This window comes from Acinetobacter sp. ME22, assembly GCF_022012315.1.
Taxonomy (GTDB): Bacteria; Pseudomonadota; Gammaproteobacteria; order Pseudomonadales; family Moraxellaceae; genus Acinetobacter; species Acinetobacter brisouii_A.
Window position 1 is genome coordinate 1 of sequence record NZ_JAKLTL010000006.1, and the last position, 115,343, is coordinate 115,343.

A 115,343-nucleotide genomic window follows, 5' to 3' on the forward strand; every position below is an offset into this window, starting at 1 on the left:
AATTATTAAATCAATAACCATAAATATTGCAAGAAAAAAGATATGACCTAGTAAAAATCCAACAATGACAAAAATAGGTGAAGCAAGTACGAATAAAGCAACTCCTAATGCATATGAACCACTTGCATTATCAGGCATCTGAGGATGATTTAAGTCTTTATAAAAGATGAGCCAAACAAGCGGAAGAATACATATACAAATCCAAAAACTGCGTTTCATAAATGAATAAATTTGAGTATTACTATATTTTTTATCAAATGTAGTTCTAATGAATAGAATAAACAAAATAAAAAATATAATAATACAGATAGTTATAATCAAAAAAATTTCCTTATTAGTAGTTCATATTTCAGTTCAGTGACTATTAAAAGATAATCAAAAAATAGATTTTCTCTTTTTTTACTAAAATTATTGGTGGCTATTCATTAAGTCTTGCTAAAATCAACATAAACATCTTATATGAAATTTGTTATATAATTTGTTTTAATTCAATATTTTATCTTGTTGTGAATAGCCTGATTCTCATCAATTGGGCTTTTTACATGAATCGTAACGTTCCATGCCTAATGTTTAGTCAATGTTTCACGATTTTGATTCGTTCCCGTGAACAATCTCGCTGCTACTCATATGGCTTGAAAAATAGGCTCTAGAAGCCCTTTAGCTTAGGTTCCAGATCAGCTGGTGGGACAGAATCTTGATCGGTAAACGTGGTCATATGGGATTGTGTAGCTTCTAAAAATATCTGGCGGCCACGATGATTTCACACAAAGGCTTGTATCTAAATGCTATTGTTCACTACAAACAGTGTTTAGAGCATGATTTAACATGATAAATCTTCGTTAATCTCTGTTTTAAACCACCAAATGAACAGGCATCGCACTTACGTTGCCTGTTCCATATTTAAATTTAAGGACGCAGCAAGACTTTACCCTGTTTACCTGAACTTAGACTGCGTTTCACCGCTTGCTCAATTTCGGCAAAAGGAAAAATCGCCTCAACAGGCAGTTTCAGTTCTTGGCTGACAAGGTGCTGCATAAGCTCAGTAATCAGGCGCTTTTTATCTGCCACACTCATGTTTTGGCTGACTTTACTGCCCCAAAAACCTTTCACAGTGGCTTGTTTAAAAATCAAATCCCCCGAAGCAATTTGCATTGGCTCGCCAAGCTGAGTCCCAAAGGAAACCAATGTGCCATTTTCACCCAGCAGGCTGATTAAGTCCGCACTGGCTTGTCCGCCAATCGAGTCCACCGCAGCCCGAATCGGTGCGCCCGCCACAATTTGCTCAACTTGCTGTTGCCAGCCATTTTGTGCAGTTGAAACCACATGCTGAATGCCCAAAGCCTGTAATTCAGCCACGGCTTCATTGCGGCGCACAAGGTTAATGCTATGCACGCCACGCGATTGAGCCAGCATCGCCAGTGTTTTGCCGACCGTCCCATTCGCAGTATTCTGGATAATCCAGTCACCCGCATTGACCTGTAAAAATTCTAGTAACATCAGGGCGCTGAGCGGCATGGCAATCAACTGCGCTGCAACTTCATCGGGAATGGCATCGGGGAGTGGAATGACCATACGGCTTGGGGCAATAAAATATTCTGCCCATGTGCCATGGACTGAAGCCACCGCAACCCGTTGTCCGACCTGTAAATGTTCAACTTCTGCGCCGACAGCATCTATGATTCCAACCGCTTCACTGCCCCCAATCGCAGGGAAGCTAGGCTTGTAACCATAGCGTCCGCGTACCGTCCACAGATCATGATGATGAATCGGTGCAAGCAGGGTACGAATGCGTACCTGATCAGCTTGTAATTCAGGTACAGGCTGATCCGCCAAATGCAGCACCTCTTCAGGTTCGCCAAAGCGCTCATGAATTAAACTTTGCATGAGCATTACTCCTGAGTTGGGTTCAGCATCTTCTGTAATTGTTGATACGCTGCTGCATAAGGCGCGCGTAAACGTAAATTGGATTCACCTTGTGGGCTTTGCACCACAATCGGTTTGGCATGACTAAAACGTCTGAACCCATGAACCCCGTGATAAGCCCCAATTCCCGATGCACCAACACCGCCAAATGGTAAAGTTTCAATGACCACATGGGTCATGACATCATTCACCACCAACGCACCCGAAGTGGTTCGTTCAGCAAAATACTGTTGTGCTGCGGCATCTTCTGAGAAGTAATAAGCTGCCAACGGGCGTGGATGTGCATTGATATAGTCAATTGCTTGCTGTTCTTGCTGATAGGTTTTAATCGGCAAGATCGGACCAAAAATTTCTTCCTGCATCACCAACATGTCATCGCTGACATTCAGCACCAAAGTCGGCACAATTTTACGACGGGCATCATCATGAGTGGCATCTTGAGTGTGCGCAGTCAAAGGAATCAGAGTCGCTCCTTTGGCTTGAGCATCTTCTAACACATGCAATAACCGCTGATAATGACGCGGGTTAATAATCGCGGTGTAATCAGGATTGTCTTGGAAATGGTTGAAGCTCTCAGCCATAAATTTCTGGGCAAATTCCACAAAATCCTGCTGTTGCTGTTCAGGCAACAACACATAATCAGGTGAAATACAGATTTGCCCTGCATTGAAGGTTTTCACCGTCAAAATGCGTTGTACCGCCTGTTCAAGTTTGGCATCAGGGGCAATCACCACAGGCGATTTACCACCCAGTTCCAAAGTCACAGGCACCAGATTTTCTGCGGCGGCGCGCATCACATGGCGTCCGACTTGGCTACTCCCTGTAAACACCAAATGATCGAAAGGCAGTGTGCTAAAGGCAGCGCCCACCTCGGCATCACCCGTCACTACACCCAGTTCCAGTGCATCGAAATATTGTGGAACCAGTTCTGCCAATAACTCAGCCGTTTTTGGGGTGAGTTCAGACGGTTTAATCAGGGCACGGTTGCCCGCAGCAAACACACCCGCCAGTGGGCTAAAGGCAAGATTCAGCGGAAAATTCCACGGGCTGATAATTCCCACCACACCGAGCGGTTGCTGATGAATCTCGGTACGCATCTCGGCATACGGCGCAGCCACAATTTCAGGTTGTGTCCACTCAGCCAGTTGTTCTTGGGCATAACTCAGCGCAGCAACCGAAGCCAAAATATCTGACACCAAACTTTGGTAGGCACTGCGATGTCCAAAATCTGCTGAAATCGCCGAAATCAGTGCTTCACGATGTTCAATCAATAATTTTTTGGCACGTTCCAAACGGTCATGGCGTAGTTCCAGACTGGCAGGCGCCGCTTGGGTATGCGCTTGGCGCATGGTTGCCAAGCGTTGTTGTAAAGTTGAAATATCCATGTGACGTACTTAAGCCTCTGCATTCAATAAAACGAGAAGCTGTTCTGCGACGGCTTCCGAGCTGGCAGGGTTTTGTCCTGTCACCAAATGTCCCTCAGTCAAAATGAATGACTGCCAGTCTGCACCTTTTTGGTAATGTGCGCCTTGTGCCTGAAATTCATCTTCAATTAAGAATGGTACAACCTCAGTCAGTCCAACCGCAGCTTCTTCACTGTTGGAAAAGCCTGTGACATTTTTACCTGCCACAAAAGATTGACCTGCTGCTGTTTTGACATGTTTGAGTACCGCAGGGGCGTGGCAGACCAAGCCCATTGGTTTACCTGCGCGGTCAAAATGCTCAAGCAGTGCAATCGAGTCGGCATTTTCAGTCAGATCCCAAAGTGGGCCATGACCTCCTGGGTACATCACGGCATCAAAACCAGTCACATCAAGCTCAGCAAGGACGTGGGTGTTTGCCAAGCGTGCTTGTGCTTCAGTATCTTGCTCAAAACGTCGGGTTGAATCCGTCTGGAAATCAGGTTCGTTACTTTTTGGATCAAGTGGTGGTTGTCCACCTTGTGGTGATGCAAGGGTAATCTCTGCACCTGCATCTTTAAACACATAATACGGTGCAGTAAATTCTTCCAACCAAAAACCTGTTTTATGACCTGTGTTGCCTAAGCGGTCATGTGAAGTCAGTACCATTAAAATTTTCATCATATTCTCCAAAATGCCTTAGGCGCTCGCTTGACCGAGCATAAATTCTGTTGCCCGCAGTGCATCGTGCATCGGGTCTTTGCTTTGACTGAGTTTGCTGAGCAGGGCAGCACCGAGCCACATCTGATACAGCACTTGTGCGGTGGCAGCAGGGTTGCTGCACAGTTGCATCGAAGCTTCATCGACACCGCGTTGTAGTAATTCACTGAGGCGAGCGAGAAGGACTTGCACGCCTTGATTCATGATTTGACGCATATCTTCCGATAAATCAGCGACTTCAGCAGCGAGTTTGACGATCAGGCAGCTTTCAGCCCAACCTGTATCAGGCTGCTCAGGATCTTGAATCCATGCCTGAAAATAGCTTAGCAGTTGCTCACGTGCCGACCGTTCAGGTTGATTCCAAAGCATCGAAAGGCGTTGTCCATAGTTGCTGATGTAGTGTTGCAGTAGCTCGCAGCCAAACACCTCTTTAGACGCAAAGTAGTGATAGAACGAGCCTTTAGGAACACCACTGGTTTTTAAAATTTCCTGCAAACCGACACCGACAAAGCCTTTACGCAGTACCAGCTCAAAGCCTGTATCTAAAATATGCTGTCGAGTTTGTTCTGCTTTTTTGCTCAGGGTCATCAGATTACCTATTTAGAAATAGACCGGTCGTCTATTGATTAGATTACAGCAAATTATTTTCTTGTCAATTGTGTGGTCTTAAAGAGGGTGGATGACTAAAAAATTACACTAATGCTTCTAAATTCAAATACTTTTGAGAAAATGCTCAAGATTAAAGTCTAAGATTTTTTACAAAAGGCTACAATTGTGATGAATTCACCTGATGATGAATTTTGCTCAGAATGAAACCGATAAACATCATATATAAAACTTAAATGATGAATATTTCTCATTTAAAAATCACCATTTTTGCTGATGTTTTTTCAGCTTTTGATGAAATATAGTCATATTTGTGTATTTTATTTGATCAATAGAAAATTAACTCAATGAAAATAAAAATGTATTTTTATAAATGAGTAAAATTAATCTAATTTTTAAAAACATGAAAATTATTGTTTAATGGTGTTCAACGATAAAATATAAATGTTGAGTATTGCCATGAGTAACACCACTGCACAAGCACGACAACAATATGCAGGTTTCAAAGCCGATCACGTCGGGAGCTTTTTACGTCCACAGCGTATTAAACAAGCCCGTTTAGATTTGGCGGCAGGCAAAATTAGCCAAGCTGACTTGACCCAAATTGAAAATGAAGAAATCATTCAACTGGTTGAACAACAAAAACAAAATGGCGTGCATGCCATTACCGATGGCGAACTGCGCCGCGCGTGGTGGCATTTTGACTTTATGGAACACTTTGTTGGTGTTGAAGGGTTCGACGAAGCAGAAGGCTATAAATTTAAAGGCGTTGAAACCAAACCGCATCAGGTACGTGTCATTGGCAAAATTGATTTTGCCGATACTCATCCACATTTACAGCATTTCAAATTTTTAAAAGACGTAGTGGGGGATGATGCTGAACATGTGGCGAAAATGACCATTCCAAGCCCGAACATGTTTTTACACCGTAAAATCCGTTGTTCCAATGAATTTTATGCCAATAACTTGCAAGCTTATGCTGAAGATTTGGGGCGTGCTTACCAAAAAGCTGTACGTGCATTTTATGAAGCGGGCTGTCGTTACCTGCAACTTGATGATGTGTACTGGGCATTTTTGGTGTCACAACAACGCCAAGATGAAGAACAACAATTTGGTGAAAGTACGAAAAGTCTGGCAGAAGCCTGTGTCACAACCTTGAATTTGGCGTTGCAAGACAAGCCCGAAGATTTGGTGATCGGCATGCACATTTGCCGTGGTAACTTCGCATCAACATGGATTTATGAAGGTGGTTATGACGGCATTGAAGACTACATCTTCAAGCATTTGCAGAATATTGACCGTTATTTCTTGGAATATGACAACGAGCGTTCAGGTGGTTTTGCACCACTGGCAAAACTCAAAGGCAGCAATGCGGAAGTGGTCTTGGGTTTGATCACCTCTAAAGTGGAACAGCTTGAAGATAAACAGGAAATTGTGGCACGTATTCGTGAGGCAGCACAGTATTTACCACTTGAACAGTTGGCACTTAGCCCACAATGTGGCTTCTCTTCGACTGAAGAAGGTAACCATGTTGCGTATGAAGCGCAGTGGGAAAAACTACGTCTAATCAATGAAATTGTTGCAGAAGTTTGGTCATCCGTTCCGCAAGCGAGCAGCAAAACATCATTCGCTGTTGAATGCTAATCTGACTGAAAAGGCTGCATTCAACGTGATGCAGCCTTTTGCTATTTTTCTTGTGTCTGGGTCTTTGCTAAAATACGTCTTTAGATTGATCTCCCTGCACACATGTCGGCACTTTCGCATTATTTGCAACAGCAACAATTTTGTCTGATTCTCGAACAGATCGTCTCGAAACGTGCGACTTTGCCCTCGGTTGCCAGTTTGGCAGGTTTGCCGTGTGTCATGGCTTTTGCAGATCGTGTACATGCTGATGATGATCCATCCCCCATCTCTTTGGCGCAAAGTGTCAGCCCTGAGCAAGCCAAGTTATTACATTTCTCAGGTAAAGCGCGTGATCTCAAAGATTTAGAACAGTTTATTGAGCAAGCCAAACAACACAATATGCGTGATGTATTGTTACTGACAGGCGACAAACTCAAGCAGCATAATTTTGGCAAACAATATCCGCTGCAACGCACACGCTATTTAGAGTCAGTCAGTAGCCTGATGTGGGTGAAAGCACATGCGCCCGACATGTACTGTGGTGTAGCGTTTAATCCCTTTAAATACACCGAAAGTGAAGAACAAGCCCAGTATTTAAAATTTGAAAAAAAACAGCGTGCTGGCGCAGATTTTGTGATTACCCAGTTGGGGTATGATCTTGCCAAGATTTTAAAATTTAAACAATTTGTAGATCAAACAACGCAGCCTTGTCCAGTCTTGGCCTGCGTGATGCCGTTGACCTATCGCCGTGCCAAATTTATGGTCAAGCAAGAAGTGGCAGGTGTCGAAATTAGTCGTCATTTACTACAACATTTAAAAGCTGAGCTACAGCAAGATGCCGCATGGGCAGAGCAGCGCGTGTATGCGCGGGCAGCGCTACAAATCTGGATTTACCGACATTGGGGATTGGCAGGCATTCATGTCTCAGGCTGTCAAAATTCAGAACAGCAAGCCCTACTTGAACAGGCATTGGCTCAGTACGAAACATGGACGCTTGAGCAGTGCCTAATAGAATGGAATCATCTGTGCAAGATTGTGCGTGGCGATGAAATGCAGCCTGATTTATCGGCAGCCTATCCGCAGCAGCAGCCTTCGGTGTTGAAATATCAGATGTTACAAGTGACGCATGACTGGTTGTTTGACAGTACATTGGCGCAAAACATCGGGCGATGTGTCTTTCAGTTAAAATTCTGGCAAAAAGGCTGGGCAGCGAAAAGTATCTTGTCGATTGAACATGCCAGTAAACACGCGGTCGTTGGCTGTGAAAGCTGTGGGCAATGTCGTTTGGCAGAAACCCTGTATATTTGCCCTGAAACCTGCCCGAAAGGTTTAGCCAATGGACCTTGTGGTGGTACGCGGTTAGATCGCTGTGAATTTGCGGATCGTGAATGTATTCACAGCCAAAAATATCGTTTGGCTAAACAGGTCAAGCAGCAGGCGCTTTTGCGGAATGAATTGATTCCTGCTGTACCTGTCGAAGTCCGTCAGACCAGTTCGTGGGTAAACTGGTTTCAGCCGAAAAATCAGTGATTTTTCCATAATTATTTTGAAAATTTCAAGGCAAAATTTCTTGTAAAAAATGACTGTAAAAGAATGTAAAAAAACGAATTATGGTATTTTTTAACAAGGTATTTGTCCACGACTTCGCACATAATGAAGAAAATGGGCTAAAAAACGGATAAAACATTGGATATTGCAGTCATTGGTAGTGGCATGGCTGGGCTTGCCACAGCACGAATTCTCAAAGATGCAGGACATAATATTACCGTATTCGAATCGTTGCCCGGACGTGGCATGGACAGTCATACGGTTGAATTTGATGGGGGAATTATCGATGCGCCATTGCGTGTCATGAACCCTTATCTCTGGAAAAATACCTTAAGTCTTGCAACGCATTTAGGCATTAAAACCTTTCCAGTACGTACTTATATGGCATGTAGCTGGTTGTTTGAAGATAAAACAGAAACGTGGTTAACCACGTCACGCGCACCGATTGGGAATTTCCCGATCATCAATAACCGTAAAGGTTTACAACAATACGGTGTGCGTATCGTGAAAGGCATGCTCCAGCTGAAAACTGCGATTCACCGTTTCTTTAAATCAAAAAACCAGAATATTACGCTCACCGAATTTATTAATAAAAACGACATTGAAGAAGTGTTCTGGCATGGTGCGGTCATGCCTGTGCTGTACACGATTTGTACCTGTAACCCGAAAACCATTGGTGAATGGCCAGCAAAACCGCTATTGGTCTTTTTAAGCCAGTTGACCAGTGGTGTTGAGTTATTACGTTTAAAAGGCGGTACGCCTGCTTTTGTGAATAAGTTGATTGAAGGAATCACAGTGCATAGTGGTGCTGCGGTGACTAAGGTTGAACTGAAAGACGATAAAGTCTTTGTTGAAAATCAGGCAGGTACACAGCAATTATTTGACCGTGTGATTGTGGCAACCCCAACCAATAAAGTGGAAGACTTCCTGAATCCAGAACAGTTTGCTGAAGATTTGCAGCTCTTAAAACAGTTCCGTTTTGAAGAAGGTGATTTGGTCATTCATACCGATGCAACAGTGATGCCACCACGTCGTAAAGACTGGGCAGTCCTCAGTTATATGATGGATCGTAAATTTACCCGTCAGCAGTTTACCGTGTGGATGAACGCGATTGAGCCAACTTTGGTCGGTAAAAGTCCTGTGTTCCAAACATGGCGTCCAGTGACACCGATTGATCCGAAGAAAGTCATTTCAACGGTGAAATTGAGTCGTGCTGTGGTGAATTCACAAACTGTGGAATTGAGCCAAGAATTGCAGCGTCGTCAAAAAGCGCCAGACCGTAAAGTGTATTTCTGTGGTTCTTGGTCTTGTGATGGTTTGCCAATTCTTGAGTCTGCGGTGACTTCAGCGATGCAAATTGCCAAAAATCTAGGTGCGCCAATTCCATTTGTGGGCTTAAAACCAAAACCAGAAGTTGCACCAGAATTAGGTTACTAATTTGCGCTTATTGCAACGGCTCCGCCAAAAACTCCCTCAGCATAAGTATACGATAGATACAAAAATGCTAGGGGATGCTGCAACACTGGCGTGGAGTAATTTGGGCTTGTGGTCGTCACAAGCCCAAACTTATGTCGAGGCCTGTGAACAGCTTGCAGCGCATCTCGCTCAAAGTATTCAACTCTCAGCACAAGATTGCCTGCTCGATTTAGGCTGTGGGCATGGCGCGAGTTTGCAATATTGGGCGCAGCATTATGCAGTGCAGCATATTGAAGCAGTTGAAATACAAACCGCATGTATTGATAAAATTCAGCAACAAGCTTTGGCTTGTGTGCGTGAGTTGTATCAGTGTTCGTTTATGAATTTAAATGCGGCAAATTTTGCTCAGAAATTTGATGCAATTGTGTGTTTAGATGCACTTTATCATTATGATCTGCATCAATTTATTCCTCAGATTCCCACACTGTTAAAACCTCAAGGTCGAATTGCCTTTCACACGTTACAGCTCAGTGAGAATTGGTCAAATGCCCATTTTTTGAGTCAGCAACGTGATCAATATTTATTAAAACTGGCGGATGTTCAGCTCAAGCATCTAATGCCACAAGCGCAATTACAACAATTACTTGAGCAGCAAGGCTTTAAGCAAATCCAAATCCAAATTTTATCTGAACCTGTATTAGGTGGCTTTGCTGATTATGTTCAGCGACAACCTCAATTCCATGGTTTTCAGCAGGACTTGAATGCCTTAAAAATCCAGATGACAGGCAAACTTTGTCAGCAACTTAGACAAAGTCATCGGATTGATTATGTGCAAGTCAGTGCAACTTTGGCTTAATCCAGCGCTGTCCAAAGACATTAATCACTAAGCCTGAGATAATCACGGATGTCGCAATCATTTGATTGATGCTGAGATGTTCTCCCAAGAAAATGGCTGCGGTGATCAGTCCCACGACAGGCACGAGCAAGGTCAGCGGTGCAATCATTGAAGTTGGGTATTTGCTGAGTAAGTAACCCCAAAGACCATAGCCCATAATCGTGGCAATAAAAGCCAAATAACCTACCACAAAAATCTGATGCACATGGGCATGCTGCAAGCTCCAAACAATCTTGTCAGAACCTTCAAATATCCATGAGCATAGAAAAAATGGCAAAATGGGAACCAGTGCACTCCAAACCACCAAAGACATTGGGTTGACCTGATGCTGTTGCACAATCACTTTATTGCAAATATTGCCACATGCCCAAGACAACGCGGCAGCAAAAACTAAGAGCAGGGGAATCATTGGAAGATCAGTTTTACTGCCTGTATGCGATTCGACAGCCAGTAAAAGAATGCCCAAGACTGCAATCGCCATTCCAGCATAATGATGACGCTGGATTTTTTCTTTCAGTAAAGAATGACCAAGCCATAAAGTAAAAAAAGCTTGTGCTTGTAACAGTAATGAAGCCAAACCTGCGGGCATTCCCAAATGAATTGAAAGAAACAGTAAGGCAAATTGCCCAAAACTAATGCTCATGCCATAGGCGATTAACCATTTGAGCGGAATACGAGGCGCACGAATAAAAAATAAGGCAGGAAACGCCACCGCACTAAAGCGTAATCCTGCGAGGAGTAAAGGTGGAATTTCTGTGACCCCAAGTTTAATCACAACAAAATTGAGCCCCCACGCGAAAATGATACACAGCGCTAAACAGAGATCTTTAATTGACATGGTCATCATTAGATTTTATCAAATGGTTGAAACGTATTTTAAATACACCCAGCCTAAGCATAGCTTAAAAATTGATTTTTAATGCAATAAAAAAAGCCCCAAGTTTTTTCAAACTTGGGGCTTTTTGAATTCGATGGTGCCGACACACGGATTCGAACTGTGGACCTACTGATTACAAGTCAGTTGCTCTACCAACTGAGCTATGTCGGCAACGTGGCGAGAATTTTACTGGATTTGAGTAAAAGGTCAAGCCAAAAAATAAACAATTGAACAGGGCATAAAAATAAAGAGGGCAAAAGTCCTCTTTATTGGGTTTTAAAATCTTAGAATGCGTAACGTAGACCTAGAGTTACGTCATGAGCAGAAACTTTGACTTTGTTCTTCTTTTCTAAGTGATCTGTACGGACATAAGTGTTTGTACTATCTACGATGCTGACATCATAATAATTGCTACTTGTTTGACTGCCGGCATTTAAGTAACGATAAGTTAGATCTAGACTTAATTTAGGTGTAAATTCATAAGAAAAACCAGCACCTACAGCCCATGCAATACGGGATTTATTTTCAGTGATTTTGTTATCTTCCACTGAAACATTGCTTGTTATTTGAGTTAATGTGGTCAGTTTTGTATGTGCTAAACCAACACCAGCAGAAACATAAGGAGTGAAGCGTGAGCTATTTTTAAAATCATAATAACCATTTAGCATAAATGTTTGTAGTGTTAACTCATGCTTATCTTGAATGGTGTATAACCCTAAACCTGTTGGTGTATAAGTTAAATATGGTGATGCTGATGAGTTTAAGTTCGCCTTACCATGATAGCTATATTCAACTTCAGCACGAACAGGTACATGATAGGCTGGTTCAAAATTCACACCATATGCCACATTTCCACTAAAAACGGTTTTTTTATCATCACTCAGTTTAACTGCTGAACTTACATCTGTTGTTGATGTTGAGGTATTTGTATAGCTAAAAGAGCTTTTATTATCATAATTAGCAACAGAACTTGCACCAAGTTTTGCGGAAACATAGGCAGACTCAGCAAGAGTCACGGCATGGCTTGAAACACTTGCCGCTAAACATGAAAGAGCGACTGCTGATAATGTAAGTTTTTTCATTGTTAACCTTTTAGTAGTTTAACTTGTTATTAATTAAGAATCTGTATTTTACAAAATTTATACATATTATCAATTAGAAATTCATTTTTATTTTAAAGGAATAAAAAAGATGGCAAGTGCCATCTTTTTAATCTCTTAGATTAGCTGTTTAAATTACAAACGCATTTCAATGCCTTGCGCTGCCAGAAATTGCTTCGCTTCTGGAATTGTATGTTGACCAAAGTGGAAAATGCTGGCTGCAAGCACTGCATCTGCACCGCCTTTTAAAATTCCATCTGCCAAGTGTTGCAAGTTGCCGACACCACCAGATGCAATGGTTGGAATGGTGACACGGTCATTAATGGCACGCATTAAAGCAATGTCATAACCTGCTTTAGTGCCATCAGCATCCATACTGGTGATCAGAAGTTCGCCCGCACCATAGTCTGCCATTTTAACTGCCCAGTCAATCGCATCAATGCCTGTGGGTTTACGACCACCGTGAGTAAAGATTTCCCATTGATTGTCGCCCGTTTTTTTGGCATCAATTGCAACGACAATACATTGAGCGCCAAAACGTTGAGAAGCTTCCTGAACAAATTCAGGGTTAAACACGGCAGCCGAATTAATGCTGACTTTGTCTGCGCCAGCATTGAGTAATAAGCGAATATCTTCAACTTTACGGACGCCACCACCCACAGTCAGAGGAACGAAAACGCTTTCTGCCATACGTTCAACAGTACGATAAGTGGTGTCACGTCCATGATGGGTTGCCGTAATGTCGAGAAAGGTGATTTCATCTGCACCTTGTTCGTTATAACGGCGTGCAACTTCAACAGGATCACCTGCATCACGAATATCTAAAAATTGTACGCCTTTCACTACACGGCCATTGTCCACGTCAAGGCACGGAATAATACGTTTTGCAAGCATTGTGACATCCAAATGTATCGGTCTATGGAAAGAAAGTTCCCGAGAAAGGGTGACATCTTGGTAAACTGTGGCAACATTCTACCAAACTTATTTTGTTTCACGCAGGTTTTCTATGTCGGTTTACACTCCTTTGAGTTTAAATGAAGTTCAGCAATTTTCCGCAGCCTATGGATTGGAGGTGGTTGAGCTGATTCCGATTCAAGGTGGGATTCAAAATACCAACTATTTCATTGTGACTCATGACCAAAAACAGTTTGTACTGACCGTCTTTGAAAATGAAACAGAGCAAAGTGCAGGAGAGTTGGTTCCTGTCTTGCAACAGTTAGCAGCACATGGTGTACCTGTCGCTGCACCACTCTCGCATGGTGGGCGTGCAATTCACTATATTGTGGGGAAACCTGCACAAATTGCCCCACGCGTTTGGGGTGAGCATCCTGAGATCACCACAACGGGACAAGTGGCAGAAATTGCCAAAGCGCAAGCCAAACTGCATGTTGCATTGCAAGATTTTCCACTCACCCGTAGCCATAGCCGTGATCATGGGTATTGGACAGAGATAGGACAAGATTTAAAAAATAGCATGTCCATAGCCGATGCTGAGTTATTTGATCAGGTCTATGCGGTATTTGCTGAGTATCAAGCCCAATATCCGCAACGTCCAAAAGGCTGGGTACATTCAGATTTATTCCGTGATAATACGCTATTTAAAGGCGATGAACTGCAAGGCATTCTGGATTTCTTTGAACTGAATTTTGATGAGTTATTGTTTGATGTTGCGATTACCATCAATGATTTTTGTAGCCAGTTTCCAAATGTGGAATTGGATGCTGACAAACTACAAGCCTATTTAGATGCCTATCAGCAGATTCGTGTTTTAACTGACGATGAACAAGCATGCTTGGATGTTTACTTGGCAATGGCAGCATGTCGTTTCTGGTTGTTACGTTTAAATGTTGCTCGTCTGAATGCAGCGCAAGGACGTGGTGGAGATGATGTACACTGTAAAAATCCAAATGAAATGCGCGCGATGCTACAGCAGCGTTTAACTCGATTAAGTCAGGAATCATAACAATGCGTGATCAAGGGCGCTTAGTTGAATGGTTGGATGACAAAGGCTATGGATTTATTCAGCCCAATGATTTGAGTAAGCCACGAGTTTTTTTGCATATCAAAGATTTTGCGCAGCGTGGCCCACGTCCAATTTTAGGCTGCGCACTGGATTACGTGGTGATTGTAGATGAGCGTGGGCGCTTTCGTGCCAAGCAGGTGGTTTATCTAAAAGCCAAGCAAAGTCAGCCTAGTCATCAGCCTCAAACACGAGCGGCAGCATCGAGTTTGCATCCCATCGTGATTGTTATGGTGATTTATGCACTATTTTTATTGTTGGCAGTGGGACTCAAGGCTTTGCCAAGTGGTTTGTTGCTTTATATCGTGCTGATCAATGCGGTGTGTTACTGGCAATATGCGCATGATAAAAAAGCAGCTCAGCAAAAACAGCGTCGTGTTCCTGAGCAAACACTGCATATTTTGTCTTTGCTTGGAGGATGGCCTGCTGCATGGTTTGCACAACAAAAGTTACGTCATAAAACTCAAAAACAACCATTTCGCCAAATTTATTTTTCGACCATTGTGCTAAATATCATATTGTTATGTATGGTTATAGCATTCTTTCCAAAATTCATACATTAGATGAGGAGAGTTAAATGTACATTGATAGCGAACTACAGGCGAAAAAAAATCTCACCTTATTGCTGTATGTGCTGTATGGTTTTGCAATTTTTTCCGCAGGGATTTTGGCAATCGTTGCCTTGATTGTGAATTATGTCAAACGTGATGCGATGCACGGTACGATTTATGCCAGTCATTTTACTTGGCAGATTCGTACGGTGTGGTGGTACTTGTTTTGGAATATTCTTGGTCTATTGCCTTGTGGGTATTTGTTTTTTAGTTTTGATCAGCCTGACGTGTTTATTGGTGGATTATTTGCCGCACTGGTGTTTTGGGTGGTGGTGGCAACAGTTTCTTGGATTTGGATTGTCTATCGAGCAGTGCGTGGCGTGATTGCCCTGAATGATGAACAACCGATGTATCAGAATTAAAAAAAGAGCTCAGATGAGCTCTTTTTTTATAAGCTTGAATTAGATCAAAATTTTGTCTTCATCAAGTAAGATTTGTGCATCACGTAAGTTGAGTGTGCCTTCATAAATTGCACGACCTGTGATTGCGCCAAGAATGCCTGATTTACCTTTTAATGCACGAACATCTTCAAGATCGGTTACGCCACCTGAAGCAATAATCGGTAAGCCACAGTAGTCTGCAAGCGCAACAGTTTGCTCAACATTAACACCTTGCATCATGCCATCGCGGGCGATGTCGGTATACACAATGCTCGATACACCTGCATCGGCAAAGCGTTTTGCCAAATCAGTCGCTTTCAAGTCAAGTACGTTTGCCCAGCCATCTGTCGCAACGTAACCATCTTTGGCATCAATACCGACAATGATGTGACCTGCAAATTTTTTGCATGCTTCTTCTACAAACTCGGGTTCTTTCGCCGCTTTTGTACCAATAATCACAAAAGAAACGCCAGCTTCCAAATAGTGCTCAATAGTTTCAAAAGAGCGAATCCCACCACCGATTTGAATCGGTAAATCTGGGTGTGCTTTGGCAATCGCTTCAACCACGCCTTTATGAATCGGTGTTCCTGCAAAAGCACCATTCAGATCAACCAAGTGTAAACGACGTGCGCCTTCGTTCACCCAATGGGTTGCTGTTGCCACTGGATCGTCAGAGAAAACGGTATCATCTTCCATACGGCCTTGTTTTAAGCGAACACATTTACCATCTTTCAGGTCAATCGCTGGGATGATGAGCATGCTGTAGCACCTTATTAAAATTGCAATCTAAGAATGGGATTTATCTTAGCAAACTATTTTTAAATCCTTAATCCTTAATCACTTGGATTTTTAATTTTCTGCAAAGCCAAATAAACCTGCAAACTGGCATAGGCATCATTGGCTGCATAGCGTTTTTGCATTAAGGATAAGGGTTGTTGACTCCAGTTCGATACAGTAACACGATGTGGCTTGGCTAAATATTGCTGCAAAATCAATGCAACAGCAGTTTGAATACCGACCTGATTGTCATAGCCAAAGTCTTTGAATTGGTGAGATAGATCGAACAGTCCTTCCAGTTTAAGCTGATGCTTATGCAGCAATTTTTTATCATTTTTTAAACCGAATCCCACTTTGAGAATCTTCGGGTTGGCGAGTAATGCTTTGAGTGCAGGCTGTTGAAACTGCGAGTATGGGAATAAAAATGTATAGTGAGGCGTGGCGATTTGAATCAGATGTGGTCCTGTTTGCACTTCACCCTTTTGAAAAGTGGGTTTGCTTTCTGTGTCAAAACCGACACAGTTGAGTGTTTCGAGCTGTTGCTCAAAGAGAAAAACCTGTTCAGGTTGCTTAACATCAATCATCTGTTGATCGCTTACCCCTTGAAAAGCAGGCAGTTGAGACAGTGTGGCTTTATCTAAAGGCATACAAAAGGCAAAAAAAATCGACCTAGATACTATAGGTCGATTTATTCACTTCTGGAAAGAATTAAATATCCCATTCCACAAAGTTTTTGAGCAGTTGCAAGCCTGCGGTATGACTCTTTTCAGGGTGGAACTGTGTCGCAAATAGATTTTCTTTCAAGATTGCAGTACAGAACTCAAGTCCGTAGTCACATGTTGCAGCAACGACACTGGAATCTTTCGGTTCAACATAATAGCTATGAACAAAGTAGAAGCGGGCATCTTGTGCGATGTCTTTCCACATTGGATGGCTTGGGTCATGTTGATGGACTTGGTTCCAACCCATATGTGGGACTTTTAAACCTTCAATTTTTGGAAAGTGTTTCACCACACCTTCAAAAATACCGAGTGCTTCACTACCGCCATTTTCTTCCGAGCTTTCAAGCAACGCCTGCATGCCAACACAAATTGCGAGTACAGGTTTGTTGAAAGCAGCATTGCGAATTACGTCATCAATGCCAGCTTCACGCATCCCCTGAATACAGTCACGCATAGCGCCAACACCAGGGAATACGATTTTATCAGCTTGAGCAATCAGTTTAGGATCATTGGTCACATCAACCGTTGCACCGACATATTCTAGGGCTTTTGCCGCAGAGTGAAGATTGCCCATGCCATAGTCAAGTAAAGCGATACGGGTCATTACAAGCTCCCTTTGGTTGACGCGATACTGTCAGCAGCACGCGGATCAACTTCACACGCCATACGTAAAGCACGCGCAAACGCTTTAAACACGCTTTCAATTTGGTGGTGGCTATTTTTACCTTTGAGATTATCAATATGTAGCGTCATCAGTGCGTGATTGACAAAACCTTGGAAAAACTCGGAGAATAAATCGACATCGAATGTACCAATACGTGCGCGGGTAAATGGAATATCCATAAACAAGCCAGGACGGCCAGAAATATCCACAACAACGCGTGATAAAGATTCATCGAGAGGTGCGTAGAAATGTCCGTAGCGGCGAATGCCTTTTTTGCTACCAAGCGCTTGAGCAAAAGCCTGACCGAGTGTGATGCCACAATCTTCAACAGTATGGTGATCGTCAATTTCCAGATCGCCGTCGCAATGGATGTCGATGTCGAACAGACCATGTCGCTTGATTTGATCAATCATATGGTCTAAAAAGGGAACACCAGTATTTAATGTGCCTTGACCCGTACCATCGAGGTTAACCCGAACTCGAATTTTGGTTTCGTTGGTATTTCTGACCACTTCACTGATACGTTGCGTCATAGACACATTCCTCAAAAACGTCAAATTTTGCGATAAAAATAGCTGTGCGATTGAACACAGCATATTAATTTGCTCAGGAGGGTTAATCAATGCCTATTACCGTACATGCTTATACTTCTCTTCCAAATGAAGATATACGCAATCAGCTTGAGCGTTTATATGACACCAGCCCTGAATTTAGCGATGGGCAAGATGCAATTGATCAACTTGAACACAATCTCACTCAGTATACCTTACTTTACACTGCAGAATTTAATAGCCGTATTATTGGTGCAATTTGGTGTCGTGGAACAGGTGAAGAACGGACTTTAGAATATATCGTTGTTCACCCAGCCAATCGTGGACGTGGGGTTGCTGAACGTTTGGTGGCTGAAGCGTGTCGTATGGAAAAAGATAAACAAGCGCTACGTTTTATTCCGGGTTGTGGCGCAATACACCGCTGTTTAGTTCATTTGGGACAGTTATCTGTGGCAACGACGCCACAACAATAAAATGAAAAAAAATGATTTAATACTTGACGTTTTTAGAATTAAGTTGTTTAATACGCCCACATTGGCGCGATAGCTCAGTCGGTAGAGCAACGGATTGAAAATCCGTGTGTCCCCAGTTCGATCCTGGGTCCCGCCACCATAATTTGTGTTTTCAATCCCTGATTCCTAAATCAGGGATTTTTTTTGCTTAAAGCTTAGCCAAATAGTATTAAAAACAAAATTTTACGTTGACACAGTGCTGAAGTTCAGGCTTAATACTTTGCATTCGGCGCGATAGCTCAGTCGGTAGAGCAACGGATTGAAAATCCGTGTGTCCCCAGTTCGATCCTGGGTCCCGCCACCATATTCAAAAAGCCTCAAACTTAAGTTTGGGGCTTTTTTTATGTTTGTTATTTTCTATTTTGTTTTATGATGCAAGAACCACAAAGATAAAAATATGTAAACAATAATCATTTTCAAATAGAATAAAGGATTATTGTTGTTGAGCATGGATATGCCAGAGAACATCAAAAAAAGTTTAGATGAATTACATGCAAGTGTTTCGGTTCCTGAGGTGCATGCAGGATTTTTTAAAAAATTATGGGCATTTTCTGGGCCAGGTGTACTTATTGCTGTTGGGTATATCGACCCTGGAAATTGGGTTACTGCGATTCAAGGTGGGGCACTTTACGGATATTTGCTGCTGTTTGTGATTTTACTATCCAGTTTGATTGCCATGCTATTGCAAGCTTTATGCGGCAAGTTAGGTATTGTCACAGGTATGGATCTCGCGCAAGCGACACGTGCGTGGGTTGGTTCAAAATATGCTTGGATACTGTGGTTGTTTGCTGAACTTGCCATTATGGCAACCGATTTGGCTGAAGTGATTGGGACAGCAATTGCCTTTCATTTATTGTTTGGAGTTTCATTATTTTGGGGAGTGGTGTTGACTCTGTTAGATACATGGCTGCTTTTTGTATTGTTATCAAAAGGAATCCGAAAGCTTGAAGCAGTCGTTTTTGTATTAATCCTGACGGTTTTTGCAATCTTTGCTTATGAGGTCGTACTTGCTGAACCGAATATGAGCAGTATTGTGCAGGGCTTCTTACCCAGTCCAGCGATTTTGACCGCAAAGCTTGAAGGGCATGATTCTGCACTGTTAATTGCTTTAGGAATCGTTGGGGCAACAGTCATGCCGCATAACCTGTATTTACATTCAGCTTTGGTTCAGTCACGTAATTATGTGCGCTCAGATCGGCAGCATTTACGTGAGGCAATTCGTTTTGCGACATGGGATTCCAATTTACAATTAAGCTTTTCTTTTATCATTAACTGTTTACTGTTGGTTTTAGGCGCAGCATTGTTTTTTGGGCATAGTTTACCAAATACAGGTCATTTTTCTGCACTGTATGCCTCTTTACAAGATAAAAATATCGTCGGGTCAATTGCCAGTGAAACATTAGCAATTCTGTTTGCAATAGCTTTACTTGCTTCAGGGCAGAACTCAACGATTACAGGAACATTGACTGGACAAGTGGTGATGCAGGGCTTTTTGCAACTGAAAATTCCTGCATGGGTACAGCGTGGGATGACACGTAGTATTGCGATCCTACCTGTATTGCTGTGCTTGTATATTTGGGGGGATCGTGAGAGTGCTTTAGAAAATCTGCTGGTTTATTCTCAGGTATTTTTAAGTTTAGCTTTGCCGATGTCGATGATTCCTTTAATTTATCTGACTTCAAGTTCAAAAGTGATGGGAGAATTTGTAAATTCAAAGTTCACCAAAGTGCTGGTGATATTATCTGCAGCACTTTTAATCGGGTTAAATTTATTGTTGATTATAGAATTTATGTTTTCCTAATCCTGAATCAGGCGTTTACCCAAACAAACGGTTTCAACTTCCTCGTAACCGAGCTGATCATAGAACTGACTGACCGCAAGATTTTCCTGCCGCACCAGCAACTGAACTTTGGGACAACCTAAAGCAGTCAGGCGATTTTCCATCTGTTGCATGAGTGCCGTAGCAACACCTAAGCGCTGATAATGTGGATGTACAGCTAAATAATGAATCCAGCCACGATGTCCGTCATAGCCTCCCATAATTGAGGCTATCAAACGCTGATCTTTTTCTGCAACTAAGAATAAACCATCTTTCTGCTGTAGTTTACGAAAGGCATCAATTTCTGGATTATTCCATGGGCGGGTCAGATTGCACATTTCCCAAAGTGAAACGAGGTCTTCAATATCTTGATCTTTAACTTGGCGAATGACGAACATAATTTTTATATCATTAGAATGGTTCTAATTAAAATAATCAAAAAATTCGGGTTGTGTAAGGTGTTTTAGACAAAAGAAAAGAGGCATGTAACAACATGCCTCTTTTTGAAGATTCAGCCTAAAACTGAATTAAGGCAGCATTTTGCCTTTTTCTTCAAAGTTGGTGTGCCACTCAACTGCTTCTTTAAGTAGGTGAGGGGTATGACCACCTTTTGCACAAGCACGGTCAAAGTAGTCATTCAACGCAGCTTGGTAGTCAGGGTGTACACAGTTGTCGATAATCACGCGTGCGCGTTCACGAGGTGCAAGACCACGAAGGTCAGCAAGACCTTGTTCAGTCACTAAAATATCAGTGTCGTGTTCTGTGTGGTCAACGTGGCTCACCATTGGAACAACAGAAGAAATGTCACCGCCTTTAGCAATTGATTTGGTGACGAAAATTGCAAGGTGTGCATTACGTGCGAAGTCACCAGAACCACCGATACCATTCATCATTTTGGTGCCGCCAACGTGTGTTGAGTTCACGTTACCGTAAATGTCAAACTCAAGTGCAGTGTTGATTCCGATAATACCTAAACGACGTACTAATTCTGGATGGTTAGAAATTTCTTGTGGACGAAGTACAAATTTGTCTTTGTATGCTGCAAGGTTGCCAAATACACGCTCACCACATTTTGGAGAAAGTGTCATTGAACAGCCTGAAGCAAATTTCATTTTACCAGCATCAATCAACTCGAAAGTACAGTCTTGTAGTACTTCTGAGTACATGACAAGGTCTTCAAAGCTCGAGTGTTTAAAACCAGTCAATACAGCATTGGCAATTGAACCAATCCCTGCTTGTAGTGGCCCTAAGTTTTTAGGTAAACGACCTTCAGCCACTTCTTTTTCAAAGAAGTCGATCAAGTGGTTAGCAATTGCTTGAGTTTCTTCGTCTGGATCAGTCACGTTTGATGGTGAATCTGGAAGATCGTTAAATACGATACCCACAACTTTTGCTGGATCAAACTTGATGCCTTTTGTACCAATGCGTTCTTCAACATGCGTTAAAGGCACTGGACCACGATTTGGACGTGATTCAGGAATATAAACGTCATGTGCACCTTCAAATTCAGTGCTGACAGAGGTATTGATTTCGATGATGAGTTTGTCAGCAAATTCAACAAAGCTTGCAGAGTTACCTACAGACGTTGTTGGAATGATGAAGTTGTCTTCTGAAATAGCAACCGCTTCAATGACCGCGATATCTGGGCGTTTTAAAGTCAGGTTACGCATTTGTTCAACAGTTTCAGACAAATGCTGGTCAATAAACATCACTTGACCATTATTGATCGCTTTACGAAGTGTATTGTCCACTTGGAATGGCATACGACGTGCTAAAGCACCAACTTCTGTGAGTTGTTTGTCTAAATCATTACCTAAGCTTGCGCCTGTAATTAAAGATATTTTTAAAGGATTTGTTTTTGCGCGCTCAACCAAAGCCAAAGGTACTGCTTTTGCTTCACCAGCACGAGTAAAACCGCTCATCCCTATTGTCATACCGTCTTGAATTAATTCTGCTGCTTGCTCGGCTGAAATGACTTTGTCATGTAATGAAGCTAAGCGAATACGATCTAATGACATGTTCTACTCTCAAAAAAATGGATTTTTAAGTTATGCAGAGGCGATTCTACCCTTTGAATCACGAATTTTCATGCTTGTTAGGCTAAGGTCTAATTTTTAAAATAAATATAAATATCAAGAAAATAAATGATTTTTAAGGTGTTGAAAATCATCAATAAATAAAAAAGAAATCAAACGTTTGTCTAATAATTTTTTGATGAAAAAACAAACATATTATTTCGATTTTGTAATGTCTTTTACCCAGTGTTCAAAAAGGGGCTTGAACTTTTATGAATTTTCAGATTTAGGTAGAGGGAGTGAAATAATCGCTTCAAAGCCACCTTCAGCACGATTGCGTAGAGTAAGTTCGCCTTGGTGAATATCCACAATTCGTTTCACAATTGCGAGTCCTAAGCCACTGCCTTGAATCGTGCGGGCGCTATTGCCGCGTACAAAAGGCTGCATCAGGTCATCAATTTGATCTTCAGGAATACCTTCACCATGATCGGCTACACAAATTTTGATGCTCTCAGCATCAGAACTTGCAGACAGTTCAATAGGTTCAGCACCATAGCGTTTGGAATTGTTAATCAGGTTGCCAATCAAGCGTTTTAGTGACAGGCTGCGAGCAGGAATAATCGGAAGAGGCTCTGGTGTGAAGCGAATATCAAGAGGCTTAAATTGCACAACTAATTCTTGCAGTAATGTATTGATATTGGTATCTGAGAGTTCTTCATCAGATCCATCGCGCATATAAGAAATGAACTGATTTAAAATCGCATCCATATCTTCAACATCGTAAATTAGCCCATCCCGTAAAAATTCATCGGGGAGCATTTCAGCGGTCAGACGAATACGGGTCAGCGGTGTGCGTAAATCATGTGAAATTCCTGCAAGCATAATACGGCGGTCTTTTTCGATTTGCTCAAGCGTGTAAATCATATGATTAAAGGCTTGGTTGACTTCGCGAATTTCAAGAGGTCCATGATTGGTTGCCAAGAAAGGTGCTTTGCCTGTTTTACTGTAGCTATTGGCTGCATTTTGCAAGCGTTTGAGTGGTCGGTTTAGCTGACGCACTAAAGTCAAAATGATCACCGTAGAGAAAATTGGGACACCCAAGAACCAAACTAAAATCAGTTCTAAGCTGTAGTTGGCATAGTTTTTTAGCGGTTCACGAACCCAAGCACCATGCATACTTGGCGTTTGTACCCAAATACTCGGGGTTGGCTTGAATTTAAAGAAGACAGTGACATCTTGAGGATTGGCACTGATTTGTTCAGCTAGACTTTTTTCAATACGATCTGTGAAAAAGTCAGCGATGGGCTTGTCAACAATTGCAGGGAATTTACGCTTATCGGTAATAAACTCCACGCCCAAGCGTTTATTGAGCCATGTATCAACAGGAATTTCCTGTCCATTGTGTAAGATTTTAAAATTTGGGTTATGAATAATTTCAGATTCAATTGCCAAATAACCCGCATGCTGTTGAAGCTCGGGTAAATAGAGTGTGCGCCAGAAAAACCACAATGACATAAACAGGCTAAAACACACTACAAAGGTGACAAGCACTGTGGTGCGTAATGCTGCTGAGCGTGGTTTAAATTTATCTAAAAAACGCTCAAGTCGTGTACGAGGTTTTGCATAATAACCCGAAGAATCAATCACGATATCCTTCGGGTCAATTGGTTCAAGCTTCACTCAATCTTGCTCTTTTATTCAGCGCCATCTGGAACAAAGACATAACCGACACCCCAAACCGTTTGAATATAACGTGCACGGGCAGGATTATCTTCAACGAGGCGGCGTAAACGTGAAACCTGTACGTCAATCGAACGTTCCATCGCACCCCATTCACGACCACGGGCAAGGTTCATCAACTTGTCACGGGTGAGGGGTTCACGTGGGTGCTGTACCAAGGCTTTAAGAACGGCAAATTCACCTGTAGTTAAGGTCACGACTTGACCTTCACGGGTCAAAGTACGCGTCGATAAATCAAGTGACCAAGGGCCAAAACTCACAACTTCCATATGTTGGCTTGGTGCGCCTGGAACTTCGCGGACTTGGCGACGCAAAATCGCGCGAATACGTGCAAGCAGCTCATTTGGATTAAATGGTTTTGGCAAGTAATCGTCTGCGCCAGCATCTAGACCAGAAATACGGTCAGCATCGCTGCCACGCGCAGTCAGCATAATGATTGGCGTATCGATATTCGATTGGCGTAAACGGCGGCAGATGCTTAAACCATCTTCCACAGGTAACATGAAATCGAGCACGATCAGTGAAAACAACTCACGTTGTAACAGGCGATCCATCTGAGTGGCATCGTGGGCAGTTTTAACGACAAAGCCTTTGTCTTCTAAAAAACGTTGCAATAAAGTACGAAGGCGAACGTCATCATCTACCACTAAAATTCGTTCGACGCGATCAGTGTCGTGAAGTGCGACATCTTTATTGTCAGCAGGTACCACTAAACTCATGAAGTGCTCCCTTGATTATCATTTATATAATAGTCGATGCTTTGAGTATAATGCTTTCATATTACTTATGGCTATGTATTAATTTGCTCAAATTAACAAATATATACAGTCGCCTACGATATTTTACCTAATTTTTATTCAATTGATTTTATTCAGCTCTTTTTCTAAAAAGCAAGTGACAGCAACAACGGAAAAACCAAGAAACAACTGAATGATGATGATAATTTTAGTTTTTCGGCATAATTTCTGTAGATTTTACGAGCATGGTCTTTATAATCACTGCTTTTAGTTCTATTCCTTATGGGATCAAACACGATGACTGACCTCGTTCAGCAGTTGGCAAGCGAGCTTGCCGTACGTCCGAACCAAGTAGAAGCTGCGATTCGCTTAATTGATGAAGGCGCAAGTGTTCCGTTTATTGCCCGCTACCGTAAAGAAGTCACCCAAGGCTTAGACGATACACAACTGCGTCAGCTCGATACGCGCTTGAGTTATTTGCGTGATCTCTATGAGCGCCGTGAGAAAGTAATTCAATCATTACAAGAACAAAACAAGCTGAATGATGATTTATTGGCACGCGTCAATGCGGCAGAAACCAAGAATGCGCTTGAAGAAATCTATGCGCCATACCGCCCAAAACGTACTAGCAAATCGTTCAAAGCACGAGAAGCAGGTTTAGGTGATGCAGCAGAGAAAATTCTGACAGAACAGCTTGAGCCAGTGGCTGCAGTTGCAGGTTTTGAACATGCGGGCTACCCAGATGTTGATAGTCAGCTCGATGCGATCCAGCACATTATTATTGATGACTGGGCGCAAAATATCGCACTGACCACAGAATTAAAAGCGCTATTTGCAAAAACTGCCATTTTAAAAAGTGCAGTAGCTTCTGATGAGAAAAAAGAAGTTGGCAAAAAGTTCCGCGACTACTTCGAATTTTCCGAAAATCTCAACAAAGTCCCATCGCATCGTTTATTGGCGATGTTGCGTGGTCGCCAGGAAAATGTCTTGGGCTTAAAGGTTGATGGTGAAGATGATGCAGCGATTGCACGTATCGAAACCGAATACAATCTAGATCAAATCCAGCCACAAGCGCGCCAGGATTTCTTAAAGCAAACTGCAAAACTGTTCTGGTTAGGTAAAGTACGTCCGCAAATCGAGCATTCTTTACTGACTGAAAAACGTTTGGCTGCTGAAGCTGAAGCAATGAACGTATTTGCTGAAAACTTACGTCATTTATTGTTGTCTGCACCAGCAGGGACACGTTGTACACTGGGTGTTGACCCAGGTATTCGTACAGGCGTGAAATTGGCGGTTGTGAACCAGTCGGGCGATGTGGTTGCACACAGCACGATTTACCCATTTGCACCCAAAGAAGATAAAGCAGGTTCAATTGCTGAGTTAGCGCGTCTTTGCCGTGAGCATCAGGTTGAATTGATTGCGATTGGTAACGGCACAGCAAGCCGTGAAACTGAAGCAGTGGTTGCTGAAATGATGGCGCAAAATACCGATCTTCAATTGACCCGTATTACGGTCAGCGAAGCTGGTGCATCAGTCTATTCAGCAAGTGAGCTTGCATCTCAAGAATTACCAGAACTTGATGTTTCAATTCGTGGTGCAGTGTCGATTGCACGTCGTTTACAAGATCCATTGGCTGAGCTTGTAAAAATTGATCCAAAATCCATTGGTGTCGGTCAGTACCAACACGATGTCAACCAAACAGGTTTGGCAAAAACGCTAGATGCCGTGGTTGAAGACTGTGTGAACGCGGTGGGTGTGGATGTGAATACCGCATCGGCAGCAATTTTGGGTTATATCGCGGGTCTAAACAAAGCGATTGCTCAGCAAATTGTGGACTATCGTAAAGAAAATGGTCGTTTCGATACGCGTCAAGGCTTGAAAAAAGTGCCTCGTTTAGGTGAGCGTACCTTTGAACAAGCGGCTGGTTTCTTACGTATTCAGGACGGTGCTGAACCATTAGATGCTTCTGCTGTTCACCCTGAAAGTTATGGTTTGGTTGAAAAAATCGTCGCAGCCAAAGCAACGACAGTGAAAGATATGATCGGCAATACTGAAATTATCCGTCAGGTCGATGCCGATCAGTTTGTCGATGAGCAGTTTGGTTTGCCGACCATTAAAGATGTTTTGGCTGAACTTGAAAAACCAGGTCGTGACCCACGTCCAGAATTCCGTACAGCGAAGTTCCGTGAAGACATCACTGAAGTGGCACAGTTGACTGAGGGCATGGAGCTTGAAGGTGTTGTGACCAATGTCACGAACTTCGGTGCTTTCGTGGATATCGGTGTGCATCAGGATGGTTTGGTTCACATTTCTGAATTGGCGAATGAATTTGTTTCTGATCCGCATAAAGTGGTGAAACCAGGTCAAATCGTCAAAGTGCGTGTGATTCAGGTTGATGCAGAGCGTCATCGTGTGAATTTGAGTATGCGTCCAGAAGGTTCTCAAGCACCTGCGAAACCACAGCGTCAACCACGCCGTGAGCAGTCTGCTGATCAGGCGGATCGTAAACCAAAACGTCCACAACAGCCTCGTAAAGAGCAGGGCGATCGTCCACAGCGTCAAGCTGGTCAGAAACCACAAAGCAATAAACCACAAGAACAGAAAATTGGTGGTTTAGGTGCGCTGTTGCTACAAGCAGGGATTAAAGGTTCAAAATAATTTGAACTGATGAAACCTCCCTTCGGGGAGGTTTTTTATTAAAGTCTGTCAAAAACTGAGCCTACACTTGGAATACATAACTTTTGGTAGGTTTTATTAGCATATTCATCTGTCATTCCAGAGATATAATCACAAATAATACGATCTGGATTTTTATCTTGTTCATAATGATCATAAATATTTTTAGGCAACAACCGCTTAGGGTTGGCTTTTAAGATTTCAAATAATTCAAGAATTAATTTTTGTCCTTTATATTCTAATAGTTGTACTTCAGGAGACTGGATTACGACTTCATAAACAAAATCTTTTAATAATTGTAGTGCTTTTATCAAGTTTGATGGGTGCACAGCTTGAAGTTTTAACAAGGGGTGAGAAAATTCAGTTCTTTCAATTATATTTATGCTATGAATGAATAGCCTTACTAATTTACTAATTGCGTGCTTACGAGAATTCTTATCCTTTTTAAATAGTAATTGAGAGAGTTCTTTACATGAAGAAACATTTAAGATATTTAATGATTTTTGATCACAATCAATTAAATTTTCTAACTGGTATAGAACCTTATCATTCCATAAATCTTCAGTAATGAGTTTTAGTGCAATAGCATCTTCTAGATCGTGTATGCCATATGCAATATCATCTGCTAATTCCATGATTGATGTATCAAAGGCTTTATATTTTGTTTTGTAATGTTTTTCTTCATTATTATGGATTACTTGCTGAAAGAGTTGTTGATCATTTTGATTAAAAGAGGACAGAATCCAATTTAATTCTTCTGTTTCAGATGAGAGAATGCATTTGGGTGGTTTAAATGCATCTAAATTTAGAGTAGAGGAACCATTGATAGTTAGAGATGGTATATTTTTATTAATAACATTCTCATAAGTAGCAGGATATTTAAGTAGTCCTAACATTGTTCGTCTAGTTAAATCTAGCCCATAACGTGGGTCAAATTCCCCCAGTTTTGTGACAATTCTGAGAGTTTGCCCATTACCTTCAAAACCTCCTTGAGACTGCATACAGTAATTTAGAGCTATCTCACCTCCATGCCCAAATGCAGGATGACCTATGTCGTGAGCTAAACAAATTGCTTCTATTAAATTCTGTTCAGGAATCCATTCTTTAATTTCTGCATTTAGAGTTGTCTCTTGTTTTAATGATTCACATATGCCTGAGCCTATTTGTGCTACTTCTAAAGAATGGGTGAGGCGTGTCCTATAAAAATCACTATCGCCTAATCCTAGAACTTGAGTTTTTGATTGTAAGCGTCTGAATGATGCACTATGTATGATGTGTGCTCTGTCTCGTGAATATGCGGAGCTAAAATTTTTATTGTTATTAGATAATGACTGACTTTCATGCCATGCTATATCAGTTGGTTTATACATATAAAAATTCCAATCTTTCAATTGATTAATATGAAAAGACCGCCTATTAGGCGGTCATCTAAGTAATTACCAGTGCTCACCAGGGAACAAACGTGCATACGTGCGTTGTACCCAATTCAATTTTTCCTGTTCGCCGACAGAAGCGCTGGAGCTAGGGAATAGGTTAAAGCCAATTGACATTAACTTGTTATTGATTTCAGGCGCAACTGCATAAGTGATTGAAGATAAATAGCCCAAGTGAGTGGCAATTTTCTTCGGTCTTTTCACAATCGCATAGGCCACCAAATCTGCTGCCTGCTCAGGTGAAAGCGTTGGGACATATTTATAAATTTTAGTCGGTGCAATCATTGGCGTGCGTACCAAAGGCATATACACCGTGGTAATCGAAATTTTATGCGAGTGTACTTCGGCAGATAAACAACGGCTAAATGCATCGAGAGCCGCTTTAGATGCCACATAAGCAGAAAAGCGAGTCGCGTTGGCAAGCACACCAATTGAACTGATGTTAATAATTTGCCCATTCTTACGTTTAATCATGTGCGGCAAAATATTCAACACCAAGCGTACAGCACCAAAGTAGTTGAGCTGCATGGTACGTTCAAAGTCATGGAAACGATCAAGTGATTCGTGTACGGCACGGCGAATAGAGCGTCCTGCATTATTAATCAAAATATCAATATGATCGACATCGGCTAAAATCTGCTTAGATACGGCATCAATCGCGTCCATTTCATTGAGATCGCAAGGATAAACAGAGGCTTTGCCACCTGCTTGTTCAATTTCCGCTTTAACTTCTAAAAGTTTTTCTTCTGTTCTCGCAATTAAAAGTACATGTGCGCCTGCACTTGCTAGTCTTTTAGCGACAGTCATGCCAATGCCACTTGAAGCACCTGTGACTAATGCAATTTTGTCATGCACCTTATCTTGGAATAGTTTTTCAAGTTTCTTATTCACGTGTTTAGCCTGCCTCGATTCAATCTAAAGGAAATAGAGTATGTAATTATTCTATGGGATATTGATGGCTTTCTTGAAAGAAAAAACGTCAAGATTGCTAAAAAAGCATACAACCAATATTGAGAGGAAATCTAGAGATAAGTGTATGAATTTATAAATAATAAATAGAGTAAATACTCTATTTATTATGTGGGTTAGATGATTAAAACATGAAATTGCCCAACGGTCTAGCACAGGTCAGAGAGATGCACTAAAAGCAGGCAATTTCATTTGAATTAAACAGCATTTAACGCTTGTGCAAGGTCTGCAATCAAGTCATCAATATGCTCAATTCCGATGGATAAACGCACCATGTCGACACTGACTCCAGCGGCTTTCAGTTCATCAGGATTGAGTTGGCGGTGTGTGGTCGTAGCAGGATGGCAGGCTAAACTTTTGGCATCGCCAATATTTACAAGGCGCGTAAATAGTTGCAGGGCATCAATAAAGCGTGTGCCACCCGCCAAGCCATCTTGTACGCCAAAAGATAAAATTGCAGAAGGTTTACCTTGTACGTATTTTTTTGCTAAAGCATGCTGTGGATGCTCAGGCAGACCTGCGTAGTTGACCCATTTAACTTTTGGATGTTGTTGCAGGTGTTCAGCAATTCGCTGTGCATTTTCAGTGTGGCGTTGCATGCGTAAGGATAAGGTTTCCAAACCTTGTAAAATCAGAAAAGCATTAAATGGGCTAATTGCCGCACCTGTGTTGCGTAAAGGAACAACGCGCGCCCGTGCAATATATGCCGCTTCGCCCAAGGCTTCGACATAGTTGACACCGTGGTAGCTTGGATCTGGGGTATTTAACGATTTAAAGCGTTCAGGATATTGTCCCCACGGAAATTTACCACTGTCGACAATAATTCCACCAATGCTGTTGCCATGTCCGCCAATATATTTTGTCAGTGAGTGGACAATAATATCGGCACCAAATTCAAATGACTTTTGTAAAATCGGTGTGGCGACGGTGTTATCGACCACCACAGGAATACCATGTGCATGCGCAATCTCGGCAATTTTTTCCAAATCAATAATATTGCCTAGCGGATTACCAATCGATTCAACAAATACCAGTTTGGTTTTTTCATCAATGAGCGATGCAAGTTGATCAGGCTGTTGATCATCAAAGAAACGAACTTCGATACCTTGCTTCGGCAGGGTGTGGGCAAACAGGTTGTATGTGCCACCATATAACGTCGAAACCGATGCAATATTGTCACCTGCTTCAGTGATGGTCTGAATGGCATACGTAATCGCTGCCATCCCTGATGCTAACGCCAGTGCCCCAATCCCACCTTCGAGCGCAGCAATACGTTGTTCCAACACGGCTGTAGTCGGATTCATGATGCGGGTATAAATATTACCCTGAACTTTTAGATCAAATAAGTCTGCGCCATGTTGAGTATTATCAAATGCATACGAGGTGGTTTGGTAAATCGGAACAGCCACCGCTTTGGTGCTGGCTTCAGGGTGATAACCTGCATGAATAGCAAGGGTTTCGTCTTTCAGGCTCATGTTGTTGTATTGTCCTATGTATTTATATTCATTGAGTTTAAGGATTTTAAAGAGACTGCTCTATAAGCTTTTATGCGTTACTTATCTTAAATTTTGCAATCAATTGCTTCCCGTAACAGTATAGCTCAAAGCATTTACAATGAATTGTCACAAACTGCTGCCATGATCTAGGCGATAGTCTTATGTTTTTGCCTGATTCATCGTATAATGCGAGCAATTTTTGTCGCGGTTTGCGATGTGTTGCTTTTTCAATTGAGGAGTCCTAAGTGGCCCAATATATTTATACGATGAACCGAGTGTCGAAGATGGTTCCGCCTAAGCGCGAAATCCTCAAAGACATCTCTTTATCATTCTTTCCGGGTGCCAAAATTGGTGTACTCGGTCTTAACGGTGCAGGTAAATCGACCCTACTCCGAATTATGGCGGGCGTAGACAAAGATTTCTCAGGTGAAGCACGCGCACAACCAGGAATTAAAATTGGCTATCTAGAACAAGAACCACCACTAGACCCAAATAAAGATGTGCGTGGTAACGTTGAAGATGGCGTACGTGAAGCCCTCGATGCACTAGAACGCCTAGATCAAGTATTTGCTGAATATGCAGAACCTGATGCAGACTTTGATGCCTTAGCCAAAGAGCAAGAAAAACTGGAAGGCATTATCCACGCTTGGGATGCACATAACCTCAACAACCAGCTTGAAATCGCTGCGGATGCATTGAACCTTCCTGCATGGGATGCCGATGTTAGCCTGCTTTCAGGTGGTGAGCGCCGTCGTGTTGCGCTTTGCCGTTTGTTATTGTCTAAGCCTGACATGTTGCTTCTTGACGAACCAACCAACCACTTGGATGCTGAATCGGTTTCTTGGTTGGAACGCTTCTTAAAAGATTTCCCTGGCACCATCGTGGCGATTACGCATGACCGTTATTTCCTAGATAACGTGGCCGAGTGGATCTTGGAGCTTGACCGTGGACACGGTATTCCTTACCAAGGTAACTACTCTTCTTGGCTTGAACAGAAAAATGCCCGTTTAGAGCAGGAAAATAAACAAGAAGAATCTTTTGCTAAAGCATTGAAAAAAGAACTTGAATGGGTTCGTTCAAATGCTAAAGGTCAGCAAAAGAAAAACAAAGCGCGTATGGAGCGTTTTGAAGAGCTGAACTCTCGCGAATTCCAGCAACGTAACGAAACTTCTGAAATCTACATTCCACCTGGCCCACGTCTAGGCAACAAGGTTGTAGAAGTTGAAGGGATCAGCAAATCGTTTGATGGTCGCTTACTGTATGAAAATCTGTCTTTCACAGTGCCACCAACAGCGATTGTGGGTATCGTGGGTCCAAACGGTGCGGGTAAAACCACACTATTCCGTATGATGACAGGTGAACAACAACCTGACACAGGTACGGTGACTTTGGGTGATTCGGTGAAAGTGGCGTATGTGGGTCAGATTCGTGACACACTGGACGACAACAAAACTGTTTGGGAAGAAGTGTCTGGTGGTTTAGACATCTTGAAAGTTGGCGATTACGAGATTGCTTCTCGTGCTTATATCGGTCGTTTTAACTTCAAAGGTCAAGATCAGCAAAAACGCGTGGGTGAATTGTCAGGGGGTGAGCGTAACCGTTTACAACTTGCAAAAATCTTGCAGCAAGGCGCGAATGTCATCTTACTGGATGAACCATCGAACGACTTGGACGTAGAAACTTTACGTGCGCTTGAAGACGCGATTTTGGTGTTCCCAGGAACAGTGATGGTGGTATCGCATGACCGTTGGTTCTTAGACCGTATTGCGACGCACATCTTGTCATTTGAAGATGAACAGCCAGAATTCTACACAGGTAACTATACCGAATTTGAAGCTTACCGCCGTTCTAAGTTAGGTGATGATGCTCAGCCACACCGTAAAAAATACAAAAAAATTAGCGGTTAATTGTCGCTCACTTAAAAAACCAGCTTTCGAGCTGGTTTTTTTATGAAAAATAGCTTTGCTGAAACTGATGATCCAATACTTGTTGTGCGGCTAAATGACCATGACTCGCAGCAAGTTCCAACCACCTTTTGGCTTGAGTAATATTTGGCTTTAAACCGAGTTGCCCATGTAAATAGCAGAGTGCCAGTTGATACTGTGCTTCAGGATAGCCACGACTTGCGGCACTTAAATAATTCCAAAGAGCATTGCGTTGATAATTGTATTCTAGTGTCTGCTCAGGATGTTGTTGGAGTAAGTCCTGATAATGCTGTGCTTCCAGAAACTCATCCATGGCTTCTGTACTTTGAATCGGTAGCTGATCATCTGATACAAGTAAATGAAACTTATCAAATAAGTTATGAATCTTAAACATTTTCTATCCTCCGTTGATATGAATGTTGATGGTTTTTTTATTGTTATATTTCTCCTGATGTGCTGCTTTTATCTTCAATATAGCGCTGAGTTTCTGTCTTGAATAGCACTGCTGATTTAAAATTTTTCAAATTGCGTTCAGCGCATGATTTGGTTAGACTCGGCACGATTGGTGCTGTTGTTCATGGAAATCATGTCACGTTTAACGGTTTGGGTCATGCTACTGGCTGGTTTGTTTACATTTCAAAGTGTTTGGAATGTGGCTGCGGCATTTTGCACCCATGAAAACCAAGCTGTGATCCAGCAAACCCTGACAGAACACTTTGGACATCACCAACTGGCATCAGAGCATCGCACAGAGCATGCGAAGCTGTTGACTGCGATACAAGATTCGCCTGATGTTCAAGATCATAGTGACCATTTACCCTCATTTTCACCTGTGATGACCGTGGCACAAGCGCATATGCTTGTTCCGCATCATATTTCTACGCAAGTACTGCGGCATTATGACTGGAACAATTTATACCAGTCGCCTGACTTGTTTGCCGCCAATCCACCGCCTGTTTTTGCCCCGCTATTGGTGGGGTAGCCGAAAAATCGCCCACCGTAATCTTTTTTAATTACGGGGCAAAACCATGTCTTTTTCTTTTTTCCATGCATCCGCATGGCGTTGCAGCATGCTATTTGGCATTTGTAGTCTGGCAACTTCTGTGGGTTATGCCGCAGAGCAACCGCTGACTTTTCAGCAAGTTCTGACTCAAGTTGAGCAATATCAGGCGCAGCAAGGGCTGTGGCAGGCACGTGAAAACATTGCCAATGCACAGCAGCAACAGAGCCGTTTGTGGGAAAATCCAAGTCTTTCAGTACAGCAAACGGGTTTTGGTTCAGGTGAAGATCGTGAACTTGAAATCAATCTATCGCAAAAACTCGATCTGTTTGGTGAGCGCCGTGCAGCTCAGCAGTTGGCAAAACTGGAGCTGAGCCAAGTCCAACTTGATCGACACCTTTATCGGGCACAGTTGCAACTGGCACTCAAATATCGCTGGGTGCAACTCGCAGTGTTGCAACAAGAGCAGCAACTGACTCGGGCACAACTGAACAGCAGTCAGGCATTACTCGATGCCACCCGTCTGCGCTATCGGGCGGGGAGTATTTCCCTGCTCGATGTAGATCGTGGTTTGATGGCGCACATCGACAATCAACTGCGAGATCAACAGCTACAGCAAAGTGTCCAAATTGCCAAACGCCAGTTGGCACATTTATGGGGTGAAAACAGCAACGCTGCCTTTGATCTGAAACTTGAAAATCCACTCAGCAGTACAGAAGCTGCCATTGAGCAGCATCAACAGAACAACCTGATGAATCGTAGTTTGCAATTGCAAAGTCAGCAACAGCAAGCACAGCGTCAGCATTTACGTGCTCAAGCTCGCCCCAATCCAACTCTGTTGGTGGGCATGGTGCGTACTCAAAGTGCCAATCAAAATAATACCGAGCAACAATTACGTGTCGGTGTGGAAATTCCACTGACGCTATTCAATCGGCAGCAATATGCCCAGCAGATGGCACAGAGTAAAGCCGATTATTTAGATCGTACTCAGCAGCGTTATCAGCAAGATACACAGCGTTTACTTGAAACAGCATTGTTGGAGTTACGCAATTTAAATCAGCAATTGAGCTTGGTCAAAGATCAACAAATTCCATTGTCGGAGGGCATTTTACAAAAAACCTTGCAAGGTTTTCAGGCAGGTAAATATGCCATGAGCGATGTGCAGCAGGCGAATTTGCAATTGCAGCAACAGCGATTGCAACAGGCACAACTTTTTAAAACAGTCTGGCAAAAAGCACTGGATGCCGAGAGCTTGGCTTTGGGTGTCGAGCCGAGTGTGGTGGGTGCAGAAGATGCTATTGCCCAGATTCAACTGCGTTTTTCCGCTAACCTTGCAGGAGCACAATAATGTCAAATTCAATACAAAAATCGCAATGGCTTTGGGTGGTGGCAATCATCCTCCTGACTGTGGTGTTGGCGGCGGGGTTATTACTCAGCAATCAAAAAGAGACCCACGCTGAAAGTGAAACTGAGCATAGCGAGCAAAAAGCAGCAGGGCATGCTGATGAGCCTGAGGGTGTAGAATTTAACGCGGCACAAATTCAACAGCAGGGCATTCAACTGGCACAAGTCGCCTATGGTGAGGTCAAGCAAAGTGTCAGTTATCCTGCGACGTTGTTGGTGAATACTGATCAGCAGGCGCATGTATCGCCAAGTTTTGCGGGGCGTGTGGAACAGGTCAATGTCGAACTGGGTCAGCAGGTGAAACGCGGGCAGGCATTAGCGACGTTGTTTGTGCCTGATGTAGTTGATCAGCAGGCTAGCTTAAGCATCGCGCAGCAAAATTTGCAGCTTGCCGAGCAGGATTATCAGCGTGAACGTCAACTTTGGCAGCAGGGAATTTCTGCCAAGCAGGATTATCAGCGCGCCTATAGTGCCTACCGCCAAGCACAAATTACGGTGCAGGCAGCACATTCGCGTTTGAGTGCATATGGGGTGAATGCTAACAGTCAGGGGCGTTATGTATTGTATGCTCCGATTTCTGGGGTGATCAGCAATAAAGACTTGGTGGTCGGGGAAAATGTGCAGCTCAGTGATCAGCTATTTACTATTGATCAACTGGGGCAATTGTGGCTCGAATTTGTCTTGCCAAGTTCAGCGCAGAACCTGCAACCTGAGCAAAAAATCCAGTTTAAGTCCTTACAAACAGGCAAGATTTTCCAAGCACAGATTCAGAGTTTAACGGTCGAAGCAGATAAATCTTCGGGGCGCTTAAAAGTCCGCGCCAAAGTGCTGGAGGCTTCGAGCGAATTACGTCCCAACCTGATGGTCAATGTTTTGTTCGATGCCGAACAGCCGAAACAGGTGCTACGGATTGCTAAAACCGCCGTGCAACAGCTTGAAGGCAAACATGTGGTTTTTGTGGCAAAAGCCGAAAAGGATAAAACCCATTTTCAGCCTGCTGAGGTTCAGTTGGGTGCATATTCGAGTGATGGTCAATGGGTCGAAATTGTGTCGGGACTCAAAGCTGAGCAACGTTATGTTTCGGCAGGCAGTTTTGTGCTGAAGTCGGAAATGGAAAAAGGCGAGGCTGAGCATGGACACTAAATTGCCACAGCCTGAAGGCTGGTTTGACCGAATCATTCAGTTCGCCATTCAAAATGCCCTGTGGGTGATGCTATTTACCTGTGCTTGGATTGGTGTTGGAGTGTACAGCTATCAGAAACTCTCAATTGATGCCGTGCCTGACATTACCAATGTACAGGTGCAGATTAACTCGCAAGCCAATGGATTCACTGCACTAGAAGTCGAGCAGCGAATTACTTATCCGATTGAAACTGCGATGGCGGGCATGGCACATTTGCAGCAGACCCGTTCCATTTCCCGTTATGGGTTGTCGCAAGTCACGATTATTTTTGAAGATGGCACGGATATTTACTGGGCACGGCAACTGATTAGCCAGCAACTTCAACAAGCCAAAGCTGAGTTACCTGAGGGCATTGAACCGCAACTTTCACCGATCTCAACAGGGCTAGGCGAGATTTACCAATGGGTGATTAAGGCTGAACCGAACGCCAAAAAGCCAGATGGACAAGCCTATACTGCAATGGATTTACGCGAGATTCAGGACTGGATTGTGCGTCCGCAGTTGCAGCGGGTGCAAGGTGTGGCGGAAATCAACAGTATTGGCGGTTATAACAAAACCTATGTAGTTGCCCCTGATTTAAAACGTCTGCAACAACTGCAAATTCCACTGAGTGATTTACACAATGCACTGCGCGATAACAATGAAAACCGCGGTGCAGGATTTATTGAGGACAATGGACAGCAGCTCACGGTGCGTGTCCCAGGCGTACTGAATTCACTACAGGATATTGAAAATATCAGTGTTGCCAACAAAAATGGTTTGCCGATCCGTGTGGTAGATGTCGCACGAGTTTTCATCGGGCATGACTTGCGTACAGGTGGTGCGACATATAATGGTCAGGAAACCGTGCTGGGCATCGCCATGATGATGATGGGTGAAAATAGCCGTACTGTTGCCCAAGCGGTACATGCCAAAATGCAGCAGATTCAAAACAGCCTGCCCAAAGGTGTGGTGATTGAAACGGTGTATGACCGAACTTCACTGGTGGATAAAGCCATCAAAACCGTGGCGAAAAACCTGATTGAAGGTGCGGTGCTGGTCATCGTGATTCTGTTTGTTTTCTTGGGAAATTTCAGGGCTGCGCTGATTACCGCCTGTATTATTCCACTGGCAATGCTGTTTACCCTGACAGGCATGGCTAAGCAACAGATCAGCGCCAACCTGATGAGTTTGGGGGCACTGGACTTCGGCATCATTATCGATGGCGCGGTGGTGATCGTGGAAAACTGTATTCGGCGTTTGGCAGAAGCTCAGCACCGAACAGGCAGATTGTTAACCCGTAGCGAGCGATTTCGCGAAGTGTTTTTAGCGGCAAAACAAGCGCGCCGTCCGCTGATTTTTGGGCAAGCCATTATTATGGTGGTGTATTTGCCGATTTTTGCCCTGTCAGGCGTGGAAGCTAAAATGTTCCACCCGATGGCATTTACCGTGGTGATTGCCTTGGTCGGGGCGATGATTTTGTCAGTGACCTTTGTACCTGCGGCAGTGGCGTTATGGGTGACGGGTAAAGTGCAGGAAAAACCAAGCCGCTGGATGCTGACTCTGCAACAAAGCTATGCCCATATTTTAGATCGTGCTTATCAATATCGAATCGTGGTGTTAACCGCAGCACTCAGTTTATTGCTGCTGACAGGGGTACTCGCGACTCGAGTCGGCAGTGAGTTTGCACCGACCTTGAGTGAGGGCGACTTTGCAGTGCAGTTGATGCGTGCACCGAGTACAGGCATTGAACAGTCACTGAAAATGCAAGAACAAGCCGAGCAGCAACTGTTGCAAAAATTCCCTGAAATTAAAGCCATCTTTGCCCGTACAGGCACAGCCGAAGTGGCTACCGATGTCATGCCACCCAATATTTCGGATGGGGTGATCTTACTCAAACCGCGTGAACAGTGGTCAAATCCAAATGAAAGCATCGATCAACTCCGTGAGCGCATGCTGAAATTTGTCGGCACTTTAGCAGGCAATAACAGCGAATTTTCCCAACCAATTGAACTGCGCTTTAATGAGCTGATTTCAGGGATTCGCAGTGATGTCGGTGTAAAAATCTTTGGTGATGACATGACTGTACTGAATCAGGAAGCTGAAAAAATTGCCCAAAAACTGCGAGGAATTTCAGGTGCAAGCGAAGTCAAAGTGGAGCAAACCTCGGGTTTACCTGTGCTGAATGTCGCGATAGATTCAGCATTGGCTGCGCAATATGGCTTGTCGGTTAAATCAGTTCAAGACTTGGTCGCGAGCAGTGTTGGTGGGCAAAATGTCGGGCAGATTTTACAAGGTGATCGACGTTTTGATTTCGTGGTGCGCTTGCCTGAGGAATCACGTAACGCTCAGCAATTGGCTCACCTGCCGATTCAGTTGCCAAATGGTGGGTTGATTCAACTGCAAGATATTGCCAAAGTCGAGCAGGTCTTGGGTTTGAGTCAGGTCAGCCGTGAACAGGGTAAACGCCGTGTGGTGGTGACTGCGAATGTACGGGATCGTGACCTAGGTTCATTTGTGGCAGAGATGCAGCAAACCTTACAGCAACAGCCATTACCGACAGGTTACTGGCTCGGTTTTGGTGGGCAGTTTGAAAATCTGGCTTCGGCAAAAGCCCGTATGCAGATCGTTATTCCTTTGGCTTTGCTGATGATTTTTGCCTTGCTCATGGCGGTTTTTTCTAATGTTAAGGATAGCCTGTTGGTGTTTAGCGGTGTGCCATTTGCCTTGTCGGGTGGTGTAGTTGCGCTGTGGCTGCGTGATATTCCCTTGTCAATGTCAGCAGGCATTGGATTCATTGCACTTTCAGGTGTTGCAGTTCTTAATGGTTTGGTGATGCTGAGTTTTATCAAGGAATTGCGTGAAAACTATGCGGTGCACCGTGCCACATGGCAGGGAGCAGTTTTGCGTTTAAGACCTGTGTTGATGACCGCCTGTGTCGCATCTTTAGGTTTTATTCCGATGGCGCTTGCGACAGGCACAGGTGCAGAAGTGCAACGACCTCTGGCGACTGTGGTGATTGGTGGGATTCTGTCTTCAACACTGCTGACTTTGTTGTTATTGCCTGTGATTTACCGTTGGCTGAATGAGAAATCTAGCTAAGTCTTTTTAAAATAATCACGTTGGACAAAGTTCAGCATTTTGTCTAACGTGGTTGTGATTACCATAAAAACAGGAGTTCCTGTATGAGTGGACACCATCATGGTCATCATCATGCTGTTGTGACCGAAAATAATTCAAAAAAACTATGGTTGGCATTGGGTTTGACCAGCAGCTTTTTAGTCGTTGAAATTATTGCTGGGTTTTTAACTCAAAGTTTGGCATTGCTGTCAGATGCAGCTCACATGTTTACCGATGCTGCTGCCTTGGCAATTGCATTGATTGCGATCAAGATTGGCAAACTGCCTGCCGATGATAAACGCACGTTTGGCTATCAACGCTTTGAAATTTTAGCAGCACTGTTTAATGCACTGATGCTGTTTATTGTGGCACTCTACATTTTATATGAAGCTTATATCCGCTTGAGTCATCCACCCGAAATTCAAAGTCTTGGTATGCTCATGGTGGCAATCTTGGGACTGATCATTAACCTGATTGCCATGAAAATCTTGATGTCGGGTGCAGAAGATAGCCTGAATGTAAAAGGGGCGTATCTGGAAGTCTTGAGTGATGCTTTGGGTTCGGTGGGGGTGATTGTTGGTGCAGTGCTGATTTATTTGACCCAGTGGGTTTGGGTGGATACGTTGATTGCAGTGCTGATTGGTGTGTGGGTGTTGCCGCGTTCTTGGCTCTTGCTCAAACAAAGTATCAATATTTTGCTGGAAGGTGTGCCTGATGAAATTGATATTGAGGCACTACGCCAAGACTTGCTCTCACTGGAGGGTGTGGAAAGTATTCATCAGTTAAAAGTTTGGGCAATCAGCTCGAAGAATATTCACCTTGCGGTACATTTATATGCCCCACAGGTCGAGCGTAATCATTTGTATGATGAAGCTACCGAAATGCTGACACATCGTTATGGCATTTGGCAGGTGACTTTACAGATTGAAGAAAATCCCTGCCATTCTCATGAATATTTACATCAGCATTAAGGTTTTAAGGTCTTATAAATGCCACTCATGGTGACAGTCGCGACATTTCCATGCTTTTTGTGACTGCAAGAAACCTTGCATCGACACTTTAAAGTTGGGTAGCTGACGCCAAAAGAGTAAGCCTGAGCCCACAGTCACAATAAAGACCACAACCGTTGCGATTTGTAGAATCGGGCTTGCGCCATCAGCAAAAATCCACATCACTATACTGGCGACCACAAGCAGTAATAACAGGAAAATAGAAAATACCAATACTACCAGACTTTTTGGAATTTCTGGACGGACAGCATTTGCACCTTGAGCAACAGGCATAATTTTAGCGCTTTGGCATTGTGGGCAACGGTATTGCATAAACACTCCCAAATCAATTTATGGTTATTTTAGCGAACTTCATGACAAAGCAAAAAGTTGAGTCGAAAAAAAACCACTGATCAGGTCAGTGGTTTTTTAGAATTTGGCGTCCCTACGGGGATTCGAACCCCGGTTACCGCCGTGAAAGGGCGATGTCCTAGGCCTCTAGACGATAGGGACTTATTGAGGCAACACTTCTGAGGTTTGGTGGAGCCAAGCGGGATCGAACCGCTGACCTCTACAATGCCATTGTAGCGCTCTACCAACTGAGCTATGACCCCAGTCTGTGTGAGCGCAATATTAGGGGCATTCCACTCACACGTCAAGCAAAAATATTATTCAGCCGCTTCAGTTGCTTCATTTTTCGGCAATTGAATGCTTTCATTGAGTTTTTCCCAAACTTTAAGCTCTTTTTTGCTTGGGCCACCCACGATTTCAAGGGCACGACGCAGGCGAGCATAAGTTAAGTCTGGGCCAATAGTGACCATGGCTTGCATGACTGGAGTTGAACTGGTCGAACCTGCAATTGCAATAAAGAACGCGGGCATAAAGTCACGCAGTTTAATACCCATTTGGTTGGCTAAATCCATCAGGATTTGACTGACTGTGTCATTGTTCCATGTGAAGGTTTTTTCCAGACGCCAGATGGCAAACTGTAAGCTTTGACGGACTTGTTCTTGGCTGAGTTTTTTGCTTTCAAACATTTCAGCGGTGATGTTTGGCATGTGGTTAAAGTAGAAACCTGACCAGTTTACTGCTTCAGACAATAAGTTGATTCGTGGTTGAATCGCTGCGGCAATATCTTTGAGTTTTTTGCTGTCATTTTGCCAAGTCAAAATGCGCTCAAGCAGTTGAATCGGGCTTAAACCTTTAATCCACTGACCATTCAACCAGTTGAGTTTGTCTACATCAAACACTGGACCACCCAAAGACACACGATGAATATCAAAATTGTCCATCATGTCTTGTAAAGTAAAGACTTCACGTTCGTCAGGCATTGACCAACCCATACGACCCAAGTAGTTCAACAAGGCTTCTGGTAATACGCCGATGTCACGGTAGTAGTTGATTGATGTCGGGTTTTTACGTTTAGACAGTTTTGATTTGTCTGGGTTACGCAATAACGGCATGTGGCATAGCTGTGGCATGTCCCAACCGAAATATTGGTAAAGCAACTGGTGTTTTGGTGCAGAAGGTAACCATTCTTCACCACGGAAGACATGGGTAATTTGCATCAAATGGTCATCGACCACGTTTGCCAAGTGGTAGGTTGGCAAGCCGTCAGTTTTCAGCAAAATTTGCATATCCACTTGTGCCCAAGGAATATCGACTTCACCACGCAGTAAATCATTGACCTTACAAATGCCTTCTTCGGGCACTTTCATACGAATTACATGGGGTTCACCCGCTTCAAGGCGACGCTGAACTTCTTCTTGTGAAAGTTTTAGACCGCGACCATCGTATTTTGGAGATTCACCGCGTGCTTGCTGTTCTGCACGCATTTGGTCGAGTTCTTCTGCGCTAGCAAAACAGTAGAATGCATGTCCTTTTGCCACCAACTCTAAGGCATATTGTTTGTAGATATGCATACGTTCAGACTGACGGTAAGGTGCATGTGGACCACCAACATCTGGCCCCTCAGACCATTCGATCCCTAACCAGCGCAATGAATCCAGAATCATTTTTTCTGATTCAGGCGTTGAACGTAGCTGATCAGTATCTTCGATACGTAAAATAAACTCGCCGCCATGCTGCTTGGCAAAGCACAAGTTAAATAATGCGATATAAGCTGTACCTACATGAGGGAAGCCTGTAGGAGAGGGTGCGATACGAGTACGGACTTTCATAATGGATTCAGTTTTAAACTCTAATGCGGGCTATTATAACGAAAAAAGCCCTGTAAAACGTGAAAAAACCAACGTAATACAAGGCAAGATTTGAATTGATCGGTGCTACGAATTAAGAGTCGCGTGTTGGAAATAATGCTTGAAGAAGTCGAGAGAAACGCTCATGTTGGTAAGCAAAAAAACTTTGGCTTGGCTGAACATGAATGGCATTTAAAATCTTGATGCTGTCGAGATCTGAATTAATTGCTTTGGTGTTTTGCTTTTGTTTGCTGAGTTCTTTTTCAATTAAAGACGAAGGGTGTGTACTTTGGGTTTTGTTTTGGATGACATTGGCATAGCTTGCTGTTGCTCCTGCGCTGAGGCACAGCCCTAAAATTACACCACGGAAATATGTCATAGACCCAAACTCCAAAAGTTGAAATCGCCTGTTGTTGTTATACCTTGCTTACAATGAATGTATTGCTGTCGCTTCACAGCCAGTATAGCGTACATTCATATAAAAAAAAGTGAATATTTTTTACAAAATACCTACATGCTTAGGCAGAATGTTGTTGAACGTTGCACAACTGCTGTTTTAGCAGAGGAATATGTAGTCATCATGGAGTATTGCGCAAAAGCCAAGATTACATTGTAACGTGCATAGTGAAAAAAACATCAAAGCTTAGAATAAAACATTATAAATCAGTGATATTTTAAAAATATTCAAAATCCGTATAGTGATCTTAAGCGTATTTTGAGAATAAGAAATGAAAAAACAGTGGGTGATGGGTGGGCTATTGGCATTTTTAATGGGAAGTAGTGCATGGGTACATGCAGATAGAAGCTTTTTAAATGTCTCTTATGATCCGACTCGTGAATTTTATCAAGAATACAATCGGGTTTTTGGACAATATTGGCTTAAGCGCACAGGTGAAAAGGTCGATTTTAAACAGTCGCATGGTGGCTCGGGCAAGCAGGCACGTGCAGTTGCTTCAGGTTTACAAGCAGATGTTGTGACCTTAGCGCTTGCCAATGATATTGATGAAATTGCCAATGCAGGCTATATCCGTAAAGACTGGCAAAATCAGTTCCCACAACATTCGGCACCGTACACCTCAACAGTGGTTTTTTTGGTACGAAAAGGCAACCCGAAGAAAATTCACGACTGGAATGATCTTACTCGCTCAGGTGTGGAAATTATTACGCCAAATCCAAAAACGGGAGGTGCTCCTCGTTGGATTTATTTGGCAGCATGGGGTTATGCACTGAAACAACCTGCAGGGAACGATGCTAAAGCGCGTGAACTAGTGTCTAAACTGTATCACAATGTAAAAGTATTGGACTCAGGGGCACGAGGTTCACTGACCACATTTGCTGAACGAGGTATTGGTGATGTGTTGCTGACATGGGAAAATGAAGCATTATTGGCTCAAAACACCTTGGGTAAAGGTGAATACCAAATCGTTTATCCTTCAGTTTCTATTTTGGCTGAACCATCGGTCGCAATTGTTGATAAAACCGTCGATAAAGATGGTAATCGCTTATTGGCAAAAGGGTATTTAAACTTTTTGTATTCACCACAAGGACAAGCTTTAGCTGCCAAATATAATTTCCGTCCACGCAATGCCAAAGTTGCTCAGCAGTACGCTACTAAGTTCCCGAAAATTAAATTATTTACCATTGATCAGGTTTTTGGTGGTTGGGCCAAAGCGCAAAAAATCCATTTTGCCAATGGTGGAGTTTTTGATCAGATTTATCGTCAACCGTGAAAGAACTGCTCCAATCGGCTTGGAGCAGGCAATTGATTTGCTGATTTTTTTAACAAACAACGGAAATAACTATCGCAAAATAATATTTCCCTACAAAAAGCCGTTTGGAACTTGCGTGAAACCTAGAGATAATGTGCAATTACGTTTTTAACTCTCGATTTCCGTTCGTATGTCTCATATTTCTGTATTGCTCCATGAAACTATTGATGCTTTGTTAGCAGATCGCCATACAGGAATTTATGTCGATGCCACGTTTGGGCGTGGTGGACATAGCCGTTTACTCTTATCAAAACTCGATGCCAATAGCCGTGTTTATGCTTTTGACAAAGATCCTCAAGCTTTAGCTGTTGCTGCCGAATTAGAACAACAAGATTCACGTTTTAAAATTATTCATGCCAGCTTTGCCGATGTCCAACAAGAATTAACAGCTTTAGGGTTAGATACTGTGGATGGCATCATGGCAGATTTAGGCGTGTCCTCTCCGCAGCTCGATCAGGCTGAACGTGGTTTTAGTTTTATGCAAGATGGCCCTTTAGATATGCGTATGGATAATTCGCAAGGGCAAACTGCCAGCGAATGGTTAATGCAAATTGAAGAAGAAGCGCTTGCTAACATTATTTTTCAGTATGGTGAAGAGCGCTATAGCCGCCGTATTGCCCGTGCCATTAAACAGGCGGGTGAAATCACCACAACAGCACGATTGGCGGAAATTGTCAAAACGGCTCATCCGAAGTGGGAAAAAAATAAACATCCTGCAACTCGAACTTTCCAAGCGATTCGGATTGCGATTAACAAAGAACTTGATGATATCGAAATTTTTCTCCCACAAGCGGTCAATATGCTATCTGCACATGGACGCTTAGCCGTGATTAGTTTCCACTCTTTAGAAGATCGTTTGATCAAACAATTTATTCAGAAAGAATCAACTTTGCCAGAAGATAGCGGCTGGGGAATGCCTCAACAGCAGGTCGACACCCGCCGCTTAAAGAAAATTTCACGCATTCGTGCAAGTGAACAAGAAGTAAAAAGTAATCCGCGCTCACGCAGTGCATGGTTACGTGTGGCTGAACGATTAGAGCAATAAAAGGCACGCCATGAATACAGAGGTTGTTGAAGAAAAATCCACTAAAGATCGGACAGTTGTTAGAAAAGCGCTGACCTATTTTGTTTTGATTGCCTTGATTTTTATCAGTGCGATCATGGTGGTCTTTGAAGTCTATGAATACCGATATGACTATCGGCAAATGAGTAGTTTGCTGCGCAATGAAGATGATCTAAATGCAGAATGGGGGCGTTTGTTGATTGAGCAGCAAACCTTTGGGGCAACAGCTCAAATCGGTACACGTGCAGTGACCCAACTTCGAATGTATTCACCACCTCCATCAGATACTGTGGTGATTTCTCTTCCTTCCACAGCACAGCAAAAGTAAGGTCAGTTCAATGACTGAAAAACGAATGAATTTAAAACGTAAAGCCAAACTTTCAGTGACTGAAAAGAGCGAAATTACTTTTGATCAGTGGCGCTTCTATTTGTTGTGGGGCATTGTGCTGTTTTGCTTTGTGGTCTTGGTCATCCGTGCATTTTATGTGCAGGTCATTAACCGTGACTTTTTGCAAGATAAAGCCAATGCCTTGATTTTGCGTGATGAAACGATCCGTGCTATGCGGGGCATTATTAGTGATCGTAATGGTGTGCCTTTGGCAATTAGTACCCCGATCATGAAAGTGGTGATGGATCCACGCGATTATTTTGAAAATAAAAAGCTTTATGACGATATGACCGCACCGTTAAAGCCGGGTGAACGTCGTAAACCGAAACAAAAATTACCAGACAAAAATTTCAATCTGGATGAACTTGCCAATATTGTCGGGGTTGATGCGGACTGGCTGAAAAAGCAAATGCAGGCACATCCACATTCACGTTATTTGGTTCTCAAAACTGAAGTGCCACCACCGCAAGCAGATTTTATTTTAAAACATAATTTCCAAGGGGTTTATACCGAAAAATCGTACAAGCGTTTTTACCCACAGCCCCAGCCAAATGCTCAAATTATTGGCTTGACCAATAATGATGGTAAAGGGGTAGAAGGCTTGGAAATGCAGCTCAATAAAAAACTCTCAGGGGTGAATGGGCTGCAAGTCAATATTCGAGATAAATACGGTAATCGTGTCAAAGACCCTGAAGTGGTGAAACCTGTACAGGCGGGTGAAAACTTTACCCTAAGCATTGACTCACGTTTGCAGTACATCATGTATCGAGAGTTGACTGCAGCAGGAATTGCCAATAATGCACGTTCAGCAACAGCAATTGCAGTCGATGTCAAAACAGGTGAAATCTTGGCGATGAGCAGTTGGCCATCGTATAACCCAAATGATAAAGCCAGTTTGAACAACAAGGATGCCATGCGTAACCGTGGTGCGATTGACATGTTTGAACCGGGTTCAACCATGAAACCTTTTACCATTTCAGCAGCATTAGAAAGTGGTAAATATACAGCCAACAGTGTCATTAATACGGCTCCTGGCTCCATGAGAATTGGCAATCATATTATTCATGATACCCATAATTATGGTGCATTGACCTTGGCAGGGGTGATTATCAAATCCTCCAACGTCGGGGCGGCAACCATTGCATTGTCATTGCCAACACCAACTATTCCAACTTTCTTTAAACGTGTCGGCTTTGGTCAACGTTCCGCGGTACATTTTCCAGGGGAAAGTGCAGGTTTAATCTTGCCATCAAAATACTGGAATATGTCCGAGATTGGCACAATGGCTTATGGTTATGGTCTCAATGCAACTGTTTTACAGTTGGTACAAGGTTATGCCATGTTGGCAAATCATGGGGTAGAGATGCCACTCACCTTGTATAAGCTGAACAAACCTGCTCAGGGGAAACAAGTGCTTGATCCTAAGATTGCAGATCAAGTGGTACTGATGATGGAGCAGGTGACTCAACCTGGTGGTACAGCAACACAGGCACAGATTCCGGGTTATCGTGTGGCAGGTAAAACAGGGACAGCGCATAAATTGAATGCAGACCGCCGTGGTTATTCGAAGACAGAATATCGTGCATTGTTTGCAGGGGTTGCACCTGTGAGTAATCCTCGTATTGCAATGGTTGTTGTGGTGGAAAACCCGCAAGGCACATATTATGGTGGTACGGTTTCTGCCCCTGTATTTGCTCGAACCATGCAGGAATTCTTACGCCTGTTAGACGTTCCTTTAGATAAACCTTTACAAGCCCCTAAAATTCAATAATTGGTGAGTTTTCATGTCGATTACGTTGCAACAGATTTATCCTGTTGAGTCAGTTCAACCTTGGATGACCCAAGCATTTGGTGGGTTTTGTTTAGACAGTCGTGCTGTGGAAGCAGGGCAGATTTTTATTGCACTGACCAGCTATTCACAACCTGAAAAAACCTTGGCTTTTGCTCAAGCAGCATTGCAACGTGGTGCGATTGGCGTGATTGCAGAGCAGGCTTTGGCACTAGAAAACTGTTTGGTCTGTCCAGATGTACGTCAACAAATGGGTGCATGGCAAAAAGCTTATTTACAGGCAACGGCACCGACTACAAATCTGCGTATTTTGGCAGTCACGGGAACCAATGGAAAAACCACCATTTCCCGTTTAATTGCGGAATTGATCAGTGCTCAAGAACAGCGTTGTGCGGTCATGGGAACAACAGGGAACGGGATTTTACCGAATCTAGAAACCTCGACACATACCACGGTTGATGCCATTCATCTGCAAAACTTATTGCATAGCTATGCTGAACAGGGGGCAAGTTTTGCCTCACTTGAAGCCAGTTCACATGGTTTGGAGCAAGGTCGCTTAAATGGCTGTAATATTGAAATTGCGGTGTATAGCAATTTAAGCCGCGACCACTTGGATTATCACAAAACACTTGAAGCATACGCCGAAGCCAAATCACGCTTGTTTGCATTCCCAACACTGAAATATGCGGTGATTAATCTGGATGATGAGCATTTTGATGTAATGCTGAATGCAGCCCGTCATAATTCGGCACAACCGAAAATTTTCACTTATGCAATTCAACAACACGCTGATTTTTATGTCTCAGATTTAAGTTTTAGCTTGCAAGGTGCATGTTTTACCTTACATAGTCCTGTCGGGCAGTTTACTGTCAGTAGCCCATTGCTTGGTAAGTTCAATGTTGAAAACTTGTTGGCTAGTTTAATTGCAGCATATGCGGCAGGTTTTGACTTGGCTGAATTGGTCGCTGTTGTTCCACAGCTAAAAGGTGCTCCTGGGCGTATGCAGGTGTTGCGTGATCAACAGCGCTTGTTTGTGGTGGATTATGCGCATACCCCAGATGCTTTGGTTCAGGTTTTGACCAGTTTGCAACGTCATGTTGAACACCGTTTATGGGCTGTGTTCGGCTGTGGTGGAGACCGTGACCGTGGCAAACGTCCACTGATGGTTCAGGCAGCTCTTGCCCATGCTAATCCTGTGTTGCTGACCTCAGATAATCCGCGTACTGAAAACCCTGAGCAGATCTTTGCCGATATGAAACAGGGGATTGATTTTAGCCAGCATGAAGTTCATGAAATTCATGATCGCCGTGAAGCGATTAAGTTTGCTGTAGCGCAAGCGCAAGCAGGCGACATTGTGGTGATTGCAGGCAAAGGACATGAAAATTATCAGGAAATCGATGGCGTTCGTCATTGGTTTGATGATGTGGTAGAAGTAAAAGCGGCTATCGATCATCAGCACGGAATGCTTACCGCGTATTCAGCTTTGGAAAATTAACGCACATGCATACATCGACCACTAGCACTGTTCCCTTGATGCCTTGGACAGCGGCTGAACTCCAACAGGCGACACAAGGCTACTGGTATCAAGACCAGCAGCCTGAACAAACGATTAAGCGGGTTTTAACCGATTCACGTCATGCCGAAGCAGGAGATGCCTTTTTGGCGCTCAAAGGTGAACGTTTTGATGCCCATGATTTTGTACAAAATGTTGCGGCACAAGGTTGTCAGGTTGTTATTGTAGAACGTCCGATTGAACAGCTTGACATTGCCCAATTGGTGGTTGCTGATACGCGTTTGGCTTTGGGACATTTGGGGCAATTTCGCCGACAACAATTTCCTTTGCTGAAAGTCTTGGCACTGACAGGTAGCAGTGGTAAAACCACGACCAAAGAAATGCTCGGCAGCATTTTATCTCGTTTGGCTCCCACACTGATTACTCGTGGTAACCTCAATAACGATTTAGGCGTACCGATGATGTTATTGGAATTGCGTCCAGAACATCAGTATGCGGTGATGGAACTCGGTGCGAGTCATGTCGGTGAAATTGATTACACCTCAAATTTGGTACAGCCACAGGTGGCAGGCATTCTCAATATTGGGACTGCTCATTTAGGTGAATTTGGTGGGCGTGAAAAAATTTGCCAAGCCAAGTCGGAAATTTATCGTCATATTGCTGTTGAGGGGACATCCATTGTTCCAGCAGCAGATGATTTTACTGCACAAATCAATACGGCTGTTCAAACGGAAAAACGCTTAAGTTTTGGTGAAGGTGGTGATGTTTTTGCTGAGCAAATTCAACTGCATCCACAATCAGCCAGCTTTGTTCTCAATACGCCGCAAGGTTCAGCATCGGTTGAGTTGCCTTTTGCAGGATTACACAATGTGCAAAATGCCTTAGCTGCCTGTGCGTTTGCTTTAGCAATTGGTATTTCCCTTGATGATGTGGTGCAAGGTTTACAGCAGGCGAAAGGGGCAAAAGGTCGCCTGAACTTTATTCAGCATGAACAATACTTATTGATTGATGATACGTATAATGCCAATCCAACATCAATGCGTGCTGCGGCTGAAGTTTTGACTCAGCAACAGGGCATTAAAGTCATGGTGATGGGTGATATTGGTGAGTTGGGTGAATCTAGTCGCGATGAACATTTTGCATTGGGGCGTGATTTGGCAACTTGCAGTTTAGATTATCTTGTTGCAGTCGGTGAGTTTGCGAATGCTACACTTGCAGGTGCGGCGACATCACATTGTCATGCCTTTAAGACTCAAGCAGAAGCATTGTCCTTTTTAATCAATCTTGTAGACAAACATCAACTTCAGACCATGAGTTTCCTGTTTAAAGGTTCTCGTTATACCCATATGGAGACGTTGATGGCTGATTTGATGGAGACGCTTTAAATGCTGTTATGGTTGTTTGAACATTTGGCGGGATTTGACAGTTCCTTCAAAGTTGTTCGTTATTTGACATTACGTGCTTTGCTGAGTGTATTGACGGCATTGCTGATTGGGCTATTTCTTGGGCCAGTGATGATTCGCAAATTGCGTGCGTTGAAATACGGTCAAGCGGTCAGTTCTTTTGCGCCAGAAAATCATGCCAAGAAAATGGGTACACCGACCATGGGTGGGGTATTAATCCTGCTTTCGATCGGGATTAGTACGTTACTTTGGGCAGATTTATCTAATCCATATGTGTGGATTGTGCTTGGAGTCATGGTGATTTTTGGGGCAGTCGGTTGGGCTGATGACTGGATCAAAATCCGTTATAAAGACAATGCGGGTTTGCCTGCACGTAAGAAATTCTTTTGGACATCAGTGGCATCTTTAGGGGCTGGAATTGCCTTATATGTGATTGCAATTAATCAGCATAATCCTGTTTATACACATAATATGCTAGATTTACTGATTCCATTCTTTAAACACCTGAGCATTCCGTTTTCAGTCATTCCGTTTGGACTAGCGTTTATTGCCTTTACTTATCTGGTGATTAATGGGGCATCCAATGCGGTGAACTTGACCGATGGTTTGGATGGTCTTGCGATCATGCCAGTCGTCTTGGTGGCAGCGGGTCTAGGCGTATTTGCTTACTTGTCTGGGGATGTCCGTTTTGCCAGTTATTTGCATATTCCATATATCAAATACTCGTCTGAACTGATTGTAATTTGTGCGGCTATGATTGGCGCAGGCTTGGCATTCTTGTGGTACAACGCGCATCCAGCGCAAGTCTTCATGGGAGATGTTGGTGCGCTGGCACTCGGTGCAATGCTCGGTACAATCGCCGTGATGGTTCGTCAGGAAATTGTGTTCGCGATCATGGGTGGTGTCTTTGTGATGGAAGCGATTTCAGTCTTCCTGCAAATTGGTTCATTACGCATGCGTAATAAGCGCGTTTTCTTGATGGCACCCTTGCATCATCACTATGAAAAACAAGGCTGGAAAGAAACCCAAGTCGTGATTCGTTTCTGGATCATCACAATTATTCTGGTGGTTGTTGGCTTAATGACGTTAAAATTGCGTTAATCCCAAACCCAATGCAAAAAAAGCTGGCTTCGGTCAGCTTTTTTATTTGTCCTTTCACTGGAGTTAAAACACGATGCAAGTGCTGATGTGCCCTGTTTGCCGAGATTCACTGACCTTAAATGCAAGAACTTGGCGTTGCCCGCAGGGGCATAGTTTTGATTTAGCCAAACAAGGTTATGTCAATTTGCATGTGGTACAGCATAAACACAGCAAACATCCTGGAGATACCCCAGAAGCAGTCGATGCACGACGTGCATTTCTCTCCGCAGGTTTTTATGCCCCGCTACGTCAGGCTGTGGAGCAGTTATTAGCGCGTTATCAGCCAAAAACATTGTTGGATATTGGTTGTGGAGAGGGTTATTACACCAGTGCCATGCAAGCTCATGTAGAACAATGTGTCGGTGTGGATATTGCCAAAAGTGCCGTGCAACGCGCAGCGAAACTGAATCAAGCCGTGACTTGGGTGGTAGGAACGGGGGCAGTTTTACCTGCTTTAGATCAGTCAATTGATTTGTGCAGCAGTTTGTTTAGTCCAATTCCACAACCAGAAATTTTGCGCATTTTAAAAGATGATGGTTTGTGTTTGGTGGTGACGCCTGCGCCTCGTCATTTATATGATTTACGCGAAGCTTTGTTTGAACAAGTCAATTTGCATGAGCCAGAAAAATTTGTGGCACAGATGAGTGAAAACTTTGAGTTGATTGAATCATCTATCGTTGATGCTGAACTCGATTTGCAGCAACAGGATATTATCAATTTACTTGCAATGACACCTTATGCTTACAAAGCGAAACCTGAAAAACGTCAGGCTTTGGAAGAGCGTGATCATTTGCAAGTTACAGCCAGTTTTCAGTTGTATTTATTTAAAAAGAAAGCCGTCATTTGACGGCTTTCTACGTTTAGTTCACTTGATTAATCAGTTGTTCCAAAGCGTCAGGATTGGATTTTTTAGTCGCAGTTGCAGGTTGTGGATTATTGAGCTTAGGTGGAGCTTTTTCAGTAGGAATGAGGATCTCCTCACCTGGTAGATCAGAAAAATCCTCTTCATCTTGTTTGCGTGTGGCTGGTTTTGCTGCAGGCGCAGGGCGATAAGCAGGGCGAGCCAGTGGTGGCGCAACACGATTTTCATTGCGATCAATCTGCTCAATAATCGTTTGACCATGAGAAATAGGTGCTTTGGCATTTTTGTCTAAAGTCACCCATGCTGATGGTGTGCCTTGTAAAGAACGTGCCATAAAATTACTCCAAACAGGCAATGCGGCAACGCCACCATATTCTAAGCGTCCCAAAGTCGTTGGCTGATCAAAGCCGACCCAAGCAACTGCCACTAATTTCCCATTGAAGCCTGCAAACCAAGCATCTTTGGCATCATTGGTGGTTCCTGTTTTACCCCCCAAATCATCACGACCAATTTTTAAGGCAGCGCGTCCAGTACCATGTTGAATCACATCGCGTAGAATGTTTGCCATATCATAAGCGGAACTGGATTTAATAATCCGCTGAGCTTGACGATAATCACTTTTAGTTGCGTCGGCTTGTTGAGTGGTGAGAGCGGGCTGTTGCTTAAATGCTTCATCATCAGGTGTGGTGGTCTGCTCTGAAGCCGCTTCTTGATGATCTGGATTGATACACGAAATACATGCATATTCTGGATTGGCTTTATAAATGGTTTTGCCATACGCATCTTCAATATGCTCAATAAAGTAAGGCTCAACGCGGAAACCACCATTGGCAAACGTGGCATAACCTGTTGCCATTTGTACAGGAAGTACCTGCGGCGTACCTAAAGCAATAGTGAAGTTATTCGGAATTTGATTCTCCTGCAAACCAAAGTCCATCAGTAATTGACGCGCGCGATCAACCCCTACGCTTTGCAACAAGCGTACAGAGACCGTATTTCGAGAAAGATAGAGTGCACGACGCAGAGGAATCATTCCTAAATAACGACCATCCGAGTTTTTAGGTGACCATTTACCAATCGTAATCGGGCTGTCATTGACCATCGTATAAGGTGTCATGCCACGCTCTAATGCAAGGGCATAAATAAACGGTTTAATGGTTGAACCGGGTTGACGCCAGCCTTGTGTTGCACGGTTAAAGGTCGATTGCGCATAACTGTATCCACCAACAACAGCCTCAATAGCACCATTGTTTGGATTCATTGCGATCAGTTGTCCTTGTACTTTCGGAATTTGTACCAAAGACCAGACCGTTTTATTGTCATTTGGACGTAAGCGAACAATATCATCTGTTTTTACAATTTGAGCTGCGCGGGTAGGTGCTGCACCGACACTATTGGCGTTGCGATATGGACGTGCCCATGCCATACCTGACCAAGGAACGGTGACAATCGCACCATCTTTTAATTCAGCTTCAAAACTGTTCTTTTCAACTTTAATGACTTTTGCAGGGTAATTATTGGCATATGTAAAAAATCTCGATAAAGGAACACCATGTGCTTCAGCACCACGCCAACCATGACGACGGTCATAATCTTCTAGACCCTCTTGTACCGATTGTTCAGCGTATTCCTGACGTTTACTATCAATCGTGGTGTAGATTTTAAAACCTGAATTGACTGCCTGCTCACCAAACTTATCAACAATCTCGGCACGAACCATCTCACCGACATACGGATAGCGAGTTGAAATACCTCGGTCTGGCATATTGAGATTGAGGGGTTCTTCAATTGATTTTTGATAATCAGATTGATTGATATAACCCAGTTGACGCATACGCCCTAAAATCCAGTTACGGCGTTCAAGGGCACGTTCAGGGTTGGCAACAGGGTTATACTTCGATGGCGCTTTAGGTAAACCCGCAATCATTGCCATCTGCGCAATACTGAGTTGATTAATGTTCTTGTCATAATAAATCTTGGCAGCTGCTGCAATACCGTAGGCATTTTTACCCAGAAAAATCTTATTAACATATAACGTGAGAATTTCTTGTTTGTTGAGGTTTTGTTCTATTTTACGTGCAAGGAAGATTTCAGTCAGTTTGCGCTTTAAGGTACGTTCTCGAGTTAAATAATAGTTTTTTGCCACCTGCATGGTGATCGTTGAACCACCTGTTTGTATATCAGAGCCTGTGATACTTTCACTTACAGCTCGCCCCAAGCCTTTAAAACTAATGCCACTATGTTCAAAAAAAGAAGAGTCTTCAGCAGCTAAAAAAGCTTGAATAAAATGTGTAGGAATTTGCTTATAGTCAACGGGAACGGATAATTGTCCACCATATTCGGCAATTAGTTGATTGTCTGATGTATAAATTTGAATGGGTTTGAGCAAAGGTGCTTTCTTCAAGCTGCTCATTTCAGGTAAAGAAGGGGCGATGTATAAATACATGCCATAGAAGCCCATTGGAACCAGCAAAATAACAATTAGAAAAAACAAAAAAATTGGATGAATTCGACCTGAACACGATAGATTTTTCATAACAAGTAATATTTAATATGCAATGGGCGACTGAAGTTGAGTATAGCTGAAGCCCAGTATAGCCGAGAAGAACCTTGTTCAGGGTATTATTACGTTATTATCCAGACGAAACCGCATACACGACAGGGTATTATGCTATTCTAAATAAAAAATAACAGGAATAAACATTGTGCTAAGGTTATATCGTAAACCTAAAAAGGGGTTAATTGGGGTTGATATTAGTTCAACTTCTGTAAAGATGCTGGAGCTGTCGGTAAAGAGTGGGCGTTATTGTGTAGAAAGCTATGCCCTAATTCCTTTGCCAGAAGGTGCTGTAGTTGAAAAAAATATCATCAATCCTGAAGCAGTTGCAGAAGCATTAGAAAAAGCATTAGATGTGGGAAATCCATCTACGGTAAATGCAGCTTTTGCAGTTCCAACTTCAAGTGTTATTCATAAAATCATCGAAATGGATGAAGATATGAATGATGATGAGCGAGAAATACAAATTCGAATGGATGCTGAGCAGTATATCCCATTTCCGCTTGATGATGTCAGTTTAGATTTTGAAGTCCTTCCAGACCCTGCATCGCGTCCAGGGCGTGTGAACGTTTTGCTTGTTGCAACGCGTACCGAAAACGTGGAAGCTCGCAATGAAGCTTTAATTTATGCAGGTCTAACTGCTAAAGTTGCAGATGTTGAAAGTTATGCCATGGAACGAGCATTGGGAGTATTTTCAAATACCTTGCCGCTTGGGACACGGATTATCGCCATTTTAGATATCGGTCATTCCATGACAACGTTGTCTGTTGTTCAAGATGGAAAAATTGTTTATACCCGTGAACATGTTTTTGGTGGGAAGCAACTGACCAAAGATATTCAGACTCGCTATGGGTTGTCTTATCCAGAAGCAGGACGAGCAAAAAAAGAAAGAACTTTACCAGATGATTTTGATTCTGAAGTTCTATTGCCATTTATGGATAGTGTCGCTCAACAAGCACAGCGCTCACTCCAGTTGTTTTTTTCATCATCACAATTTAATGATATTGACCATATTTTATTGGCAGGTGGGACGGCGAATTTGCCAGGGTTGGCTAAGGTATTACAACAACAATTAGGATACCGTGTCACTGTTGCAAATCCATTCTTGCAAATGGGTTTTTCTCCGCAAATTAATATTAAGAAAATTGAAGATGATGCTTCCTCTCTTATGGTTGCTTGTGGTTTAGCGTTAAGGAGTTTTGATTAATGTCAAAAATAAACTTATTACCTTGGCGCGATGAACTCCGAGAACAACGTAAAAAAACTTTTGTTTTAATTGCAATTCTTGTTGCTGTCCTTGGGGTTTTTGCTGTTTTTGTAACATGGATGTATTTTGATCAAAAATTAAGTGATCAAGAAGATGCCAATCAACTGATTACTTCAAGCAATCAGCAGCTTGATCAAAAATTAAAGTCCTTGGATGGCTTACAAAAACAAACTCAAGCGATTGTTGAGCGTATGAAGTTGATTCAAGATCTACAGGCTCAACGCCCAATCGCAGTTCGTTTAATTGATCAACTTGCTCGTTCTGTACCGAGCAATATGTATTTAACTAAACTAGAACGTGTAGGTGATCGTTTTACCATTGAAGGTAAGGCAGAGAGTCCAAATGTCGTTGCTGACTTTATGCGTAATTTAGGCAACTCACCATGGTTTCGTAATGTATTTATGAAATCCTTTGATTCTGCAGATAATACAACGAATCAACCACAACAGACCTCTGTTGTGCCACGTGTAGAAGAAGGATATGGGAAATTTGTTGTAACTGCTGATCTGGGGCAAATTGCACAAACCACAGAAGATCAAGTTGCTTCAGAGGCACAACCTACACAAGGGGCTGCAAAATGAGCCAAGAACAATTAGATGAATCAAATGAAAATGCAGTCAAACCTGTGAAAAACAAAATGACATTAGATCGTTTTGTGAAACAGTTTAACTCATTAGATACCGCAAATTATGGCGGATGGCCGATTTCGGTTAAACTAACCTGTTGGGTTTTTATTTTTGTCATTGTATGTATTGTGGGTTATTTCGTGCTAATTAGTTCGAAAATGGATTCGATTACGACAGCCCAAGCTCAAGAAGCCAATTTGCTCAATGAGTATAGAGAAAAAGATTCTAAATTGCGAAATTTACAGTTGTATCAAAAACAACTTGTGAAAATGCAAGCCGATTTTAATCAGCAGTTACAGCAGTTGCCAAAAGAATCTGAAATTCCAGGGTTAGTTGAAGATATTAACGTGACAGGTGTGACAGCAGGTCTGAAGTTTAAAAATATTTCGCTTGATCCAGAAGTCAAACAAGAATTCTTTATGGAACAACCGATCTCTATTCAGGCAACGGGTGATTATCATGTCTTTGGACAGTTTGCCAGTGCAATCGCAGCTTTACCACGAATTGTAACAATGCATGACTTTTCTATGGTTGCAGGGCAAGATGACAACAAAAAATCTGATATTCCTGTTGTGACTTATACTGTTCATGCAAAAACTTATCGTTACCTTGGTGCAGAAGAGCAAGCATCTGCATCTGAGCCACAATCAGGAGCAGCAAAATAATGAACAAGCGTATGATTCTTGCTTTATTGCCTGTATTTCTGGTGGTGGGTTGTAGTTCCCAAATTGATGCTGTAAATGAGGAGATGGCAAAAATTCGGAGTGAGCCTGCTATGCCAATTAAACCGGCTCCGACATTTGACCCTGTGCCTCCTTTTGAGTATGCGGCACAGAATTTACGTAGTCCATTTCTGCCACAATCTCTTTTTACTGAGTTAAAAGTGATGGCAGGTAAACGAGTTTATCCAGATTTCTCACGTCAACCACAACCACTTGAAAGTTATGCTTTAGAATCAATGGTGTTTAAGGGGAGCTTGCGTAGTGCAAATGGTCAGATTTTGGCTCTCATCCAAACGCCCGATAAGCAAATTGAACGTGTTCAGGTTGGAAATTATATGGGCTTAAACCAAGGGCGTATTACTAAGATTACCCCAACACAAATTGATTTGGTTGAGATTGTGTCGGATGGTCGAGATGGTTATATTGAACGTCCACGTAGCCTTGTTTTAATTGGCCCAGCAGCATAATTTGAGGAATAATAATGAAAAAATCTGTAAAAAAATTTGGGGATATGCAACGAATGAAGCCAGTTATTCACCAATTTGCTCTAGGGGCTGTCGCAATGGCAATGGTGCAGATCGCGAATGCTGCTGTTGCAATTACAAATGTTGTACCTATGCAAATTCCAGGGCAAGGCACAGAAATCCGTGTCATGTTTAATGGTCTACCACCGCAACCACAGGCTTATCAGGTTGAACAACCATCACGTCTAATTCTAGATTTTGATAAGGCAACACAAACAGTTAAACAAGCATCTATTCCTGTTTCAACATCAGAAGCAAGTTCAGTGGATTTGGCGGCAGACGCACAACGTGCACGTTTAACTGTGAACTTAAAGCAGGCAGGTGCTTTTACGACCCGTGTAGAAGGCAATACTTTTATTCTTAAGATTAATAGTGCAGCTACAGCAGCCACAAAAATGCCAGCAGTTGTTCCACAGACAGTGGTAGCAACAGGTGTGACCAATGTTGGTTTTAATCGTGGTGATAAGGGCGAAGGGCAGGTTGTGATTGATTTGTCCAACCCAAATACCCCTGTTGATGTCAAACAGCAAGGGAATAAAATTGTTGTGCGTTTCTTGGGGAATAAAATTCCTGTTGCATTGGCGCGCCGTTTAAATGTGAATGACTTTGCTACCCCAGTATCTTCGGTGGATGCTTTTAATGAAGGGCATAATGGGATTGTTAATATTCAATCCAATGGTAGCTTTGACTATATGGCATATCAAACAGATAACCGTTTAGTCATTAGTGTTGCAAAGAAAGAAGAAACTACAACTGTAGCTAATCAGCCACGTATTAGTCATAAATATACAGGCAAGAAAATTTCACTAGATTTTCAAGATATTGAGGTACGTCGTGTTCTGCAACTACTTGCAGATTTTACAGGGGTAAATATTGTTACCTCGGATAGTGTTCAAGGTAACATTACATTACGATTGAAAGATGTTCCGTGGGATCAAGCTCTTGATATTATTATGAAATCCAAGAATTTGGATAAACGGAAAAATGGTAATGTCATCTGGGTTGCTCCTGTATCTGAGTTGCTGAAATCAGAAGAAGATGAAGCGAAAGCATATGCTCAGTCAATTAAGCTTGCGCCATTACAAAGTGAAACAATGCAGCTTAATTATGTGAAGGCAGAAGACGTCAAGAACATGATTGAGAATGCTGCAAATAAGGCAAATACAAATACTAATTCTTCTACAGATGAAGGAATGAGATCATTGTTAAGTAGCCGAGGTTCTATCGTAACTGATACTCGTACCAATACAGTGATTATGAATGATACAGCTGAAAAAATTGAGCAGCTGAAAAATATCATTAAACAAATTGATTTACCTGTAAAACAGGTGATGATTGAAGCACGTATTGTTCGAGCAACAACAGATTTTTCCCGTTCTATCGGTGTTAAATGGGGAGTTGACTCAGGCACAAGCGTATCAAGTAACAGTGATAATTTAACCACTCGTTGGAATAATAAATATAACGGTACTGACGATACAATTTCTGATAATTTGGGTGTAGATTTTGGTGCATCAAGTTCAAGTTCAGGAACAAGTGCTGCAAGTATTGCATTTGGTTTAATTAGTACAGCTGATACATTATTAACCTTGGAACTCTCCGCATTACAAGCTGAAGGTCAAGGTGAAGTTATTTCAACACCTAAAGTGATGACGGGCGATAAACAAGAGGCAACTATTAAGTCAGGCGAAAAGATTCCTTATTCAACTAGTAGTGCAAACTCTGGAACAACAACGACATTCCAAGATGCAAATTTGGAGTTAAATGTGACTCCAAGCATTACTCCAGATGGTAATGTTCAAATGAAATTGAAAATTACCAAAGATACAGTCGGTTCTTTGACAAGTGCGGGTTATGTTATTGATACCAATGCATTGCAAACCAATGTATTAGTTAATAATGGTGAAACCGTTGTCTTGGGCGGGATCTATGAAGATACACGACAAAAAGATGTGAGTAAGGTTCCTTTCTTGGGTGATCTACCTTGGATTGGTAACTTATTTAAATCGACCACTACAAGTGATAGTAAAAGTGAGCTTCTCATCTTTATTACACCACGAATTGTGGATGACACTGTTTCTAGAAATCATTAATATAAAATCATCGCTGTAATTGAGTAGGTGGCTCCTTGCCAAACAAAGCATTCAATACCCTGCCAAATATTTATTTGGTAGGGCCCATGGGGGCTGGAAAGACAACTGTTGGTCGACATCTTGCAGAGCTTTTAGGTCGAGAGTTTGTTGATAGTGATCACGAAATTGAACGGAAAACAGGTGCTTCAATTCCTTGGATTTTCGAAAAAGAGGGTGAGCTCGGATTTCGTCAGCGCGAACAATTGGTGATTGATGAATTAACTAAGCGTTCTAATTTGGTGCTCGCAACAGGTGGTGGAGTAGTTACTCAATTGCCAAATCGCAATGCTTTGCATCAGCGGGGCATTGTGGTTTATTTATTTGCACCTGTTGAAGTGCAGTTACAGCGTACTTACCGTGATAAAAACCGTCCCTTATTGCAAGTCGAAAACCCTGAAAAGCGGTTACAGGACTTGCTGACTTTAAGAGATCCTTTGTACCGAGAAGTTGCACACTACGTGATTGATACTCATCAAGGTGGAGCAAGGGAACTTGCACAAAAGATTCTGAAAGATATCGCTGTTCATTATTCAATTTAATTTTCTTGGTTTTCACTATGCAAACGTTATATGTGGAGTTGGGTGAGCGTCGTTACCCAATTTATATTGGTAGTCAGCTTGATCCTCAAGCATTGCTTGCGCCTTATATTTTGGGTAAGCAAGTCATGATTGTATCCAATGATACGGTTGCACCTTTATATTTGGAACATTATCAACAAGCATTGCAAAACTTGGGCAAAACTGTTGCACATTGTATTTTGCCTGATGGTGAAAAATATAAAAATATTGAACATTTGAATCTTATTTTTGATGCTTTATTGTCTTCAGGGTTTAACCGAGACTGTACTGTATTGGCGCTTGGTGGTGGTGTGGTTGGGGATATGGCAGGATTTGCTGCTGCAAGTTTCCAACGTGGTGTTGATTTTGTACAAGTGCCAACCACATTACTTTCTCAAGTCGATTCGAGCGTAGGTGGGAAAACTGGGATCAATCATCCATTGGGTAAGAACATGATTGGGGCATTTAAACAACCACAAGTTGTTCTTGCGGATATGGCTCAACTCAAAACACTGCCTCCACGTGAACTTTCTGCAGGTTTAGCTGAAGTGATTAAATATGCCTTGCTGGGTGATATTGAATTCTTGGCATGGTTAGAACAGCATATGGATGGATTGGTTGCAGGTGATGAGCATCTGTTGGCTGAGGCTGTTTATCGTTCATGTGCACATAAAGCTCGAATTGTCGCCAATGATGAAAAAGAACAAGGCGAACGAGCATTATTAAATCTTGGACATACTTTTGGTCATGCAATTGAATCCTATCTTGGATATGGGGTCTGGCTACATGGTGAGGCAGTTGCAACAGGTATGGTTATGGCAGCAGATTTATCTTGTCGTCTAGGTTGGATCTCTGAAGCAGATGTGTTGCGTACAAAAAATATTATTCAGCGTGCTCAATTACCGATAAAATGCCCTGTGATTCCATTGGAACAATTTTTATCTTATATGTCTCATGATAAAAAAGTTTTCAATGGGCAGTTACGTTTAGTGCTAATCCGTCAACTTGGACAAGCTGTAATTACGAAAGATTTTGATGTTCAGTTGATGCAACAAGCCATTTTAGCGAATCAAGAATAAGGTACGATGATGTTAGAGCAACAATTGGCAAATACCACAATCATTCGTCGAGTATTGTTGATTGGTGGTGGTATCTGCTTAGTTGCGGCAGGGATCTGTGGGTTATTTAGTACGTCAAAGCCACTAAAGCATGCAGCTCAGCCTACACAAGAAGATGTACAACCGCAGTTTCAGGCGGAGAAATTGTCTGCGATCCCCAATTTGGGGGTGATGGTTGATGAGGTTCGCCCACTTCAACAAACCACACGTGTTGTGGCTTCAGGTCAGCATAGTGCTGAGTTTCGTGGTACACACTTTATTCAGACCAATATTAAAAATTATGCGCTTGAAATTTTTGAAACCAATAAAGAAGAGTTAATACAGGATTTTTTAGATAAACGTTCAGATCGCCAAAAATTTATTTATTTGCGTTTATCGATAGAGCATCAGCCAGAGCGTTATATCTTATTGTATGGTTTATATAACAGTGAGGATAATGCTCAAGAACAATTACAACAATTGAATTTGGGTTTACCGAAATCAATTCACCCTAAAACTGTCGCACTCAAAAATTATGCTGATTTGGTCAATGATATGGGGGCAGATGAATTGTCTTCTAATCAGCAATTATATAATGTGAAGCTAAAACCAGCAGCGATTCCTCAAACGCCTGTAGTTTCAGTCGTACCAGCAACTTCTACGGTGACGACCACTACGCCCGCTGTACAGACTACGATTACACGAAAAGATCATGAAGGGAATGTAGTCAGTGTAACGCAATCGGCAGGGATAGAAGCATCAGCACCTCATTAAAAAATACAAATGCACTGATTTTGTGCGTAAATTTTAAAGAAAATCGCATAAAAAAAGTTCTAAAATAAGGCAAAAAATAAACAAAATGTAAATTTTGCACATTTTAAGTGCATTTTTAACAAGCGGTAAAATCTGTTTTAATGCACTTTTTAGGCTTACTTAACTGAAATATATGAATTTTGTATGTGAAATGTACTATTTGGCACATATTTTGCTTAAATGGTGCATGAGTTGAGTTAATTGTCCTTATTTTGGAGCAAAAAAATTCAATGTGGGCGCATATAGCCTCTTGTCCAATCATAACCAAAGTCTAGTGCAGAAAGGCATATTTTTGTCATAAAAGTAATGCAAGATAACTCCCAAAGGGGCTATTCTTGAGAGCTGCCTGCGCACTTTTGCTGTGAGGTCTGAGGCTTAAGTCGCGAAGGGAATTTGATATATGTGATGCTCATAGAGCAATGTTGAAAGAAGGGTACGCTATGCACATGCCATCGCCAAATACTGTAGCTCCCGCTCAAGGTTTATACCAACCTGATGAGTTTAAGGATAACTGTGGATTTGGGCTTATTGCCCATATGCAGGGAGACGCTAGTCATCATCTTGTGAAGACAGCGATTCATAGTTTAAGCTGCATGACGCACCGTGGTGGGATTGCCGCCGATGGTAAAACAGGAGATGGTTGTGGCTTATTACTTGCCATGCCAAAAGCTTTCTTCCGTGAAGAGGCTAAAAAACTCAGCGATATTACCTTAAGCGAAATTTTTGCTGTTGGTACTGTTTTTCTAAATCTTGACCCTGCTTTAGCACAACATTCAAAAAATGTGCTCACCAAAGAACTCGATGACGAAGGTCTACGTGTCATTGCTTGGCGTGTTGTGCCAACCAATAACGATGTTCTTGGTGAAATTGCACTCGAGTCTCTACCTGCATTTGAACAAGTGATTGTGAACTGCCCAATGGGTGTGAGCGAGGTTGAATTCAACCGTAAGCTATTCATGGCACGTCGTCGTGCAGAAGAAGCACTTGTCAATGATGCTTCATTTTATGTGACAACATTAAGCTCAAATGTCATTACGTATAAAGGTTTGATGATGCCAGCTGCGATTGCTGACTTCTATACAGACCTTGCCGATGAGCGCTTGGAATCTCATATTGTGGTGTTCCATCAACGTTTCTCAACCAATACTTTGCCACGTTGGAAATTGGCGCAGCCATTCCGTTATTTGGCGCACAATGGTGAAATCAATACCATTACTGCAAACCGTAACTGGGCAATTGCACGTACTCCAAAATTTGAAAATCCATTACTGCCAGGCTTAACTGATCTTAATCCATTGGTCAATGTGACAGGCTCAGATTCCTCAAGCCTAGACAACATGCTTGAGATTTTGGTGGGTGGTGGCATGGACTTATTCCGTGCGCTACGTATGCTTGTACCACCAGCATGGCAAAACGTTGAAACTTTAGATGCTGACTTGCGTGCATTCTATGAATTTAACTCTAAGCACATGGAAGCATGGGATGGCCCTGCGGGTCTAGTCATTCAAGATGGTCGTCATGCGATTTGTATGCTTGACCGTAATGGTTTACGTCCTGCGCGTTGGGTGATTACCAAAAATGGTTATATGACCCTTGCTTCTGAGATTGGTGTATGGGACTACGAACCTGAAGATGTTATTTCTAAAGGTCGTGTGGGACCTGGTCAGATTCTCGTGATCGATACCGCAACAGGCAAGCTGCTAGATACCAGTGATGTTAGTTCACACTTGAAAAAGATGCGTCCATACCGTCAATGGTTGCGTGAAAATGCAGTGCGTCTACAAGGTAGCCCAGAGCTTGAAGAGCATTTAATTGATAAAGGTTTAACAGGTGACAATCTAAAAGCAGCTCAGAAAATGTTTATGGTGACATTTGAAGAGCGTGATCAATTGTTGCGTCCTATCGCAGAAAGTGGTCAGGAAGCTGTGGGTTCAATGGGTGATGATACGCCAATGGCGGTATTGTCACGTCAAGTCCGTCATGTTTCGGATTTCTTCCGTCAGCAGTTTGCTCAGGTCACCAATCCGCCAATCGATCCATTACGTGAATCGATTGTGATGTCACTTGAAACCTGTATGGGACGCGAACAAAACGTATTTGAACAAGGCCCTGAGCATGCAGATCGTTTGATTATCTCAAGTCCAGTGCTTTCAAATTCAAAAATGCATCAGTTGCGTACTTTGGGTCGTAAAGGCTATGAGATTGCCGACATCGACTTGAACTACCCTGAGTCAGAAGGTTTGGAAGCTGCGATTGCACGTATCTGTGAAGAATCTGCACAGGCTATCCGTGAGGGTAAAACTTTACTGGTGATTTCAGATAAGAAAATCCGTGAAGGTTATTTACCTGCCAATGCTGTTTTGGCGACTGGTGCAATTCATCACCACTTAGGTAAAACAGGCTTACGTACCGACGCGAACCTGATTTTGGAAACTGCTGTTGCACGTGATCCACACCAATTTGCAGTGATCTTGGGCTTTGGTGCAACCGCGATCTATCCATACTTGGCGTATGACGTCATCAATGACTTGATTGCAAAAGGCGAATTGTTGGGTGACCCAATCCACGCCCAAGCCAACTTCCGTAAAGGTATTGAGAAAGGCTTGTTGAAAGTTCTCTCTAAAATGGGGATTTCAACTGTTGCATCTTATCGTGGTGGTCAACTCTTTGAAGCAGTTGGTCTGTCGAAACAAGTTGTAGATAAGTGTTTCACTGGCGTACCAAGCCGTATTCAGGGTGCGACATTTGTTGACCTTGAAAATGACCAAAAACAATTGGCAGATTTGGCATGGAAAAACCGTAAGCCAATCGACCAAGGCGGTATGTTGAAATTCGTGTTTGGTAAGGAATATCATGCATTTAACCCTGATGTGATCAATGCTTTACACAAATCTGTACGTTCAGGCAAATACGAAGACTTTAAAGAATATGCTGAGTTGGTGAATAACCGCCCAGTGGCAACCATTCGTGATTTATTTAAGTTGAAAACCACGAATTCAATTGCACTCGATCAGGTTGAAGCGGTTGAAGCAATTCTGCCACGTTTTGACTCTGCGGGGATGTCTTTGGGTGCGCTTTCTCCAGAAGCACACGAAGCGATTGCGATTGCAATGAACACCATTGGTGGGCGTTCAAACTCGGGTGAGGGTGGTGAAGACCCTGCGCGTTACGGCACAATTCGTAACTCGAAAATCAAACAGATCGCTTCAGGTCGTTTTGGTGTAACTCCAGCATACTTAACTTCAGCAGAAGTCTTGCAGATTAAAGTTGCACAAGGTGCAAAACCAGGTGAAGGTGGTCAGTTACCAGGTGGTAAAGTGAACAGCTTAATTGCTCGTTTACGTTACTCTGTGCCGGGTGTAACGCTAATTTCTCCACCGCCACACCATGACATTTACTCGATTGAAGATTTGTCACAGCTCATCTTTGACTTGAAACAAGTCAATCCGAAAGCAATGGTATCGGTAAAACTGGTTTCTGAACCGGGTGTAGGGACAATTGCAGCGGGTGTTGCCAAAGCTTATGCCGACTTCATTACTATTTCAGGTTATGACGGTGGTACAGCAGCTTCGCCATTGTCTTCAATTCACCATGCGGGTTCTCCGTGGGAATTGGGTCTAAGTGAAGCACATCAAGCACTTCGCGTGAATGACTTGCGTGGCAAGGTTCGTGTACAGACTGACGGCGGTTTGAAAACAGGTCTGGATGTTGTAAAAGCAGCTATCTTGGGTGCAGAAAGCTTTGGCTTTGGTTCAACCCCAATGATCGCTTTAGGTTGTAAATACCTGCGTATTTGTCACTTGAATAACTGTGCAACAGGTGTTGCAACTCAGCAAGATAACTTGCGTCAGGATCACTATATCGGTGAACCTGAAATGTTGATCAATTTCTTCCACTTTATTGCGGAAGAAACACGTGAATGGTTGGCTGCATTGGGTGTTGCATCACTCAAAGACTTGATTGGTCGTGTGGACTTGCTTGAAGTATTACCGGGTGAAACTGACAAACACGCGCATCTTGATTTGACGCCATTACTTGAGTCACATCCTGCAGCAGAAGGCAAAGCGCAATACTGCCAAACTCAGGGCAATGCACCATTTGATAAAGGTGTTCTTGCTGAGAAAATGGTGAGCGAAGCTTTACCTGTGATTGAATCAGGTCAGGGCGGTGAGTTCTCTTACCCTGTAAGTAACTGTGACCGTTCGATTGGTGCACGCTTGTCAGGTGAAATTGCTCGTCGTTACGGTGATTTGAGCATGGAAGCACATCCAGTCATCTTGAATTTGACAGGTACAGCAGGTCAATCACTGGGTGTTTGGAATGCGGGTGGTTTGCATATCAAACTTGAAGGCGATGCCAACGACTATGTCGGTAAAGGTATGGCGGGTGGTCGAGTGTCGATCTTCCCACCAAAAGGTTCGCCATTCCAAACGCAAAATACAGCGATTATTGGTAATACTTGCTTGTATGGTGCAACAGGCGGTAAGTTGTTTGCAGCAGGTACAGCAGGTGAGCGTTTCGCAGTTCGTAACTCTGGTGCATTTGCGGTGATTGAAGGTGCGGGCGACCACTGCTGTGAATACATGACAGGCGGTATCGTGACAGTACTGGGTAAAGTGGGTCATAACTTCGGTGCAGGTATGACAGGTGGCTTTGCGTATGTACTTGATCTTGACAATGACTTTGTGGACTACTATAACCACGAATTGATTGACTTGACACGTATCTCAACTGAATCGATGGAAGACCATCAAGAGTTCTTGCTTCGTATTTTAGATGAACATATTAAAGAAACAGGTAGTGCTTGGGCGTATAAGATCCGTAATGAGTTTGACTACTATAGTCGTAAGTTCTGGTTGGTAAAACCAAAAGCGGCCAACTTATTGACTTTGTTGAAAAAAACCAAAGCAGATCCTCAATAATTCCACTACTCAAGTATTGATAGGCAGGTGTGAGTAACGGGAGCGTTATTCACACTTACCCACGGAGAGAACAATGGCAGAGCGCCTAAATAATGACTTTCAGTTTCTGGATGTAGCACGCCAAGATCCAGAGAAAAAAGATATTACTGTCCGCAAAGAAGAGTTTGTGGAAATTTATAAACCTTTCACAGCCGATGTTGCTAAAAACCAAACACACCGTTGTTTAGGTTGTGGTAACCCATACTGTGAATGGAAATGCCCAGTGCATAACTACATTCCGAACTGGTTAAAACTGATCTCAGAAGGTCGTATTTTCCAAGCAGCGGAATTGTGCCATCAAACCAATACTTTGCCTGAAGTCTGTGGTCGCGTTTGTCCACAAGACCGCTTGTGTGAAGGGGCTTGTACCTTAAATGACGGCTTTGGTGCGGTAACGATTGGTAATGCTGAAAAATATATCAACGACACGGCTTTTGCTTTGGGCTGGCGTCCAGATATGTCTAGCGTGAAATGGACAAACAAAAAAGTTGCCATCATTGGTGCAGGACCTGCGGGTCTAGGCTGTGCTGATATTTTGGTGCGTAATGGGGTTAAACCTGTTGTTTTTGACAAACGTCCTGAAATTGGTGGATTGCTGACTTTTGGTATTCCAGAATTCAAAATGGAAAAAGACGTGATGAAACGTCGCCGTGAAATTTTCCACGGCATGGGCGTTGATTTTCGTTTAAATACTGAAATCGGTACAGACGTGACCATTGAGCAATTGCTTGAAGAATACGATGCAGTTTTCATGGGCATGGGAACATACACGTACATGAAAGGTGGATTCCCGGGTGAAGACCTTGATGGTGTTTATGATGCACTTGATTTCTTGATTGCCAACGTCAACCGTTGTCAAGGTTGGGAAAAAGAAGCATCTGAATACATCAGCATGGAAGGTAAAAAAGTGATTGTTCTAGGTGGTGGTGACACTGCGATGGACTGTAACCGTACTTCAATTCGTCAAGGTGCTGCGGAAGTGACTTGCGCTTACCGCCGTGATGAAGAAAACATGCCGGGTTCACGCCGTGAAGTCAAAAATGCGCGTGAAGAAGGGGTGAACTTCCTGTTTAACCGTCAGCCAATCGAAGTGGTTGGTGAAAATGGTAAAGTCACAGGCATTAAAGTGGTTACGACTCAATTGGGTGAACCTGATAGCCGTGGTCGCCGTAGCCCAGAGCCTGTACCGGGTTCAGAAGAAATTTTAGCAGCAGATGCCGTTTTACTGGCATTTGGTTTTCGTCCAAGCCCTGCAGACTGGTTTGAAGGTGCAAATATCAACCTAGATGGTTCGGGTCGTGTTGTTGCGGCTGAACAGCAACCATTTAAGTTCCAGACGTCAAACCCGAAAATTTTTGCGGGTGGTGATATGGTGCGTGGTTCTGACCTTGTGGTCACTGCAATCTGGGAAGGTCGACAAGCTGCCGAAGGTATCTTGGATTACCTAGATGTTTAAACTCGCCTGAGTTGAAAAACCCCGACCAAAATCGGGGTTTTTTATTGCTCACAGCGATACATTGTGAGTAGATGGCGTTTTTGGGTGACTGTTGTAAAAATAATCTTTGATATGCCAAACAGGCTTTACTGATGAATAATAATTAAAAAATAATGCTTTAGAGAATCATTGAGCAGTTTTGCAATTCAGTTTATTTTAAGAATATTTTGTTACATCTGTTTAAGCGTATAAATTTTAGCTTTTCTGCCGAATGAATAAACAAAAATAAGTTAAAAAAAAATCAATCTACTAAAATTGGGTCAGGAGTTGACAAAAAATGTCAGTTTCTAACTCGACACTGTTACAGAAAAGTCAGATTTTAAAGTCTAAAAAAAATACAAAAAAATTAAATCTTTTAAAATCAAAGCTATTAAAAAGTTGGCACAGTCTGTGCTATTATTACTATACAAACAAATTGTATAAGTAAATTATACAAACACAAAATAACTTCCGCTTTTGGAGAAAGTCTATGAACGCACAAAAAGGTTTTACCTTAATTGAGTTGATGATCGTTGTTGCGATTATCGGTATTCTTGCAGCAATCGCAATCCCTGCTTACCAAAGCTATATCGCTAAGTCACAAGTGACTCGTGCAATTGCTGAATTGGGTGCTTTGAAAACTTCTTATGAAGACTGCTTGAACAACGGTCAAACAGCTGCAGGCGCTTGTACAATTGGTTGGACTGGTTCTAATATCCAATCTTTAACTGCTCCAGCTACTGCGAATACTAGCGCAGCTGCAACAACTAACACTGCAGTATTGTCAACTACTGGTACAATCTCTGGTACATTTGGTGGTAGCGCATCTTCTACACTTTCAACTAAAACTGTAACTTGGACTCGTACAGCGTCTGGTACTTGGTCTTGTTCAAGTACTGCTGATGCTAAATACAAACCAGTTAGCTGTGGCGGTTAATTTGTAGTTTAAAAAGAAGAGTGCTTCAGCACTCTTTTTTTATTACCAAAAATCAAAAAACTATATATTACAGCATGTCTTTTCAGGGGGATGCAGCATGCAAGCCTTAGTGAATTAATCTTTTTATAGGATCTATAACCAAGGTTTGACAGATGCATTGATGGCTTTGCAAATCAATTGTCTAAGTCAGTTCACAAATACAAAAAATTCCATTTTTGGAGAAAGTCTATGAACGCACAAAAAGGTTTTACCTTAATTGAGTTGATGATCGTTGTTGCGATTATCGGTATTCTTGCAGCAATCGCAATCCCAGCTTACCAAAGCTATATCGCTAAGTCACAAGTGACTCGTGCAATTGCTGAATTGGGTGCTTTAAAAACCTCTTATGAAGACTGCTTAAACAACGGTCAAACTGCTGCAGGTAAGTGTACAATTGGTTGGACAGGTTCTAACATCCAGTCTTTAACTGCTCCAGCTAGTGCGAATACTAGCGCAGCTGCAACAACCAATACGGCAGTATTGTCAACTACTGGTACAATCTCTGGTACATTTGGTGGTAGCGCATCTTCTACACTTGCATCTAAAACTGTAACTTGGTCTCGTACAGCGTCTGGTACTTGGTCTTGTGCAAGTACTGCCGATGCTAAATACAAACCAGTGAGCTGTGGCGGTTAATTTGTAGTTTAAAAAGAAGAGTGCTTCGGCACTCCTTCTTTTATTACTGAAAAAGCAAAAACTATATACATGACAGTATGTATTAAAAAAAAGTTATATGTAAGCCTTATAAAATAATAAATTGATTTTTGGTATTTTTTTACTAATAAAAACAATTATTTATTTGGTTTATAGCCAAGGTTTGACAGAAGCATTGATGGCTTTGCAAATCAATTGTCTAAGTCAATTCACAAATACAAAAATTTCCACTTTTTGAGAAAGTCTATGAACGCACAAAAAGGTTTTACCTTAATTGAGTTGATGATCGTTGTTGCGATTATCGGTATTCTTGCAGCAATCGCAATCCCTGCTTACCAAACCTATATCGCTAAGTCACAAGTGACTCGTGCAATTGCTGAATTGGGTGCTTTGAAAACCTCTTATGAAGACTGCTTGAACAATGGTCAAACAGCTTCAGGTGCTTGTACAACACTTGGTTGGAGTGGTTCTAACATCTTGTCTTTAAATTCTCCAGCATCAGCAACATATAGCACGGCTGCAGCAACCAACACAACGGTGTTGTCTACGACGGGTACAATTTCTGGTACATTTGCTGGTAGTGCATCTTCTACACTTGCATCTAAAACTGTCACTTGGTCTCGTACAGCGTCTGGTACTTGGTCTTGTGCAAGTACTGCTGATGCTAAATACAAACCAGTGAGCTGTGGCGGTTAATTCTTAGTTTAAAAAAAGAGTGCTTCAGCACTCTTTTTTTATTGCTGAAAGAAGCGGGCACTATATACTGACGACATGTCTTTAAAAGGGAATGCAGCATGCAAGCCTTACAAAATAATAAATTAATTTTTGGTATTTTTTTACTATTAACAGGGGTTGTATATTGGATCTATAGCCAAGGCTTTACAGGTGCATTTTACTTTGATGACTTTCGTCCATTGGGTAATTTACAGCAAGTTCATGATTTTCAAACAGGCTTGCAATATGTAGCCAATGAAACTTCTGGTCCTCTAGGTCGCCCGATTGCCATGCTGAGCTTTTTGCTCAATACGGGAGATTGGCCTGATCATCCACAGAATTTTTTCCGTTTAAATACACTGATTCATTTGTTGAATGGCGTACTGGTTTATTTCCTGAGTTTTAAATTATTTCAACTGGTTAAGCCCAACTCAAAATATCAGGCATTATTTGCTTTATTTACCAGTTTCTTTTGGTTGATTTTACCTCTAAATATTTCAACGTCATTGATTGCGATTCAGCGCATGGCAAGCTTGTCTGCGACTTTTATCTTTGCTGGTGTTTTGGCTTATTTGTACGCACTTGATCATCAGGTTCGACATGCCAAACGCGGACAGTTTTTGGTTTATACAGCAATTGCTTTATTTACCTTATTGGCAATGTTTACCAAAGAAAATGGCGTGTTGTTGCCGCTGTTTTTATTTGTTATGGAAATGACCGTACTGAGTGCTAAGGTCGAGTATCAATATGGTCGGAAATTACGTTTAACTGCTTTAGGTGGGTGCTATACACTGGTTGTATTGTATTTGGCTAGTTTGTTGCCGCACATACAAACGGCTTATGCTGATCGCCCCTATACATTTGTAGAGCGTATTTCGACTGAACCGCAGATTTTGCTAGATTATCTGCGTTTACTGTTTGTTCCCGATATTTTCTCTTATACGCCATTTCATGATAGCTACCCAACCAATAGCTCAGCATTTGTGAGCTTATATAGTGGCTTTAGCGTTGTATTTTGGTTGGTTTTAGCAATTGTTGCGGTCGTTTTCCGTCGTAAATTTGCTGTTTTTAGTTTTGCAATCTTATGGTTTTTAACGGCACATCTTTTAGAGTCAACCATTGTTCCACTTGAGTTGTTTTACGAACATCGTAACTATGTGGCAGCCTTTGCGGTCTGTTTTTGTGTGGTATATTTGATTAGCACCATTCATGGTAAAAAATCACAAATTTTTATGGCAACATTATTGTCTGGCTATTTGGTGATTTTGGCAGCTTGCTGTTATTTAGTGACAAAAACATGGGGTAATCAGTATTATGCTGCTTATGGTTGGCAATATACTCAAAAAGGTTCAATGCGTGCTTCTGAACATTTGGCATTGAAACTTTTGGCAGATGGTAATAAACCTGATGCTTTGATGGTTGTTACACAAAATACCAAGAATTGTCCTGATTGCTTAAATTCGTATGTTCAGCAAATGATTATTGCCTGTTCGATGAATCTAAATAGTGGTGTGCAAAGTGCCCAAAAAGATTTGCTTGCATATAGTCGCCCCTTACGTTCTATCGCAGGTTTACCATCAACATTGTCGACTATGTTTGATATGGTGGAAAATAAACAATGTAAGCTGGTAAATTTACAAACTTTAAAACAGTTAAATCAGAAATTTTTGAACAGCCCTGCAACTGGCTTAAATGTTGGTAATCATTTAGGCTTACATAATAATTTGTATATGATTGCTTCGGTTGAACAGAACGTTCCTGAGCAGGGGCGTCAGATTGAACAAATGTGGATGCTTTCCCAAGCGCCTTGGGTTGCCAATTTAAAACTGGCATGGTTGCTTGAGCAGCATCAATATGACAAGGCAATTCATTTTGTCCAAAAAGATTTATGCCCTTTGGCAGAAAATCCAACCTCACCTTTACAGCAAAGTTGTGCTGAAGCACCCGATAAAATTAAAAAGGCTATGGGTTATGCTAAAAGTTAGTGTTGTACTTCCTGCAAAAAATGAGGCTGCGGCAATTGGTTTAACCATTGCCGCAATTCGCCAGTTAACTTGTGTCGATGAAATTGTAGTCGTCAATGATGGTTCAACGGATCAAACCTTACAGGTTGCTGAACAAGCGGGTGCTCGAGTCGTGTCACATCCTTACTCAAAGGGAAATGGCGCTGCGATTAAAACAGGTGCACGCCATGCTCAGGGTGAAATCATTATTTTTATGGATGCAGATGGGCAACATGATCCTGCGGATATTCCTAGATTTATTGAGCAACTAGAACAGGGTTATGATTTGGTGGTTGGGGCACGTCAAAAAGGCTCACAGGCGAGTTTAGGGCGTGGTTTTGCCAATGCTTTTTATAATAAGTTAGCAACCTATATGACAGAGCATCAGGTCGAAGATTTGACTTCGGGGTTTAGGGCTGTGAGAGCAGAAAAATTCTGTGAGTTTTTATATCTACTGCCTAATGGCTTTTCGTATCCCACAACCAGTACCATGGCTTTTTTTAGAGCAGGTTACTCAGTTACCTATATCCCAATTCATGCGGCAAAACGAATTGGTAAAAGTCATATTCGCCTATTTAAAGATGGCACACGTTTTGTATTGATTATCTTTAAAATTGCGACGCTGTATTCACCACTCAAAATGTTTTTACCCTTTGCATTATTGCTTTTTACTTTGGCGACAGCTTGGTATGGTTATACGTTATATGAATATAGACGTTTTACTAATATGAGTGCTTTGCTTTATACAGGCAGTATAATGATTTTCTTAATGGGTTTGATTTCTGAACAAATCACGACACTTATGTATAAAGATGACAAATAGAGGTTATTGGTGTTTAAGACCTTACAGCAGTTATGGAAAATACTGACGCCTCTGGATAAGCGAAAACTGCTTTTTGTACTTTGCTTAGTCATTGTGATGGCAATGATAGAAGCTGTAGGTGTAATTTCTATTATGCCTTTCCTCGCGGTTTTATCGAATGCCTCAGTAATTGAAGTAAATCCACTGTTAAAAAAACTATATATACTCACAGCAGCACAGGATAATCGGCAGTTCATTGTTTATTTGGGCTTTATTTCTTTATTTATTGTTGTTTTTTCTGCGGGTTTCAAAATTGTTACTCAATATGCGCTCAATCGTTTTAGTAGTTTGCAGCGACATTATTTTTCTACTCGACTGTTAAAAATTTATCTCAAACAAAAATATGAGTTCTTTATTCAACGAAATAGTTCGCTGCTTGTAAATAGTATTTTGAATGAAACCGATCAGTTGGTTTGGAGTATGATTCAGCCTGCATTACTGATCTTGTCTTATGGAATTGTGGTCTGTGCCATGGTGGCTATTTTGTTGTTTTATGATCCAGTGATGGCAATTTTAACAGCAACAGTTTTGGTCAGCTTCTATTTGATGATTTATAAAATTGTGAAACAGCGACTCAATTTGATCGGGAAAACCTTTGCTGAAGCAAGTCAGCAGCGACATCAGTCTTGTCAGGAAGCACTAGAGGGAATTAAAGATGTCATTATTAATCATGCTCAACAAGCATATATTGATCAGTTTGAACATCATTCTCGGATTTTTTCTCGCAACCTCGCAACGAAAGATACTTTAGGTCAAATTCCTTTACATGTTGTTGAAACTGTAGCTTATGGATGTCTGATTATTCTTGCCATTAGCTTGGTGATTTCAGGTAAGGATGTTTCTCATATTTTACCTGTTTTAGGATTGTATGGCTTTGCTGCATATCGTATGTTGCCAGCAGCACAAAATATTTATCGGTCAATTACTCAAATAAAATTTTCAGAAAATATTTTTAACAGTATTAAGCAAGAATTTGCATTGGAAGAACTTATTTTTCAAGAAAAATGTAAGTCAGAATCTTTGGTATTTAATCGAGAAATTCAGTTAAGCAATATTGAGTTCGCTTATCCTAATCGTTTAGATAAAAAGATTTTTACCGATTTTAATTTAACAATTCATAAAAACCAAAGTATAGGGATTGTGGGTAAAAGTGGATGTGGAAAAAGTACTTTAATGGATATTTTATTGGGGTTGTTACATCCTCAAAAAGGAAAAGTTTATATTGATGATGTTGAATTGAGTGATCAAAATCAGGAGGCATGGTATCAACGATTAGGCTATGTTCCTCAAACTATTTATCTTGCAGATAAAACCATCGCTGAAAATATTGCATTTGGTGTGCCAACAAATCAAATTGATATGAATGCGGTTATTCGTGCAGCGCAAATAGCACAAATCCATGAATTTATCCAAACTAATTTGGAAAATTCTTATCAGACTGTAGTGGGGGAGCGTGGAGTCATGCTGTCGGGCGGTCAGCGTCAACGCTTAGGAATCGCAAGGGCTCTATACAAAGATCCAGAAATTTTATTTATGGATGAAGCGACTAGCGCATTGGATACTGAAACAGAATATGCAGTCAATGAGGCTATACGGCAGCTCAATGGTAAAAAAACTCTAATTATCATTGCGCATCGAGAATCTTCAGTCAAAGATTGCCATCAATTGATCCACCTCTAAGGATTAAACTTGTGAATAGCATGAATATTGCTGCAATTACAGTCACCTATCATCCAGATCTGTTATTGTTAGAACAGCAATTCAGGCAGCTAGAAAAGTGCTTGTGGATTATTGTGGATAATGGTTCACAGATTGATGAAATTAAGCAGATTGAGAATTTAATTCAGAATAGAAGCAATTGTATCTTGATCCAAAATCAGTTAAATCAAGGTTTGGCAAAAGCACTGAATATAGGTGTAGATTATGTAAAATTAAACTTTGAATTGATTGAATTTGTACTTCTGCTTGACCAAGACAGTGCTTTTGATAGTGATGCCATAAAAATATTAGAATCTAATTTTCTGCAATTAGAACATCAAAATAAACGAGTAGGTTGTGTTGGTCCAAGATTAGTAGATTTTAAAACTCAACAGCAACACGGGTTTCATTATATGCGGCATGGTTTATGGCAAAGAATTTATCCATCGGCAGAAGAAGTTCAACCTATAGCATGTACCAATATTAATGGTAGTGGCACATTTATGCGTTTAGCGGTCTTTTCTGAATTAGGTGGTTTAAAAGAAGAACTGTTTATTGATCATCTTGATACAGAGTGGTCTTTTCGTTTGATTGCTGCGGGCTATTTACTTTATGGAATTCCTCAGGCTGTTTTTGATCATCGTATGGGAGAAGATAGTTTTAAATTTTGGCTATTGGGTTGGCGAGTTTGGCCACTACGCTCACCACTGCGACATTATTTTTTATTTAGAAACACGATAAAATTAATAAAACTACCCTATATTCCAACTACTTGGAAATTTTGGGCTTTAATCAAAATGCAGATTACATTACTGGTGTATTGTGCTTTTAATCAACAACGCAAAGAACAAATGAAAATGATGCTAAAAGGTATTCGTGAGGGACTGAGTAGGTGAAAATTTGTGCTATTATTGTGACGTTTGATCCTGAAATTTCCTCACTAATCAGGCTGATAGGTGTGTTAAAACAACAATCTGCTGAGATCGTTGTTATCGATAATAACTCAAAAAATAAAATCCAATTAGAGAGCATACCGCATATTTATTTAGAATGTTTATCTCAAAATGTAGGAATCGCTGCTGCACAAAATATAGGCATAAATAAAATCCTAGCTTTAGCTGCTGATTATGTCGTATTTTTTGATCAAGATAGCCAAATCGATTCATATTTTATTCCTCAAATCTTGCATGATTATTTATGGGTACAGCAAAATCAGGATGCTCAGATCTCAATGATTGGCCCAAGATTATTTAATATGAAAAATCAGCAATATTATAAAATTTATCGTTTGAGTTCTTGGGGATTTAAAAAAGCAATACCAGTATCCGATTTGAAACATCCTATTCGGGTAGATAGCCTTATATCCTCAGGTTCGTTTTTATCTGTGGATACATTAAAAAAAATAGGTGAAATGAAATCACACTATTTTATTGATTATGTAGATATTGAATGGAGTTTTAGGCATTTATCACAAGGATTTCATCTTTATGTTTCCCATACAGTGGTGATGAATCATCAAATTGGAGAGGAAAATATTGCACTTCCTTTTGGGAAAAAAATTATCATCCATCCAGCATTTCGAAGATATTATCGGGTACGTAACAGTTTTTATTTATTAAAAGAATCTTATATTCCTAAAATCTATGCGCTCAATGAAATTATGAGTGGATTAATCTATCAACTGTGTATTATTTGGTACTGTAAAAAACAAAAAAAACAACAGATAGATGCTCTTTTTCGTGCAGTTAAAGATGGCTTAAGCTCTTTTTTTAAGCATACTTGAAATGTTTGCAATATAGAAACGAATAGTATCTTTAATCAGGAAGAGTTGATTTAGTCGATATAATTTGAGATTTTCCTTGATTAGAAAAGCAGAAAGATCTTGTCTGAGGCGAATATTTCGTTTTCTAATCTCAGTTTTATCAAGTGATTTATGCGCTTGGGCAATCACACTACTCGAATGATATCTAAAATTATTTAAGCATTTTTCAGTATAGAAAATCTGTCCTTGTGTCACTAGTTTTAACCACAATAACCAATCTCCATTGGTCACTAGTCTCGAATTTGCACCTCCTACAGAAAGGTAGGTTGTTTTTCTAAATAAGACTGCGCTTGCATTCGGAATCGTATTTTTAAAGATTAGAAATTTTTGGATATATTCTGAGCCTTGAATGCAGAAATCACTTTGAAAGAGATTTTTAAAATCAATTGAATTTGTCCAATCTAACCATGTTCCAGTAATTTCACCCACTTCATTCATACGATTGGATTGGCTATATGCCAATACGGTATTATGCTCATTTTCAAGTGGTGGGATAAGTTTTTCTAAAAAGTCGATGGCAGCAGTATCATCAGATTCAGCAATCCAAATGTATTCACCTTGAGCGTAATCAATACCTGTGTTCCATTGAATAAAAGTGGAACCTGAGTTTTTGGTATTATAAATAATATGAGAAACTTTAGGGTGATTGCGATATTGTTCAATAATGTCTCTACTTTGGTCAGTTGAGCAATCATCTAGAATAATAATCTCAAAATTTTGATAGGTCTGTTTTAAGATGCTATCCAGACGAGCATTTAGAAATTTATGATGATTATAGTTTGGAACAATAACAGATACTTTGATCATAATAATCTCTTTGAAGACTAGGGATCAATGAGGTTACTGATTTTTCTCCCCATATTTTTCCATGAAAAATTAGAAGCATAGCGCATACATTCTTGTTTTTCCAATACTGGATTTGATAGTGCTGTAATAATTGCCTGAGCAAGTGATTCGTAATTCTGTTGATCGATTAAAATCCCTGTAATTTGGTTCTGAACTGCATCGATGACCCCGCCTGTAGCAAATGCAACAGTTGGTGTGCCGTGTGCCGCGGCTTCGATTGCGACCATACCAAAACCTTCAGGATCTTCAGGAATGTGTTTTACTGGAAAGACATGCAGATCTGCCAAATAGTAAAAACTTGATAATATTTCATCTTGGGAAATATTTCCTGTGAATATAACATGCTCTTCTATACCGTGTTGATTGGCTGTTGCCATAATCATTTCTTTAGATTGCAAGTTTTTATTCAATGATTGGCTCGGAGTATCACCAATAATTACAAGAACTGTGTTTGGATGAGCACTAATAATTTTGGGCAAACAATGGTCAAGGAATTCATTAATTCCCTTTCTTTCAGTTAAACGCCCTACTGAAATCAGGACTTTTTTATCATTTAGATTGTATTTATTTTTTAGAGACTGAATGAGTACTTCATTTTTGGCTTTGGGTGGATAGGTGACACCTGGGTGAACAATGCTTAGTTTCGTTTGAGCAATCTGCTTTTGCAGACATAATTGATATGTTGGACTGCTGTTAGCAATGACTTGATCAGCATGTCGAATAAATGGAATCCAAAATAAATTATAGACTTTGTTATTTGTGCCAATATCTAAACCATGAATATAGATAACACTTTTCTTTCGAAACAGCTTTGCGAGCAATACAACAATAGGCGCTGTTAATCCGCTTCCTGCAAAGAGAACATCTATAGGTTGAGTTATACAGCAATATAATGTGCGGAAAAAACTAGAAATTAAAAAAAAAGGTAAGGGTTTTAATGGGACTGCAAAAAAAGCAATATTTGTAGGAGAGGTTGCTTTAGCAGCTTGATGACTAATTAAAGAAATATGATGCTGATGTGAGAGTTCATCCGCAATATGCCAGTTTAGGCGCTCCATACCTCCAATCAGAGGGGGAAGATTTCGCGTGACAATCAGAATATTTTTTTTCATCTGTAACTGATTACATGGTAACAATGCTATGAATAAGAAAAATATCATATAAAACATCATGACTAGTTAAATTTTATTTATAGAGAAAATTTACTGTCTAAAAATTATTTGATAGCCATGTGGTGATTTTTGTACAAAAAATGTAAAATATGTGATGTTGATCACTATTTATAATGCCTTTATTTGTGTTTTAGCCAAAAAAATAAAGGTGGGTTAGATAAAAAGTCAATAAATAACCAAATTTTAACTGTTTAGAACTTCAAGAAACTTTTAGGTTATTTTGTCTTAATATTTGTGGTTATATTTTGTTCATGTGTGGTGTTATATTAAATTTTAAGCATATGCTTGGGGATAGCAATGAAAGGTTTTACTCTCATTGAATTAATTATTGTTGTAGCAATTATTGGGATTATGATGGTTGTTTCAGTACCCATCTATCAGAGTTATGTTGCGCGCTCCCAATTATCATCAGCGGTCGCTGAATTGAATGTTGCACGAATTCAATATGAGCTTGTCGTTGAAGATGGTGCAGCTACGAGTTCTTTTACAACGGCAAATATCTTTGAATCAGCAACAGCATCAAAATTCTGTACCTATCTTGTCTATAGTGCAACAGATGGGGTAGCTAACCCTGCATTAGAATGTAAGCTAAAAAATGTCTTATCGAGTTTGGTTGGTGAGTCAGTTTATTTAAATCGTCAACAAGATGGGACATGGTCATGTAGTACATCAAGTAATGTACCAACCAATTTTAAGCCTAAGGAATGTACTTAGGTCATTATCGAAAAGATAAAACCCGAGCAAGCTCGGGTTTAGTATCTTGGTCAAACATCCAGTTTACTGAGATCCATTCTTTGTCGTTCCATTGACAACTCAGCATACGATCCATGTGAGAACAAATCCGTTGTTCATTTCCATTTGCTGATGACGCTATATTAATAGTGAGAACAAAATCACAATAGAGGCAAAAATCATAAAACCATGTAAGCTTTTTCTTACAAAAATAGAATTTGATCGTGATTTTCTGGCTGAATGCTGGGTTTATCAAAAAATTAAACAAGAAAAATGATAAATTGAACAAAAAATGTCACATTAGATGCATCTGCAACAAAAAAGTGCAAAAGTCCTTGCACATGTATAGGGTCTTCTATACAATGCGCCAATCGGTTGAAAGCCGATAACTAAAAACTTACGAATCACCAGATCGTAAGCTGTTGATGCGGGATGGAGCAGTCTGGTAGCTCGTCGGGCTCATAACCCGAAGGTCGTTGGTTCAAATCCAGCTCCCGCTACCAATTCAATAAAGCTATGCAACTTTATTGAAGCTAAATAGAAATTTAGTTAGAATATTGCATCGTTAATGCGGGATGGAGCAGTCTGGTAGCTCGTCGGGCTCATAACCCGAAGGTCGTTGGTTCAAATCCAGCTCCCGCTACCAAGATTCTTTCGAGAAGGCTCACAGACAGGTGGGCCTTTTTGCACAATGGGCATTGCTTGTTGTGACAGATGGGGCGAATTAACGCCCTTTTTTATTGGCTATCGTGTAGTGTCGACATCAATTGGTCAAAAAATCGTGTTTCACTACCAAAGGTTGCATCGGTGTTTCACCGATTGTTGTATTGCACAAAAATGACGAGAGTACATGAAACTATCAAATAAAACCCAAGCATTACAAGATCTAATCGCCCCTGCAGTGAGTGCTTGCGGTGTTGAGCTTTGGGGAATTGAATTTCTACCTCAAGGTAAGCGATCTTTATTGCGCATCTATATTGATAAACCAGTTGATGAAAATGCTGAACCTGTCATCAATGAAGATGGTGAAGTTGAGCGTGGTCGTGGCATTGGTGTTGAAGACTGTGTGAAAGTGACCCAGCAAGTGGGTGCAATGCTTGATGTGCATGATCCAATTTCAGGTGAATATGCACTTGAAGTGTCTTCACCAGGTTGGGATCGACCATTTTTCCAATTGGCACAGTTGCCAGATTATATCGGGCATCAAGTGGCTTTGCGCTTGATTAGCGCTGTCGATAACCGTCGTAAATTTCAGGCAAAACTCGTTGCTGTAGATTTAGAAGCTGAAACTATTCAGGTTGAAGTAGAGAAGCAACAAGTTCTTGACATTGATGCGCATAACATCGACAAAGCAAATTTGATTTATCAAGACTAAATTATTAAGAAAATCTGAGATATAGGTGACTTATGGGTCGTGAGATTCTTACCGTTGCAGAGACGGTTAGTAATGAAAAAGGTGTAAGCCGCGAAGCCATCTTTGAAGCACTTGAACAAGCGTTAGTTGCTGCGACTAAGAAAAAATTCTACGAAGGCACAAATTCGGAAGAAGCTCGCTTACGTGTTGAAATTGATCGTAAAACAGGTGACTACCGTACTTTCCGTCAATGGGAAGTTGTGGCAGATGAAGATCATGAAATGCCAGCTTGCCAAGATGCAATTTCTGATGTTGATCCTGCAAAATGGTCAATTGGCGATATCCGTGAACTTGAAGTTGAATCGATTGAGTTCGGTCGTATTGCAGCACAAATTGCGAAACAAGTGATTGTTCAAAAAATTCGTGAAGCGGAACGTGCATTGGTTGCTGATGCTTATGCTGCTAAAGTGGGTGAGCTCATCTACGGTGAAGTGAAAAAACAAACCAAAGATGGCTTTATTATCGATTTAGGTGACAACGCTGAAGCATATTTGGCGCGTGACCAAATGATTCCAAAAGAAATTTTGCGTCCAAAACAACGTGTCAATGCGATTCTTTACGAAGTCAACCGTGAAGGTCGTGGTGCACAGTTGTTATTGTCACGTTCGCATCCTGACATGCTTGTTGCATTGATGAAAAAAGAAATTCCAGAAATTTCTGAAGAAATCATTGAAATTAAAGCAGCAGCGCGTCAAGCGGGTGTTCGTGCTAAAATTGCAGTGAAAACCAATGATCACCGTATTGATCCAGTGGGCGCATGTATTGGTATGCGTGGTACACGTATCCAAGCGGTTCAGTCAGAACTAAATGGTGAGCGTATCGATGTTGTGGTGTGGTCAGATGATCCAGCGCAATATATTGCAAGCGCATTGGAACCTGCTGATGTATCAGGCATTGTAATTGATGAAGATGCAAAAACAGCCGACATTATTTTTGCAACCAGCGATCAGTTGGCTCGTGCAATTGGTTCTCAAGGTCAAAACGTACGTTTAGCGTCTGAATTGACTGGCTTTAAGCTCGATATGATGCTTGAAGATGAATACCGTGCGCGTCAGCAAAATGAAGCACAACAATATTTAGACATGTTTGTAACACGTTTGGATATTGATGAAGGCTTGGCGATGGCATTGGTTGAGATGGGCTTTACTTCACTTGAAGAAATCGCTTACGTTCCTGTTGAAACATTCGAAGAAATCGATTTGGATGAAGATACAGTCACATTATTGCAATCGCGTGCGAAAGAGGCTGCTTTGGCAGATGCTTTAGCGCAACAAGAAAATGTGCAAGAACCAAGTGAAGAATTGTTAAATATGCAAGGTATGACTCAAGAGATTGCGTATGCCCTTGCCGGTCGTGGCATTGTGACGATTGATGATTTGGCAGATCAAGCAACTGATGATATTACCGATATCGACGGTTTAAATGCTGAAACTGCGGGTCAATTGATCATGAAAGCACGTGAATCATGGTTTAACTAGGAGGTGGTGAATGACAGACAAGTCGATTAAAGAATTGGCACAAAATGTAGGACGTTCAGTTGAAAAACTTCTAGAACAAGTTCGTGATGCAGGGCTACCACAGCGTCGTGCCGACGATATCATTACTACAGAACAGCAAGATACCCTTGTCAGCTATTTGAAGAAAGTTCATGGGCAGGACAGTGGTAATGCAGGAAAAATCACGTTGAAACGTAAAACAACCAGTACAGCTAAAGTTGCAAGTACCTCAGGCAAAGCCAAAACCATTAACGTAGAAGTCCGTAAAAAGCATACGTTTACTAAGCCTGATCCAGAGCAGATTAAAGCTGAAGCAAAAGCCAAGCTCGAAGCTGACAATAAAGTACGTGCCGATGCTGATGCTCAAGCACGTGCTCAAGAACAAAGCCGTCGCCAGTCTGAAAACAAAGCGACAGCAACTTTAGAAGCAATGCGCGCTGCGCACAAGCAAGACAAAGTGGTAGAAAGTCCAAAAACTGCTGTCGTGGTTAAAAAACGTGGTGGTGGTGCATTGAAACCATTACCAAAACCAGCAGAAACCGCAGAACAGAAAAAAGCGCGTGAAGCACAAACTGCACAGCTGAAAGCAACTGAAGAAGCAGCTCGTCGTAAAGCAGCTGAAGAAGCGCAGCAACGCACGCTTGAGCAAATGCGTAAAATGGCATCAAAATACTCAAATGATGATGCAACCACAACAATTCGTGTGATTGATGATTCTCCACTTGCGGCTGGTCTTGTTGGTCAGGCGTATGAAGATTCTTTCAATCAAGAAGACCGTGAAATCAAACGTGGTGGTAATGCGAAAGATACACGTAGCGCGAAAAAAGGCGGACGTAATCAAGAAGAGCAAAACTTCCAGAAATCACATCACAAACGTGGTTTGAAAACAAGCCAAGCCAACAAGCATGGTTTTGAAAAACCAGTTAAAAAACAAGTGTATGATGTTGAAATTGGTTCAACAATCGTCGTTGGTGATCTTGCACAGAAAATGGCTGTGAAAGTTCGTGAAGTCATTAAAACACTCATGAAAATGGGTGAGTTAGTCACTCAGAACCAGTCAATTGACCAAGATACAGCTGCACTTGTGGTTGAAGAAATGGGTCATAACCCGATTCTTGTTTCTGATACTCAAGCTGAAGATAACTTAATTGAAGCTGCTGAGCAAAAACGTGGTGAGCTAAGTACTCGTCCGCCAGTGGTAACAATCATGGGTCACGTTGACCATGGTAAAACGTCATTGCTTGACCGTATTCGTCGCTCTAAAGTGGCTGCGGGCGAAGCAGGCGGGATCACTCAGCACATCGGTGCTTACCATGTGGAAACTCAAAAAGGGATTATTACCTTCCTTGATACTCCGGGACACGCAGCATTTACTGCAATGCGTTCACGTGGTGCGAAAGCAACGGACATCGTGGTACTGGTTGTTGCAGCAGATGATGGTGTAATGCCACAAACTGCAGAAGCAATTGACCACGCGCGTGCTGCGGGTACGCCAATCATTGTTGCGATCAACAAAATGGATAAAGAATCTGCTGATCCAGATCGCGTATTGAATGAATTGACCACCAAACAAATCGTACCTGAACAGTGGGGCGGTGACGTTCCAGTTGCAATGGTTTCAGCGCACTCAGGTCAAGGTATTGATGAACTTCTTGATTTGATCTTGATTCAGGCAGAAATGTTAGAGCTTCAAGCTTCTGAAGAAGGTGCTGCGCAAGGTGTTGTCATTGAAGCGCGTGTTGACAAAGGTCGTGGTGCTGTAACTTCGATCTTGGTACAAAACGGTACATTGAATGTCGGTGACTTGGTTCTTGCAGGTTCATCTTACGGTCGTGTACGTGCCATGTCTGATGAAAATGGTCAGCCAATTAAATCAGCGGGTCCTTCAATTCCTGTGGAAATCTTGGGTCTTCCAGATGCGCCAATGGCAGGTGATGAAGTTCTTGTCGTGAATGATGAGAAAAAAGCACGTGAAGTTGCTGATGCGCGTGCTGACCGTGAACGTCAAAAACGTATTGATCGTCAAAGTGCAATGCGTCTTGAAAACATCATGGCATCTATGGGCAAGAAAGACATTCCAACCGTTAACGTTGTATTGAAAACTGATGTACGCGGTACATTGGAAGCATTGAATGCAGCATTGACTGAATTGTCGATGGACGAAGTGAAAGTACGTATCATCAGTTCTGGTGTGGGTGCAATCACTGAATCTGACGTGACTCTAGCTGAATCTTCTGAAGCTGTATTGCTTGGTTTTAACGTTCGTGCCGATGCAACTGCACGTCAGAAAGCAGATCAAGATGGTATCGACATTCGTTACTACAGCGTCATCTATGAATTGATTGACGATGTGAAAGATGCCATGAGCGGTAAATTGGCACCTGAACATCGTGAAACCATCTTGGGTGTTGCACAGGTTCGTGAAGTGTTCCGTTCAAGCAAGTTCGGTGCGGCTGCGGGCTGTATGGTTATGGAAGGTGTGATTCACCGTAACAAACCAATCCGTGTCTTGCGTGAAGATGTGGTGGTATTCCAAGGTGAGCTTGAATCTCTTCGTCGTTATAAAGACGTGGTGGACGAAGTTCGCGCAGGTATGGAATGTGGTCTTGCCGTGAAAGGTTATAAAGACATCAAACCACTCGACAAGATCGAAGTGTATGATGTTCAAATTGTGAAACGGAGTCTTTAATGGCGGGTAGTCAACGTCTGAAGCGTATGGCTGATTCAGTACAACGTGAGTTGTCAGAACTGATTCGCCAAGAGCTGAAAGATCCACGCCTAGGTGGTTATGTGACCATCTCGGCGGTGAAAGTCAGTGCGGACATGGGTTATGCTGAAGTTTATGTCACTGTAATGGGACGTGAACTGGGCGATGAGCAAAGTGAAGCAGCAAATAAAGAAACTTTAGATGTATTAAATAAAGCTTCTGGTTTCTTGCGTCATGAATTGAGTCGTCGTATCAAGACACGTATTACGCCAAGATTACGTTTCCATTATGACAAGACCAATGCTTATGGTAACTATATGTTTGGTCTGATTGCCGAGGCAGTCAAAGACTTGCCAGAGCAGGATAAAGAATAAGAAAAAGCCACCTTCGGGTGGCTTTTTTGTGCTTTTATGTACATAGCTATATGTTTTTTTTCACATTAACATGTTTAGTCTTAATGCTTTTAGATATTGCTTCAATAGTTCGATATTATGTGAGCTATAACTGACCCTTTTCATGCATCTCTTCAATATGATTTTTTGCAGTTATAAATCCTTGAGCAGCTGCCTTACTAAACCATTCAAATGCTTTTTCATAATTCTGTACTACACCTTGACCGTCTCGATACAATACACCAAGGTTATTTTGTGCATCTGCGTCTCCCTGCAGAGCAGCTTTACTAAACCATTCAAATGCTTTTTCATAATTTTGAGTTACATAAAGACCTTTGTAATACATCAATCCAAGATTATTTTGTGCTGCTACATTTTCTTGAGAAGCAGCCTTGCTAAACCATTCAAATGCTTTTTCATAATTTTGCACTATACCATGACCAGTTACATACATTACTCCAAGGCCATTTTGGGATTCTATATTCCCATGAGTCGCTGCCATTTTATATAATTCAACTGCTTTGACATGACTTTGAGATACGCCATAGCCATGATAATACAACCATGCTAGGTTAGCATGTGCTTTTATATGCCCTTGAATAGCTGCTTTTCTATACCATTTAAATGCTTTTTTATAACTTTGGGTTACACCTTGGCCATAATGATACATCACGCCAAGGTTAGCTTGTGCATCTGGGCTTCCCTGAGCAACTGCCTGATTATAGTACTCCAGCGCTTTTTCATAATTTTGTACTACCCCTTTACCATTATGATACATCACGCCAAGGTTAGCCTGTGCGTCTGGGCTTCCTTGAGCAGCTGCCTGATTATAGTACTCCAACGCTTTTTCATTATTTTGAACTACCCCTTGACCATTTTGATACATTACTCCAAGATTATTTTTTGCATTTGCATCTCCTTGAGTAGCGGCCTGATTATAGTATTCCAACGCTTTCTCATCACTATGTGCTACACCTCGACCATCTTGATACATTACTGCAAGATTGGTTTGTGCATTTGTATCTCCTTGAGAAGCAGCTTGATTATAATATTCCAACGCTTTTTCATAATTCTGTTCTACACCTTCACCAACTTCATACAACACTCCAAGTTTAGTTTTTGCATCCAGATGACCTTGATTAGCCAATCGTAATGTGTACTTAAATTTAAGGAATTTTGCAAATTTTGGGCTAATAAAAAATAATATAGATAAAATAATTGTTTCAAAGACGTTATTTTTGATATTCATAGTTTTAATTTAAAAGAATTAGTAATTTATTCTAACTCAAATGGATATAACTTTTCTCTAATTTATAGCTTAGCATAATGGGTTTTATATGATATGAAATGTACTTTAATATATTATTTTTTTAATCTTTTAAAATTTCAACTGACCTGAAAGTAGCGATTAGAAACAAAGTACTCTCTCCATCAGCAAAATAAAGAGAGTGCAGATCATAAAATAAGCTTATTCATCAGGTGTTTGATTAAAACGCTGTTCGCGTTTTCTTGCCCGATGCTGTAAACGATACCGATCCCAAGGTAATGGACGTTCAATTGCTTCAGGCACATCACCACTTAAAGAGCGGAGTTTAAGGTGTAAAGCAGCCTGTGCCATCAGATTTGCAGATACAGGTGCAGTAATAAAAGCCAGCAAGGTAATTAGTAATTCAGCAAAACCAAAATGCCCCTGAAATGCCCAATAGATCATCGCAGCAATCAAGAAGCTTCCTAAACCGAGTGTACTGGATTTGGTTGGTGCATGTAGACGTGTAAACAAATCGGGCAGGCGAACCATGCCAATCCCACCGACCAGCATAAAGAAACTACCGACTAGCAAGAAGAATGACACCAAAATTTCCATCAATAATTGCATCTTTGATTCTCCTGCTCAATCAATCACATGACCTGTGGTGAAGTAACGCGCCAAGGCAACCGTAGACACAAATCCCAACATGGCAACCAATAATGCACCTTCAAACAACTGTGTAGTCGTCCAGTAGATGCCGAGGACAATCACCAGACCTGTGGCATTCAGAAACAGTGTGTCGAGCGCCAATAATCGGTCAACAATTGAAGGGCCGAACACTAAGCGTACCAAGCATAACAACATGGAAATACAAATCATGATTAAACAAATGCCCAAGACATACGGCAAAATGATCATATGCTTTCTCCTTGTTTAACATTGAAAATTTTTAGTAAAGGGGCTTCGTAGCGCTGTTTAATCTGATCAATTTCAGCCTGAGGATCATCACAGCTCAGTGCATGAACTAAAATGTCTCCACGCTCCTGATCAATTCCTGCACTGACCGTTCCAGGGGTAGTGGTAATAATCATTGCCAGCAGGGAATTGACTTGCTCATGCTGTGTATCAAGTGGCACTCGAAACCACTTTGGTTGTAACTTTTCAGTGGAACCTAACACCAGTTTAGCCACGACAAAGTTCGATACGACAACATCACGAAGAACCACAAAAAACAGCTGAATAGCCGTTTTCCAGTCAATATTGGGGGTGCGGATAATGAAACGGTTGAGTAATTGGGGAATAAAAACCGCCAGTACTAAAGCCAATAACAGATCTGAAGCATCTAAGCTATGCGATAGAATCAGCCAAGAGCATGCGACCACAATAGATACAAATGGGTGAGGGAGGCAACGATCAGCCCAAGAATGTTGACTCATACTTAGTGCTCCTCCACAGACTGTAACTTGAGATGATCATGATCAGGCGTATCGGATGAATCCTCAAGTTGCTTTAATTGATCATGAATTTGGCGTTGCTTGTATAGTGAAATATGTTCACCATGCAAACTATTCGGGCTGATAATACTGGGAATAAGGTGTGCATTGGCATCAGGATTTTCCCCGCCATATTTCGTTTCTGGAATATATTCGGGATCAAAAGGCTGAGTACTAATATATTGTCCATCTGCATCCCGTTTTAAAATGAGGTGCTGATAGAGGCTCTGTTGCTCCAGTTGCATACTGGCAGCCGTAAGATAATGCTGAATGGGGCGAGCTGCGATCATATAAACGATGAGTAGACTCAACAGAAAATACAGCGCATAGGCGTTACCCTTAGGAGCAACTGCAGGCAATGCCTGATAGGTTTGATAGGCTTCTGTTTGAGGGTTATCTTCAGGTTCACTAGATTGCCAAAATAAAATAAAGCCCACTCGAATAAACGCGACAAGACTCAGTAAACTGACGATCAGCACACCTGCAATAATCCAAAGCTGTAAAGGATGATGCTGAGCAGCATGTAAAATGAAGACTTTACCCAAGAAACCACTAAAAGGTGGCAAACCTGCCATCATTAAAGCAATGATAAAAAAGCAAATCGACAAAAGTCGTTCTTGCTTCATGCGTGGAGCAATATTGATATGATCTTTAAACTCACCACGTTGTGCAGTAATCCAGCCACACAGCAAATAAAAGGCTGCACCAATTACGGTACTATGAAACAGATAATAGAGTCCTGCTGACCATGCTTCAGTGCGATGTAAACCAATCGCAACACAAATCGTTCCGAGTGAAGACAAAATCATAAAGCCGACAAAGCGCCTTAAACGCAGAGCACCAATCGCCCCCAAAACACCATAGAGTGAGCTGATTAAACCCAAAATCAATAAGATATCAAACAGTGGATTGCTGTGATCATTGAGGAAGATCACCGAGTTGACCCGTAAAATTGCATACAGACCGACTTTGGTCATCACCGTGAAAATAGCGGCAACAGGCGTACTGGCAACAGCATAAGTTTTCGGGAGCCAAAAGCCCAAAGGTAGTACCGCAGCTTTAATTGCAAATACAATAAACAGTAAATAACCGCCTGTCTGTGCCAGTGTCGCTTGATCCTCTGGCAATGTTGGGAAAATCCGTGCCACATCGGCCATGTTTAAGCTACCCACACTGGCATAAATCAGTCCTAAACCGATCAGGAACAGTGCACTAGCGAGTAGGTTAATTACCACATAATGAATGCCCAACTGGAAACGTGCTTTACCTTGCCCATGAATCAGTAAGACATACGATGCCATCAGCAAAATTTCAAAGAAAACGAACAGGTTAAACAAGTCAGCAGTCAGAAAAGCACCACATAGCCCCATCAATAAAAATTGGAATAAGGCATGGAAATAGCGCCCACGGGCATCCCAATCTTGGCTCGCATAGACAACAATCGGCAATGCCAAAATATAGGTCAGCAGCAGCATAAAGGCTGACAGACGATCAAGGACTAAAACAATTCCAAAAGGCGCAGACCATTCACTCAGTTGGTAAACACTGATTTGCCCTGTACTGGCATGCATGAGATAACTGATGGCAGTGATCAGACCCAATGCTGTTGAGAAAATACTCAGACCACGACGCCATATTTGACGATGATCTTGAGCCAGTTGCCCTGCACCAGGATTACCGAGAAGTAACAGCGCAAACCCTGTAAAAGCAGGAATTAAAATACTGAAAATCGGGGTGTGTTGTTGCCAAAAATCCAACCAAGCCATCATGATGCTTTATCCTCACTCGGGTCATCTGCTAACTCAGTCAGTTCTTTGGAATCTACATGGTCTGTCCCTGACTCATAGCGACTGCGTAAAGCCAGTTGCACAATAAATGCTGTCGTGGCAAAACCAATCACAATAGCAGTCAGTACCAAAGCTTGTGGCAATGGATCTGTGACGCGTGTGGTTTGGGTTAAAATCGCAGGGGCATTGACCTGAATGCGTCCTGTAGCAAAAAGAAATAAGTTCACGGCATAACCAATCATGGCTAAACCGAGTACCACTGGGAAAGTACGTGCACGTAGCAGCAAATATACGCCTGTGGCGACCAATAATCCGATGGCTGAAGCCAGTAGTAATTCTAAACTAATCATATGATTACTCCTTTGCCACAGGGCCAGAAATATTGGTATGACGTGAGTCACCTAAGACTGAAATCATGAGCATGGTTGCGCCCACCACGGTGAAATAAACCCCTAAGTCAAAGAGTGCTGCCGATGCCAAATGTAATTTTCCAAGAATAGGAACATTGAGATAAATATGCGCACTGGTTAAAAATGGACGTGACCAGAGCCATGCCAACACACCTGTGACACCTGCGATGCTTAAGCCTGTACCAATCCAGATTTCATACAAACGTCCCGACTTGGCTTTGATAAGCTGCTCGGCATAATCCTGACCCAAAGCAATATATTGAATGATCAACGCCATCGCGGTAATTAAGCCTGCAATGAAGCCACCACCAGGGTAATTGTGCCCGCGCATGAAAATATACAGACTGACGACTAAGGCTACAGGCAACACCCATGATGCTGTGGTTCGTACTAGCAGTGGAGAGGGGTTAAAGCGATAGGTCAGACCTTGGGTAATCGTCGTGCCGTGGGTTCGCATGCCATCCATCAGAGAGAGTGTTCCAATTGCAGCAATTCCTAAAACACTAATTTCACCAAAGGTATCGAAACCACGGAAGTCAACCAAAATCACGTTGACAATATTTGAGCCACCACCTAGCGGTAGAGATTGCTGGACAAAGAACCATGAAATTGAATCGTGATCGCGAGTCAGCATCAACCATGTGATCCAGCCAATCCCCAGACCTGCAACAATCGCAATAATTGCATCGCGCCAACGCTGGGTTTGTGTTGATTCATAAGGAGTAAGCTGTGGTAATAATGATAAGCTCATCAACAGCAATACAGTCGTGACCACATCCACGGTAATTTGGGTGAGTGCTAAATCAGGGGCGGACAATACGATAAAAACCATCGTCACCACAAGACCGACTGCACCACTGATCAGCACTGCTTTAATCCGTTCATGGTGAAACCACAACATCATCCAACAGGCACTAAACAGCAATAACCATAAAATAATGGCAAGCCACGGAGCCTGAGTCAGTAAATGTGTACCTGTGCGAAGGGGATTGCTATACATCGGAATGAATAGCATGATCACGGTAAAGGCGATAATCCAAAACAAATAATGCTGTAATTTGCCTGTTTCGGTTTTGAGTTTGACAGCACGCGCAGCATAGACAATTTGCTGCATCAGGTATTCAAAAATCAGTTTGCCTTGCAGTTTGCCCAGATAGTCTTCCATGTCGATACGGCGAATCAGCGCACCACGACTTAAATGGAAATAGAAGCTTGCGCCACCAAACAGCGCGATAATACTCATGATCAGTGGAATGTTGAAGCCATGCCAAATTGCAAGGTGTGCTCCATGAAATTCGTTGAGTTGTAGCGATGCACGAGTGACTTGATTGACCAGTGGTTCAGCAAAGAAAGCAGGAAAAATACCGACTAAAATACACAAACTTGCAAGCAAGATGATCGGTGCACGCATGCCCAATACAGGTTCATGCGCTTCAGGGTTGGGAATTTGCTCACCGACTGCACCATCGAAAAACACGCCATGCATCATTCGGATCGAGTAGGCAACCGCAAAAATTCCTGCCAATGTGGCAACGCCAGCACCAAGAATTAGACCCCAACCAGATAAATGCTGTACCAGTTCTGTGAAGAACATTTCTTTAGACAAGAAACCATTGGTCAGTGGAACACCCGCCATGGCTGACGCGGCAATCATGGTCAGCGTGCCTGTAAACGGCAGTAAATGCCACACGCCTTGTAATTTTTTCAGGCTACGCGTACCTGTTTCATGGTCAATAATCCCCGCGATCATAAACAGTGCTGCTTTAAAGGTCGCATGGTTAATGATATGGAAAATCGCGGCAGCGACTGCAAGGGGCGAACCTAAACCGAGCAAACACATGATCAGCCCCAAATGGCTGATGGTGGAGTAGGCCAGTAAGCCTTTGAGGTCTTCTTTGAAAATGGCAAAGAAAGCCCCAATCGCAAAAGTCGTCAGACCGACAAGCGTCACGAGATTGTGAAATAAACTGAAACCGACAAAGATCGGCAGTAAACGTGCGACCAAAAAAATCCCTGCTTTGACCATGGTCGCCGAATGCAAATAAGCTGAAACAGGGGTGGGTGCTGCCATGGCATTCGGAAGCCAAAAATGAAACGGGAACTGTGCGCTTTTGGTAAATGCACCGAGCAGAATCAGTAAAAGTGCAGGTACAAATAAAGGCTGTGTTTGCAGACTTGAGCCGAGTGCCAGAATTTGATCGAGCTGGAAGCTACCCGCCATTTGCCCAAGCAGCATAAAGCCCCCCAGCATTGCTAGTCCCCCCATTCCTGTAATGAGGAGTGCCATGCGTGAGCCACGTTGAGCTGCATCATAACGATGCCAGTAAGCCACTAATAAAAATGAGGAAATACTAGTGAGTTCCCAAAAAACCAGCAACATGATCAGGTTGTTGGATAGGGAAATCCCGAGCATGGCTGCCATAAATAGCATAAGCAGACCATACAATTTACTCAGGGAGTTTTTTGGCCCTAAATAATAATAGGCATAAATAAAAATGAGTGTGCCGATGCCACTGATGAGCAAGCCAAATAGCAGCCCCAAGGCATCGAGACGGAAACTAAAATTAAGACCTAGTTCTGGAAGCCATGACCAAGTTTGCAACAGAGTTGCGCCATGGAAGACAGAACTGGACTGACTGAGCAAAAGCCCAAAACAACTTAAACTCACGCTAATGGCGGCCAACATGTTGAGCAGGCGAGATGCCTTAGATAAACATGCAACCAATCCAGTGCCAAAGAGCAAAGGTAACAGTATGATTATGGCTAACACACCTGAATCCCTAGTTGTAAATTAGGTCGAAACCTAAACGTTATGTTTCTTTTAAAAATCAGAGGCGTGCAAGGAGCATTCCAATATTCAATTTCTAAAAGCCGAAGTGCGCTCTACTCGGTTGAAACCAAAAAGATCGACTGGGTTGAGTGATTAGAATATGTGCTGCACTAAAATAAGTGCAAGATTATTCTACATTTTTTGAATGCTAAAGCCAGCCTTTTTCGAGTCGATTCTGCTGCTTGCCCGATAAATGCCTATTCTCATTATGATTTTTTTAAAATAAATTTGTTACAGAATGAAGCCGACTTTTTAGATGGGGTTAAGAGGTTGAAATGGCACGGGATTTGAGCGGATTTTTCTGCTTAAGTTGTTGGATTAGATCATAAATATAATGAATATTTAAACTGGTTTTGGCGCGGGTGCAGGCCACATACAGTAAACGTAATTCTTCATCACTGATTTTGTGGTCATGGGCATTGAGTTTGAACTGATAGTCATCTTCCAGATGCACCCGATCCCATTCCAGACCTTTGGCTTTATGCGCAGTCGAAATCACATAGTCCGCTTCTTGAATCGGGGTAATTTTTTCCAATGCACGTTTCAGTGGAGCAGTGCCATGATCATCGACCAGTTTCACCAAAGGTTTAATGTCACTACCTTCATTAGTTTCACAGTATTCATGCACGTCATGCCATGAATTGAACCAAGCCAGTTCAGGTACATCAGTCACGCGTTTGCCTTGTTTCAGCATACTGGCAGCATCAATAAAACGGTTCAGACGGGCATGATCGGCTTGCAAACTGACTTTTTCACCACTGACCAAACCTGCTAACAGTAATTCCATGGCGCGGGCATTGGTACGGCATAAAATCGCATCGCGTTTTTTGGTATGTGGTTTGTTGAACACGGAAGACTTGCGTTCAGGATTGCCATGCAAGGGAACGGTTTCTTTCAGCCCACCGAGCAAGCTATTGGCAACCTCGGCAATCGGTTCGCCAAAACGAAATGAAGTGGTGAGACGTGATTCGGTCAGTGGCAGCTTTTGCATGGCATTGACTGCACCGCGCCATGCATAAATTTGCTGATGGGCATCGCCGACATAAATCACTTGGGTATTTTTCTGTTGTAGCAAAATCCCAAGCATGAGCGGGTCAGCATCTTGTGCTTCATCAAACAGAATATAGTCTGCGGGAATATACGGTTCAGACAATGCCCATAATTTTAAATAAATGTCATGCCCAATGCCTGCCTGATGCTGTGGATTGACCGAATCGAGCCAACGGCGTTCCAATGCAGGATACAAATGCTGTTGCAAGGCGGTTGCATCATCGGGATGCAGCCAACTCGGTACTTGTATATGGCGCGGTGCAGGATATTGCGAACTGGTCGCACAGAAGTAACCCACAGCATTGACCACGATACTGGCAAGGCGGCTCGGCATCAGTGCATATTTTTCGTAACGACCACCCATCAAACGGCGCAGGGTAATCGGTTCAAGCCGATATTCTTTGGCGAGAAAACTTGGACTGAGGCGAGGTAAACGCAATTTGTCGGTAATGTTGCGCGGCACGCTACGGTAGGCAAGCGAGTGAAAAGTGCGGCTGTCGACATTGCGGTGAAATTTTTGTTTGGCTTCACTGGCAATAGCTTTGTTAAATGCCAGATACATGCCACGCCGTTCAGGCATGGCAGCACTGATCATTTGCAGGGTGGTGGTTTTACCTGTGCCTGCGTAGGCGACCACTTTAAATGATTCGCCACGAAGCGCATGCTCAATGGCGATCTGCTGTTCGGCAGTCGGTCTAGTGGGCTGCACGATTGGCCTTTTCAACCAGTCCAGATAAACCTTGACGGCGCGCCAGTTCATTCAGCACGATTTGTGGGTCAATGTCGAAATAACCGAGCATCACAATGCTGTGGAACCACAAGTCAGCCACTTCGTAGATCAGGTCATTTTTATTGTCTTCGCTGGCATGGCTGGCAAAGTCTTTTGCAGCAATGACCGTTTCAATGCTTTCTTCACCGACTTTTTCTAAAATCTTGTTGAGACCTTTGTGATACAGCTTCGCGACATAAGAACTTTCAGGATCAGCCGCTTTACGCTCGATCATCATTTTGCCCAAGTAGTCGAGTACCTCGACACTTTCAGCCTGTGCATTCGATGCAGACATGGCAAGGGTATGTGGATTGCTCGATGCAGTATTATTGTAAATCTCGTTCGGGTCTTTGAGCTGAGCATCGACAATTTCCCAACCATTTTCAGTCAGTTTTCGATAGAAACACGATTCACGACCTGTATGGCAAGCAATGCCGCCATGTTGTTCAATTTGCAGCACAATTACATCGGCATCGCAGTCGAGACGAATTTCATGCACAGTCTGGAAGTGCCCAGACTCTTCGCCTTTGTGCCAGAGTTTTTGACGTGAACGGGAAAAATACACCGCCTGTTTTTTCTCGGCAGTCAGCGCAAGCGACTCGCGGTTCATCCATGCCACCATCAAAATCCGTCCAGTATGATGATGCTGTGCAATCGCAGGAATCAGACCTTGTTCGTTAAATTTTACTTCATCGAGCCATTGCATATTGTTCATGGAAAATCACCAAATATCTTGCGTGGAATAAAAGAGGCTTAAATTAAGCAGGGCTATAGTGTACGGCATCTAACCAGTTTTCCAAAACCAATATTTCAGCATTTTGCCGAAGCCAATTTGAATTTAGGGCAATTTTTTCCAATACGGCATGTTGTTTGTCGTGATGTACTCCATCCATTAGACACGCTATTGCACCGATTGGGACAGATATTGCATGGTTGCTTTTTCAAATGGTTTTTTTCTCAGTCTTTCTTTATGTTTGGATATTGGAATTGCCAATATCGCCATGATGACCCTTGCCATGCAGCGCGGCTATGCACAGGGTTTTTGTTTAGGACTTGGAACCTGTGTCGGCGATTTGCTCTATGCAATTGGCGCATTATTGGGGATGAGCGTGTTGCTACAATTTACTCCAGTCAGATGGTTGCTCTGGATTGGCGGTGGGGCAATCTTGCTGTGGTTCACATTTAAAATGGGTCGAGAAGCCTTGCAATCCCATCAACAGATTGATTTAAACCATTCGATCCATTCATCTAGTGCATCAAAAGCTTTCCGCAAAGGGGTTGTTTTGGCTGTGTCCTCACCTACAGCCATTTTATGGTTTGCAACGGTGGGCGGTGTACTGATTTCTCGCCTAGGTCATCAAGGTACGTGGGTTGTCGTGTGGTTTCTCGCAGGTTTTTTTGTGGCAGGCTTATTTTGGGCAGCGGTGTTATGTGCTGTAGGAAGCTTTGGTGGGAAAGTCTTGGGGAAAAATCTGCTGCGTTATTCTTATATGGCTTCAGCTGTGATTTTTGCCTATTTTTCAGTGTACGTAATGGTTTCTGGGTATCGAGAATTTTTTCCGACTTAAATGGAGTTGCTGCGCGTAATCATGCGGCGTAATCCCCATGATTTTCTTAAAACTTTGAATAAAATGACTTTGATCATAAAAGCCCAGTGCAGTTGCAGCATCCAGTGAATGCACACGCTGACGCAGTAAATCACGTGCGCGGTGAATTCGGAGCTGCATGTGATATTGCAATGGTGGAATACCAACAAATTTCTTAAATGATCGGATCAAGTAATATTTGCTTAAACCACTGATTTGGCTGAGTTCATCTAGCGAAATTTTTCGGGTCAACTCAGTCCGCATATAGTCCTGAAGCAGACGAATAGCATGACTGGTTTGGTGATTTGCAAATTGAGGAGATTGAAACAATGAAGCACAGAGCAATAAAAAAGCCTGTTGAGTTTGCTCGGTTGAATGTTGCTGTGTGAATGACTGGATATATTGAAATAATTCGGGATGATGTAGAACACCTTCAGTCAGGATAGGGGCTGAGTGGCTGCTACTCAAATGATTCTCACGAATCACATCGATCAGCGCATATTGGGGAATGTGAATGCTAATAAAGCGTGTGGGTTGCTCGGCAAAAGTTGAAGATTGGATCGATTCGGGATTATAGCAAGTCACTTGCCCAGACTGGACGAAACTGGTTTTACCATTCAGCCAAATTCGCTCTACCCCTGATAGATTGGCGCTGAGAATATATTCTTGATGCGAATGTTTTGGGTAACCATCCTGATAGGCGAGTGTTGTGCAACATTCAATCTGATTCAGGCTAAACCATTCCGAAGATTTCAGCATCATGCCTCCTTAGACGACCTTTAACCTGAACATTTTTCTGTCTGAAATGTTGATGTCACGTTCGATTGAGCAATCTCAGTGTAGTCGAGTTGTTGCAGGGCATTGGTTTTTAAGCCTGAAATAGTGATCGCCATTTGTCTGCGGAAATACGGAATCCGATACATCAGTGGAAATAACACATCACGCATTCGGCTTGCCCAACGCAAATCGGACTGATACAGCGGCGTGAGTAAACGGCTGAGGCTCTGATAAAAAAAGGTCGAAGAACGCCGTACTTGATGATAATGCTGCCACAATTTTGCCCAGTCCAGTTGCTGCTGTGCATAGCTGTGTTGTACCGACTGCGACAATGCCCATGCATCTAGCAATGCCATATTCGCACCTTGTCCAAGTTGTGGACTCATGGCATGTGCGGCATCGCCAATGACTCCGATGCGCCCCTGACCATATTGTGACATCACCACATCGCGGTATTGTGCCGAGAGCCACGTGGTCGATGATGTTTGAGTGACTTGCTCAAGCCAGTCTGCGGCTTTGCTCCAACGCTTGGACACTTGCTTGAGCCAAAGCTCACGCTGCTGCTCCTGCTGAAGAAAATCTGGCAATTGTGAACTTGGTAAACTCCAGAACACACTCGACAGGCGTTGTTCAGGTGCAGTGGGAATCGCCCCCGTCGGCAAGATGCCCATCATGATCTGACTGGTATCGTAAAACTGATGCAGAATTTCACGATCAAACTGCTGACACTCAGGCACAATCGTCCATGCGGCTCCCCAAGGATAAGGCTGATCAATCTTGACCCATGCCGATGGGCGCAGTTGACTACGCGCCCCATTCGCGACAATTACGGCATCAAACGCAGCATCGAAGGGGTGTTGCTGGGCATCTTGCCCAATTAGCCGTACCTGTTCAGGGGATTCTTGTAGTTGTTGAATGTCATAGCCCATGTACCATGTAATGGCATCCCGATGCTGATTGACTGCTGTTTGCAGTACATGGCACAAGGTTGCGCGGTGAATGCCTAATCCTGTGTAATGATTGCCTGCTTCATGATAATGGCTATCCACCAATAAACGACCATCGGCAAGCTGACCTTCCAAACCTGTGACTTTCGCCCCCAACTGGCAGGCATGTTCGAGAACACCCAAATGTTCAAACACAGCTAAACCCGCAGGTTGTAATAACAAGCCTGCACCGACAGGATCGAGATGTTGGGCTTTTTCAAAAATACTGACTTGAAAGCCTTGTCGGGCAAGTAGGGCAGCCGTAGCAAGTCCTGCGGTTCCTGCGCCAATAATGGCAAAATGGAGCGTTTTCATTTGAATGATTGATCGCTATTTTCATATTATTTTGCTGTATTTTGAGCATGTTGCAGGGGATTTGTAAATCAAAAAATGCAGGCAATCAGAATGGAATGGTGATTTAAACAGAGAGATACCGCGATGTGATGCAAGCCATTGCTGAGTTTTTGGAATAAAAAAAGCGGGACATGCCCGCTTGAATGATCGACTTAACGTACAATCCGCCACAGTGTGATCAGGCTTGCCACAGCAATCAATGGAATTGATACAAACCACGGACTAATCATGGCAATGCTGAGCAAAATCGCGATCATGCTGCCAAAAATCCAGCTGCGTTTTTGTTGCTGCTGCATCTGCAAACGTAAATGTTGTAATTCACGTAACTGTTTGTCTTGCCATGCTGACTGATTTTTTAAACCATTCAGGCTGTCTACAATCAGCGCAGGAATATCCTGAGCACCTAACAGCAGGTCAGGAATTTGCTGCCCTAACTGCTTAATATTTTTCACAGGATCCATATTGGATTTGACCCATTCGGTCAGAATCGGTTTTGCCAGCTTCCAGATATCCAGTTCAGGATAAAGATCGGTTCCCAGACCTTCCACGTGTACCAAAGTTTTGAGTAACAGCATCAACTGCGGTGGAATTTCTAAGTGGAAACGACGGGCAATATCCATGACCTGAATCAGGATGCCTGCAAAATCCAGCTCATGCATCGGCTTGGAAATCATCGGGCCAACGGTGCGGCGCATTTCGCGAGCCAAAGCATCCTGATCCGTTCCCGGTGGAATCCAGCCTGCCTGATGTACCACCTGAATCAGTTGCATGAAATTGCCATTCATCACGGACAGCAACATACGGGCAACCGTCATCTGATCTTGTTTAGACAACTCACCCATGATGGCGCAGTCGAGGGCAATATAGCGCGGTTGCTGTGGATTAATAGTTTCCACAAAGACATTGCCAGGGTGCATGTCGGCATGGAAAAAGTTATCGCGGAAGACTTGGGTAAAGAAAATGGTTAAGCCTTTTTCTGCCAAGTCGGCACGGTTCATACCGAGACGGTCAAAAGTTTCCGTATCTGAAATCGGTACGCCCGTAATACGTTCCGCCACCATCACATCGGTGCTATCCATATACACATCAGGCACATACATCATGCTTGAGCCTGTAAAGTAATGGCGCATACGACGGGTGTTGTCAGCTTCGAGGGTCAAATCCAGTTCATTCAGAATAGTTTGACGGTAGTTCTGAATAATTTCTGAGAGATGTAGCGCACGTGCTGCTTCAAGACGGTTTTCGAGGTTGTGTCCAAGCCATGTCAGAATTTCAAAATCTTGCAGAATTTGCGCCCGAATATTGGGACGAGTGACTTTGACCACCACTTCACGCCCATCATGCAGGGCAGCGGTATGGACTTGTGCAATCGATGCTGCTGCAAGTGGCTGCTCATCAAAACGGGAAAATAGAGAATTGATCTCTGCTTTCAAGGATTGCTGAATCCGCATTTTGGCGACATCGGCACCGAACGGTTTGACGCGATCTTGCAACAAGACCAACTGCTGCAAAATTTCAGGGGCAATCAGGTCACGGCGAGTTGAAAGTAACTGCCCGAGTTTAATGGCTAATGGCCCCATATCTTCCAAAGCTTCTTTGAGCTTGAGCGGATTTTTCCCCTGTCTGCTTGACCATGCCGCAGGGTGCAAGCGAATCAGTTTCAGTAAGGGACGCGCCTTGATGGGGATGTCTTCCGCAGCAACCAACGTGTCGAGTCTATAGTGCGCAGCAATACGCCACAGTTCGAGTAAACGGGAAATATGCGGAATCATTAAAGCGGTCACCTAATCTTGTTTTGGGAGAATTTTCTGCTGTAATGCCTGAACTTTGGCTTCCAGTCGGTCAATATTTTGTTGCAAGGCACGTGTGCCTTGTTGCAGTTCATCCATTTGCCAGCGCGGGGCAAATAAACCACTGTCTTCTTTTAAGGTATCTTCGGCAAAAAACAGTTTGCTTTGTAAAGAGCGCTTGGCAAGGTTGGGTAGCTGCTGAATTTTACCGAGTTCATGTGCCAGTGTTGGGCCAATCCACGGCGACAAATGGGCTGCCAAGTCAGGTTCAATGCGCTGCAAAATGTCTTGCAGGCTTTGTAACAGGCGAAAATCACCTTGTACGGGAATCGTGCCGACTTCTTTGTCCAGTAATAATTTCAGTAGCTCAACCACATTGGCAACCTGTAAGGTCGCATTGGCAGTGCTTGGACTTTGTTTGGGATCGAAAGGACGTTGTTCAAACACACTTGGCATTTCACCGTGCCCAGTCGCCGTTGGCTCAAGGCGTAGGGTATTTTCATCAAAGAAAACATCAACCGAGAGTTGTGGCGAAGCCATTACCACACGGAGCAGTTGCCCTTGGAGTTGATTGAGTTGGATGCGTGTAATCGCGTCAAGGTCAATCACGCGATTGACCAGACGTTCAGCAGCACCTAATGCAAGAATTGACCACATCAGGGGCGTCCTCGATTAGAGTTTGAAACCACGGTGAACTGCAACGATACCGCCAGTCAGGTTGTGGTAATCACAGTTTTGGAAGCCTGCTTTTTCCATCATGCCTTTTAAGGTGCGTTGGTCTGGGTGCATACGAATCGATTCAGCCAGATATTTGTAGCTTTCAGAATCATTCGCCACCAATTTACCCATTACAGGAAGTGCGGTAAATGAATACAGGTCATAGAGTTTAGAGAACGGTTCAAATACAGGTTTAGAAAATTCCAAAATCAGTAAGCGACCACCTGGTTTCAACACGCGGAACATCGATTCAAGCGCTGCATCTTTATCAGTCACGTTGCGTAGACCAAAGCTGATGGTCAACAGGTCAAAGCTGTTGTCGGCAAACGGTTCTAAAGTTTCGGCATTGGCTAAGACGAAAGCAACATTGGTACAGCCTGCATCAAGCAAACGGCTACGACCCACATTGAGCATAGATTCGTTAATGTCGGAAAGCACCACATGACCTTGAGGGCCGACTTCACGACTGAAGACTTTGGCAAGATCACCTGTACCGCCTGCAATATCCAGTACGTGCTGACCACGACGTACGCCAGACATGTTAATCGCGAAGCGTTTCCATAAACGGTGAATCCCGAATGACATCAAGTCATTCATAATGTCGTATTTGCTGGCAACCGAGTGGAACACTTCCGCAACTTTTTGTGCTTTGTCTTCGGTACGAACCGTTTTAAAACCGAAATGCGTTGTGTCACCGACATTGCCTGTTTTGCCTGCGCCACGTGGCAGGTTGTAATGCGGCACTTGTCCTGTAATTGGGGTATCTTGTGCTGTTTGATTCAGGGTCTCTTGTTGACCTTGTGGAGTCCCTTCAGGAAGAGGCGAGGTTAAAAAAGGACTAACTTTATTAGAATTTTCTGTCGACTCATTGGCTGTATTTGGCGTTGGGTGTTCGTTCGACATGAGTCTCTCCTCATTCACCTGTATAAGAAATTAGGGAGCATGATGACAGATTATGCAAAACTTTGCAGTGATCATCATGCTTGAATTGATGAATAATATACAGAAAAAAGTCTGTTTTGTATGGGGCGATTATTGAAAAGGCTGTGGATCGCCTGCGTGGACACGATGAATCACTTGGCGTTCCTGCGCACTAAAATCACGGACAAATTTCTCTGCCGACTTGAGTGGTTTCATGGCAGTAAAGCCTTCATCCATAAAGTCATACATCATTTGGAAATGGTGTTTATACGCCACCGATTTACACATTTTAAAGGCAGTATGAACCATAAATGAGCGCAAATAACGGTCTAAGTAGTGCCCAAACTCATCCGCCATACTCAGTTGCGTTAAACGTAAATCAGCCTGATCGAGTTGCAAATATGTTTGACGCATGATTTCGTCATTGAGGACTTGGTTATGCGGATAGTTCTTCTGAATGTGTGCCGCAACTTGCTCATCGAGTTCGACCGCATAAATTGCTAGTAGAATGCCGTGAGTGCCTGCTTTAATCGCATTTTCAGGAATAAACTTTTCGGCTTTGTGGGCATACTTCATTAAGCGTTCGATTTGTTGTGCCAAGGCATCAAAGTCTGGACCACCATAAAGACGATTGACAAAATAATCAGCCATCAATTGATTTTGTGATTCATTAAATAAGGTTTGATGAGAGTGTTTTAAACGATTTTTTTGCCATTGTTGTACATCTTGTAGGCGTTGGAATAACACAGGATCTTGATGGTATTGCAATTGCTTATAGCGTTGTAGCAGTTGATCTAATGCACTGAGCTTTGACATTTCTCAAAATTACTGAAAAAAGAAAGCTATCTTAAAACAGCTTACTGATAAAATTCTATGCTTTTACGTAAAAGCCAAGCAATTGATGAGCTAATGAATATAACCCGCCTCGCGTCCGATCATATCGCGTAAGCCCTGAACCAATGCCTCAATCAGCTTTTCGATGACTAAACGCTGTCCTTTACGCGAGGCATACACCAGTTGCACCGTACCTGTATTAGATTGCCATTCGGGAAGAACTTGAATCAGATCGCCATTCTCCAAATCTTTTTGAACCGTCAAGATCGGTAAGTCAGCAATGCCTAAACCATCTTTTACGGCATAGTACACCCCAGCCAAGTCGTTACATTTCAAACGCGGTTCAAAATGAAAATCAGCGGTTTCACCTGTCGTCAAATGCTGTAAATGCCACGTGTAACGGCTTTTCATCAGACCCAAAGCTACGGCAGGATAGTGCACTAATTCCTGATAATTCTGAATTTCGTGTCCTTGCAGTAAGCTTTGACTGGCCACTAGACAATGGGTGGTCTTGACCACATCCCGCACGATTAAACTGGAGTCTTCATTTGGGTTGAAACTGGTACGAATCGCAATGTCGATATTGTCATGTAACACATCGACGCGGCGACTGGTCAGTTCCAGTTCGAGTTGGACTTTCGGGTATTGTTTTAAAAAAGCATTCAGAATTGGGCGAATCTGAAACTGCATCATCACATTTGGGCAGCTAATCCGAACCAGACCTTGCGGCTCGCTTTTTTGTTGTAACAGTACATTTTCACTGTATTCGATTTGGTTGACGACTTTTTGGCATTCTTCATAGAACTGCTGACCCAGTGGCGTGACCTGAAAGTGTCGTGTGGTGCGTTGAATCAGCTTGATATTAAAGCGTTCTTCGAGTTCTAAAATCCGTCGGCTCAGTTTGGATTTGGTGATGTGTGTTGCTTCACTGGCTGCGCTAAAACCACCATGTTTGACGACCAAATAAAAATAATAGTAATCATCAAAAATATGCATGGCGAATTCCTGTGTTCAGACAACGGCTTGATTGTAGCGGAAGTTGTTTATTGCATATATAAGATAGTGCTTCTTATTTTGATGGATTTTTTGACTGCCGAGTAACAAGTAAAATTATCCTCTAGATCAACTGAGGGTTTCGACATGAAAAAAGTCATTGGGCAATATCGGACACAGCAAAAACACTGGGTGGGCGATGGTTTTCATGTCAGCACCTTATTTTCTTATGACCGTTTAGGGCAAGTGTTGAGTCCATTTTTAATGCTCGACTACGCCGCACCTGAATTTTTTAGCCCAACCAACACGCCACGCGGGGTCGGCGCACATCCCCATCGTGGTTTTGAAACCGTCACGATTGCCTATAAAGGTGAAATTTCGCATCGTGATTCACACGGCGGTGGTGGCACCATTCAGACGGGTGATGTGCAATGGATGACCGCAGGTGCAGGCTTGCTGCATGAAGAGCTGCATTCTGAAGCATTTACCCAACAAGGCGGTGAGCTGGAAATGGTACAGCTTTGGGTGAATTTGCCTGCCAAAGACAAAATGACCAAAGGCAAATACCAAGCCATTACCCAAGCGCAGATTCCTTCAATTGCACTGGATGATGCAGGCAGTTATTTACGGGTGATTGCAGGGCAATATGCCGATGAACAGGGCGCAGCTTCAACCTTTAGCCCTGTGAATGTCTGGGATATTCAACTGGCGGCAGGGCAGCAGCATGAATTTAACGCTCCTGTTGGGCAAACCTGTATTGTGGTGGTGCGCCAAGGTACAGTGCGAATTAACCAGCAATATGACGTGACCGATCACAGTTTTGTGTTGTTTGACCGAGACGATGCTACACCTATTCAAATCAGTGCTGAACAGGGCGCAGGGATTCTGATTTTGACAGGACAACCGCTGAATGAACCGATTCAAGGTTACGGGCCGTTTGTCATGAACACCCAGCAAGAAATTATGCAGGCAATTCATGACTTTAACCGTGGTGATTTTGGTGAAATGTAAATCAGTTTAGCGCTGTGCAATATCAATTATTTGCGTTTCAATCCGTACACTGCGCAGCAAAGTCTTGGTGACGGGCGTTTTTTCGCAAATTGCCAATAATTTGTGTTTGAGAACTTCATCGAGTGCTGTATTAAATTCAAGATGGCGCTGAATATATTCAGTTCCATCTTGATGGCTAAAGAATTCGGTTGAAACGGCAAAGTTTTCGAGGTCAATCGCTTTATGTTTGGCATACATTCGTAATGTAATCATGGTGCATGCGGCAAGACTGCTGCACAGCAGATCATAAGGCGCAGCACCTTGATCTTGCCCTCCGAGGGATTTGGGTTCATCTGTTAAAAATTGATGCTCCCCGCAACTCACTAAACCTTTCCATGCTTCATTAAATGCTTCTACATGACTACGCCCAATAATACTCATCTCGATGCCCTCATATGTGTGGGAAATGTTGGCGCCTGTAGTCGTTGTCCATCATAATCATGAATTTCCCCAAAACGACGATCATGCGCAAGCCATTGTTGGTGAGCCGTTTTAACTTCTTGTTCAGTTCGACCCACATAATTCCACCACAGCAAAATAGGGGATTCAAAAGGTTCTCCCCCAATCAACAAAACTCGGCTTTTCGCTGCAAGCTCGATGACGATTTCTGTTGTGCCTGTTGAAAAGACCATCATATTGTCATTGCTCAGAGTTTGTCCATTAATTTGAACATCTCCTGTGAGCAGCAGTAGTCCATATTCAAAGTTTGGATTGAGTTTAAAGCGGGTGGCTTGACTGGCAGATTGTGCTGTGCAGAAATCTACAGCCACTAATGGACTGTACACTTCAACAGGAGAAAGCTGTTCGAGGAATTCTCCGACCAATACGGTACATTCGAGTTGTTGCTGCTGAATAACAGGCAGTTGAGGATAGTGCTGAAATTTTGCAGGCATATCACGTTTGGCATCAGGAAGTGCAATCCATAATTGCGCAGTATGCAGCTCAGTTTCAGTTTGAGGCGCAACTTCTGTATGTGAAATCCCATGCCCAGCCGTCATAAGGTTAACTTGTTTCGGCTGAATCAATTGCTTTGAACCCAAACTATCTGTGTGCATCAAAGTTCCTGCAATCATCCAAGTAAAGGTCTGTAAACCGATGTGTGGATGTGGACCAATGTTTAGACCTTGTCCCTGTGCAAACTGAACAGGGCCTGCACGGTCAAGAAAACACCAAGCCCCGATCATACGTTTCTCACGATGTGGAAGTGCGCGGGCAATGACAGTGCCTTGACCAATCTCGGCACGGCGTAAAGGAAGTTCAGTAGCTAGCGTTGACATGGGGGCATACTCATGAAGATGATGACTCTGATCTTAGCAGGCATTGTTGAGGACTCATCTGGTGAGTTTAGTAAATCATCATCCTATAAATAGAAAAATGAAGATCCGTTCTTGTCAAGTGCAGTTGAGCTACATAGCTTTTAGAAAAAATACACTATAATACGCGCTTTATTTTCCACCTGTTTGCTCATGATGCAAAGATTCCTGTTTTTGCTTATTGGCGTGCTACTGGCATTGTCATGGCTATCTCCAGATCACTATACACCGTGGCTCACCTTTTCCAGTGAATTGTTTGCTTATGCAGCAGCACTGTGTACGCTGGGATTGTATATCGACAAACCATTAGCATTGCCTAAACAACAATTGCCATTATTTTTGATTGCCTGTATTCCATTTTTACAGTGGTTACTGGGGATCGAATTTTACTTCAGTAAAGCCTTGTTAGCTGCTTTATATGTATTTGCCTTTGCCATGATGGTGGTACTCGGATTCAATCTCAGTCGTGAACCAATATCGCGTCAACAGATTTTTAAGGGCTTTAGTCTTTTAACCTTTGTTGTTGGGCTTATTACGGTCGCAATCGCACTCTTACAATGGCTGCATTTAGATCAAGGGATTCTAGGCGTGATGCAGTTGCGCGGAAATCGTCCGTATGCCAATTTTGCTCAGCCCAACAATATGGCTACTTTCCTGATGATGAGCCTCATGGGGTGCTTATATCTCTTTGAAAAACGCATCTTACCGACATGGCTGGTGACGATAGGGGCATTATTGCTGACCTTTACGATTGCCCTGAGTCAATCACGTACACCATGGGTGGCGTGTGTGGTTTTGAGTATTTATTTATTTTTTAAATTGTCTGCAACAGAGCAGCGTTTCACTCGATATCATGTTTTGGCATGGGTGAGTGTCTATGTAGGCTGTTTGTTGGCGATTCCAAGCTTAAATACCATGCTGGTCAATCTGGGTTTATCTCACTCTGAGATGTCAGATGTGATTGAGCGTGCAAGTTCAAGTCACTCGCGCTTTAATATCTGGATGCAAATGCTCTATGCCATTCAGCAGCATCCACTTATGGGGTATGGCTGGAATCAAACCAGTTATGCACAATTGGTTGGCGCAGACTTCCTTGAGCATAATGAGCGAACCAACAGTGCTCACAACTTAATTTTAGAATTATTGGTCTGGAATGGCGTGGTGCTAGGCACAGCGATTGTCGCGTATATCGCTTGGTGGATTTGGCAGTTGAATAAACAGGTCAAACAAAGTGAAGCTTTGGTGGCTACACTGATGGTGTGTTGTGTTTTGATACATGCCATGTTTGAGTTTCCACAGAATTATGCTTACTTCTTATTGCCTGTCGGTTTTCTATTGGGCGTTATACAAGCACATACACGGACATCTGTGGCAACATGGCAATTCTCTGCCAATCTAAATACCTTTATTTTGGTGCTGTCAATTTTACTTTATGGTCTGATTTGGCGAGATTATCTGAGTGCTGTAGATGCTCTCAATCAGGGGCGTAAACATTCAGACCAAGGCATTCCTTTGGTCAAACCTGATCATCTTTATGTCTTGGATCAATTTGATCAGCGTGCAGAATGGTATTACTTAAATCGTTTTAGCTATTTAACGCCAAAACAGCTCGAACGCTATCATCATGTGGTTGTGATTACACCAACACATTATGATTTATATAAATATGCTCAATTATTGGCTTATAATGGTAAAATGCAACAAGCACAGCATCAGCTTAAATTAATTCATGGTTTATATCGGGTGGATCATCCTTATAACCAGCTATTGCTCGATCAAGATCACAATGGCAATCCACTGCATTAAATTTTAAGCCAATAAAAAAGCTGCCATTCGGCAGCTTTTTTATTATTCGTCAGCCATGTTGCTTTGAATATAATTTTCGATACCGACACTTTCGGTCAGATCAATTTGTGTTTCAAGCCAGTCCCAGTAATCTTCCTCAGACTCTAGAATTTCCTGTACCAAGTCACGTGAAACATAATCTTGAAGCTGTTCAGACAAAGCAACAGCTTGTTTGAGAGCCTCAATATTTTCTTTCACTTTACGCACATTGCATTGCAAAACTTCAAGGGTATGTTGACCAATATAAAGTTTGCCTAAATGCTGTAAATTTGGCAGACCTTCTAAGAATAAAATTCGTTCAATAACTTTATCTGCATGTTTCATTTGACGAATAGATTCTTTGTAATCGGCTGAACCAAGCTTTTCGATGCCCCAGTCGTTAAACATACGTGAATGTAAGAAATATTGATTAATTGCAGTGAGATGGTGATAAAGCACCTGATTCAACTGATTAATGACTTCACGATTGCCTTTCATTATTATTTCTCCGCAAAAATATAAGCTTAAACAGAAGTTAAGCAATAACAAATTGATCTTAACCAATATCGAGTATTGCTGCGAGTAGTTTATAGAACGGCAAATGAAAATCACAATCACACATAAAAATAAACCTACCCTTGAGTCGAGGGTAGGTAAAAGAAGTCAACAACAGATTTATGATTAGGCAGCGACAGAAATCTTTGCAGCAATTTCAGCTAATTCTTCATTAATAATGCTACGTGCTTCAGGCGCACAGCGTCCACAGCATGTCCCTAAATCCAGTAAGTCACGGATTTCTCGGTAAGTTTCTGCACCATTGGCAACTGCATCCTTGATGTCTTGGTCAGTAATACCACGGCATAAACAAACATACATGTGCGCACCTATAAGAAGATAAATACGATGATTGATATTATTGATAATTATTATTGTTTGTCAACTTGTTTCATTTGCATTTTGTCTAAACTTTTATTGGCTTTTTGAATGAAAAAAAACCACCTGATCGGTGGTTTTATATCCATGCTGAAATGCTTAAGGAATAATCACAATCCCATCCATTTCAACGAGAGCATCTTTAGGTAAACTAGCAACACCAAGTGCAGCACGAGCAGGGTAAGGCTGAGGAAAATACTCCCCCATAATTTGATTCACAAGCTGAAAGTTAGATAAATCTGTCAAGAAGATATTGAGCTTAGCAAAATCGGCTAGAGAACCACCTGCAGCTTCACACACGGCTTTAATATTATCGAATACACGGCGAATCTGCGCTTCAATGCCATCTACCAATTCCATGCTGTATGGATCTAAACCGATTTGTCCAGAAAGATACAAGGTATTCCCAACTAAAATGGCTTGAGAATAAGTTCCAATTGCAGCAGGTGCATTTTCAGTATGAATCACTTGGCGTGACATGAATATCTCCTTTACAAATTCAATAACCGAATTAAATCAATATATAGCACACAATGTTTCAACTATGCGCCTACCTTTACACAACTTTATGTGTTTCAGTAATCGTGACAGGCGTATCTTGGCGTAAAATGCGTGGAAAGCCAAAATGCATTCGTAATTCACGAATGACTTGTGCAATTTCTTTACGGTTATTGACCACGACATTGACGTAGGTTTTATGATCTTGGGAGCGTACCATTTCGACCCCAAATTTTGCTTTACGACATTGGTAGATGAGATCAGAGATCTGCTCGTCATCCATACTCATATCAATACACAAATAAGCAGTAAAACTGACATCATCAACATCATGCTCACTCCAGTGAAGCGGCATAATATTTTCAGGATGCAAATGTTGCTCATGCAACAGGTTATAGCAACGTTCACGATGCACAATCAAACCACGTCGTGATAAGTGCCCTTGAATTGGATCACCTAAAATTGGATTACAGCAACGGGCATATTTGACATCAATTCCATCAGTTCCTTGAATGAGGCGATGTGAGCTTGGCTCTTCTTCGAATTGACTATCGCTAGAAAATAAATGGTTGGCAACCAGTTGTGGTAACAGATCGCCCACAGCAATTTGTTCGTAAAGGGTATTTTGACTGTCGAGATGACGCCATTCTAAAACATTTGCCCAATCATCGGCTGAGAGTTGATGGCTTGCACTGTTAAATAAACGTAATGCACGGTCTAATGCTTGCTTGCCAATAATTCTTTGTTCTTCAATATCTTGATCACGCAAGATGTTTTGAATTGCACGGCGTGCTTTTTGTGTATTGATAAAACTGAGCCAGTCTGGATTGGGTGTCGCAAGTACATCAGTCAATATTTCAATGACTTGACCGCTGCTAAGAGGTGTTGAAAGAGGGCGTGTTTCACCATCAATTTTTGCGCCAATTGCATGATTACCAAGGAAAAGGCTGGCAGCATAAGCAAAATCTACAACAGTTGCACCTTGTGGCAACTCATGTAAATGCCCTTGTGGTGTATATACCCAAATTTTTTCCTGATGCAGATAATCAAGTAATTCATTGAAAGTGGTTTTTGCACACTCGCCATCAATCAGTGTATTGAGATTTTGCATAGATGCCTGAATCGCTGAACGGCAGGCTTGCGGTGCATTTTCTCCTAAAACCACACCAAAACGTGCAGCTTTACGCATCAATTCAGTTTGAATGGTTAATGAAAGTGTCGTTTTTTCACCTTTGAGTTTCATCATTAATGACTGGTTGCCCCCTGGTAGCGGACGGCGAATGTGATCATCAAATTGTAAAACTTGGAAGTTCTCTCGCAAAATTTCCACCAAGCGATCACAATCTGCAATGCTGGTCAAAATAATTTCAAAGGTATGGCTACGAGTGAGTTCCTGTAGGTTAATGTCATTTTTCAGAAAATGGCGAATCAACTCAATATTGTTATTTTTCTTTTTAATGCGGCCTGCAATTTGATGCTGTTGCAGCAAGTGAGTCAGATTTTTTTCCCAAGTTTGCTGATATTCACAGCGTTTAGGTCGAGTCTGTTGAAGCGCCTGTTGAATTTCATTAAATACATCAAGATCAAGATTTTGATAACACAGATATTCGAGGTTATCCCCCATTTCATTCATACCGACGATTCGTGCCATTGGAACAAAAATATCAATGGTTTCTTGGGCAATACGTGCACGTTTATCTGGACGTAAGGCATCAAGCGTGGTCATGTTATGGTAACGATCGGCAAGTTTGATAATAATGACACGTGGATCTTGAAGCGTTGCCTGAAGAATTTTACGGAACGATGCTGCCTTATTGACTTGCTTGTCACTCGAATGGGTCAACTTGGTGACGCCATCGACCAGTTCTGCCACGACCTTGCTAAATTTTGCGGCAATTTCTTCTTTGGTAAATTCGGTATCTTCAATCACATCATGTAGCAGTGCTGCCATGAGTGTTTGAGCATCAAGACGCATGTGTGCCAAAATACCGCAGACCGCAATCGGGTGCAGCACATAAGGTTCGCCACTTTTGCGCGTTACACCACTATGCGCAAGGTCGGCGAAATCACAGGCAGCAAGCACCAGCTCGACATCTTTTTCTGACAAATATTCGTCAATAATCAGTTTAAGTTGTTGCTTTGCTTGGCTGACTTCTTCGCCTGGCATAAACCACCTTTAAGTAATGCTAAATCACAAATAGAAATGTAGCCCTTTAATGAAAAACATTCTACGAGTCTTGTCAATTTGTCTGATTGAAAAAAACCTGAAAATTTCAATAAAGTTGATTGTTTTAGTCGATTTTGCACTAAAATAGAGCAAACAAAAAAGCCTAGTTGAACCAACTAGGCTTTTTATACAGAAAATTTGAGCTTAGAAAGTAAAGCCTTCAAGGTTCAAATTATTCGCAGAAAGAGCAAGATCAAGACTAGAAGTTTGGTAATCTTGCTCACGTTGTTTCAAAATGTCTTTGCTCACATGACCTGCTGCAATTTCACGCAACGCCACAACGGTTGGTTTATCATTGTCCCACTCTACAGTTGGTTCAATGCCTTGGCGTGATAATTGGCGCGCACGTTTACTTGCCACGAGGACCAATTCAAAACGGTTGTCTACATGGTCTAAACAATCTTCAACAGTTACGCGTGCCATAAGAAATCTCTTACTGAGTTAAATTTAACTAGACTGTGCAGTATAAAATGCTTTGCGGATAGACTCAAGTTTTAATCAATTTTCAGGGCACAACAATTTAGCAATTAATTGTTGATGACGATTAGCTTGCTGCAACATGGTCAAACGGTTGGCATTAATGACAGATTCAAGGTCATGTAAGGCTTTATTAAAATCATCATTGATAATGACATAGTCAAAATTGACATATTGCTGCATATCAGTAATAGCACAGCTCAAACGATGCTCAATCACTTCAACGGCATCAGTCCCTCGATTAGATAAACGCTGGCGTAAATCAAACTGGCTTGGAGGTAAGATAAAGATTTGTTTTGATTGTGGAAAAAGTTTTCTAACTTGTTCAGCACCTTGCCAATCAATCTCAAGAAGTACATCATGACCTTTTTCAAGCTGTTGTTGTACAGTGGCTTGTGAAGTCCCGTAGTAATTGCCAAAAACTTCGGCATACTCAATAAAACCGCCGTGTTCAACTTGCTCTAAGAAATGATCTTTGCTTGTGAAATGGTAATGGACACCATCGAGCTCACCGGGACGTTGCCCACGCGTTGTATGAGAAACAGAAACATGTAAATTGGTTACACGTTCGAGCAGGGCTTTGACCAGAGATGTTTTGCCCGTTCCCGACGCAGCAGAAACGACAAACAATAGACCCGACATGATATTTTTTCCTGATATGATAAAATATCTTCTCTATTTTAGAGTAGAGTGCCGCTAAACTGAATAGTTTGGCTGATAAATTCAAAAAAACAGTGACTATGTGTCAGATTGAGGAAGTTATGGAAATTGTATTGGCTAACCCACGAGGCTTTTGTGCAGGTGTTGACCGTGCTATTGCGATCGTCAATCGGGCACTTGAATGTTTTCAGCCACCCATCTATGTCCGCCATGAAGTGGTGCACAATAAATTTGTTGTTGATGATTTGCGCCAAAGAGGTGCGATTTTTGTGGATGAGCTTGACGAAGTACCCGATGATAATATTGTCATTTTTAGTGCTCATGGGGTTTCTAAAGCAGTTCAGCAAGAAGCTGCACGTCGGGGGTTAAAAGTTTTTGATGCAACTTGCCCATTGGTCACCAAGGTTCATATTGAGGTGACCAAATATGCTCGCGAAGGTATCGAGGCAATTTTGATAGGACATCATGGCCATCCTGAAGTTGAAGGAACGATGGGGCAGTATGATAAAAGCAATGGTGGTGAGATTTATTTAGTTGAAGATGAACAAGACGTTGCTGATTTACAAGTGAAACATCCTGAACGCGTTGCTTTTGTTACGCAAACCACACTTTCAATTGATGATACTGCTAAAGTGATTGATG

Annotated in this window: 100 protein-coding genes, 7 tRNA genes and 1 pseudogene (1 of these 108 running past the window's edge); 55 read left to right on the forward strand and 53 right to left on the reverse strand. The window is 42.3% G+C overall.

What is annotated here, in order from left to right; genetic code table 11:
• Positions 1–906: 906 nt before the first annotated feature.
• Genes LVY74_RS09550 through LVY74_RS09565 form a run of 4 tightly spaced genes read right to left on the reverse strand, consistent with a single transcriptional unit; the run spans position 907 to position 4,631 of the window.
• Positions 907–1,884, reverse strand: coding sequence for a zinc-binding dehydrogenase (locus LVY74_RS09550; RefSeq protein ID WP_237814885.1), 978 nt, complete (start codon positions 1,882–1,884; stop codon positions 907–909).
• Between the two features lie 5 nt (positions 1,885–1,889).
• Positions 1,890–3,308, reverse strand: a complete 1,419-nt coding sequence (locus tag LVY74_RS09555) for a coniferyl aldehyde dehydrogenase (RefSeq protein WP_237814886.1) — start codon at positions 3,306–3,308, stop codon at positions 1,890–1,892.
• Between the two features lie 9 nt (positions 3,309–3,317).
• Positions 3,318–4,004 (reverse strand): type 1 glutamine amidotransferase domain-containing protein, encoded by a 687-nt coding sequence (locus LVY74_RS09560; protein ID WP_237814887.1) that lies wholly within the window; start codon positions 4,002–4,004, stop codon positions 3,318–3,320.
• A gap of 18 nt (positions 4,005–4,022) precedes the next feature.
• Positions 4,023–4,631 (reverse strand): TetR/AcrR family transcriptional regulator, encoded by a 609-nt coding sequence (locus LVY74_RS09565; protein ID WP_237814888.1) that lies wholly within the window; start codon positions 4,629–4,631, stop codon positions 4,023–4,025.
• 477 nt (positions 4,632–5,108) lie between these two features.
• Here LVY74_RS09565 and LVY74_RS09570 point away from each other — a divergent pair, with 477 nt between their 5' ends.
• From LVY74_RS09570 to LVY74_RS09585, 4 genes are all read left to right on the forward strand, one after another.
• The gene (locus LVY74_RS09570; protein WP_237814889.1) at positions 5,109–6,293 is read left to right on the forward strand and encodes a 5-methyltetrahydropteroyltriglutamate--homocysteine S-methyltransferase; all 1,185 of its coding nucleotides are present in this window, start codon (positions 5,109–5,111) and stop codon (positions 6,291–6,293) included.
• A 102-nt stretch (positions 6,294–6,395) separates the two neighbouring features.
• Positions 6,396–7,802, forward strand: a complete 1,407-nt coding sequence (locus tag LVY74_RS09575) for a methylenetetrahydrofolate reductase C-terminal domain-containing protein (RefSeq protein ID WP_237814890.1) — start codon at positions 6,396–6,398, stop codon at positions 7,800–7,802.
• A 156-nt stretch (positions 7,803–7,958) separates the two neighbouring features.
• Positions 7,959–9,257 carry an FAD-dependent oxidoreductase gene (locus LVY74_RS09580; protein WP_237814891.1) on the forward strand — a complete coding sequence of 433 codons (1,299 nt, stop codon included), beginning with the start codon at positions 7,959–7,961 and terminating at the stop codon, positions 9,255–9,257.
• A 64-nt stretch (positions 9,258–9,321) separates the two neighbouring features.
• Complete coding sequence (locus LVY74_RS09585; protein WP_237814892.1) at positions 9,322–10,092, forward strand: SAM-dependent methyltransferase; 771 nt, start codon at positions 9,322–9,324, stop codon at positions 10,090–10,092.
• Here LVY74_RS09585 and LVY74_RS09590 read toward each other — a convergent pair.
• From LVY74_RS09590 to hisF, 4 genes are all read right to left on the reverse strand, one after another.
• Positions 10,073–10,969 carry an EamA family transporter gene (locus LVY74_RS09590; protein ID WP_237814893.1) on the reverse strand — a complete coding sequence of 299 codons (897 nt, stop codon included), beginning with the start codon at positions 10,967–10,969 and terminating at the stop codon, positions 10,073–10,075. The genes LVY74_RS09585 and LVY74_RS09590 overlap by 20 nt on opposite strands.
• A gap of 134 nt (positions 10,970–11,103) precedes the next feature.
• A tRNA-Thr gene (locus LVY74_RS09595) sits at positions 11,104–11,179 on the reverse strand.
• Between the two features lie 113 nt (positions 11,180–11,292).
• Positions 11,293–12,090, reverse strand: a complete 798-nt coding sequence (locus LVY74_RS09600; protein WP_237814894.1) for an outer membrane protein — start codon at positions 12,088–12,090, stop codon at positions 11,293–11,295.
• 153 nt (positions 12,091–12,243) lie between these two features.
• Entirely contained in the window at positions 12,244–13,002 is a 759-nt protein-coding gene (hisF, locus tag LVY74_RS09605; RefSeq protein ID WP_151708436.1) for an imidazole glycerol phosphate synthase subunit HisF, read from the reverse strand.
• Positions 13,003–13,114: 112 nt separating this feature from the next.
• Between hisF and LVY74_RS09610 the strand changes: the two genes are divergently transcribed.
• From LVY74_RS09610 to LVY74_RS09620, 3 genes are read left to right on the forward strand one after another with little or no spacing between them, the layout of a single operon-like run.
• Entirely contained in the window at positions 13,115–14,071 is a 957-nt protein-coding gene (locus tag LVY74_RS09610; RefSeq protein WP_237814895.1) for a homoserine kinase, read from the forward strand.
• Positions 14,072–14,073: 2 nt separating this feature from the next.
• Positions 14,074–14,691: a DUF1294 domain-containing protein gene (locus LVY74_RS09615; protein ID WP_237814896.1), complete on the forward strand. Its 618-nt coding sequence runs from the start codon at positions 14,074–14,076 to the stop codon at positions 14,689–14,691.
• A gap of 14 nt (positions 14,692–14,705) precedes the next feature.
• The gene (locus tag LVY74_RS09620; RefSeq protein ID WP_237814897.1) at positions 14,706–15,101 is read left to right on the forward strand and encodes a DUF4870 family protein; all 396 of its coding nucleotides are present in this window, start codon (positions 14,706–14,708) and stop codon (positions 15,099–15,101) included.
• Positions 15,102–15,140: 39 nt separating this feature from the next.
• On the opposite strand, the gene hisA is transcribed toward LVY74_RS09620, so the two are convergent.
• The 4 genes from hisA to hisB all read right to left on the reverse strand — a co-directional run bounded on the left by hisA (position 15,141) and on the right by hisB (position 17,815).
• Positions 15,141–15,878 carry a 1-(5-phosphoribosyl)-5-[(5-phosphoribosylamino)methylideneamino]imidazole-4-carboxamide isomerase gene (gene hisA / locus LVY74_RS09625; protein ID WP_151708440.1) on the reverse strand — a complete coding sequence of 246 codons (738 nt, stop codon included), beginning with the start codon at positions 15,876–15,878 and terminating at the stop codon, positions 15,141–15,143.
• 74 nt (positions 15,879–15,952) lie between these two features.
• Complete coding sequence (locus LVY74_RS09630; protein WP_237814898.1) at positions 15,953–16,543, reverse strand: 3'-5' exonuclease; 591 nt, start codon at positions 16,541–16,543, stop codon at positions 15,953–15,955.
• Between the two features lie 61 nt (positions 16,544–16,604).
• Complete coding sequence (gene hisH, locus LVY74_RS09635) at positions 16,605–17,222, reverse strand: imidazole glycerol phosphate synthase subunit HisH (RefSeq protein WP_237814899.1); 618 nt, start codon at positions 17,220–17,222, stop codon at positions 16,605–16,607.
• Positions 17,222–17,815, reverse strand: a complete 594-nt coding sequence (gene hisB, locus LVY74_RS09640) for an imidazoleglycerol-phosphate dehydratase HisB (protein WP_004898951.1) — start codon at positions 17,813–17,815, stop codon at positions 17,222–17,224. Before hisB ends, hisH begins: the two co-directional genes overlap by 1 nt.
• An 89-nt stretch (positions 17,816–17,904) precedes the next feature.
• Between hisB and LVY74_RS09645 the strand changes: the two genes are divergently transcribed.
• From LVY74_RS09645 to LVY74_RS09660, 4 genes are all read left to right on the forward strand, one after another.
• Positions 17,905–18,306, forward strand: a complete 402-nt coding sequence (locus LVY74_RS09645) for a GNAT family N-acetyltransferase (RefSeq protein ID WP_151708443.1) — start codon at positions 17,905–17,907, stop codon at positions 18,304–18,306.
• 63 nt (positions 18,307–18,369) lie between these two features.
• A tRNA-Phe gene (locus LVY74_RS09650) sits at positions 18,370–18,445 on the forward strand.
• A 128-nt stretch (positions 18,446–18,573) separates the two neighbouring features.
• Positions 18,574–18,649 (forward strand) — tRNA-Phe (locus tag LVY74_RS09655).
• Positions 18,650–18,799: 150 nt separating this feature from the next.
• On the forward strand, positions 18,800–20,146 hold the full coding sequence (locus LVY74_RS09660) for an Nramp family divalent metal transporter (protein WP_237814900.1): 1,347 nt from the start codon (positions 18,800–18,802) through the stop codon (positions 20,144–20,146).
• On the opposite strand, the gene LVY74_RS09665 is transcribed toward LVY74_RS09660, so the two are convergent.
• From LVY74_RS09665 to ompR, 4 genes are all read right to left on the reverse strand, one after another.
• A complete protein-coding gene (locus tag LVY74_RS09665; protein ID WP_237814901.1) occupies positions 20,143–20,562 on the reverse strand; it encodes a GNAT family acetyltransferase in 420 nt (139 codons plus the stop codon). The two genes, LVY74_RS09660 and LVY74_RS09665, sit on opposite strands and share 4 nt — an antisense overlap.
• Before the next feature lie 129 nt (positions 20,563–20,691).
• Positions 20,692–22,182, reverse strand: coding sequence for an acetyl-CoA hydrolase/transferase family protein (locus tag LVY74_RS09670; RefSeq protein ID WP_237814902.1), 1,491 nt, complete (start codon positions 22,180–22,182; stop codon positions 20,692–20,694).
• 267 nt (positions 22,183–22,449) lie between these two features.
• A complete protein-coding gene (locus LVY74_RS09675; protein WP_237814903.1) occupies positions 22,450–23,859 on the reverse strand; it encodes an ATP-binding protein in 1,410 nt (469 codons plus the stop codon).
• A gap of 14 nt (positions 23,860–23,873) precedes the next feature.
• On the reverse strand, positions 23,874–24,638 hold the full coding sequence (ompR, locus tag LVY74_RS09680) for an osmolarity response regulator transcription factor OmpR (protein WP_111893811.1): 765 nt from the start codon (positions 24,636–24,638) through the stop codon (positions 23,874–23,876).
• 315 nt (positions 24,639–24,953) lie between these two features.
• On the opposite strand from ompR, the gene LVY74_RS09685 reads away from it, so the two are divergent.
• Positions 24,954–27,314 (forward strand): Tex family protein, encoded by a 2,361-nt coding sequence (locus LVY74_RS09685; protein WP_237814904.1) that lies wholly within the window; start codon positions 24,954–24,956, stop codon positions 27,312–27,314.
• A gap of 38 nt (positions 27,315–27,352) precedes the next feature.
• Here the strand turns inward: LVY74_RS09685 and LVY74_RS09690 are convergent, their stop codons facing one another.
• The 3 genes from LVY74_RS09690 to LVY74_RS09700 form a co-directional block, all read right to left on the reverse strand.
• Positions 27,353–28,702 carry an anti-phage deoxyguanosine triphosphatase gene (locus LVY74_RS09690; RefSeq protein ID WP_237814905.1) on the reverse strand — a complete coding sequence of 450 codons (1,350 nt, stop codon included), beginning with the start codon at positions 28,700–28,702 and terminating at the stop codon, positions 27,353–27,355.
• A gap of 66 nt (positions 28,703–28,768) precedes the next feature.
• Entirely contained in the window at positions 28,769–29,656 is an 888-nt protein-coding gene (locus LVY74_RS09695; RefSeq protein WP_237814906.1) for an SDR family NAD(P)-dependent oxidoreductase, read from the reverse strand.
• 275 nt (positions 29,657–29,931) lie between these two features.
• A complete protein-coding gene (locus LVY74_RS09700) occupies positions 29,932–31,209 on the reverse strand; it encodes an O-acetylhomoserine aminocarboxypropyltransferase/cysteine synthase family protein (protein ID WP_237814907.1) in 1,278 nt (425 codons plus the stop codon).
• 266 nt (positions 31,210–31,475) lie between these two features.
• Between LVY74_RS09700 and ettA the strand changes: the two genes are divergently transcribed.
• Positions 31,476–33,137 carry an energy-dependent translational throttle protein EttA gene (gene ettA / locus LVY74_RS09705; protein ID WP_237814908.1) on the forward strand — a complete coding sequence of 554 codons (1,662 nt, stop codon included), beginning with the start codon at positions 31,476–31,478 and terminating at the stop codon, positions 33,135–33,137.
• A 40-nt stretch (positions 33,138–33,177) separates the two neighbouring features.
• Here ettA and LVY74_RS09710 read toward each other — a convergent pair whose 3' ends face one another.
• Positions 33,178–33,549, reverse strand: coding sequence for a tetratricopeptide repeat protein (locus LVY74_RS09710; RefSeq protein WP_237814909.1), 372 nt, complete (start codon positions 33,547–33,549; stop codon positions 33,178–33,180).
• A 144-nt stretch (positions 33,550–33,693) separates the two neighbouring features.
• Here LVY74_RS09710 and LVY74_RS09715 point away from each other — a divergent pair, with 144 nt between their 5' ends.
• The 5 genes from LVY74_RS09715 (at position 33,694) to LVY74_RS09735 (ending at position 40,812) form a co-directional block, all read left to right on the forward strand.
• Positions 33,694–34,137, forward strand: a complete 444-nt coding sequence (locus LVY74_RS09715) for a cation efflux protein, CzcI-like (RefSeq protein ID WP_237814910.1) — start codon at positions 33,694–33,696, stop codon at positions 34,135–34,137.
• A 46-nt stretch (positions 34,138–34,183) separates the two neighbouring features.
• Positions 34,184–35,503, forward strand: coding sequence for a TolC family protein (locus tag LVY74_RS09720; protein WP_237814911.1), 1,320 nt, complete (start codon positions 34,184–34,186; stop codon positions 35,501–35,503).
• Positions 35,503–36,702, forward strand: coding sequence for an efflux RND transporter periplasmic adaptor subunit (locus LVY74_RS09725; RefSeq protein WP_237814912.1), 1,200 nt, complete (start codon positions 35,503–35,505; stop codon positions 36,700–36,702). Before LVY74_RS09720 ends, LVY74_RS09725 begins: the two co-directional genes overlap by 1 nt.
• Entirely contained in the window at positions 36,692–39,823 is a 3,132-nt protein-coding gene (locus tag LVY74_RS09730) for an efflux RND transporter permease subunit (RefSeq protein WP_237814913.1), read from the forward strand. The genes LVY74_RS09725 and LVY74_RS09730 overlap by 11 nt, the downstream gene beginning before the upstream one ends.
• Before the next feature lie 83 nt (positions 39,824–39,906).
• Entirely contained in the window at positions 39,907–40,812 is a 906-nt protein-coding gene (locus LVY74_RS09735) for a cation diffusion facilitator family transporter (RefSeq protein WP_237814914.1), read from the forward strand.
• Between the two features lie 12 nt (positions 40,813–40,824).
• Here the strand turns inward: LVY74_RS09735 and LVY74_RS09740 are convergent, their stop codons facing one another.
• From LVY74_RS09740 to LVY74_RS09760, 5 genes are all read right to left on the reverse strand, one after another.
• Positions 40,825–41,163 (reverse strand): hypothetical protein, encoded by a 339-nt coding sequence (locus LVY74_RS09740; RefSeq protein WP_151708453.1) that lies wholly within the window; start codon positions 41,161–41,163, stop codon positions 40,825–40,827.
• Positions 41,164–41,267: 104 nt separating this feature from the next.
• A tRNA-Glu gene (locus LVY74_RS09745) sits at positions 41,268–41,343 on the reverse strand.
• Positions 41,344–41,368: 25 nt separating this feature from the next.
• Positions 41,369–41,444, reverse strand: a tRNA-Ala gene (locus tag LVY74_RS09750).
• 54 nt (positions 41,445–41,498) lie between these two features.
• A complete protein-coding gene (gene gltX / locus LVY74_RS09755; protein WP_237814915.1) occupies positions 41,499–43,010 on the reverse strand; it encodes a glutamate--tRNA ligase in 1,512 nt (503 codons plus the stop codon).
• A 112-nt stretch (positions 43,011–43,122) separates the two neighbouring features.
• Positions 43,123–43,407, reverse strand: a complete 285-nt coding sequence (locus tag LVY74_RS09760; RefSeq protein WP_151708455.1) for a hypothetical protein — start codon at positions 43,405–43,407, stop codon at positions 43,123–43,125.
• Between the two features lie 349 nt (positions 43,408–43,756).
• Here LVY74_RS09760 and LVY74_RS09765 point away from each other — a divergent pair, with 349 nt between their 5' ends.
• The 8 genes from LVY74_RS09765 to LVY74_RS09800 all read left to right on the forward strand — a co-directional run bounded on the left by LVY74_RS09765 (position 43,757) and on the right by LVY74_RS09800 (position 52,940).
• A complete protein-coding gene (locus LVY74_RS09765; protein ID WP_442862790.1) occupies positions 43,757–44,758 on the forward strand; it encodes a sulfate ABC transporter substrate-binding protein in 1,002 nt (333 codons plus the stop codon).
• Between the two features lie 169 nt (positions 44,759–44,927).
• On the forward strand, positions 44,928–45,842 hold the full coding sequence (gene rsmH, locus LVY74_RS09770; RefSeq protein ID WP_237814916.1) for a 16S rRNA (cytosine(1402)-N(4))-methyltransferase RsmH: 915 nt from the start codon (positions 44,928–44,930) through the stop codon (positions 45,840–45,842).
• 10 nt (positions 45,843–45,852) lie between these two features.
• Entirely contained in the window at positions 45,853–46,188 is a 336-nt protein-coding gene (gene ftsL, locus LVY74_RS09775) for a cell division protein FtsL (protein ID WP_237814917.1), read from the forward strand.
• A 10-nt stretch (positions 46,189–46,198) separates the two neighbouring features.
• Positions 46,199–48,019, forward strand: a complete 1,821-nt coding sequence (gene ftsI / locus LVY74_RS09780) for a penicillin-binding protein PBP3 (protein WP_237814918.1) — start codon at positions 46,199–46,201, stop codon at positions 48,017–48,019.
• Between the two features lie 13 nt (positions 48,020–48,032).
• On the forward strand, positions 48,033–49,532 hold the full coding sequence (locus tag LVY74_RS09785) for a UDP-N-acetylmuramoyl-L-alanyl-D-glutamate--2,6-diaminopimelate ligase (RefSeq protein ID WP_237814919.1): 1,500 nt from the start codon (positions 48,033–48,035) through the stop codon (positions 49,530–49,532).
• A 5-nt stretch (positions 49,533–49,537) separates the two neighbouring features.
• The gene (locus LVY74_RS09790) at positions 49,538–50,935 is read left to right on the forward strand and encodes a UDP-N-acetylmuramoyl-tripeptide--D-alanyl-D-alanine ligase (protein ID WP_237814920.1); all 1,398 of its coding nucleotides are present in this window, start codon (positions 49,538–49,540) and stop codon (positions 50,933–50,935) included.
• Positions 50,936–52,054: a phospho-N-acetylmuramoyl-pentapeptide-transferase gene (gene mraY / locus LVY74_RS09795; RefSeq protein WP_151708462.1), complete on the forward strand. Its 1,119-nt coding sequence runs from the start codon at positions 50,936–50,938 to the stop codon at positions 52,052–52,054. It abuts the gene before it with no gap.
• 73 nt (positions 52,055–52,127) lie between these two features.
• Positions 52,128–52,940 (forward strand): putative RNA methyltransferase, encoded by an 813-nt coding sequence (locus LVY74_RS09800; RefSeq protein WP_442862791.1) that lies wholly within the window; start codon positions 52,128–52,130, stop codon positions 52,938–52,940.
• Between the two features lie 13 nt (positions 52,941–52,953).
• On the opposite strand, the gene LVY74_RS09805 is transcribed toward LVY74_RS09800, so the two are convergent.
• Positions 52,954–55,491 (reverse strand): penicillin-binding protein 1A, encoded by a 2,538-nt coding sequence (locus tag LVY74_RS09805; protein WP_237814921.1) that lies wholly within the window; start codon positions 55,489–55,491, stop codon positions 52,954–52,956.
• A 169-nt stretch (positions 55,492–55,660) separates the two neighbouring features.
• On the opposite strand from LVY74_RS09805, the gene LVY74_RS09810 reads away from it, so the two are divergent.
• The 18 genes from LVY74_RS09810 to LVY74_RS09895 all read left to right on the forward strand — a co-directional run bounded on the left by LVY74_RS09810 (position 55,661) and on the right by LVY74_RS09895 (position 78,375).
• Positions 55,661–56,719, forward strand: a complete 1,059-nt coding sequence (locus LVY74_RS09810; protein WP_237814922.1) for a pilus assembly protein PilM — start codon at positions 55,661–55,663, stop codon at positions 56,717–56,719.
• Complete coding sequence (locus LVY74_RS09815) at positions 56,719–57,360, forward strand: PilN domain-containing protein (RefSeq protein WP_237814923.1); 642 nt, start codon at positions 56,719–56,721, stop codon at positions 57,358–57,360. Before LVY74_RS09810 ends, LVY74_RS09815 begins: the two co-directional genes overlap by 1 nt.
• A complete protein-coding gene (locus LVY74_RS09820; RefSeq protein ID WP_237814924.1) occupies positions 57,357–58,070 on the forward strand; it encodes a type 4a pilus biogenesis protein PilO in 714 nt (237 codons plus the stop codon). The genes LVY74_RS09815 and LVY74_RS09820 overlap by 4 nt, the downstream gene beginning before the upstream one ends.
• Positions 58,070–58,594, forward strand: coding sequence for a pilus assembly protein PilP (locus LVY74_RS09825; RefSeq protein ID WP_269090996.1), 525 nt, complete (start codon positions 58,070–58,072; stop codon positions 58,592–58,594). Before LVY74_RS09820 ends, LVY74_RS09825 begins: the two co-directional genes overlap by 1 nt.
• Before the next feature lie 14 nt (positions 58,595–58,608).
• Positions 58,609–60,744 (forward strand): type IV pilus secretin PilQ, encoded by a 2,136-nt coding sequence (locus LVY74_RS09830; protein ID WP_237814925.1) that lies wholly within the window; start codon positions 58,609–58,611, stop codon positions 60,742–60,744.
• A 35-nt stretch (positions 60,745–60,779) separates the two neighbouring features.
• Positions 60,780–61,322: a shikimate kinase AroK gene (gene aroK, locus LVY74_RS09835; RefSeq protein WP_151708470.1), complete on the forward strand. Its 543-nt coding sequence runs from the start codon at positions 60,780–60,782 to the stop codon at positions 61,320–61,322.
• A 17-nt stretch (positions 61,323–61,339) separates the two neighbouring features.
• A complete protein-coding gene (gene aroB / locus LVY74_RS09840; protein WP_237814926.1) occupies positions 61,340–62,419 on the forward strand; it encodes a 3-dehydroquinate synthase in 1,080 nt (359 codons plus the stop codon).
• Between the two features lie 6 nt (positions 62,420–62,425).
• Positions 62,426–63,211 carry a hypothetical protein gene (locus LVY74_RS09845; protein WP_237814927.1) on the forward strand — a complete coding sequence of 262 codons (786 nt, stop codon included), beginning with the start codon at positions 62,426–62,428 and terminating at the stop codon, positions 63,209–63,211.
• A gap of 485 nt (positions 63,212–63,696) precedes the next feature.
• Positions 63,697–68,172 carry a glutamate synthase large subunit gene (gene gltB / locus LVY74_RS09850; RefSeq protein WP_237815061.1) on the forward strand — a complete coding sequence of 1,492 codons (4,476 nt, stop codon included), beginning with the start codon at positions 63,697–63,699 and terminating at the stop codon, positions 68,170–68,172.
• A 73-nt stretch (positions 68,173–68,245) separates the two neighbouring features.
• On the forward strand, positions 68,246–69,667 hold the full coding sequence (locus LVY74_RS09855) for an FAD-dependent oxidoreductase (protein ID WP_237814928.1): 1,422 nt from the start codon (positions 68,246–68,248) through the stop codon (positions 69,665–69,667).
• Between the two features lie 508 nt (positions 69,668–70,175).
• Complete coding sequence (locus LVY74_RS09860) at positions 70,176–70,622, forward strand: pilin (RefSeq protein ID WP_237814929.1); 447 nt, start codon at positions 70,176–70,178, stop codon at positions 70,620–70,622.
• 228 nt (positions 70,623–70,850) lie between these two features.
• Complete coding sequence (locus LVY74_RS09865) at positions 70,851–71,297, forward strand: pilin (RefSeq protein WP_237814930.1); 447 nt, start codon at positions 70,851–70,853, stop codon at positions 71,295–71,297.
• 264 nt (positions 71,298–71,561) lie between these two features.
• Positions 71,562–72,011, forward strand: coding sequence for a pilin (locus tag LVY74_RS09870; RefSeq protein WP_237814931.1), 450 nt, complete (start codon positions 71,562–71,564; stop codon positions 72,009–72,011).
• A gap of 98 nt (positions 72,012–72,109) precedes the next feature.
• A complete protein-coding gene (locus tag LVY74_RS09875) occupies positions 72,110–74,014 on the forward strand; it encodes a hypothetical protein (protein WP_237814932.1) in 1,905 nt (634 codons plus the stop codon).
• Complete coding sequence (locus tag LVY74_RS09880) at positions 74,001–74,855, forward strand: glycosyltransferase family 2 protein (protein ID WP_237814933.1); 855 nt, start codon at positions 74,001–74,003, stop codon at positions 74,853–74,855. The genes LVY74_RS09875 and LVY74_RS09880 overlap by 14 nt, the downstream gene beginning before the upstream one ends.
• Before the next feature lie 9 nt (positions 74,856–74,864).
• Complete coding sequence (locus tag LVY74_RS09885) at positions 74,865–76,574, forward strand: ABC transporter ATP-binding protein (RefSeq protein WP_237814934.1); 1,710 nt, start codon at positions 74,865–74,867, stop codon at positions 76,572–76,574.
• 20 nt (positions 76,575–76,594) lie between these two features.
• A complete protein-coding gene (locus LVY74_RS09890) occupies positions 76,595–77,488 on the forward strand; it encodes a rhamnosyltransferase (protein ID WP_237814935.1) in 894 nt (297 codons plus the stop codon).
• Positions 77,485–78,375 carry a glycosyltransferase family 2 protein gene (locus tag LVY74_RS09895; protein ID WP_237814936.1) on the forward strand — a complete coding sequence of 297 codons (891 nt, stop codon included), beginning with the start codon at positions 77,485–77,487 and terminating at the stop codon, positions 78,373–78,375. Before LVY74_RS09890 ends, LVY74_RS09895 begins: the two co-directional genes overlap by 4 nt.
• Here LVY74_RS09895 and LVY74_RS09900 read toward each other — a convergent pair.
• Together LVY74_RS09900 and LVY74_RS09905 are read right to left on the reverse strand one after the other, a co-directional pair.
• Positions 78,349–79,221, reverse strand: coding sequence for a glycosyltransferase family 2 protein (locus LVY74_RS09900; RefSeq protein ID WP_237814937.1), 873 nt, complete (start codon positions 79,219–79,221; stop codon positions 78,349–78,351). The two genes, LVY74_RS09895 and LVY74_RS09900, sit on opposite strands and share 27 nt — an antisense overlap.
• A 17-nt stretch (positions 79,222–79,238) precedes the next feature.
• The gene (locus LVY74_RS09905) at positions 79,239–80,432 is read right to left on the reverse strand and encodes a glycosyltransferase family 4 protein (protein WP_237814938.1); all 1,194 of its coding nucleotides are present in this window, start codon (positions 80,430–80,432) and stop codon (positions 79,239–79,241) included.
• A gap of 297 nt (positions 80,433–80,729) precedes the next feature.
• Here LVY74_RS09905 and LVY74_RS09910 point away from each other — a divergent pair, with 297 nt between their 5' ends.
• From LVY74_RS09910 to LVY74_RS09940, 7 genes are all read left to right on the forward strand, one after another.
• Positions 80,730–81,146: a pilin gene (locus tag LVY74_RS09910; protein WP_237814939.1), complete on the forward strand. Its 417-nt coding sequence runs from the start codon at positions 80,730–80,732 to the stop codon at positions 81,144–81,146.
• Positions 81,147–81,590: 444 nt separating this feature from the next.
• Positions 81,591–81,667, forward strand: a tRNA-Met gene (locus LVY74_RS09915).
• A gap of 66 nt (positions 81,668–81,733) precedes the next feature.
• Positions 81,734–81,810 (forward strand) — tRNA-Met (locus LVY74_RS09920).
• A gap of 204 nt (positions 81,811–82,014) precedes the next feature.
• Entirely contained in the window at positions 82,015–82,539 is a 525-nt protein-coding gene (rimP, locus tag LVY74_RS09925) for a ribosome maturation factor RimP (RefSeq protein ID WP_237814940.1), read from the forward strand.
• Positions 82,540–82,571: 32 nt separating this feature from the next.
• Entirely contained in the window at positions 82,572–84,056 is a 1,485-nt protein-coding gene (gene nusA, locus LVY74_RS09930; RefSeq protein ID WP_237814941.1) for a transcription termination factor NusA, read from the forward strand.
• 10 nt (positions 84,057–84,066) lie between these two features.
• Positions 84,067–86,763 carry a translation initiation factor IF-2 gene (gene infB, locus LVY74_RS09935; RefSeq protein ID WP_237814942.1) on the forward strand — a complete coding sequence of 899 codons (2,697 nt, stop codon included), beginning with the start codon at positions 84,067–84,069 and terminating at the stop codon, positions 86,761–86,763.
• On the forward strand, positions 86,763–87,155 hold the full coding sequence (locus tag LVY74_RS09940) for a ribosome-binding factor A (protein ID WP_111893739.1): 393 nt from the start codon (positions 86,763–86,765) through the stop codon (positions 87,153–87,155). The genes infB and LVY74_RS09940 overlap by 1 nt, the downstream gene beginning before the upstream one ends.
• A gap of 124 nt (positions 87,156–87,279) precedes the next feature.
• Here LVY74_RS09940 and LVY74_RS09945 read toward each other — a convergent pair whose 3' ends face one another.
• From LVY74_RS09945 to LVY74_RS17765, 10 genes are all read right to left on the reverse strand, one after another.
• Positions 87,280–88,422: an SEL1-like repeat protein gene (locus LVY74_RS09945; protein ID WP_237814943.1), complete on the reverse strand. Its 1,143-nt coding sequence runs from the start codon at positions 88,420–88,422 to the stop codon at positions 87,280–87,282.
• 219 nt (positions 88,423–88,641) lie between these two features.
• Entirely contained in the window at positions 88,642–89,049 is a 408-nt protein-coding gene (locus LVY74_RS09950; RefSeq protein WP_151708486.1) for a Na+/H+ antiporter subunit G, read from the reverse strand.
• 15 nt (positions 89,050–89,064) lie between these two features.
• Entirely contained in the window at positions 89,065–89,340 is a 276-nt protein-coding gene (locus LVY74_RS09955) for a monovalent cation/H+ antiporter subunit F (protein ID WP_111893735.1), read from the reverse strand.
• Positions 89,337–89,858, reverse strand: a complete 522-nt coding sequence (locus tag LVY74_RS09960; RefSeq protein ID WP_237814944.1) for a Na+/H+ antiporter subunit E — start codon at positions 89,856–89,858, stop codon at positions 89,337–89,339. The genes LVY74_RS09955 and LVY74_RS09960 overlap by 4 nt, the downstream gene beginning before the upstream one ends.
• Positions 89,859–89,860: 2 nt before the next feature.
• Positions 89,861–91,684, reverse strand: coding sequence for a monovalent cation/H+ antiporter subunit D (locus LVY74_RS09965; RefSeq protein WP_237814945.1), 1,824 nt, complete (start codon positions 91,682–91,684; stop codon positions 89,861–89,863).
• Positions 91,681–92,052: a Na+/H+ antiporter subunit C gene (locus LVY74_RS09970; RefSeq protein WP_151776995.1), complete on the reverse strand. Its 372-nt coding sequence runs from the start codon at positions 92,050–92,052 to the stop codon at positions 91,681–91,683. The genes LVY74_RS09965 and LVY74_RS09970 overlap by 4 nt, the downstream gene beginning before the upstream one ends.
• A 4-nt stretch (positions 92,053–92,056) precedes the next feature.
• A complete protein-coding gene (locus tag LVY74_RS09975) occupies positions 92,057–94,882 on the reverse strand; it encodes a monovalent cation/H+ antiporter subunit A (protein ID WP_237814946.1) in 2,826 nt (941 codons plus the stop codon).
• Between the two features lie 322 nt (positions 94,883–95,204).
• Positions 95,205–96,701 (reverse strand): UvrD-helicase domain-containing protein, encoded by a 1,497-nt coding sequence (locus LVY74_RS09980; protein WP_442862792.1) that lies wholly within the window; start codon positions 96,699–96,701, stop codon positions 95,205–95,207.
• Positions 96,688–97,476 (reverse strand): bifunctional phosphoribosyl-AMP cyclohydrolase/phosphoribosyl-ATP diphosphatase HisIE, encoded by a 789-nt coding sequence (gene hisIE, locus LVY74_RS09985; protein WP_237814948.1) that lies wholly within the window; start codon positions 97,474–97,476, stop codon positions 96,688–96,690. Before hisIE ends, LVY74_RS09980 begins: the two co-directional genes overlap by 14 nt.
• Before the next feature lie 43 nt (positions 97,477–97,519).
• Positions 97,520–97,654, reverse strand: coding sequence for a hypothetical protein (locus tag LVY74_RS17765; RefSeq protein ID WP_269090997.1), 135 nt, complete (start codon positions 97,652–97,654; stop codon positions 97,520–97,522).
• A gap of 36 nt (positions 97,655–97,690) precedes the next feature.
• Here LVY74_RS17765 and LVY74_RS09990 point away from each other — a divergent pair, with 36 nt between their 5' ends.
• Entirely contained in the window at positions 97,691–98,329 is a 639-nt protein-coding gene (locus LVY74_RS09990; protein ID WP_237814949.1) for a LysE family transporter, read from the forward strand.
• Here the strand turns inward: LVY74_RS09990 and LVY74_RS09995 are convergent.
• From LVY74_RS09995 to LVY74_RS10025, 7 genes are all read right to left on the reverse strand, one after another.
• The gene (locus tag LVY74_RS09995) at positions 98,282–99,106 is read right to left on the reverse strand and encodes a helix-turn-helix domain-containing protein (protein ID WP_237814950.1); all 825 of its coding nucleotides are present in this window, start codon (positions 99,104–99,106) and stop codon (positions 98,282–98,284) included. The two genes, LVY74_RS09990 and LVY74_RS09995, sit on opposite strands and share 48 nt — an antisense overlap.
• Positions 99,107–99,126: 20 nt before the next feature.
• Complete coding sequence (locus tag LVY74_RS10000; protein ID WP_237814951.1) at positions 99,127–100,425, reverse strand: FAD-dependent oxidoreductase; 1,299 nt, start codon at positions 100,423–100,425, stop codon at positions 99,127–99,129.
• Positions 100,426–100,616: 191 nt separating this feature from the next.
• Positions 100,617–102,236: an ABC1 kinase family protein gene (locus tag LVY74_RS10005; RefSeq protein ID WP_237814952.1), complete on the reverse strand. Its 1,620-nt coding sequence runs from the start codon at positions 102,234–102,236 to the stop codon at positions 100,617–100,619.
• 12 nt (positions 102,237–102,248) lie between these two features.
• Entirely contained in the window at positions 102,249–102,911 is a 663-nt protein-coding gene (locus LVY74_RS10010; RefSeq protein WP_237814953.1) for a hypothetical protein, read from the reverse strand.
• Between the two features lie 15 nt (positions 102,912–102,926).
• Entirely contained in the window at positions 102,927–103,874 is a 948-nt protein-coding gene (gene ubiE / locus LVY74_RS10015) for a bifunctional demethylmenaquinone methyltransferase/2-methoxy-6-polyprenyl-1,4-benzoquinol methylase UbiE (RefSeq protein ID WP_237814954.1), read from the reverse strand.
• 129 nt (positions 103,875–104,003) lie between these two features.
• Complete coding sequence (locus LVY74_RS10020) at positions 104,004–104,708, reverse strand: FFLEELY motif protein (protein WP_237814955.1); 705 nt, start codon at positions 104,706–104,708, stop codon at positions 104,004–104,006.
• A gap of 90 nt (positions 104,709–104,798) precedes the next feature.
• Positions 104,799–105,722 carry a LysR substrate-binding domain-containing protein gene (locus LVY74_RS10025; protein WP_237814956.1) on the reverse strand — a complete coding sequence of 308 codons (924 nt, stop codon included), beginning with the start codon at positions 105,720–105,722 and terminating at the stop codon, positions 104,799–104,801.
• A 144-nt stretch (positions 105,723–105,866) separates the two neighbouring features.
• On the opposite strand from LVY74_RS10025, the gene LVY74_RS10030 reads away from it, so the two are divergent.
• Positions 105,867–106,730: a pirin family protein gene (locus LVY74_RS10030; RefSeq protein WP_237814957.1), complete on the forward strand. Its 864-nt coding sequence runs from the start codon at positions 105,867–105,869 to the stop codon at positions 106,728–106,730.
• A 6-nt stretch (positions 106,731–106,736) separates the two neighbouring features.
• Here the strand turns inward: LVY74_RS10030 and LVY74_RS10035 are convergent, their stop codons facing one another.
• Both LVY74_RS10035 and LVY74_RS10040 read right to left on the reverse strand, forming a co-directional pair.
• A complete protein-coding gene (locus LVY74_RS10035; RefSeq protein ID WP_237814958.1) occupies positions 106,737–107,150 on the reverse strand; it encodes an OsmC family protein in 414 nt (137 codons plus the stop codon).
• Positions 107,147–108,028 (reverse strand): annotated as a pseudogene (locus LVY74_RS10040) (pirin family protein); the annotation flags it as partial. The pseudogene LVY74_RS10040 and the gene LVY74_RS10035, both read right to left, overlap by 4 nt.
• A gap of 207 nt (positions 108,029–108,235) precedes the next feature.
• Between LVY74_RS10040 and LVY74_RS10045 the strand changes: the two are divergent.
• Positions 108,236–109,888, forward strand: a complete 1,653-nt coding sequence (locus tag LVY74_RS10045) for a PglL family O-oligosaccharyltransferase (RefSeq protein ID WP_237814960.1) — start codon at positions 108,236–108,238, stop codon at positions 109,886–109,888.
• A 42-nt stretch (positions 109,889–109,930) separates the two neighbouring features.
• Here LVY74_RS10045 and bfr read toward each other — a convergent pair whose 3' ends face one another.
• The 6 genes from bfr to gmk all read right to left on the reverse strand — a co-directional run bounded on the left by bfr (position 109,931) and on the right by gmk (position 114,683).
• Complete coding sequence (gene bfr / locus LVY74_RS10050; protein WP_237814961.1) at positions 109,931–110,404, reverse strand: heteropolymeric bacterioferritin subunit Bfr; 474 nt, start codon at positions 110,402–110,404, stop codon at positions 109,931–109,933.
• A 183-nt stretch (positions 110,405–110,587) separates the two neighbouring features.
• Positions 110,588–110,782: a bacterioferritin-associated ferredoxin gene (locus tag LVY74_RS10055; RefSeq protein ID WP_151709302.1), complete on the reverse strand. Its 195-nt coding sequence runs from the start codon at positions 110,780–110,782 to the stop codon at positions 110,588–110,590.
• A 156-nt stretch (positions 110,783–110,938) separates the two neighbouring features.
• Positions 110,939–111,319, reverse strand: coding sequence for a RidA family protein (locus tag LVY74_RS10060; protein WP_237814962.1), 381 nt, complete (start codon positions 111,317–111,319; stop codon positions 110,939–110,941).
• Positions 111,320–111,395: 76 nt separating this feature from the next.
• Positions 111,396–113,504, reverse strand: coding sequence for a RelA/SpoT family protein (locus LVY74_RS10065; RefSeq protein ID WP_237814963.1), 2,109 nt, complete (start codon positions 113,502–113,504; stop codon positions 111,396–111,398).
• 204 nt (positions 113,505–113,708) lie between these two features.
• A complete protein-coding gene (gene rpoZ, locus LVY74_RS10070; RefSeq protein WP_151709304.1) occupies positions 113,709–113,987 on the reverse strand; it encodes a DNA-directed RNA polymerase subunit omega in 279 nt (92 codons plus the stop codon).
• Positions 113,988–114,062: 75 nt separating this feature from the next.
• Positions 114,063–114,683 (reverse strand): guanylate kinase, encoded by a 621-nt coding sequence (gene gmk, locus LVY74_RS10075; protein ID WP_237814964.1) that lies wholly within the window; start codon positions 114,681–114,683, stop codon positions 114,063–114,065.
• Between the two features lie 119 nt (positions 114,684–114,802).
• Here gmk and ispH point away from each other — a divergent pair, with 119 nt between their 5' ends.
• A protein-coding gene (gene ispH / locus LVY74_RS10080; protein ID WP_151709306.1) for a 4-hydroxy-3-methylbut-2-enyl diphosphate reductase crosses the window boundary here: on the forward strand, positions 114,803–115,343 show its 5' portion. The gene runs 410 nt beyond the window's last position; 541 of the gene's 951 nt are visible here — the first part of the coding sequence; the start codon lies at positions 114,803–114,805; its stop codon lies off the right edge, out of view.

What these genes read in the sequence shown, in the direction of transcription:
- LVY74_RS09900 (WP_237814937.1), bottom strand. Translation starts at nt 79,221, where the DNA reads ATGATCAAAGTATCTGTTATTGTTCCAAACTATAATCATCATAAATTT.
- gmk (WP_237814964.1), bottom strand. Translation starts at nt 114,683, where the DNA reads ATGTCGGGTCTATTGTTTGTCGTTTCTGCTGCGTCGGGAACGGGCAAA.
- infB (WP_237814942.1), top strand. Translation starts at nt 84,067, where the DNA reads ATGACAGACAAGTCGATTAAAGAATTGGCACAAAATGTAGGACGTTCA.
- LVY74_RS10000 (WP_237814951.1), bottom strand. Translation starts at nt 100,425, where the DNA reads ATGAAAACGCTCCATTTTGCCATTATTGGCGCAGGAACCGCAGGACTT.
- LVY74_RS09630 (WP_237814898.1), bottom strand. Translation starts at nt 16,543, where the DNA reads ATGCCTTTAGATAAAGCCACACTGTCTCAACTGCCTGCTTTTCAAGGG.
- LVY74_RS09855 (WP_237814928.1), top strand. Translation starts at nt 68,246, where the DNA reads ATGGCAGAGCGCCTAAATAATGACTTTCAGTTTCTGGATGTAGCACGC.
- nusA (WP_237814941.1), top strand. Translation starts at nt 82,572, where the DNA reads ATGGGTCGTGAGATTCTTACCGTTGCAGAGACGGTTAGTAATGAAAAA.
- LVY74_RS09880 (WP_237814933.1), top strand. Translation starts at nt 74,001, where the DNA reads ATGCTAAAAGTTAGTGTTGTACTTCCTGCAAAAAATGAGGCTGCGGCA.
- LVY74_RS09660 (WP_237814900.1), top strand. Translation starts at nt 18,800, where the DNA reads ATGCCAGAGAACATCAAAAAAAGTTTAGATGAATTACATGCAAGTGTT.
- LVY74_RS10030 (WP_237814957.1), top strand. Translation starts at nt 105,867, where the DNA reads ATGAAAAAAGTCATTGGGCAATATCGGACACAGCAAAAACACTGGGTG.
- LVY74_RS09800 (WP_442862791.1), top strand. Translation starts at nt 52,128, where the DNA reads ATGCAAGTGCTGATGTGCCCTGTTTGCCGAGATTCACTGACCTTAAAT.
- ftsL (WP_237814917.1), top strand. Translation starts at nt 45,853, where the DNA reads ATGAATACAGAGGTTGTTGAAGAAAAATCCACTAAAGATCGGACAGTT.
- hisA (WP_151708440.1), bottom strand. Translation starts at nt 15,878, where the DNA reads ATGCTCATCATCCCAGCGATTGACCTGAAAGATGGTAAATGTGTTCGC.
- LVY74_RS09760 (WP_151708455.1), bottom strand. Translation starts at nt 43,407, where the DNA reads ATGACATATTTCCGTGGTGTAATTTTAGGGCTGTGCCTCAGCGCAGGA.
- LVY74_RS09875 (WP_237814932.1), top strand. Translation starts at nt 72,110, where the DNA reads ATGCAAGCCTTACAAAATAATAAATTAATTTTTGGTATTTTTTTACTA.
- LVY74_RS09590 (WP_237814893.1), bottom strand. Translation starts at nt 10,969, where the DNA reads ATGTCAATTAAAGATCTCTGTTTAGCGCTGTGTATCATTTTCGCGTGG.
- LVY74_RS09645 (WP_151708443.1), top strand. Translation starts at nt 17,905, where the DNA reads ATGCCTATTACCGTACATGCTTATACTTCTCTTCCAAATGAAGATATA.
- LVY74_RS10055 (WP_151709302.1), bottom strand. Translation starts at nt 110,782, where the DNA reads ATGTATGTTTGTTTATGCCGTGGTATTACTGACCAAGACATCAAGGAT.
- hisIE (WP_237814948.1), bottom strand. Translation starts at nt 97,476, where the DNA reads ATGAACAATATGCAATGGCTCGATGAAGTAAAATTTAACGAACAAGGT.
- LVY74_RS09890 (WP_237814935.1), top strand. Translation starts at nt 76,595, where the DNA reads ATGAATATTGCTGCAATTACAGTCACCTATCATCCAGATCTGTTATTG.
- LVY74_RS09825 (WP_269090996.1), top strand. Translation starts at nt 58,070, where the DNA reads ATGAACAAGCGTATGATTCTTGCTTTATTGCCTGTATTTCTGGTGGTG.
- LVY74_RS09685 (WP_237814904.1), top strand. Translation starts at nt 24,954, where the DNA reads ATGACTGACCTCGTTCAGCAGTTGGCAAGCGAGCTTGCCGTACGTCCG.
- LVY74_RS09610 (WP_237814895.1), top strand. Translation starts at nt 13,115, where the DNA reads ATGTCGGTTTACACTCCTTTGAGTTTAAATGAAGTTCAGCAATTTTCC.
- LVY74_RS10060 (WP_237814962.1), bottom strand. Translation starts at nt 111,319, where the DNA reads ATGTCACGCCAAGTGATTCATACTGAAAATGCACCTGCTGCAATTGGA.
- LVY74_RS09785 (WP_237814919.1), top strand. Translation starts at nt 48,033, where the DNA reads ATGTCGATTACGTTGCAACAGATTTATCCTGTTGAGTCAGTTCAACCT.
- aroB (WP_237814926.1), top strand. Translation starts at nt 61,340, where the DNA reads ATGCAAACGTTATATGTGGAGTTGGGTGAGCGTCGTTACCCAATTTAT.
- ubiE (WP_237814954.1), bottom strand. Translation starts at nt 103,874, where the DNA reads ATGTCGAACGAACACCCAACGCCAAATACAGCCAATGAGTCGACAGAA.
- LVY74_RS09615 (WP_237814896.1), top strand. Translation starts at nt 14,074, where the DNA reads ATGCGTGATCAAGGGCGCTTAGTTGAATGGTTGGATGACAAAGGCTAT.
- LVY74_RS10010 (WP_237814953.1), bottom strand. Translation starts at nt 102,911, where the DNA reads ATGTGGTCAATTCTTGCATTAGGTGCTGCTGAACGTCTGGTCAATCGC.
- LVY74_RS09910 (WP_237814939.1), top strand. Translation starts at nt 80,730, where the DNA reads ATGAAAGGTTTTACTCTCATTGAATTAATTATTGTTGTAGCAATTATT.
- hisB (WP_004898951.1), bottom strand. Translation starts at nt 17,815, where the DNA reads ATGACGCAACGTATCAGTGAAGTGGTCAGAAATACCAACGAAACCAAA.
- LVY74_RS09995 (WP_237814950.1), bottom strand. Translation starts at nt 99,106, where the DNA reads ATGCTGAAATCTTCGGAATGGTTTAGCCTGAATCAGATTGAATGTTGC.
- rimP (WP_237814940.1), top strand. Translation starts at nt 82,015, where the DNA reads ATGAAACTATCAAATAAAACCCAAGCATTACAAGATCTAATCGCCCCT.
- LVY74_RS09790 (WP_237814920.1), top strand. Translation starts at nt 49,538, where the DNA reads ATGCATACATCGACCACTAGCACTGTTCCCTTGATGCCTTGGACAGCG.
- LVY74_RS09600 (WP_237814894.1), bottom strand. Translation starts at nt 12,090, where the DNA reads ATGAAAAAACTTACATTATCAGCAGTCGCTCTTTCATGTTTAGCGGCA.
- LVY74_RS09740 (WP_151708453.1), bottom strand. Translation starts at nt 41,163, where the DNA reads ATGCAATACCGTTGCCCACAATGCCAAAGCGCTAAAATTATGCCTGTT.
- LVY74_RS09830 (WP_237814925.1), top strand. Translation starts at nt 58,609, where the DNA reads ATGAAAAAATCTGTAAAAAAATTTGGGGATATGCAACGAATGAAGCCA.
- LVY74_RS17765 (WP_269090997.1), bottom strand. Translation starts at nt 97,654, where the DNA reads ATGGATGGAGTACATCACGACAAACAACATGCCGTATTGGAAAAAATT.
- LVY74_RS09565 (WP_237814888.1), bottom strand. Translation starts at nt 4,631, where the DNA reads ATGACCCTGAGCAAAAAAGCAGAACAAACTCGACAGCATATTTTAGAT.
- LVY74_RS09715 (WP_237814910.1), top strand. Translation starts at nt 33,694, where the DNA reads ATGATTTGGTTAGACTCGGCACGATTGGTGCTGTTGTTCATGGAAATC.
- mraY (WP_151708462.1), top strand. Translation starts at nt 50,936, where the DNA reads ATGCTGTTATGGTTGTTTGAACATTTGGCGGGATTTGACAGTTCCTTC.
- LVY74_RS09870 (WP_237814931.1), top strand. Translation starts at nt 71,562, where the DNA reads ATGAACGCACAAAAAGGTTTTACCTTAATTGAGTTGATGATCGTTGTT.
- LVY74_RS10035 (WP_237814958.1), bottom strand. Translation starts at nt 107,150, where the DNA reads ATGAGTATTATTGGGCGTAGTCATGTAGAAGCATTTAATGAAGCATGG.
- LVY74_RS09765 (WP_442862790.1), top strand. Translation starts at nt 43,757, where the DNA reads ATGAAAAAACAGTGGGTGATGGGTGGGCTATTGGCATTTTTAATGGGA.
- LVY74_RS09560 (WP_237814887.1), bottom strand. Translation starts at nt 4,004, where the DNA reads ATGAAAATTTTAATGGTACTGACTTCACATGACCGCTTAGGCAACACA.
- LVY74_RS09970 (WP_151776995.1), bottom strand. Translation starts at nt 92,052, where the DNA reads ATGATTAGTTTAGAATTACTACTGGCTTCAGCCATCGGATTATTGGTC.
- LVY74_RS09820 (WP_237814924.1), top strand. Translation starts at nt 57,357, where the DNA reads ATGAGCCAAGAACAATTAGATGAATCAAATGAAAATGCAGTCAAACCT.
- LVY74_RS10025 (WP_237814956.1), bottom strand. Translation starts at nt 105,722, where the DNA reads ATGCATATTTTTGATGATTACTATTATTTTTATTTGGTCGTCAAACAT.
- LVY74_RS09965 (WP_237814945.1), bottom strand. Translation starts at nt 91,684, where the DNA reads ATGATGGCTTGGTTGGATTTTTGGCAACAACACACCCCGATTTTCAGT.
- LVY74_RS09865 (WP_237814930.1), top strand. Translation starts at nt 70,851, where the DNA reads ATGAACGCACAAAAAGGTTTTACCTTAATTGAGTTGATGATCGTTGTT.
- ompR (WP_111893811.1), bottom strand. Translation starts at nt 24,638, where the DNA reads ATGAGTTTAGTGGTACCTGCTGACAATAAAGATGTCGCACTTCACGAC.
- LVY74_RS09665 (WP_237814901.1), bottom strand. Translation starts at nt 20,562, where the DNA reads ATGTTCGTCATTCGCCAAGTTAAAGATCAAGATATTGAAGACCTCGTT.
- LVY74_RS09725 (WP_237814912.1), top strand. Translation starts at nt 35,503, where the DNA reads ATGTCAAATTCAATACAAAAATCGCAATGGCTTTGGGTGGTGGCAATC.
- LVY74_RS09690 (WP_237814905.1), bottom strand. Translation starts at nt 28,702, where the DNA reads ATGTATAAACCAACTGATATAGCATGGCATGAAAGTCAGTCATTATCT.
- LVY74_RS09620 (WP_237814897.1), top strand. Translation starts at nt 14,706, where the DNA reads ATGTACATTGATAGCGAACTACAGGCGAAAAAAAATCTCACCTTATTG.
- LVY74_RS09570 (WP_237814889.1), top strand. Translation starts at nt 5,109, where the DNA reads ATGAGTAACACCACTGCACAAGCACGACAACAATATGCAGGTTTCAAA.
- LVY74_RS09555 (WP_237814886.1), bottom strand. Translation starts at nt 3,308, where the DNA reads ATGGATATTTCAACTTTACAACAACGCTTGGCAACCATGCGCCAAGCG.
- LVY74_RS09710 (WP_237814909.1), bottom strand. Translation starts at nt 33,549, where the DNA reads ATGTTTAAGATTCATAACTTATTTGATAAGTTTCATTTACTTGTATCA.
- gltX (WP_237814915.1), bottom strand. Translation starts at nt 43,010, where the DNA reads ATGAAAGTCCGTACTCGTATCGCACCCTCTCCTACAGGCTTCCCTCAT.
- LVY74_RS09575 (WP_237814890.1), top strand. Translation starts at nt 6,396, where the DNA reads ATGTCGGCACTTTCGCATTATTTGCAACAGCAACAATTTTGTCTGATT.
- LVY74_RS09950 (WP_151708486.1), bottom strand. Translation starts at nt 89,049, where the DNA reads ATGCAATTATTGATGGAAATTTTGGTGTCATTCTTCTTGCTAGTCGGT.
- LVY74_RS09805 (WP_237814921.1), bottom strand. Translation starts at nt 55,491, where the DNA reads ATGAAAAATCTATCGTGTTCAGGTCGAATTCATCCAATTTTTTTGTTT.
- LVY74_RS09735 (WP_237814914.1), top strand. Translation starts at nt 39,907, where the DNA reads ATGAGTGGACACCATCATGGTCATCATCATGCTGTTGTGACCGAAAAT.
- bfr (WP_237814961.1), bottom strand. Translation starts at nt 110,404, where the DNA reads ATGAAAGGCAATCGTGAAGTCATTAATCAGTTGAATCAGGTGCTTTAT.
- hisH (WP_237814899.1), bottom strand. Translation starts at nt 17,222, where the DNA reads ATGACCCGTATCGCTTTACTTGACTATGGCATGGGCAATCTTCACTCT.
- LVY74_RS09860 (WP_237814929.1), top strand. Translation starts at nt 70,176, where the DNA reads ATGAACGCACAAAAAGGTTTTACCTTAATTGAGTTGATGATCGTTGTT.
- ftsI (WP_237814918.1), top strand. Translation starts at nt 46,199, where the DNA reads ATGACTGAAAAACGAATGAATTTAAAACGTAAAGCCAAACTTTCAGTG.
- hisF (WP_151708436.1), bottom strand. Translation starts at nt 13,002, where the DNA reads ATGCTTGCAAAACGTATTATTCCGTGCCTTGACGTGGACAATGGCCGT.
- LVY74_RS09815 (WP_237814923.1), top strand. Translation starts at nt 56,719, where the DNA reads ATGTCAAAAATAAACTTATTACCTTGGCGCGATGAACTCCGAGAACAA.
- gltB (WP_237815061.1), top strand. Translation starts at nt 63,697, where the DNA reads ATGCCATCGCCAAATACTGTAGCTCCCGCTCAAGGTTTATACCAACCT.
- LVY74_RS09670 (WP_237814902.1), bottom strand. Translation starts at nt 22,182, where the DNA reads ATGTCATTAGATCGTATTCGCTTAGCTTCATTACATGACAAAGTCATT.
- LVY74_RS09960 (WP_237814944.1), bottom strand. Translation starts at nt 89,858, where the DNA reads ATGAGTCAACATTCTTGGGCTGATCGTTGCCTCCCTCACCCATTTGTA.
- LVY74_RS10065 (WP_237814963.1), bottom strand. Translation starts at nt 113,504, where the DNA reads ATGCCAGGCGAAGAAGTCAGCCAAGCAAAGCAACAACTTAAACTGATT.
- LVY74_RS09550 (WP_237814885.1), bottom strand. Translation starts at nt 1,884, where the DNA reads ATGCAAAGTTTAATTCATGAGCGCTTTGGCGAACCTGAAGAGGTGCTG.
- LVY74_RS09955 (WP_111893735.1), bottom strand. Translation starts at nt 89,340, where the DNA reads ATGATCATTTTGCCGTATGTCTTGGGCATTTGTTTAATCATGATTTGT.
- LVY74_RS09845 (WP_237814927.1), top strand. Translation starts at nt 62,426, where the DNA reads ATGATGTTAGAGCAACAATTGGCAAATACCACAATCATTCGTCGAGTA.
- LVY74_RS09730 (WP_237814913.1), top strand. Translation starts at nt 36,692, where the DNA reads ATGGACACTAAATTGCCACAGCCTGAAGGCTGGTTTGACCGAATCATT.
- LVY74_RS09940 (WP_111893739.1), top strand. Translation starts at nt 86,763, where the DNA reads ATGGCGGGTAGTCAACGTCTGAAGCGTATGGCTGATTCAGTACAACGT.
- rsmH (WP_237814916.1), top strand. Translation starts at nt 44,928, where the DNA reads ATGTCTCATATTTCTGTATTGCTCCATGAAACTATTGATGCTTTGTTA.
- LVY74_RS09990 (WP_237814949.1), top strand. Translation starts at nt 97,691, where the DNA reads ATGGTTGCTTTTTCAAATGGTTTTTTTCTCAGTCTTTCTTTATGTTTG.
- LVY74_RS10045 (WP_237814960.1), top strand. Translation starts at nt 108,236, where the DNA reads ATGATGCAAAGATTCCTGTTTTTGCTTATTGGCGTGCTACTGGCATTG.
- LVY74_RS09700 (WP_237814907.1), bottom strand. Translation starts at nt 31,209, where the DNA reads ATGAGCCTGAAAGACGAAACCCTTGCTATTCATGCAGGTTATCACCCT.
- LVY74_RS10005 (WP_237814952.1), bottom strand. Translation starts at nt 102,236, where the DNA reads ATGATTCCGCATATTTCCCGTTTACTCGAACTGTGGCGTATTGCTGCG.
- LVY74_RS10020 (WP_237814955.1), bottom strand. Translation starts at nt 104,708, where the DNA reads ATGTCAAAGCTCAGTGCATTAGATCAACTGCTACAACGCTATAAGCAA.
- LVY74_RS09585 (WP_237814892.1), top strand. Translation starts at nt 9,322, where the DNA reads ATGCTAGGGGATGCTGCAACACTGGCGTGGAGTAATTTGGGCTTGTGG.
- rpoZ (WP_151709304.1), bottom strand. Translation starts at nt 113,987, where the DNA reads ATGGCACGCGTAACTGTTGAAGATTGTTTAGACCATGTAGACAACCGT.
- LVY74_RS09945 (WP_237814943.1), bottom strand. Translation starts at nt 88,422, where the DNA reads ATGAATATCAAAAATAACGTCTTTGAAACAATTATTTTATCTATATTA.
- LVY74_RS09905 (WP_237814938.1), bottom strand. Translation starts at nt 80,432, where the DNA reads ATGATGTTTTATATGATATTTTTCTTATTCATAGCATTGTTACCATGT.
- LVY74_RS09720 (WP_237814911.1), top strand. Translation starts at nt 34,184, where the DNA reads ATGTCTTTTTCTTTTTTCCATGCATCCGCATGGCGTTGCAGCATGCTA.